Raw genomic sequence first — 92751 nt, 5'->3', positions numbered from 1 at the left:
GTTGCCCGGTGTGCGGATTGCACAGCGCGGTCAGACATACCACCATCAGGACGCCGAGCCCCACCAGTAGGCCGCTCAGGAATGACCGGGCACGTTCGGAGCGGCGCCGGCGTCGGTGGGGTCGGCGGTGGTCAAGGAGGCAACGGCGGGGTCGGTGGCAACGGCGGCGTCGGCGGCGCCGGCGGCACCAGCACGGGTACCGGGATCAACGCAGCGGGCGCCAATGGTGGCAAAGGCGGCACCGGCGGAGCCGCCGGAGCTGGCGGCTCGGGAACCGATGGCGGGGCGGCCGGGGCGATCGGCACCGGCGGCAAGGGCGGCACCGGCGGCACCGGCGGTAACGGGGGCACCGGCCAAGCCGGCGCCTCCGGGACCTCCCCCACCGCAGGCGGCCAGGGTGGCCGTGGCGGCGCCGGCGGCCAGGGCGGTGACGGCGGCGCGGGCATCGGGGGAGTCGGCGGCGGTCAAGGGGGCCAGGGCGGCGTTGGCGGCCAAGGCGGCGCCGGCGGCGCAGGCGGCAACAACACCGGAACGGGGATCAATGCGGGCGGCGCCGACGGCGGCAAGGGCGGCACGGGTGGCGTCGCCGGAGCTGCCGGCTCCGGAATCGACGGCGGCGCCGCCGGCGCGGTCGGCACCGGCGGCAAAGGCGGAATCGGCGGGACGGGCGGCAACGGCGGCATTGGCCAAGCCGGCACGTCCAACCCTTCACCGACTGCCGGCGGCCAGGGCGGCGCCGGCGGCAGAGGTGGTCAGGGCGGTGACGGCGGCGCGGGCATCATCGGCGGCGTCGGCGGGGGCCAAGGCGGCACCGGAGGCGCCGGTGGCCAGGGCGGTGTTGGCGGCGCCGGCGGCAACAACACCAGCAGCACCACCGCTAACGGCGCAGCCGGTGGTCGGGGCGGCAGCGGCGGCGCCGCCGGAACCGGCGGGGTCGGCGGAGACGGCGGCGGCACCGGCGGCATCGGCGGTCAAGGCGGGGCCGGCGGTACCGGCGGCACCGGCGGCTCCGGCAGCGTCAGCGGCACCGGCGGCAGCGGCGGTACCGGCGGCACCGCGGGCGCCGGCGGTCAAGGCGGGGCCGGCGCCTCCAACGGCATCGGCAACGCCGGCAACGGCGGCATCGGCGGGACCGGTGGCAGTGGCGGCACCGGTGGCCACGGCGGGTTCGGAAACGGCACCAAGAACAGCGCGGGCGCCGGCGGCAAAGGCGGCGATGCCGCTATCGGTGGCACGGGCGGAGCGGGCGGCAATGCAGTATTCGGCATCGGCGGTACCGGCGGCACCGGTGGCACCGGCGGCAACGGCGGCACCGGCGGTGACGGCGGTGGCGGATTCGGTAGCGTCGGCACCAGTGGCGGCGGCGGAAGCCCGGGCGCGGCGCCGCTGGGTTCCGCGGGCGGGGCGGGTGGCGGTGGCGGCTCCGCCGGCACCGGCGGAGCCGGTGCTCCCGCCCGATCACCCTTCTAATCACCCCCGGCGGGTGGCCGGGCCACGGCAGTTTGCACCGCTCGCGGCTACCAGGCCTAACCGGGCGGTTTCTCGACCTTCCGAACGGCCGAGCCCACCGCCTCACCCAGCGAGGCGAACCCGCCGTCATGCAGCCGGCGGGCAATCCCGTCGTGAATGTGCTTGGCCCACAAGGCCCCGCCGTAGATGAACCCGGTATAGCCCTGCAGCAGCGACGCGCCCGCGGTGATGCGCTCCCATGCGTCGTCGGCGGTCTCGATACCGCCCACGCTGATCAACACCAGGCGATCGCCGACCCGGTCGTAGAGCCGGCGCAGCACCTCGGTGGCGCGGCGTGCCACCGGCGGTCCGGAAATACCGCCGGCGCCCAGCTCGTCGACTCCGGGGGTCGCCAGGCCGTCCCGCGACACCGTGGTGTTGGTCGCGACGATCCCGGCAACACCCAACTCGACCGCCAGGTCCGCAATGTCGTCGATGTCGGAGTCGGCGAGATCCGGCGCGATCTTGACCAGCACCGGAGTCGAGGTTTCGGCCAGCACGGCGGCCAGGATGGGTCGAAGTGACTCCACCGCCTGCAAATCCCGCAGCCCAGGTGTGTTCGGCGAACTGACGTTGACCACAAGGTAGGAGGCCAGCGGGCCGACCAGTCGGGCACTGGCCCGGTAGTCGTCAACCGCTTCGCCGGCGGGCGTCGTCTTGCTCTTGCCGATGTTGACCCCGATCGGCACCCGGGGTCGATGCCGGGTGAGCCGAATCGCGAGCGCTCCGGCGCCGTGGTTGTTGAATCCCATCCGATTGAGCAGCGCGTGGTCGGCGGGCAGCCGGAACATGCGCGGCGGCGGGTTTCCGGGTTGCGGATGCGCGGTGACGGTTCCCACCTCGGCATAGCCGAATCCCATCGCGGCCCAGGTGTCCAGCCCGGTGCCGTCCTTGTCGAAACCCGCGGCCAGCCCCAGCGGTCCGGGAAAGCGCACCCCGAACACGGTGCTGGCCAGTACTGGATCCGTCGGGCCCAGGCATCGGCTCAGCACCCGGCGTGCCGGCGCGACGGCGGTGACGGCACGTAGCACGGCGAAGACGAATGTGTGGGCACGCTCGGGCTGAAGGAGGAACAGCAGCCGCCGCACCAGGCCGTAGATCCAACCGTGGCGCCGGTCGCCGACCGTCACGGTTCCGGCTGGTCGGACGACGCATTGTCCAGTCGAGACTTCTTGCGGCGCAACAACACCCGTCTGCTGCCGTCGGTATAGAGCCGCACCCGTGTCAGCTCCCAGCCGCGGTACTCGGCCTCGATGGACAACCGGGTGGACGCGCTCAGCCTGGTCACTTCCGGCGGCAGGCGTAACGGCGCCCACTCATATTCGTCCGACATGTCAGTATCCCAGCCCGCGGGCAGCCGGCTCCGTCTCGGCGCGGGCCGGCCTTTCACGCGGCACCCGCCGCATGGTCGATGACCTGGACCCCGGCGCCCGACCCCGACACCACGTACAAGGTGCCCGACGCATCGTCGAAGGCCAGCGAGTTGGGTTGCTGCACAGTTGGGTAACGCACCTTTTCCACGGGTATTCCGGTGGACAGATCGTAACCAATGACGACGTTGGACGCGGTTTGGGATACCCAGGCCAGCTCGCGGGAGCCGACCAGCCCATACGGGGCCTGCGGCACGGGGTAGGCCTGGCGCAGGATCAGCGGGTCGATACCGTATACCAGCAGTTGGCCGCCGCGAGTGTCGGCGACCAGTACCCGGCCCAGCGGATCGGCGGCCAGGGTAGTGGCGCCCTCTCCGGCGCGCAGTGCCTGCTGGACGCGACCGTCGGCGCCGACCGTCGTCACCGACGTCTGGCCGCGATCCAAGACCGCAGCGATATTTCCTTGTGTCACAAGGGAATCCACGCGCGCAAAGATCTTGATCCGGTTGGCTGTCCGGGCAGTGCCGGAGTTCGTGGAATCCAGGATGTAGACCGCGCCGTCGGCGCTGCCCAGCACCAGCTTGCCGTCGGCGCGCCGCGCGATCGCGGTGAACTCGGTGCCCGCGGCGTCTGCGACGCTGACCTGCGTGATGCGGCCGGCGGACAGGTCGACCACGAAGTAACCACCCCGGGTGGCCAGGTAGGCGGTGCCGCGGTTGTCGCAGGTCACCGCGGTCGCGGGCCCGGGCAGGCTGATCACGCGCGGCGGATTCCGCGCATCGTCGAACACGGTGATGCCCGATGGCGCGGACGGATCGGCGCCCGGGGTAAGAACCGCCAGCCGACGCGTGCCGTTGTCATACAGCGCCGCCTGTGGATGGCCGCTCAACGGCCGAATCACCCCCGCCGGCTCCTGGGAAACCGGCGGAGACACGGCAGGCTGCGCAGGCGGGATCGTCGGCGGCGCGGTTTGCAGCGGATTCGACGAACAAGCCGTCACCAATGTCAGCAAAGCGGCAGCGGCCCAAAGGCAGCGTTGAGCTGCTTGCTTAGTAGCTGTCAGCAACTGCCTAGTCCTCCGAACGTCGAGCCTGGGTCCCACATCTCAAGGAATTTCGACTATCCATGTCGCGTCCGATCTCGTCATGTTGCCCACGAAAAGCGGTGCTAGAGAGGTCTGGAGAGGTATTGTCGCGGCATGACCGTCACTGCTGACCGGCATGTTGCAAACAAACAGTTTGCTATCGAAGACATGTCGACGGGCATCTTCGCCAGCGGCTATGGACAGGTCGGCGACGGACGCAGTTTTTCCTTCCACATCGAACACCGGTCGCTCATCGTCGAAATCTACCGGCCGCGCTTGACCGCGCCCGTCCCGCAGGCCGAAGACGTCGTCGCGCGGTCGGTTCGCAGTCTGGTCGATATCGATGTCACCGACGAGCGCAGCCTGGCCGCCGCGGTGCGTGATGCGGTCGCCCAGGCGGCACCCGTTTCGCGCTAGTCGCACCCGGTACCCGTGTGCCGTACCAGGTACGGTCGTCGTCGTGTCTGCGGTTGCGGCGATGTCCTGGTGGCAAGTCATTTCATTGGCGGTGGTGCAGGGCTTGACCGAGTTCCTGCCGGTGTCGTCCTCGGGGCATCTGGCGATCATGTCGCGGATCTTCTTCGACGACGACGCCGGCGCCTCGTTCACCGCGGTCACCCAGTTGGGCACCGAAGCCGCCGTCCTGGTGTATTTCGCGCGCGATATCGTGCGCATTCTGCGGGCCTGGGTAGACGGTCTGGTGGTCAAGTCGCATCGCAACGCCGACTATCGACTGGGCTGGTACGTCATCATCGGGACCATCCCGATCTGCATTCTGGGCTTGTTCTTCAAAGACGAGATCCGCTCCGGGGTCCGCAACCTGTGGGTGGTGGCGACGGCAATGGTGGTGTTCTCGGGGGTGATCGCACTCGCCGAATGCCTGGGTCGCCAGCGTCGTCACGTCGAGCAACTGAACTGGCGCGATGCCGTGGTGGTCGGCGTCGCCCAAACCCTGGCGTTGGTCCCGGGCGTCTCGCGGTCCGGGTCGACCATCAGCGCGGGCCTGTTTTTGGGGCTCGACCGCGAGTTGGCCGCCCGATTCGGCTTTCTACTGGCCATCCCCGCGGTGTTCGCCTCCGGTTTGTTCTCGCTACCGGACGCCTTCCACCCGGTGACCGAAGGGATGAGCGCGACCGGGCCGCAGCTGCTGGTGGCGACCCTGATCGCGTTCGTGGTCGGCCTGTCCGCGGTGGCGTGGTTCCTGCATTTCCTGTTGCGGCACAACATGTATTGGTTCGTGGGTTATCGGATCTTGGCCGGCGGAGCAGTGCTTGTGTTGCTGGCAACCGGGACGGTGGCCGCGACGTGACGGTCATCCTGTTGCGTCATGGCCGTTCCACCTCGAACACGGCGGGCATCCTGGCCGGCAGGTCCGAAGGCGTCGACCTCGACGACAAGGGGCGAGAGCAGGCGGCGGCCCTGATCGATCGGCTCGGTGACTTGCCGGTCCGCGCGGTGGTGTCGTCGCCGATGCTGCGGTGCCGCAGCACCGTCGAACCGTTGGCTGATGCGCTGTGTCTGGAGCCGCTCATCGATGACCGGCTCGCCGAGGTCGACTACGGCGAATGGACCGGCCGCAATATCGGCGACCTGACCAATGAGCCGTTGTGGCGGGTGGTTCAGGCGCATCCCAGTGCGGCGGTGTTTCCGGGTGGGGAGGGGCTGGCGCAGGTGCAGGCCCGCGCGGTTGCCGCGATCCGCGAGCACGACCGGCGGCTGGCCCTGGAATCCGAGGGCGACGTGTTATGGCTGGCCTGCACCCATGGGGACGTCATCAAGGCGGTGATCGCCGACGCCTACGGGATGCATCTGGATAGCTTTCAACGGATCACCGCCGACCCCGCGTCGGCAAGTGTGGTCCGCTACACCGAATTACGACCCTTCGTGCTGCACGTCAACCACACCGGGGCGCGGTTGTCGGCGGGGCTGCGTGCGGCGCCTCCGCCCACAAGGGAGCCTGGCAACGAGCAGGCGACGGAGTCGGACAGGCAGGTGCCATCCGGCGAGGCGGTGATCGGCGGTTCCACCGATTAGCACGATCGGCCTCCGCCGGCCCGGTCGATCCGGCGGCGTCTGCACGGTATTTTGGAGGTGCCATGGCCCGCGCTATTCACGTATTCCGCACACCCGACCGCTTCGTCGCCGGGACCGTTGGCCAGCCCGGAAACCGCACGTTCTACATCCAGGCGGCTCATGACGACCGGGTGGTCTCGGTGGTGCTGGAGAAGCAGCAAGTCGCGGTGCTGGCCGAACGCATCGGCGCGCTGCTGCTGGAGGTGAACCGCCGCTTCGGTACGCCGGTGCCCCCGGAGCCCGCCGAGGTCGAGGACCTGAATCCGTTGATCATGCCGGTGGACGCCGAGTTTCGGGTCGGGACGATGGGGCTGGGATGGGATTCCGAGGCCCAGACGGTGGTCGTGGAGCTGTTGGCCGTCACCGACGCGGAGTTCGATGCCTCGGTGGTGCTCGACGACACCGACGAGGGCCCCGACGCCGTACGGGTGTTCCTGACGCCGGAGTCGGCACGGCAGTTCGCTACCAGGTCCAACCGTGTCATCTCCGCGGGTCGTCCGCCGTGCCCGCTGTGTCAGGAACCGTTGGATCCGCAGGGACACATCTGCGCACGGACCAACGGGTACCGGCGCGACCTGTTGTTCGGGTCTGACGATGAACCCGAGCAATGACGAGGGTGAGGTGTTGCGCGACGGCGAGCTGACGGTCTTGGGCCGCATCCGCTCGGCGAGCAACGCGACATTTCTGTGTGAGTCCACGCTGGGCGACACGACCGTCCATTGCGTCTACAAGCCGGTGGCGGGTGAGCAGCCGCTATGGGACTTTCCCGACGGGACGTTGGCCGGCCGCGAACTCAGCGCCTATCTGGTGTCGGCGTGGCTGGGCTGGAACATCGTGCCCTACACCGTCATTCGTGACGGACCGGCGGGACCGGGCATGTTGCAGCTGTGGGTGCGGCAACCTGGTGACTCGTTGGGCGCCGATGCGCGTTCCGGGCCGGATTTGGTGGACCTGTTTCCCACCCGCAAACCGCAGCCGGGGTATCTGCCCGTGCTGCGCGCCTACGACTATGCCGGCGACGAGGTCGTGCTGATGCACGCCGACGACGACCGGTTGCGGCGGATGGCGGTGTTCGACGTCCTGGTCAACAACGCCGACCGTAAGGGCGGCCATATCTTGTGTGGTGTCGACGGCTGGGTGTACGGCGTCGACCACGGCGTGTGCATGCATGTCCAGGACAAGTTGCGCACCGTGCTGTGGGGGTGGGCGGGCAAGCCGATCGACGACCAGACGCTCGAGGCGGTGGCCGGGCTCGCCGATGCCCTCGCCGGACCGCTTGTCGATGCGCTGCGTGATCACGTCACCAGCGCCGAGATCGCGGCGCTGCGCCGGCGGGTGCGTGCGCTGCTGGACAGTCCGGTGATGCCCGGACCCAACCGTCATCGTCCGATTCCATGGCCGGCGTTCTAGGGCATGCGATTGGCCACCATGCATTCGGCGATACTGATCCGATGAGCCCGGCCGCCGATAACCAGCGTGCCGACCTGACCGACGCCGCACTGGCCGCTGGCCTCGCCGCGGAGGCCGGTGAGCTATTGCTTGCCGTGCGCGAGGAGATCGGTTTCGATTACCCGTGGGCGCTCGGCGAGGCCGGTGACGCCCGCGCGAACTCGCTACTGCTGCGCCGCTTGCGGGAGGAGCGGCCAGGTGACGCAGTGCTCAGCGAGGAAGCCCACGACGACTTGATGCGGCTGCGGTCCGACCGGGTGTGGATCGTCGACCCGCTGGACGGTACTCGCGAATTTTCGACGCGCGGCCGCGACGACTGGGCGGTTCATGTCGCCTTGTGGCAGCGCACCGCCGATGGCAGACCGCAGATCACCGACGCGGCGGTTTCATTGCCGGCCCGAGGGAACGCCGTGTACCGCAGCGACACTGTGACCGCCGACGCCGCGCCTGCCGGCATTCCAGACGTCATCAGAGTCGCCGTCAGCGCTACCCGGCCGCCGGCGATCCTGCATTACATGCGGCAGACGGTGGCTATCGAATTGGTGCGGATCGGCTCGGCGGGTGCAAAGGCAATGGCCGTGATCGACGGCTACGCCGACGCGTACTTGCACGCAGGGGGCCAATGGGAATGGGATTCGGCGGCGCCGGCAGGCGTGGTGCTCGCCGCGGGCATGCACGCATCACGGCTGGACGGCTCGCCGCTGCAGTACAACCAACTCGACCCCTACTTGCCCGACTTATTGATGTGCCGCAAAGAGCTGGCACCCGTCCTGCTTGGTGCCATCCGGCGAGCGTGGTGGTAAGCCGCCGGACAATCGTCGGCGGTAGGGGCGGTGAGCGTGTGTTCTGGGCGCCGAGTGGGCGTTGGTGGCGCCGAGTGTGCGCTCTGGGCGCCGAGCGTGCGCGCAGGGTGGGCCGACACGCAATCCAGTCGCCATAGCTGCACAACCAAAGTCCGGCGTTCACACTCGATGCACCGAGCCCGGCCGCTCGGAACGTGTGAGTCGCCGGGCCGGGCTTGATCGCCCGGCTCCTCCTCGCCCCGCTGCGCGGGCCGCTCGGAACGTTTGAGTCGCCGGGCCTAGAGTCGAGGGCATGCGGTCGTGGTCTTCTGCCCCGGTTCCCAACCTGCCGGGACGCGGGCCGGAGCTGCGGCTATACGACACCGCCGACCGGCAGGTGCGCCCGGTGACACCCGGAACCAGGGCGACCATGTATGTCTGCGGCATCACCCCCTACGACGCCACACATCTCGGACACGCCGCCACCTATCTGGCGTTCGACCTGATACATCGGCTGTGGCTGGATCTGGGCCACGACGTGCATTACGTACAGAACGTCACCGACGTCGACGATCCGTTATTCGAGCGGGCCGACCGCGACGGCATTGACTGGCGCGAGCTCGCCGAGCGCGAGGTCAATGTGTACCGCGCCGACATGGAGGCGTTGAGGGTGCTGCGGCCCCACGAGTATGTCGCGGCCACCGAGGCGGTCGCGGAAATGGTCGAGCTCGTCGAAAAGATGTTGGCGTCCGGCGCCGCCTACACCCTCGACCCGGAAATAGGGGAATATCCCGACATCTACTACCGGGCCGACGCGACCATGCAGTTCGGCTACGAGTCCGGCTGCGATCGTGACACCATGCTGAGACTGTTCGGGCAGCGCGGCGGCGACCCGGCCAGGCCCGGCAAGACCGACCAACTCGACGCCCTATTGTGGCGCGCCGCACGGCCCGGCGAACCCAGTTGGCCGTCGCCGTTCGGGCCCGGCCGACCGGGCTGGCACGTCGAATGCGCCGCTATCGCTCTCAGTCGGATCGGCAGCGGGCTCGACATCCAGGGCGGTGGCAGCGACCTGATTTTCCCGCACCACGAGTTCACCGCCGCCCACGCCGAATGTGTCACCGGTGAGCGGCGATTCGCCAGGCACTATGTGCACGCCGGCATGATCGGCTGGGACGGACACAAGATGTCCAAGAGCCGCGGCAATCTGGTGCTGGTGTCGACTCTGCGCGCCCAGGGCGTCGAACCGTCGGCCATCCGGCTCGGTCTGCTGGCCGGCCATTACCGGGAAGACCGCTTCTGGACCCAGGAGGTCCTCGACGAGGCCGCCGTCCGGCTGCAACGCTGGCGCACCGCGACCGCGCTACCCGCGGGCCCAGACGCCGCCGACGTTATCGCCCGGGTGCGCCGCTACCTGGCCGACGACCTCGATACACCCAAAGCCATTGCGGCGCTGGACGGTTGGACCACCGACGCGCTCGAATACGGCGGCCATGATGAGAGCGCGCCGGCGGCGGTGGCAACCACGATCGATGCGCTGCTGGGGGTAGGCCTGTAGGCGCGCAGTGGTACGTTTTCGGCCATGAGTTCGGTGCAGGACAAGGTCGTCTTCATCACAGGCGGTGCTCGCGGAATCGGAGCCGAGGTCGCTCGTCGGCTGCACAACAAGGGCGCCAAACTGGTGCTCACCGATGTGGGCACAGCGGAGCTCAGCTCCATTGCCGCCGAACTGGGCGGCGACGACCGGGTGCTCACCGTGGCGGCCGACGTGCGCGATCTGCCCGCGATGCAGGCCGCGGCCGACCAGGCGGTCAAAAAGTTCGGCGGCATCGACATCGTGATCGCCAATGCCGGCATCGCCAGCTACGGCTCCGTGCTCCAGGTCGATCCGGAGGCGTTCAAGCGGGTGCTGGACGTCAACGTGCTCGGCGTCTTTCACTCCGTGCGTGCCACCTTGCCGGCGGTGATCGAGCGCCGCGGCTACGTGTTGATCGTGTCGTCGCTGGCGGCCTACGCGGCGTCTCCCGGGCTGGCGCCCTACAACGCGTCCAAGGCCGCCGTAGAGATATTCGCTAACGCGCTTCGCTTGGAGGTGGCCCACCACGGCGTCGAGGTCGGCTCGGCGCACATGTCCTGGATCGACACGCCCTTGGTCCGCGACGCCAAGTCCGACCTGTCGGCGTTCACCGAACTCATTGCCAGACTGCCCTGGCCGCTGAACAAGACGACGTCGGTTCAGAAGTGCGCGGTGGCGTTCGTCGAGGGCATCGAGGCCCGCAAGACACGTGTCTTCTGCCCAGGATGGGTGGGCCTGTTGCGCTGGCTCAAGCCGGTGCTGTCGACGTCGGTGGGGGAACGTCCGATCCGCAAGACCGCGGCCGAGCTGTTGCCCCGCCTGGATGCCGAAGTGGCCGCGCTCGGTCGGTCTACCAGCGCCTACAACCAAGCCGTGAAGCAGAAATAGCCGACTCGGCGCTGCTGACGCTGGTGACGCGGTGAAAGTCGCCATCTGCGGCGCCGGAATCGCCGGGCTCACCCTGGCGGAGCGGTTGTCGGCGCTCGGCGCCGAGGTGGTGTTGCTGGAACGCTCGTCTACTCCCCGGTCGCAGGACTGCATGATCGACTTTTTCGGTCCAGGCTATGAGGCCGCCGAAGCGATCGGCGTCCTGCCAGCGATCCAGGAAGTCTCCTATCACGTCGGCACGGCAAGCCTGTTCGACCAGGACGGTCGCCGGCAAGCCCCGCTGCCCTACCAGCGCATGATCGCGGCACTGGCTGGTCGGCTATGCCGGGTCACGCAGACAGACCTGGAAAAAGTGTTGCGCGACAACCTGCCGCGGGACGTGCAACTGCGCTTCGGCACCCAGGTGTCGCAGGTGTCATCCGGTGACGACCGCGTGCTGGTGACCCTCGACGACGGCGAGCAACTGGAAGCCGATCTCCTGGTCGGCGCTGACGGGATTCACTCGACCGTGCGGTCCCTGGTATTCGGCGCCGAGTCGCAGTTTCTGCGCTACCTCGGATTCCATTTCGCCGCCTTCGTGTGCGACGCCCACGACCTCACCGATGCGAGCGGCCAGCATTACGTGGTGACCGACGCCGTGAGCCGTCAGGTGAGCGTGCACACCCTGCGGGACGGTCGGACGGCGGTGCTTGCGGTGTTTCGCGCGGCCGACCCCGAGATGCCAGGTGATAGCCGCGCCGTCCTGCGGGACGTCTTCGGGGGCATCGGCTGGTCGATTCCGGACGTACTCGACCGATGCCCGCCGGCAGCGGACATCCATGTCGAACCGGTAGCACAGGTCGAGATGACGTGTTGGCATCAGGACCGGGTAGTCCTGCTCGGCGATGCCTGCTCGGCGGTTTCACAGCTCACCGGACAGGGTCCGTCGATGGCCGTCGCGGGCGCCTACGTGCTGGCCGAACAGCTGCGCCGAACATCGTCGGTGGAGCGGGCGTTCGCTTTCTATGAGCGGCTGTGGCGTCCGGTGATCGAGGCGAAACAGGAAGCCGGCCGCGATACGGTCGACTGGCTCCTGCCGGGATCGCCGTCGAAGCTGTGGATCCGCCGCATGGCGCTGCGAATGGCATGGCTTCCCATGGTCAGCCGGCGCATCAACGCCCGGTTGATCGGCGAGCCACCCGCCGTGATCGCGATGCTGCGCAACGGGTCGCCGGCCGATCCGGCCGATCCGCGACCGGCTTAGCGCCCAAATCCTGGGCGGCGGCGCCGCAGATAGCGCTCGAACTCGGCGGCCAGCGCGTCACCGTCGATCGTGCCGAGCACGTCGTTGACGTCGACCGCGGCGTCGCCGTGCTGTTCCAGCGACTGCACGTACTCGGCCAGCTCGTCGTCTTCGGCGGCCATCTCGGTGATCTCGCGCTCCCAGTCTTCGGCCTGTGTCGGCAGGTCGCCCAGCGGCACCTCGACATCGAGCACGTCTTCGACGCGACGCAGCAGCGCCACCGTGGCTTTCGGGTTCGGTGGGTGCGACACGTAGTGCGGCACCGCGGCCCAGAACGTCACCGCCGGGATGCCCGCGGCCACGCATGCATATTGGAACACCCCGGCAATGCCGGTCGGCCCCTCGTAGCGGGTTTCCTGCAACCCGAAGATCCGTGCCGATTCGGCGGAGTACGCCGCACCCGACACCGGCACCGGGCGAGTGTGCGGGGTGTCGGCTAGCAGCGCTCCGAGAATGACGACGGTGTCCACATTGAGCTTGTCGACGATGTCCAGCAGCTCGGCGCAAAATGTGCGCCAGCGCATGTTCGGCTCCACCCCATGCATCAAGACCACGTCACGGTCGCTGCCGGGCGGCCGGCAGTGCGAGATGCGCATGGCCGGCCACTCCAGCTCCCTGGTGACGCCGTCGACCTGACGGATGACCGGGCGGTTCACCTGGTAGTCGTAGTACGCCTCGTCGTCGATCTCCACGATCGGACGCGCATCCCAGATGTCCGCCAAGTGCGCCACCGCATCGCTGGCCGCGTCCCCGGCGTCGTTCCAGCCCTCGAAAGCCGCCACGACGACGGTGTTGTGCAGGTCGGGCAGCAGGTGGCCGCCGTCGGGCTCAGCATCGGGCAGAGTCACACGATCAGCGTACGGCCTGGGCCTGACCTGTCAGAGCGCTGTCAACGACTGAGGCAAATCCATAGGCCGACTATCCTTGCCATGTGACTGCCGCGAACAAACCCCGCTACGACACTGATCTTCTTGACGTTTTGGCGCAGCGTGTGGTGGTGGGAGACGGCGCAATGGGCACCCAGCTGCAGGCCGCCGATCTCACGCTCGACGACTTCAGCAACCTGGAGGGCTGCAACGAGATCCTCAACGAAACCCGCCCTGACGTGCTGGAAACCATCCACCGCAACTATTTCGAAGCGGGTGCGGACGCCGTCGAGACCAATACCTTCGGCTGCAATCTGTCTAACCTGGGCGACTACGATATCGCCGATAAGATCCGCGACCTGTCCGAGAAGGGCACCGCGATCGCCCGCCGGGTGGCAGACGAGATGGGCACCGCCGAGCGCAGACGCTATGTACTCGGGTCGATGGGACCGGGCACCAAGCTGCCGACCCTGGGCCACACCGAGTACGCCGTCATTCGCGATGCCTACACCGAGGCCGCCCTGGGCATGCTTGACGGCGGGGCCGACGCGATCCTGGTGGAGACCTGCCAGGACCTGCTGCAGCTGAAAGCGGCGGTGCTGGGCTCGCGGCGGGCGATGAAGCAGGCCGGCCGCCACATTCCGGTGATCGCCCACGTCACCGTGGAAACCACCGGCACCATGCTGCTGGGCAGTGAGATTGGCGCGGCGCTGACCGCGGTCGAGCCCCTCGGTGTGGACATGATCGGCTTGAACTGCGCGACGGGCCCCGCCGAGATGAGCGAGCACCTGCGCTACCTGTCCCGGCACGCCCGCATCCCGGTGTCGGTGATGCCCAACGCCGGCCTGCCGGTGTTGGGCGCCAAGGGCGCCGAGTACCCGCTGCGGCCCGACGAGCTGGCCGAGGCGCTGTCCGGATTCATCGCCGAGTTCGGGCTGTCGCTGGTCGGCGGTTGCTGCGGCACCACGCCGGACCACATCCGCGAGGTGGCCGCCGTAGTCGCCGACGTCACGCGCCCCGAACGCCAGGTGAGCTACGAGCCGTCGGTGTCGTCGCTGTACAGCGCCGTGCCGTTCGCGCAGGACGCCTCGGTGCTGGTGATCGGCGAACGCACTAATGCCAACGGCTCCAAGGGTTTCCGCGAGGCGATGATCGCCGAGGACTACCAGAAGTGCCTGGACATCGCCAAGGACCAGACCCGCGACGGCGCGCACCTGCTGGACCTGTGCGTCGACTACGTCGGCCGCGACGGTGTGGCCGACATGAAGGCCCTGGCCAGCCGGCTGGCCACGTCGTCGACCCTGCCGATCATGCTGGACTCCACCGAAACCCCGGTGCTGCAAGCCGGTTTGGAACACCTCGGTGGCCGTTGCGCGATCAACTCAGTCAACTACGAGGACGGCGACGGACCGGAGTCGCGCTTTGCCAAGACCATGGAGCTGGTCGCCGAACACGGCGCGGCCGTCGTGGCACTGACCATCGACGAAGAGGGCCAGGCCCGCACCGCCGAGAAGAAGGTCGAGATCGCCGAGCGGCTGATCAATGACATCACCGGCAACTGGGGCGTCGACGAGTCGTCGATTCTCATCGACACCTTGACCTTCACCATCGCCACCGGGCAGGAGGAATCACGCAAAGACGGCGTCGAAACCATCGAGGCCATCCGGGAATTGAAGAGACGCCACCCGAAGGTGCAGACCACGCTCGGGCTGTCCAACATCTCCTTCGGGCTCAATCCCGCTGCGCGCCAAGTGCTCAACTCGGTGTTCCTGCACGAATGCCAGGAAGCCGGGCTGGATTCGGCGATCGTGCACGCCTCGAAGATCCTGCCGATGAACCGGATCCCGGACGAGCAACGCAACGTGGCACTGGACCTGGTCTATGACCGCCGCCGTGACGGCTACGACCCGCTGCAGGAGCTGATGCGCCTCTTCGAGGGCGTGTCGGCGGCGTCGTCGAAGGAATCTCGTGCCGCCGAACTCGCCAAGCTGCCGCTGTTCGAGCGGCTGGCGCAACGCATCGTCGACGGCGAACGCAACGGCCTGGAAGCCGATCTCGACGAGGCGATGACCCAGAAGCCGCCGCTGGAGATCATCAACGAGAACCTGCTGGCCGGCATGAAGACGGTCGGTGAGCTGTTCGGCTCGGGCCAGATGCAGCTGCCGTTCGTGTTGCAGTCCGCCGAGGTGATGAAGACCGCCGTGGCGTATCTGGAGCCGCATATGGAGAAATCCGAGGACGACACGGGTAAGGGCCGGATCGTGCTGGCCACAGTCAAGGGCGACGTCCACGATATCGGCAAGAACCTGGTCGACATCATCTTGAGCAACAACGGCTACGAGGTTGTCAACATCGGCATCAAGCAGCCCATCGCCACCATTCTCGAAGTCGCCGAAGACAAGAGCGCCGACGTCGTGGGAATGTCGGGCCTGCTGGTGAAATCCACTGTGGTGATGAAGGAAAACCTCGAGGAGATGAACACCCGGGGGGTCGCCGAAAAATTCCCGGTGCTGCTCGGGGGCGCGGCATTGACCCGCAGCTATGTCGAAAACGACCTCGCCGACATCTACGAAGGCGAAGTGCACTACGCGCGTGACGCTTTCGAGGGCCTCAAGCTCATGGACACCATCATGAGCGCCAAGCGGGGCGAAGCGCCCGACGACGACAGCCCCGAAGCGGTCAAGGCCCGCGAGAAGGAAGCCGAGCGCAAGGCCCGTCACGAACGGTCCAAACGCATTGCCGCGCAACGCAAAGCTGCCGAAGAGCCGGTCGAAATCCCGGAACGCTCCGATGTCGCGGCTGATATCGAGGTGCCGGCCCCGCCGTTCTGGGGTTCGCGGATCGTCAAGGGCCTGGCTGTCGCCGACTACACGGGTATGCTCGACGAGCGCGCATTGTTCCTGGGCCAGTGGGGATTACGGGGAACACGTGGCGGTCCCAATAGTGAGGGCCCATCGTACGAAGACCTCGTCGAGACCGAAGGACGGCCGCGGCTGCGCTACTGGCTGGATCGGTTGTCCACCGACGGTATCCTGGCGCACGCCGCCGTCGTCTACGGTTACTTCCCGGCGGTGTCCGACGGCGATGAGGTCGTGGTGCTCACCGAGCCCGCACCCGACGCCGAGGAACGGTACCGCTTCCGGTTCCCGCGCCAGCAGCGCGGCCGGTTCTTGTGTATCGCCGATTTCGTCCGGTCCCGCGAGCTGGCTAACGAGCGCGGCGAAGTCGATGTGCTGCCGTTCCAGCTGGTCACCATGGGCAAGCCAATCGCAGACTTCGCTAACGAGTTGTTCGCGGCCAACTCGTACCGCGATTATCTCGAAGTGCACGGTATCGGCGTGCAGCTCACCGAAGCGCTGGCCGAATATTGGCACCGGCGCATCCGAGAGGAGCTCCGGTACTCGGCCGACCGCACGATGGCGGCCGAGGACCCCGACGCCGTCGAGGACTATTTCAAGCTGGGTTACCGGGGTGCCCGGTTCGCTTTCGGGTACGGGGCATGCCCGGACCTCGAGGACCGCGCCAAAATGATGGAGCTGCTGGAGCCCGACCGCATCGGCGTGACGTTATCCGAGGAGTTGCAGCTGCATCCCGAGCAGTCGACCGACGCGTTCGTCCTGCACCATCCCGAGGCCAAATACTTCAACGTCTGACTCGGCCAGCGGTAACGGCGGACCGGCTATCGCGAATTCCTTCGCCGCAGGCTGGTCGCGATCGATCTACGATCAACTCGATCACACGCTGTTTGTCCGCCGATCGGGGGACAGCGGAATCCGCATACCGGTGGATACCGCCCATCCTCGTTTACCGAAACAATCCCTTAAATTCACCAGGATTTTCCGGCGCGAAATCGAAGGCGCCGGTTCGTTAATGGCCATAGCTGCGATGCAGCTGTGTGAGGGGGTCGAAGTGACGTCGAGTTCCGCACGGCGGCCGTGGGACACAGAAAAGAAGTTGTGCCGGTGAGCGCGCCAGTGTGGATGGCGTCCCCGCCGGAAGTGCATTCGGCACTGCTGAGCACCGGACCCGGACCTGCGTCCCTGATTGACGCAGCCCAGGCATGGTCATCGTTAAGTGTCGAGTATGGCGCGGTGGCAGCCGAACTGACCGCGGTGATGACGGCAGTGCGGGCCGAAGCATGGTGGGGTACAGCCGCGGAATGTTGTGTCGCGGCCTATGCGCCGTATCTGACATGGGTGATGCAGGTGAGTGCCGATTGCGCTCAGCTCGCTGCTGTCCACGAGATCACGGCTTCGGCGTACAAGGCAGCGCTGGCTGCAATGCCTACACTGGGCGAGTTGGCTGCCAACCACGCCACCCACGCGGTGTTGTTGGCAACGAACTTCTTTGGTGTCAACGCGATACCGATTGCATTCAATGAGGCCGACTATGCGCGAATGTGGATCCAGGCCGCTACCACCATGACGGTCTATGAAACCATTTCTTCGCCCGCGCGTGCTTCGACACCGCACGCCGCGCCGGCGCCGGCCATCATCAAGCCCGGCGCCAGTGCCGCGGACGCCACTCAAGTAACCGTCACACCATTTCCTATCTGGCAGATTCTCGAAATACTGATGAACGGCATCGCCGGGGTATTGCATTACCTCAAAGAATCGCTGTTGGCTGCTGTTCTCGCATGGATTTTCATACCGCTATGCGTTGTGGCCGCGGCGGTTGCGCTCTTAACCGGACATGCTGTTCTGGCCGAACAATTCCTTGGCTTCATAATGAATCTTGCGATTATTCCCTTCCAATTCCTCGCCGAGGCCGGATTGATTTTCGTCATGGCCACGGTGGATATTTGCAAATTGGTGATCGCATGGTTTTTAGGGAATCTAGGATCTATGGGCGCAACGGGGTTGCTGACTCACTTGGCGACGACGACAGCGCTGTCCAGCGGTGCTGCGCTGGGCGTCGGCGCGTCGAAGGGCACGGCTGTGGCACTGGAGTTGGCGGCGGCGCCATATGGCGCTACGGCTGTTGGTGCCGTCGGGTCGCTTGCAACTGCTGGCGGCGTGGTTTCGCCCGCTCAGTTGGGCGGGGCGGTGGGCTTTGCCGGAACCGTCACCAGCGGGACCGTCCCGCAAGCCGCAGGGCTGACCACGCTGAGCGACGGTACACATGGTGACGGTGCGCGGGTACCCATGTTGCCAAGCGGTTGGGTGCAGAATGTGTGCGGTGACTCCACCAGTTGGGTGCCCGCCTGAAAGGTTGCTCTCGCGCGGGTCGACATGTGCTCTTGATCGCGGCTCACCTGAAGAGCACCAACGACATTCGCGGGGTTACTGCTTGGTGAGCGCGATCTTCATCTGGGCTTGGTAGTCCTCGACGTGCGCGCCGCTGACGTCGACAATCACCCGGTGGATTCGGCCGTCGAACGCAAACGGCGGACCATAGTCGGGGGTTACCGACGACCCGGTATTCGCGCCGACCAGCATCGCTCCGCCTTGGGCCAACCGAAGGGGTGTGGTTACCGGAAAATCGCCGCGGCCGACCGCAGCGCCATCGACGAACAGCGTCACGTCGCCGGGAGTGCCTCTGCCGTTCTTGAGATCCACCGGGCCCGTCGGGGTGAATTCCACGCTGAGGAAGTGCCGCCCCGGCGGGATCGGTTGCGCCGAGCGAATCGTGAAGATCTCCTTGGCGACGTAGTTGTGCGCATAGCAGAGCCGACGGTCCTTGACATACAAGGTGATTCCCCCGTCATTGCCGCCCATGGACAGCAGGACGCCCGACGACTCGTCGGTGAGCTCAACCGCGGCGTTGATCGAGTAGGCCCGGTTGAGGATCTTGGGTGCGGCGGCCGCGGGAATGGCCTGGGTGCCCGGATAGAGCACGTATCGAGTGCGGTTGGCGGCGGCGATCCGCGGACGTTCGACGAAAGCGCGGGCCAGGCCGCGGCTGTCGATCGGCAACACGTTGTATTTTCCGGCTTCGCTGTACCAGAGCGTGATCATCGCGATCAGCCGTGCCCGCTCCTGCCCGGCCAGGTTGGTGGTCTCGGCGGGATCCTGTGCGACGTGGTAGAGCTCCCATCCGGTGGCATCGAGCTGACTGAGCATCTCCGCGGTGATCACGTCGCCGAATTTGTGCTCGGATTCGGCGAATGAGGTTCCCGGCCAAGGGCATACCGCGCGCCACCCGTCGTGGTAGATCGAGCGGTGTCCCAGCATCTCGAAGTACTGGGCGAGGTGGCGGGTGGGGGCGGCGGCGTCGTCGAAGGTGTGCGCGAAGCTCACCCCCTCGATCGGCGACTGGGTGACACCGCCGATCGCCGTCGGCGGGTCGATGTGTAGCGCCTCGAGCACCGTCGGGACCATGTCGATGAGGTGGGGGTACTGGGATCGCACCTCGCCTCGCGCAGTGATACCGCGCGGCCAGGTGACGATCAACGGATCGCTCGAGCCGCCGCGGTAGGTCTCGCGCTTCCACCGCCGAAACGGGGTGTTGCCGGCGTGCGTCCAGCCCCAGGGGAAGTGGTTGAACACCGTGGGGCCGCCGATCTCGTCGATGCGGGCCAGTCCCTCCTCAACGGTGTCGGCGACGTTGTTGAAGAAGCGGACCTCGGTGACCGAGCCGGTGGGGCCTCCCTCGGCACTGGCCCCGTTGTCCGAGACCAGCATGATCACCGTGTTGTCGTACTCCTGCAGGTCTTTGAGGAACTGCACGAGTTCGCCGATGTAGTGGTCGGTGTGTTCGAGGAAACCGGCGAACACCTCCATCATCCGGGCGTAGAGCCGGCGTTCGTCGGCCGGCAGCGTCTCCCAGTCGGCGACATCGGGATCGGCTGCCGACAGCTCGGCCGTTGCCGGCAAAAGCCCGAGTTCCTTTTGTCGTCGGAACACCTGCTGGCGGTAGACCTCCCAGCCGGTGTCGAACTTGCCGGCATAGCGGTCGGCCCACTGTTTGGGCACATGGTGGGGCGAGTGCGTCGCGCCGGGGGCGAAGTAGAGGAAGAAGGGCTTGTCCGGGGCGACCTGCTTGGCGTCGGCAATCATGGTTTTTGCCTTAGTCACCAGGTCGGGGGTCAGGTGATAGCCCTGCTCCGGGGTGGCCTCGGGTTCGGTTTGGGAGTTGTCTCGCACCAGATCCGGGTAGTACTGGTGGGTGTCGCCGCCCAAGAAGCCGTAGTAGCGCTCGAACCCGCGTCCCAGCGGCCAGCGGTCGTAGGGCCCGGCCGCGGTCATCGTTTCCTCCGGCGCCAGATGCCATTTGCCGACGCAGTAGGTGTTGTAGCCCTGGGCCCGCAGAATTTCGGAGAGGAATCCGTTCTCGAAGGGTATGTAGCCGTCGGAGCCGGGGAATCCGGTCGACCCGTTGGTCAGACACGCCAAATGGTTGGAATGGTGGTTACGGCCGTTGAGGATGCAGGACCGCGACGGCGAGCACAGCGCGGTGGTGTGCATGTTGGAATACCGCAGGCCGTCGGCGGCCAGGGCGTCGATGTTCGGTGTCGAGATCGGACTGCCGTAGCAGCCCAGGTGCCCGTATCCGGTGTCGTCGAGCACGATGAAGACCACGTTCGGCGCGCCCTCGGGAGGTCGCTTGAAAGCCGGCCAGGCCGGCGTCGACTCGTCGGCGGTGCGGCCGATCACACCGGGAAACGTTGTGCCGGGCTGATATTCGGTGATTGCCATGACTTGGTCCTCGCTTCGGCTATCGGTGTCGGGCCGGGTTGAGCTGGTTCAGCAGCTCGTCGACATCGTGGCCGAAACTGCGCATCCGCGGCGGGAATTCGTGCAACGTCGCCAGGAACCGCATGACCTGCACCGCGGCGGGGCCGTAGAGCCAAGCGTGGTTTTTCCTGCCATTCGTCGAATCCTCGGGCTTTATGGAACCGTTCGAATGGGTCGAGCTTGAGGTTGGTGATCAGCGGGGTGGTCAGCTTCTGCTGGATGGCGTTGAACCACCGATCCTGGGTCTTCAACAGCACTTTCCAGTCGCCGTAACGCAATCCGTGCAGTGTCGTCTCGGTGAAGTAGTAGAACTCCATGCGTTTGGACTTGCCGCAGCCGGTGAGCAGGTCGGTCTGGTCCACTCCGTCAAGGTGCACGCGGTACTCGCGTCCGCCGATGGTGGCGCCCTTCTTGAGCGAGTCCACGAGATCCGGCTGGCCCAGCATCGACACGATGGTGGGAACCCAGTCCTCCATCGCCATGAACCCGCCGGTGGCGACCCCGGCCGGGATCACCCCGGGCCAGGGCACCACCGTCGGCACCCGGAACGCGCCCGCGTAGCCGCCAACGCCCATCTCCCGGGCGAACGGATGATTGCCGCCGTCGGGCCAGCTGTTGCAGTGTCAGCCGCAGCATCAGTCATCGTCGGACGACGAGTCATCAGCGGTGCTGTTTGGATCGTATGGACGTTCATATGGATATTGGGGCCGGGGGTTCTCTTGGCTATATGGGCGCGACTCTAACGCGCTAGGGGAACGAAGGAGAATCTCGGATCGCGAAAAGGGATTAGAATAATTGGCTATCGAATCATTACTGAATATGAGGTTACCGTCTTCGCTGGTAAAAATATACGTATCAAACGGGCGATTAATAGTATAGTCATGATTTTTGGGATAATCCGCCGAGGGGAACGGATTGCCAAGTTGGGAATCGCCATCAATGATGCTGCCGTCAGGATATGTGAAATCTACGTTAGACGGTTCCGGCTGGTAGTATACCTCAGGAATGCCCAGCTCATCGTTGCGAAAAGTGCTAGAGTTGTCGTTATTCGTTTGATTGTTGACGTCAGCCGTCCAGCTATCATTTGTGGAAATATCATTAGTATTCTGATCGATATAATAGTTGACTAAATTATTATCGATATCACTATTTGGATTATCGTCGATAGTCTGGTTATTAATCGGGTCGTCAACAGTGCGCACGTCGTAGTTGACGACCTGATCGTAATTGTTGTTACCGACATCCCCGTAGACGTTGTCCAGATAGTCATAGGTTATGGTGCTGCCGCTGGTGTCGATAATATCATTATTAACGTTTCCAGGCGAAATACTATTGCTATCGATGGTGTTTGAATTGTTGCTAGAATCACTACTATTGCTGCCGAAGTCACTGCTGTCGTGGTAATTGGAATTATCATTTGTGCAAGTGTCGAGTTTGAATCCGCCGTGACCGGTCAGTGTGATCGCCAGCCTGCCGGCGTTGATATTGGTGGCGGCACTGGTACCGGTCTCGATGGCGCCGGCGACGCCGCTGGTCAATGCTAGTGCGCCCAGCGCTACCATGGCGGCGCGTTTGTGGCGCTGTACTTTGGCGACGGTGGGCGGGAATTGCCTCACGTGGGATTCGGCGGGGCTATCGTCACCTTGCGGTGGCGGCATGAACATGAAGTCTGTCCTTTCATCGCGTTCATCTAATTGCCAAATTTGCTTAGGATTCGGGGTTTGTTGACCCCCGTCGGTTCGACCAGCGCCAATTGGCTATCAGGTGGGTGGAAATGCAGGTCGACCGACCGAACTCGACAATCGAGGATCAGGCATCGCCCCAACTTCGTTAGATCGCAAAGACTTACGAAACTGAACCACGCCGCAGTACGCGTGACAAGTCCCAGTCGATACATTTAATTGTCCGGACCTTAACTAAGGCTTATCAACCCAGTCCTCGCTCCGAGTGTGTGCCGTCGTCGCCGACGGTGCGCGCAATAAGCCGCCGTCGACGATGATGACCGGCATCGTCGCCGCGATGCATGACATCTTCTCTATCTCGCGGACGAGCAGCCCGGGTGGTGGCTGCCAGCAATGCAACGGCCATGATCTGGGCGTGGCGGCCGACACAAGACGCGACGAACAGCGTTACCCCGATGACGAGGACGCCCCCGGGCCGAGCGTGCGAGATCACCGAACAGGACCGACCCTGCTGGGGCGAAATATATTTAGCCGGAGAGGGTTTGGGCGGCTTCGATCGGCGCACTAAACGCAGCGTCGAGGCGGTGCCGGGAGCGCCGGTCGCGTTCATGGTGGGCGTCGGCAGCCACGAACCCGATCAGCTTCCCGAGGTCGTCTGTATTGGCCAACACGACAGCGCCGTCGGGGTAGGCGCAGCTGCCAAACACCAGGCGTTCAGCCCAGACTGACTGCGCTGATCTTGTCTTGAAATCGGCCGATGATCTGGGTGCGACGCTTCCCAAGAGATAATTCAACGAAGTTCGAATATCGAACGCGCCATGGTGTTCGACGGAAATCGCGGAGTGGTCTGGTTCGTCGATGCGCAGGACTCGCATAACTGCCGGGTATGTCGGCAGGGTATGAGGTCGCGGCAATAGCGGCGATCCTCCCGATCCGCTTGTCGATGATCTCAACGAGCCGAGGCCCCGGTCCCGGTTTAACCGTCAGATCGGTGGTGAAGATGGCCCACTATCCGTCGGGCCTCCGGGAAGAAACAGCCAGTTCAGATCCCCTGCACGACTGACTCGCCGGCGCAACCGCACCCGCGCACGATCGGATACCCTGCTCAGCGCTAACCCAGTCGCCGGCTCGCGCCCACGCAGGCGGACGGCCTCGACCACCGCAGAACAAGAGCCAACGAAACCGCCGTGACTCCGCTTGCCGGCGCATGAAACAATCGCTGGCCGTGAAGACCTTCGAGGATCTGTTCGCCGAACTCGGCGATCGTGCCCGCACCCGGCCCGCTGGCAGCGCTACCGTAGCTGCGCTGGACGCCGGGGTGCATTGGCTGGGCAAGAAGATCCTGGAGGAGGCCGGCGAGGTATGGCTGGCCGCCGAGCATGAAGCCAACGACGCCCTGGCCGAGGAGATCAGCCAATTGCTGTACTGGACGCAGGTGCTGATGATCTCCCGCGGACTGTCCCTCGACGACGTCTACCGGAAGCTGTGAGCATGTTGCGCGTGGCCGTTCCCAACAAGGGTGCGTTGAGCGAACCGGCCACCGAAATTCTGGCCGAAGCCGGCTACCGGCGCCGCACCGACCCCAAAGACCTGACCGTCATCGACCCGGTCAACAACGTCGAGTTCTTCTTCCTGCGGCCCAAAGACATAGCCATTTACGTGGGTTCGGGGCAACTCGACTTCGGGATCACCGGGCGCGACCTGGTCTGCGATTCCGACGCCCCGGTACGGGAACGTTTGGCTCTGGGCTTCGGGTCGTCGAGCTTCCGGTACGCCGGTCCCGCCGAGCGGGATTGGACGACGGCCGACCTGGCCGGAAAGCGGATCGCCACCGCCTATCCGAACCTGGTCCGAAAAGACTTGGCCGCCAAGGGCATTGAGGCAACCGTGATCCGGCTCGACGGCGCTGTGGAGATTTCGGTGCAACTCGGCGTGGCCGATGCCATCGCCGACGTGGTGGGCTCCGGTCGCACCCTGAGCCTGCACAATCTGGTGGCATTCGGCGAGCCGCTGTGTGATTCGGAGGCGGTACTGATCGAGGGCGCCGACCGGGACGGCGCGGGGCACAGCGAGGCGCGCGATCAGTTGGTCGCCCGGGTACAAGGTGTGGTATTCGGCCAGCAGTATCTGATGCTGGACTACGACTGCCCGCGTGCAGTGCTGCACCAGGCCACCACGATCACGCCCGGATTGGAGTCGCCGACGATCGCTCCGCTGGCCGACCCGGAATGGGTCGCGGTTCGTGCGCTGGTGCCGCGCCGCGGTGTCAACGGCGTCATGGACCAGCTTGCCGCCATAGGGGCCAAAGCGATTCTGGCGTCGGATATCAGGTTCTGCCGATTCTGACCGCGGTAATGCCCGGGCGGGCCGCCCCTGTGTTAGCGTCCGCGGTGGGCTGATTGCCGGTGGTCATCCATGGGCGGTCTCCGTATCGTCGCCAGGCTGTTCTTCTGTCCCCGGAAGGGATCGCTGTGACGCACGTACTCGTCCTCGTCCTAGCTTTGTTGATCGGCGTGGTCGCCGGGTTGCGATCGGTGACCGCTCCAGCGGCAGTCTCCTGGGCCGGCTACCTCGGCTGGTTCCCAACGTTGCAGCACACCTGGGCATCCTGGGTGGGCAACATCGTGACGGTGGTGACCCTGAGCGTCCTCGCGGTCGCCGAACTGGTCAACGACAAGCTTCCCAAGACGCCGCCGCGCACCGCCGCGCCGGTGTTCGCGGTCCGGATCATCCTGGGCGGGTTTGCCGGCGCGGTGATCGGCACCGCCTGGGGCTACAAGTTCGGCGGACTCGGTGCCGGGGTTGTCGGGGCGGTACTGGGTACCTTGGGCGGCTATCACGCGCGCCGTGGGCTGGTAGCCGCCAGCGGTGGCCGCGATCTGCCGATCGCCTTGCTCGAGGATTCGGTCGCCGTGCTAGGCGGTTTCGCCATCGTCGCATCGGCGGCCGCGCTATGACGCAGCGGTTCGACTCGATCATCGTCGGTGCTGGCCAGGCCGGGCCTTCGCTGGCGGGCCGCCTGACCGGCGCAGGTCAGCGGGTCGCCGTCGTGGAGCGCAAGCTGATCGGCGGCACCTGCGTCAACAACGGTTGCATTCCGACCAAGACGCTGGTGGCCAGCGCCCACGCGGCTCATGTGGCGCGCCGCGCTGCCGAATACGGGGTCGGCACCGGATCGGTCAGCGTGGACATGGCCAAAGTGAAGGCCCGCAAAGACGGCGTCATGCTCAATGACCGCAAGGCCGTCGAGGACTGGCTGGACAGCATGGACGGCTGCACCGTGGTCCGCGGGCACGCCCGATTCGAGGATCCGCACACGCTGCGTGTCGGTGATCAGTTGCTGCAAGCCGACCAATTCTTCCTCAACGTCGGCGGCCGCGCCGTGGCCCCCAACATTCCCGGGCTGGCCGACGTCGAGTTCCTCACCAACGTGTCCATCCTCGAACTCGACACGCTGCCTGAGCATTTGGTGATCGTCGGCGGAAGCTACATCGCGCTGGAGTTCGCCCAGATGTATCGCCGCTTCGGAGCGAAGGTGACGGTCGTGGAGCGCGGCCCACGCCTGGCGTCCCGCGAAGACGAAGACGTCTCGGCCAGCATCAGGGAGATCCTCGAAGCCGAGGGGATCGATGTCGTCGTCAACGCTAACGACGTACGACTTGCCAAGCGGGACAACGGTTGCGGAGGCTTCGAGCTGACTCCCAGTGCCGGTGCCGCGCCCATTGCGGGTAGTCACCTGCTGCTGGCGGTGGGCCGGAAGCCCAACACCGACGACTTGGGCCTGGAGGCGGCCGGCGTGCAGACCGACGCCCGCGGCTACATCGTGGTCGATGACCAGCTCAAGACCACCGTCGACCACATCTGGGCGCTGGGCGACTGTAACGGCAAGGGGGCCTTCACCCATACGTCGTTCAACGACTACGAGATCGTCGCCGCCAACTTGCTCGACGGGGATCCGCGTCGGGTGAGCGACCGCATCCTCACCTACGCCCTCTATATCGACCCGCCGCTGGGGCGCGCCGGCATGACCGTCGCTCAGGTTCGTGCGTCGGGCCGCAAGGCGCTGGTCGGTAAGCGGCCGATGAGCAAAGTCGGCCGGGCCGTGGAAAAGGGTGAGACGCAAGGCTTTATGAAAATCGTGGTCGATGCCGACACCCACGAGATTCTCGGTGCGGCCATCCTCGGCGTCGGGGGAGACGAGGTCATCCACGCCATTTTGGATGTCATGTCGGCAAAAGCGCCCTACACCACGCTGTCGCGCACCATGCACATCCACCCCACGGTCAGCGAGCTCGTTCCCACGATGCTGCAGGAGATGGCGCCACTGGACTAGGAAGGCGCTGATCTAGTAGCCCGAATTCTGGGCCGCAACTGCTCCATTTCCGGCACGCCGATAGCGTATTGCGCTTAAACCAGCTTGTGCTGGAAGGTGTTCGGGGGATTTCTCCGGTGTTCACCGAGTCGGATGTCCTGCCGCCGTATCGAGTGTGCAGTGACGGCTCTGAGAGTGTATGGAGGGCGGTGACCGCCGCGATGGGCCGCCCTGACGGCACACTCGGCGCCATCAGCGCACACTCGGCGCCGATCGCCTTGAGCACCAATTCCGTTGCGCCTCTTGCTTGATGCTGAAAGTACTCCGCCGAAAACAGCGTGGACTGCCACCATCGGACTAGCTGGGCGCCCGGCGCTGGACGAGGAGCGTTTGGGCTGAGGTGCCGATGAAGCCGGTCTTGTCGTAGACCTCCGCGGTGGTGACTCCCACGCCGTCCGGCCCGACCGATGCCCGCGCGCGCAGCGCGAAATCGTCGCCGGTCGGCAGCCGATGCAGGTGGACCACGGTGTCGGTGTTCATGAACACGAACTGGTTGGGGTCCAGGACTGCACCGACACCGTTGGCGCAGTCCACCACGACCGCCAGCCGTTGCAGCGCCGTGGTGGGGTCGTTGTCGACGATGTGGGCGATCGGGGTGAACCAGGACACGGCGCCCGATTGGCCGTCGGACTGTTGTGGGCGCCAGTTGATCGCATCGAAATAGCCACCGGCGTCCGCGAAGACGGCCGGAAGGGGCTCGGCGGGTCCTTCCACCACCGCCGGGTACCGCGCCGATTCGACGTCGGCGGTGTCACTGACCGCCAACAGCCAGGCCGTCACCCGGGCCACCACCCGCGCGGGTCCGCCCTCGCGATCGGCGTGCAGTTCGGCGACCATCAAGCAGACCCGCGAGCCCGGGCGTTCCACCCAGGCTCTGGCCCGCACCGGGGCCACCGGGATCGCCCCGAGGATGTCGAGGTTGAGCCTGCCGATCCGCAGCCCCGAGCCCGCCGACAGCTCTTCGATCAGCCTGGTCAGCAGGGCCAACGGCGGTGAGCCATGCTGGATTTCGGGATTCCAGTTGCTTCGCGTGTAATCGGTGGAGTCAAAGGCCTGGTAGTCACCGTCGTCGCCGAGTCGACGGTAGAAGCAACCGTTCATGCCGCCGGTTCGGTTGGCCGCGAAACCGTATCGGCGCCGGCGTAATTGGGCCACCCGGGGTACGGCGGCGGCGTCCCGCCAAATGCCGGGCAATGCGCTTGGTGCGGGCACCAATCGCACAGCCGCGACGGGTTCGGACGGAAATCTCCTGACCTGCCCGCGGCTTGGATCGCACGCCAGATCGCCATCAACGTCTTTTCGAAACGTAGCAGTTCGTCACGGTCCGGCGAGTAATCCAGCACCTGGCCGTCGGCCAGGTAGATGAGTCGCAACCGGGCGGGCAGCACGCCACGCGACCGAAACAGCGCCACCCCGTAGAACTTCATTTGGAACAAGGCTTTGAACTCGGCCAGGGCCCGCGCCGCCGGCGGCGCCTTACCCGTCTTGTAGTCGACCACCCGCAACTCGCCGGTCGCGGCGACGTCGATCCGGTCGATGTAGCCGCGCAACAGCGTGCCGTCGGCCAGCTCCACCTCCACCCGGTGCTCGCAGCACTGCGGGTCGAACCGCGTCGGGTCTTCCAGCCGGTAATACCCCGACAGCAAGGCGCGCGCCTCGTCGAGCAGTTCTTGTGGTTGCAGTTCATCGGCCGGCCCGGGCTCACCGGCGATCACCTGCTGCCAGGCGGACTCCACGAGCGACCTCGCGGTCTCCGGGCCGCGCTCTAGCGCGGGCAGGGCATAGAGCTGCTCGAGTGCGGCGTGCACCACGGATCCGCGCAACTGCGGCGCCGATGGTGCCTCGGGCAACCGGTCGATCGCCCGGAACCGGTACAGCAGCGGGCACTGCTTGAAATCGGCGGCCCGCGACGGTGACAGCGCCGGCCGGACCCGCGGATCCGCCCCCGGTGTCAGCTGGTCCGTCATGCCCGCAGCCTAAGACGGGGCGCCGACAACCCCGAACATCGGCTGCGGCGAGTCGGCTGGCACCCTGGACGGCGTGTCGGCAACCGGTCCCTTCGCGGCGGGCGAACGCGTGCAGCTGACCGACGCCAAGGGCCGCCACTACACGATGGTGCTCACCCCGGGCAACGAGTTTCACACCCACCGAGGTTCGATCGCCCACGATGCGGTGATCGGGCTGCAGCAGGGCAGCGTGGTCAAATCCAGTAACGGTGCGCCGTTTCTGGTGCTGCGCCCGTTGCTGGTCGACTACGTGATGTCAATGCCGCGTGGGCCACAGGTGATCTACCCGAAAGATGCCGCTCAGATCGTGCATGAGGGCGACATCTTTCCGGGCGCCCGGGTGCTTGAAGCCGGAGCCGGGTCCGGCGCGCTGACCCTGTCGCTGTTGCGGGCGGTCGGGCCCGAGGGCCGGGTGATCTCCTACGAGCAGCGCGCCGACCATGCCGAGCATGCCTGTCGCAACGTGACGAACTTCTATGGTGCGGCTCCGCAGAACTGGCGGCTGATCGTGGGCGACGTCGCCGACTCCGACCTGCCCGACGGCTCGGTCGACCGGGCCGTGCTGGACATGCTGGCTCCCTGGGAAGTTCTGGACTCGGTGTCGCGGCTGGTGTCGGCGGGCGGGGTGTTGGTGATCTACGTCGCCACCGTCACCCAACTTTCCACGGTCGTGGAGGCGCTGCGGGCCCAACAGCTTTGGACCGAGCCGCGGTCGTGGGAGACGTTGCAGCGCGGCTGGAATGTCGTCGGGCTGGCCGTGCGGCCGCAGCATTCGATGCGCGGCCACACCGCATTCCTGGTGGCCGCGCGCCGGCTGGCGCCCGGAGCCGTCGCTCCCGCGCCGCTCGGCCGCAAGCGCCCCGGGCGTGACGGTTAGTTTTGCTAATCGTCACTGCGGTGCAGACCCCGGCGCACCGACAACAACTCGAACTCGGGGTGCGCGGCGACCAGCCGTTCGGCCGCGTCGAGGACGTCGACGGCGTGACTGCGGTCACCTGAAACCGTGGCCACTCCGATGCCGGCGCGGCGGTAGAGATCTCGCGAGCCGGTCTCGGCGGCCGACACGCTGAGCTTGCGCTGCAGTTCGGCGACAACGGGACGCACCACCGACCGCTTTTGTTTCAGTGACCGCACGTCGCCCAGCAGCACGTCGAATTCGAGCCAGCCGATCCACATCTGCGCGCTCAGCCAGACGGCGTCGGAGACGGCGGGTTGGGTTCCCGTGCCGGGGCGGGGCTTGGTTCCGGTGCCGGCGCGGGGCCGGGAGCCGGCGACGAGACTCGAGAATTGCTGAGGGCCAACAGCATCTCCGCGGTTCGCCGCGATAGCTGCCAACCACTCTGGGTGGGTTTGAACTCCATCGGGAAGGTGAATTCGTGATCGTCGGGTTTGGCTGTGGTGACAACGATGGTGGCCGTCACGGCGGCCGGGTCCACGCCCGACCACGTGATGTTGCTCGCCGCGAAACTCAGTGGCAGGTAGCCGCCGTCTCGGGCAGCGGTGGTGAACCGGTCCAGGGCGGCGACCGTCTCCGGGGTGGCGTCCTCGACGAGGCTGGTCTTGTCGGCTCCGGCGACCGCCGGGTCGGCCAGCCGGGACAACACCTCGACCAACGCGTCGGGGGAAGGCAGCGAGGCGGCCGGCCTCGGCGCCACCGGGGTGGACGTGGCGGGGGGTACCGATGGGACAGCAGACGTCGCGGACTCGGGCCGCGAACATCCCGAGAGCGCCGCCGCCACGATGGCGACGACGCTCACGGCGATGCAGGCTTTGCGGAGGTGGCGATGCATCCAGCGGCAGGCCCGGCTAACGGCGGTACACGGCGGGTCGCGACGAGGAGGCCGACACTGCAACCGATGTCACACTGTCGGCTCCGCCACCGATGCGGGCGCCGGCAGCACTGGCTGTGGCGAGGGATTTCACCGTCGCGGCGCTCCTTTCGATCGGGCCGAGTGGAAGCCGAGATTACCAGCGCGAAACAACTTGTTATTTCCGGCGGCATTTGGTTCCGCACATGAACTCGCGATGGCCGGTAGCGTTGAGGTATCCGCCGCACCGCTCCCGGTGCGGGAAAGGAGGGCAACATGGCTGAATCAGAGCGTTCTGAAGCATTCGGGACACCCCGCGATATGCCCCTGCCCAGCACCGATGCTGCCGAATTGGAACAGCTGCGGCGTGAAGCCGCGCTACTGCGCGAGCAACTGGAGAACGCGCTGGCACACCAGAGCCCGTCGCGCCCCGCCCGCGATGTGCATCAGCTCGAAGCCCGTATCGACTCTCTTGCCGCGCGCAATTCGAAATTAATGGAAACTCTTAAAGAAGCCCGTCAGCAATTGCTGGCGCTGCGTGAAGAGGTCGATCGGCTGGGGCAGCCGCCCAGCGGCTATGGCGTGCTGCTGGCCACCCACGACGACGACACCGTCGACGTCTTCACCTCGGGTCGCAAGATGCGCCTGACATGCTCTCCGAACATCGACGCCAAGTCCCTCAAGAAGGGCCAAACGGTCCGGCTCAACGAGGCGTTGACCGTCGTCGAGGCCGGCAGGTTCGAATCGGTGGGCGAGATCTCCACGTTGCGTGAGATTCTCGCCGATGGTCACCGCGCTCTGGTGGTCGGCCACGCCGACGAGGAACGCATCGTGTGGCTGGCCGAACCGTTGGTCGCCGAGGACCTGCCCGACAGCATTCCCCCTAACGATGGGGCCCTCAACGACGACACCCGGCCGCGCAAGCTGCGCCCCGGCGACTCGCTGCTGGTCGACACCAAAGCCGGGTATGCCTTCGAGCGCATCCCCAAGGCCGAGGTCGAGGACCTGGTGCTGGAAGAGGTGCCCGACGTCAGTTACGAGGACATCGGTGGCCTGACTCGCCAGATCGAGCAGATCCGCGATGCGGTGGAGCTGCCGTTCTTGCACAAGGAGTTGTACCGCGAGTACGCGCTGCGCCCGCCCAAGGGTGTGTTGCTCTACGGCCCGCCCGGCTGCGGTAAGACCTTGATCGCCAAGGCGGTGGCCAACTCGCTGGCAAAGAAGATGGCCGAGGTCCGCGGCGACGACGCCCGTGAGGCCAAGTCCTACTTCCTCAACATCAAGGGCCCGGAGCTGCTGAACAAGTTCGTCGGCGAGACCGAACGCCACATCCGGCTGATCTTCCAGCGGGCCCGGGAGAAGGCCTCCGAAGGCACGCCGGTGATCGTGTTCTTCGACGAGATGGACTCGATCTTCCGCACCCGCGGCACCGGGGTTTCCTCCGATGTCGAGACGACGGTGGTCCCGCAGCTGCTCAGCGAGATCGACGGGGTGGAGGGGCTGGAGAACGTCATCGTGATCGGCGCCTCCAACCGGGAGGACATGATCGACCCGGCGATCCTGCGGCCCGGACGCCTGGACGTGAAGATCAAGATCGAACGCCCGGATGCCGAAGCGGCGCAAGACATCTTCTCGAAGTACCTGACCGAGGCGCTGCCGCTGCACGCCGACGACCTCGCCGAGTTCGGCGACGACCGCACCGTCTGCATCAAGGCGATGATCGAGAAAGTCGTCGAGCGGATGTACGCCGAGATCGACGACAACCGGTTCCTGGAGGTCACCTACGCCAACGGTGACAAGGAAGTCATGTACTTCAAGGACTTCAACTCCGGGGCGATGATCCAAAACGTCGTCGACCGGGCCAAGAAGAACGCGATCAAGTCGGTGCTCGAGACGGGCCAACCGGGGCTGCGGATCCAGCATCTGCTCGATTCGATCGTCGACGAGTTCGCCGAGAACGAGGACCTGCCCAACACCACCAACCCCGATGACTGGGCGCGGATTTCGGGCAAGAAGGGCGAGCGGATCGTCTACATCCGCACCCTGGTCACCGGCAAGTCGTCGAGCGCCAGCCGGGCTATCGACACCGAGTCGAACCTGGGCCAGTACCTGTAGGGGCTCAGGCCATCACCAGGGAATAGCTGTTGGCGAGGTCGTCCTGCAGAACGCGGGCGGCGCGGGCGGTGGTGTCGATCCGCAGCTCGTTGCTGAGCCTGCGTGGCTGATAGGCCCACCCGCTGGGCAGGTTCAGCCGGTCCGCCAGCTTGGCCAGGTCGGCTCGGGACAGGTTGGGGTCGACCACCTGGCTCCAGGTCTGCATGACCCAGCGCTGTCCTTCGGGGTCGCGCAGTTCGTAGATCTCTTCGCCGGCGTTGAAGATGAAGACGGTATTGCGTCTGACCTGGTTGACGGTGTATGGCGCGGGATTCATCGACGACAACAGGACCGTGGCTTGCTGGAGCATCTCGATTCCGCCGAAGTTCTTGATCACCGGCGGGCCCTGGGGCGTCTTTTCGATGGCGTTCATCAGCCAATAACGGGGGCCGTTGAGCAAGGCGCCCGCGGCACCATGTTCGGTGGCAATGGCCTTGGGATCCAGTGCCGACCACAGCTCGGCGGGACAGTCGTTGAGCGGGAAGCTGTTGTAGACGGTCGCCTGCGGACCCGCCTCGCCGGGGGTTACCAGAAGTACTTCGCCATAACGCTTCCCGGACAAGTCGCCTGGTGGTTCCAAAACGACTGCTCCGTCTTCGGTGGTGGACATCAGGCGAAATTAATCACTGTGGTCAGCGGCGTCAACACGGGGGGAGTAGCCGGTGATGCTGGCGTGATACCGGTTGCGGGCGATCAGGGTGGCATGCAGATCGTCGATCAGTGGGTCGACGAACGTGGTGCGGTATTCGGCGTCGTCGACCGCGCGAGCGCTGATGTACATGAAGGTCAGCGCGCCCAGGAACAGGCACATGTGGATCAGCGAATCCGGCACCGGAAACGTCAGGCCCAACACGGTCGAGCTGCTGGGCGCGCCGCGGGTCCATTCGTCGAGCAGTGCCGAACTGAGCACGATCAGCCCGAGCATCACGTAGATCACCGCGGTCAGCAGTGCCACCACCATGATCTGCACCAGCTGCGAGACGGCCAGCACGAAGACCATGTTGACGCGTTCAGCCCTGGTCAGCGGGGGGCTGCCGGCAGAATCGGGAAGCTCCGCAAACGGTGTGTGGATCAGCCGTTCACAATCTCTGGGCAGCGCCGCGGCTGACTGCAGCATGGGCCGGACCCGCTCCCTGGTGGCGGAGACGACGAAGGCGGCGGCGATGCTGAGCAGAAACGCAATCGCGAGCCCCAGTCGCTCGGCGCCGATCGTCGCGGCCATCAGCCAGACGTTGCCGTTGAAGAACACCAACGTCGTCAGCAGGACGACCGGCAGCGCCCGTACCGCCAGTGCGCCGATCGTCGCAAATTGCGAGACGGTGATGCGCAGCGCCCATCCGACCACCGACCCGATACCGCTGGCGGTCAGGAGCAGCACCAGCGCCGTGAAGATGGCTGCGCCGGGTAGATGGGACGGGTCGGTTTCGACGACGATCACGACGCCCACCATGCTGACCGCTGCGGTGGCTGCCATCGCACGTTTGCGCCTGTCCGACATTCGCGACACCAGCCAGCCGACCCCCACAATCAGAACTGGGGCCAGCGCGACGATCGTCAGAACGACCCAATCTCGCGGGGTGGGGTCCTCGCCGATGTTGACATCTTCGCCCTTGGTGATCAGGAACAACGGGAAGGTCCAGCAGTGAAACGCGGCATAGGCGGCCAGCGCGGGCGCTGACCTGGACCACAGTCGCCGCCATCGGGACCGCTTGGTCAGCACAGACGGCAAGCCATGCTGCAAGAACCAGCTTTCAGCCGCGACAGTCGCAGGTGCCAGGCGTGACGGCATGCGGCGCGGGGAGAGCTTCATGCCGGCTCACCCTAGTCCCCGAATAAGCGAGCCGGACCCGTCATACCGGGCGTGGTGGCGATGAAGCATCGCCCGGAGGCCTTAATTGAGCTGGCTGCGGATCAGTCTCTCGGTCTCGTTGCCGTCGATGACGCCGTCGCGCCGCTTGTGCATGTAGTCAAAGACCGTCGATTCGGCGATTTGGACGGTCTGGCCCGCATGCAGGCCCAGGCTGCTGGCCGGCTCGTTGACCAGGAACCCGGTGATCGCGTCATCGGTCCAGCTCGCGACCTCCACCCAGATCCACTCCCGGATACCACCCGCACCTTCGAACGGGGCCTTCAGTTGCAGGGATTCACCTGGTTCCAGCCCCTCGTTGAACAGGCCGCGCAGCGCCGGCAGCTTGCTTCTGGCCTGTTTGCTGGCGGCGTTGAGCGCATCGTTATGCATTGTCGGGACGACCGGTGACCCGGAGCCGAACACCGGCGCCAACACCGCGTGTCGCCGAGCGTGAACATCCTCGCCGGCCCCGCGGTCAAAGGTGAGTTCGAGGATCCGGTTGTCGGGATCACCGGCTTCGGGCGTCCCCACTTTCAGGGTGAGTGGCGCCGTCTCGGTGCCCGCGGAACCAATGCGGCGGACGTCGAGATCGAACTCTCCGCGACGTTCGACGACGGATCCGTCGGTGATCGCCTGACAGAACGCACTGACTAGATCCCCGACCTGATGGCTGACCGACCGCGGCAGTTGGTTCACCACGACGTCGGGCAGCCCGAACTTCGCCATGCCAAGCGTGATCAGCCGCATATGGCCGTCGGTCTGGTAGACGTGAATGACCGTGTGGTCGCTGATATCCGGCGTCGGACCCGTCCATTGGTCGATGCGCATTTCGGTCCATGCGGCCGGGGTGAAGACTTCCCGCGTCTCGTCGTCCCAAATCAGGCCGCCGGTGCACGAGGCCAGTTCACTGGTCAACCGCAGCGCCGTACGCATGCGGCTCAGACCCTGGCCCTTCGGGTAGACGAAGTTGAGGACCAGCGCCGCCTCGGTGGCTGGTAGCGCCGCCGTCTGCTGCGGGCTGACTCCGCGACCGAACAACTGGACAAACTCGGGGCTCGGGGGCGGACAGTCGTGGTGCGGATCGACGGTGATCCAGGCGTTCACGGTGGGCTCTGTTTCATCTCCGCTGAGATAGTCGGCGTGGTGGAATTCCCTGAATTCGCTGGCCAGCAGCGCATCCAAGGTGGCGAACGGGTTCGCCGACGGCATGGGTAGGTAGTAGATCGCGAACGCATAGCTGATCTGTTCGGCTTGGAGCGGTCCCGCGGGAACCAGGTCAGCGCCGGACTGTGCGTGCTGAAATGGGTCGGGGTTCACCGCCGGTCCCCGCACGTCTTGCGGCGACGGCGGCTCAGCGCTGCGGAAATGAGCAAAGGCCACAGCCCTTTTGGCGTCAACGCGGAAACTCCGAAGTCTGGGGTGCAAATGGTCGGGGCGAGTCGGGGGCGACCGTACCAATCGGCAGCTGAATGCGCCAGTCGATCCATGCGACCGCTCCCGATCCTGGCCGGCCCGATTGCCCGCCTTCTCAGCGGCCCGCTACGCGGGCCGCATCGTCGCCGGGCCTAGGCTCTAAAGCATGCAACGGATTATCGGCACGGAGGTCGAGTACGGCATCTCATCGCCGTCGGACCCGACCGCCAACCCGATCCTCACCTCGACGCAGGCGGTGCTGGCCTATGCCGCTGCCGCGGGTATTCAGCGCGCCAAACGGACCCGTTGGGACTACGAGGTGGAATCGCCGCTGCGGGACGCCCGGGGCTTCGACCTGAGCCGCTCGGCCGGGCCGCCGCCCGTGGTCGACGCGGACGAGGTGGGGGCGGCCAACATGATCTTGACCAATGGCGCGCGGCTCTACGTCGACCACGCGCACCCCGAATACTCCGCGCCCGAGTGCACCGACCCGCTCGACGCGGTGATCTGGGACAAAGCTGGTGAACGGGTGATGGAGGCGGCGGCGCGGCACGTCGCGAGCGTCCCCGGCGCCGCGAAACTGCAGCTCTACAAGAACAACGTCGACGGCAAAGGCGCGTCCTACGGGGCGCACGAGAACTATCTGATGTCTCGCCAGACACCGTTCTCGGCCATTATCGCCGGGCTCACCCCGTTTCTGGTGTCGCGCCAGGTGGTAACCGGCTCGGGGCGGGTTGGTATCGGGCCCTCCGGCGACGAGCCGGGATTCCAGCTGTCGCAGCGCGCCGACTATATCGAGGTCGAGGTCGGCCTGGAGACCACGCTGAAACGCGGCATCATCAACACCCGCGACGAACCGCATGCCGACGCCGACCGGTACCGCCGGCTGCACGTCATCATCGGCGACGCCAATCTTGCCGAAACGTCGAGCTACCTCAAGCTCGGTACCACGGCGCTGGTGCTCGACCTGATCGAAGAGGGAATCGATCTGGCTGATCTGGCGTTGGCCCGCCCGGTGCACGCGGTCCATGCGATCAGCCGTGATCCCACCCTGCGGGCCACGGTGGCCCTGGCAGATGGCCGCGAAATGACCGGTCTGGCGCTGCAACGGGCGTATCTGGACCGGGTGGCCAAGCTGGTCGACAGCCGCGACCCGGACCCGCGGGCGTCCGACATCGTGGAAACCTGGACCCACGTGCTCGACCTGCTCGAGCGCGACCCGATGGAATGCGCCGAATTGCTGGACTGGCCGGCCAAGCTGCGGCTGCTCGACGGTTTCCGGCACCGGGAGAATCTGAGCTGGTCGGCGCCCCGATTGCATCTGGTCGACCTGCAGTATTCCGATGTCCGGCTGGACAAAGGCCTGTACAACCGCTTGGTGGCCCGGGGTTCGATGAAACGGCTGGTCAGCGAACACCAGGTGCTCGAGGCTGTGGACAACCCGCCCACCGACACGCGGGCGTACTTCCGCGGCGAATGTCTGCGCAGGTTCGGCGCCGATATCGCCGCCGCCAGCTGGGACTCGGTCATTTTCGACCTGGGCGGTGACTCGCTGGTACGAATACCGACGCTCGAGCCGCTGCGGGGCAGCAAAGCCCACGTCGGCGCCCTGCTGGAGTCCGTGGACAGCGCCGCCGAACTAGTGGAACAACTCACCAGCTGAGATCCGTGAGCGCGGCAGGGAGCGTAAGCCCGGAAACGTCGGCGCTGACCGGTACTGTTAGGGAAAGACCAGCGGGCGTGCGGTACGGCGCCCGCGGCCTGTAAGCAGGCCATGACGAGAGCAGGAGGCGGCGATGGCTCAGGAGCAGACCAAACGCGGCGGTGGCGGCGGAGACGACGACGACTTCGCCGGCAGCACTGCCGCAGGCCAGGAGCGTCGCGAAAAGCTGGCCGAGGAGACCGACGATCTGCTCGATGAGATTGACGACGTGCTCGAGGAGAACGCCGAAGACTTCGTCCGCGCATACGTCCAAAAGGGCGGACAGTGACCTGGCCGTTGCCTGATCGCTTGTCCCCTAAATCGGCACTTTCCGGATCCGCTGCAGACCTCTCCTCATTCGCTGACTTCCTGCGCCGCCAGGCGCCGGAATTGTTGCCGGCAAGCGTCAACGGCGGTGCGCATCCTGGCACCGTCGGCGGGCAGCTGCCGCACGGCACCACCATCGTCGCGTTGAAGTACCCCGGCGGCGTCATCATCGCCGGAGACCGGCGCTCGACCCAGGGCAACATGATCGCCGGGCGCGACGTCAAAAAGGTGTACATCACCGACGACTACACCGCCACCGGAATCGCCGGCACCGCGGCCGTGGCCGTGGAGTTCGCTCGCCTGTACGCCGTCGAACTCGAGCATTACGAGAAGCTCGAAGGGGTGCCGCTGACGTTCGCCGGCAAGGTCAACCGGCTCGCGATCATGGTGCGCGGCAACCTCGCGGCGGCGATGCAGGGCCTGGTGGCGCTGCCGTTGCTGGCGGGCTACGACATTCATGCCTCCGACCCGCAGACCGCGGGGCGCATCGTCTCGTTCGACGCCGCTGGAGGCTGGAACATCGAGGAAGAGGGTTACCAGTCGGTGGGCTCGGGATCGATCTTCGCCAAGTCGTCGATGAAGAAGCTGTACTCTCAAGTCACCGATGCCGATTCCGCGTTGCGGGTGGCCGTGGAGGCGCTCTACGACGCCGCCGACGACGACTCGGCCACCGGCGGCCCGGATCTGGTTCGCGGAATTTATCCCACAGCGGTCACCATCGGCGCCGACGGGGCGGTCGACGTCCCGGAGAGCCGGATTGCCGAGCTGGCCCGCGAAGTCATCGGAAGTCGTTCGCGTGCTGACACTTTCGGGCCAGACGGCGGTGAGAAGTGAGCTTTCCGTACTTCATCTCGCCCGAGCAGGCGATGCGCGAGCGCAGCGAGCTCGCCCGCAAAGGCATTGCTCGGGGCCGCAGCGTGGTGGCGCTGGCCTACTCCGGCGGCGTGTTGTTCGTCGCGGAAAACCCGTCGCGCTCACTGCAGAAAATCAGCGAACTCTACGATCGCGTGGGTTTTGCCGCCGCGGGCAAGTTCAACGAATTCGACAATCTGCGCCGCGGCGGGATCCAGTTCGCCGACACCCGTGGCTACGCCTATGACCGTCGCGACGTCACCGGACGCCAGCTAGCCAATGTTTACGCCCAGACGCTCGGCACCATCTTCACCGAGCAGGCCAAGCCGTATGAGGTCGAGCTGTGTGTGGCGGAGGTCGCCCATTACGGCGAGACCAAACCACCTGAGCTGTACCGGATCACTTACGACGGTTCGATCGCCGACGAGCCGCATTTCGTGGTGATGGGCGGCACCACCGAGCCGATCGCCAACGCCCTCAAGGAGTCCTACGCCGAGAACGCCGATCTGCCCGACGCGCTGCGGATTGCGGTGGAGGCGCTGCGGGCGAGCAGCGCTGATACCTCGGGAAACGGTCAGCCCGCCCTGGGGGTGGCCAACTTGGAAGTCGCCATTCTGGACGTCAATCGGCCACGGCGGGCGTTTCGGCGGATCACCGGCGCCCAGCTGGAAACATTGCTGCAGAAGGCGACATCCAAGAAGGCCGAAGAGTCCAGCAAGCCCAAAGACTCCGAGGAATCCGAAGGCTCCGACGAGTCCAAGGACTCGAACGCCGACGGCGAATCGTCAGACTAAGCACGTCTGTTCAGGAGTCTGGCTCGGCTGTCGCGGCGGCATCAATGTCTTCTTGGACCGCCTTGTCGGGGTACACGATCCGCAGCGCCGGTTGACAGAAAACCGTGGTCGCCAGGGCCATGACCACCATGATGGTGAACATGTCGGTGTCGAAAATGCCGACCTCTTTGCCGACCGACAGGACCACTAACTCGGTCAGTCCGCGGGTGTTCATGAGCACGGCGATTGCGGCGCTGTGCTGGGCGGAAATTCGCTGCAGGCGGGCACCGGCGAAGGTGCCGCCAAGTTTTCCGGTGCCGGCAGCTGTCAGAACCAACAGCAATTGCAATGCCAGATCGAGTCGCGAGAGGGTACGCAGATTGACGCTGAAACCCGCGATGACGAAGAATACGGGTAACAGCAACAGCGAATTGATTTCCCCAAGTCGGTCGAGGATCACCCGTCTGAGAGGTTGCGCGCCCTGCCTGGGCATGATCGCGCCAAAAAGGAATGCACCGCAGATCTCGTGGATGCCAATTCTGGCCGTGATGAAGGCCGACAGCAGTGCACCGCCGGCAACGACAGCCAGCATGACGACGGCGGAGCCGCTTACCTTCTGGTGCCACTTGACCATTCGCGCAAGAAGTGGTCGCGCCACGCCCAGCATCAGCGCCGCAAACAGGGCGGACAGCATGAGGATTCGGAGCACCGTCATGACACCGTTGCCCTTGACGATGGCGCACACGTATGCCAGCAGTGTCCATGCGAGAACATCGTCAACCGCGGCCGCCGAAAGTGCCAGAACTCCGACTCTGGTCCGATATACCTTGCGTTCAGCGATAATCCGAGCGAGGACCGGAAATGCGGTGATCGACATTGCGATACCCATCAACAGCATCAAGGTTGACAAGGGCACCTGCTTGCCGTCGACCATGTGGTGCCGCGGATGCAGGACCAACGTCACCAGCAGACCGAGGACAAAGGGCGCTGCGAAAGACAGAAGCGAGATGCTGGCGACAGCACGCCGACGTCCACGGATCAGCGTGAAGTCCAATTCCAGGCCGACCATGAAAACGAACAAGACCAGTCCGAGTTCGGCCAACATCTTGAGGTAGGGCATCACCTCGCCGGGGAAGAGGCGAGTGTCCAGGTGACCCGGTAACAGCCCGAGCAGACTGGGTCCCAGCGCAATCCCCGCAAGCACTTCGCCGATCACGGCCGGCTGGCCGAGCCTCGGTGCGACTTTTCCGAACAGTCGGGCAGTGACGACGATGACGACCACATCGAGAAGCACAAGCGCAAACGTGCGATCCATGGCACCCACCTGCTCGTGTGTGTGGCGGCCGCATCGGGCCTGGATGAATACGGCCGCCCGGCATCTTCGTCGCATTCCCGACGACAATGTCTCACGGCGAGAGCTTCGATTCACCTGCAATGCGTGTCATCGCGTCGGACCGACCGCCGGGCGCCTCGGGCCCCTGGCTAGTGCGCCTAGCCGATGTCGCTTCGTCTACCTGCGGTTCCGGATAAATTTGGCCTCTCGCGGAACAGGATGTTAGCGACTAACGTGACGGGGGGTCGGAACGTTGTCTCCGATCAGCGCTTGGGCAGGCCGACCAGCCGGCCAGTGACCGCGGTTTGAACACCGTCCGTCGTCGATGCTTCGGTGAGGGGTATCGGATGCAGGGACCCGGGTTCGGTTCGCCAAGCGATTCGCTCGGGGAGCCGATCAACGTCCATGAACTGCTGGCGACGGCCCGAGAAACCCTGGCACGACAGCGCGAGACGATCGAAAGACTCAGGGCCGGTCGCCGCGAACCCATAGCCGTGCTCGGCATGGGATTACGATTGCCCGCCGGCATCGAAACGGCCTCACAACTGTGGACTTTTCTGCGGGCCGGCGGCGACGCGATCACAGCGATCGGTGACGACGGCTGGAATGTCACGCTTGATTGCGACGGCGATGGTCGCCGCGACGGCGGCGTAGCACCGCAGAGCGCCGCGCTAATAGCCGATCACGATGCATTCGACCCGGGATACTTTTCCATCTCGCCCAAGGAAGCCGCGGGAATGGACCCGCAGCAACGCATGATCCTCGAAGTCACCGACCGGGCGTTCGCTGACGCCGGGGTGTCGATCCGGTGCGCGGCGAGCGAGCGAACCGGGGCGTTCGTCAGCACCAGCAGTGACGACTATCTGCTGCAAAGCGCCGATCTGTGTCGGCGTGAGCTTTTCGACGCGTACACCGGGACCGGCACGGCTCGCGCCGTCGCGGCCGGCCGGCTGGGCCACGTCTTCGGACTTACCGGGCCGATAATGCACGTCGACACCGCATGTTCGTCGTCGCTGGTGGCCCTGCACTTGGCATGCCGCAGCCTCCATGACCGGGAGTGCACGCTGGCGGTGGTCGCCGCCGCCAACCTCATTGCCACACCGCAAAACCTGTTGTTGCGCAAGGCGTTAGACGCGGTGGCCGCTGGCGGCCGGAGCAGGCCATTTGCCGACGACGCCGAGGGCTTCGGGCAGGGTGAGGGAGCGTTGGCATTCGTGCTGCAGCCGCTGTCGGCCGCTTTGGCGGCCGGGCGACGGCCACGCGCGATTATCCGGGGTTCGGCGGTCAACCACAACGGCCGGGGTGCCGGCCTGACGGTGCCACGCAGCACCGCGCAACGCGACGTCATGCGCGAGGCGTTGAGCTGCGCGGGCATCGATCCCGACGGCGTCGATGTGGTGGAGGCCCACGGCACCGGCACCCGGCTCGGAGATCCCATCGAGCTTGCCGGCCTGGCCGACGTTTACGGGTCGACCGGCACCGTTCAGCTCGGCTCGGTCAAGTCGAACTTCGGGCACCTGGAGGCCGCCGCGGGCCTGCTCTCGCTGGCAAAAGTCGTGCTGTGCATGGATAACGACGAAATTCCGCCCACCCTGCACGCGGCCAGGTTAAACCCGGAAGTGCCCTGGGACAGCCTGCGGTTCGCGGTTACCACCCGGCCCACCGCCTGGCCTCGCCGGAAACGCGGACGGCTGGCTGCGATCAGCTCGTTCGGGATGGCCGGCACCAATGCCCACGTGATTCTCGCGGATTCGCCTGAAATTGCTCCACCGCAACATGTTTCACGTCCGGTGCAGATATTGCTGATTTCGGGCCGCAGCGACGCGGCGCTGCATGACCTGGTTACCGCCTATGCTGAGCTACTCGATCGTGGTGCGGCCGAAGCGTTTCCCGACGTCTGCGCCAGCTCCGCGCTCGGTCGCGACCATCATCGATTCCGGCTCGTCGTCGTCGCACCGGATTCCCAGACCGCGCTGGGCGCACTCAGGTCCTGGCAGTCCGCACAGCCGTCGGAGCTGGTGGCCACCAACGACGCCGACGCGCCGAATCAGATCGTCGTCATTCGAGACGAAGCCGATGCCGCCACGGTCGACGCGGCGCTGGCGGATCTGCTGCCGGGCCAGCATTGGGTGGCGTGCACCGCATCTGCCGCTGCCCGGCAGGACGGGGTCCGTGTCGAAGTCCGGCCGGCGGCGCGCTGGCCAGCCGAACGCGACTCGACCGGCGCCGCACTCGATGACGACCAGCGGTTGGCGATCGCGCTGCACCTCGCCGGTGCCCACGTTAACTGGTCGCGGGTCTATCCACCCGCGACCTTCACGCCGGTGCCGCTTCCGGCGCATCCTTTCCGCCGCAGACCACTCTGGATCACGCGGCCGCCGAAACCGTTTGAACGCAATGGCGCAATCGACGAAGGGACAGCCACGATGGCGGATATCTCGCCTGCCGGTGTACGCCCGCCACAACGCAGCGCACCACAACGCAGCGCAGCGGTAACCGCGGTGGCAGCTGTCATCACAGGCTGGATCGCCGAGCTACTCGGCATGCAGCCAGATGAGGTGGAGCCGCGGCGCCCACTGCTGGAGCAGGGCGCGGACTCGATGGTGCTGGTGGAAGTGGTGAGCCGGGTCGATACCACCTTCGGGGTGATGTTGGTGCTGCGCCAGCTTTTCGAAGAATTGCTCACCGTTGCGGCGATCACCGATTACGTCACGCAACACGGTGGAAAAGCGCCGTCCCCGGCTGACGATCGCGGCGACTACCTCAGCACGCTGACCGACACCTACACCCGCATGACCGCGCGTTCTATCGCCGAATACCGCTCCTACCTACCGGTGATGTGCAATAACCGGCGCAGCGCCTCCGACGTACGGCCCGAGACGGCGGCTTTCGCAGCGCCGCTTCGGGTGGTCTCCTCTTGGGGGGCGCACCTCACCGATGTGGACGGCAACGACTTCGTCGACATCGCAATGGGCTTCGGCGTCAACCTATTCGGTCATCAAGCGCCCTTCATCGTCGATGCGGTGCGCGAACAACTCGCCACCGGGATGCAGCTGGGCCCCGAATCGGCCGTCGCCGGCGAAGTCGCCGCAATGCTGGCCGAACTCACCGGTCAGGACCGAATATTGTTCTGCAACAGCGGAACCGAAGCGGTGATGACCATGATGCGGCTGGCCCGGGCGCACAACGGCCGCAACACGATCGCGGTGTTCCGCAACGCTTATCACGGTCACTTCGATTCGACTCTGGTCAACCCGATCGGAATCAACGACGTCTCGGCCACCCCGATGGCCATCGGCACACCGCCCGGCCTGGTTCACGACGTGATCGTGCTGCCCTACGCCGACAAGCGCGCGCTCGCCGAGATCCGCTGCCGCGGCTCGAATCTGGCCGCGGTCCTGGTCGAACCCGTGCAGAACCGCCGGCCCGACCTGCATCCCGGCGACTTCCTTCGCGAGCTCCGCGACATCACCAAGTCACACGATGTGCTGCTGGCCTTCGACGAGGTGCTCACCGGGTTCCGCATCCACCCCGGCGGCGCCGCAGCCCATTTCGGCGTCGCGCCGGATATCGTCAGCTACGCCAAGGTGATCGGCGGCGGCATGCCGATCGGGGTGGTGGCCGGCCGGGCCGACGTGATGAACCGCGTCGACGGCGGAGCCACCCGCCCGGGACCACCGGTCACCTACACCGCCGGCACCTTCTGCCGCCACCCGCTGGCGATGGCCGCAGCGCGTGCCGTGCTGCGCAAGCTCAGCGACGATGGACCACGGCTCACCAGCCGGCTCAATCAGCGCACCGACGAGATGCGTGCCGAACTGAACGCACGATTCGCCGATCTGGGCGTGCCGTTCGCGATGCACAACTTCGGCTCCTTTTTCCGTTTCTCCATCAACGGCAACCTGAGCTTTGCCTATCAACCGGTGGAGATGGACTACTTCAACGCCGCGATGCTGACCAAAGGCGTCTACATCGCCGAAGGAGGCACCTGCTTCCTGTCCACCGCACACAGCGATGCCGATATCGAACGGGTAGTCGACGCGGCCGGCGGCGCGACCCGGGAGTTGCGCGACGCCGGCCTGCTCAACCGGGCGGCGGCAGACACTTCGGCGGCTCACCGAGCCGAACGGTTGGTCGACGCCAAGGCGACGGTCGCGGCCCGCGGTGTGGCTGAGACCCGGGCGGTCCCAAGAGAATCCGAACCCCAAGCGCCGCAGGTTCGGATCTCCGGCGGGTCGCCGGCGCCGGTGCTCAGCCTCTCCTTCTTCGGCGACTACCCACGCAACACACCCGGCATCTTCGACGTGATCCGCAGCGCGGCCGCGGCCGCCGATGGGCGCCTGGCCACCCTGTGGATTCCGGAACGCCACTTCCACTCCTTCGGCGGCCTGTCACCCAACCCGTCGGTGCTGGGGGCGTTCCTTGCCGGGATCACCACAAAGATCCGGATCCACGCCGGCAGCGTCGTGCTTCCGCTGCACGACCCGATCCGGGTCGCCGAGGAGTGGGCGATGATCGACAACCTGTCCGACGGGCGGATAGGGGTTGCGTTCGCCTCCGGTTGGCAGCGCAACGACTTCATCCTCGCCCGCGAACCGTTCGACCGACGCCGCGAAGTGATGTGGCGGGACATCGACACCGTGCAGCGGCTGTGGCGCGGCGATCCAATCACGTTCCAGCGCAATGGTATTGAGGCCGAGGTCAGTCTGTATCCGCAGCCCCGGCAAGCTGAGCTGCCGACCTGGATCGCGGCACTGGGCTCCCCGGAAACCTTCCGCACGGCAGGAGAACGAGGCCTGTCGATTCTGACCAACCTGGTCGGCCAGAGCACCGAGCAGCTCGCGTCGAACATCGCGCTCTACCGGAACGCCCGCCGCGGCGCCGGCATCACCGGGCCCGGACATGTCACCGCCCTGGTCCACACGCTGGTCACCTCGGACGACTCCGCGGCCCGGCTGGCCCGCACCCCGCTGCACCGCTACCTCGGGTCGTCGGTCGACCTGTTCAGCGCGGTCACCGGGAGCCGCGAACAACACGCATTCGAACGGCTCACCGACAGTGAACGAACCTACCTGCTCGATCGGGCGGTCGATCGTTTCCTGCAGGACAACGCGATCATCGGCGATCTCGACCATGCGCTTGACGTCGCCCGCCGGATCGCCGGTCTGGGGGTTGACGAGATCGCGTGTTTCGTCGACTTCGGCGTCGCCGCAGACGATCTGCTGGGCGGTGTGGACCAACTGGTGCGGCTACGCGAGCGGTTGCAGACCGTCCAGCGACCCCCGGCGCCACGGCCCGCGACGGTGTCGGCTGGCACCGGCCGGGCGCGGGCGACCGCAGACCTGACCGGCACCTTTGATCCCGACGAGGTCACGCTGGCGGTGAAAGCGGCCGTCGCCGCCGAGCCGCGCCTGCAGAAGCTCGTCGAACCGGCCGGGCCGCCCAACGTGCACCTGGTCGACCTGTCCCTGCTGGGTGACACCGAGCAGGACCGGCAACTTGCCGAATTCTGGGAAATAGACGAGGACTTCGCCGCGCACCAGTGCTGCGACGTGCTCATGATTCGCCGCTCCGGCGGACGGATCCGGCTGATGGCAAGGCTGCCCGAGCCCGCGTCGTCCCGGGACGCCGAGGAGCTGCTGGACGCGGTGGTTTCGGCCCTGCACTCGTCCCGGCGCGACGATGTGGGCGGTGTCGAAGCCGAACTCGCGGCCACGCCCAACGAGCAACTGATGTGGTGGGCCTGCGAGGCCGACTCCGATACGGCCCGAGCATGCCATGTCCGAACCTCGCTAGAGGTCTCGGAACGGCTTGACATCGACGCCCTGCAGGACGCCGTGACCGCCGTCGCGGGGCGCCACCAAGCGCTGCGCTCGACGTTCGGCGCCGAGGGCGAGACGCTGCTGGTGCACCGAGAACTGGTGCCCGTGGTACACGTGGTCGATTTCACTGCCCTGTCCACCGCTGATCGAGACGAGGAGCTGGCGCGCTGGTACGCCGAAGACGCCGAGCAGCTGATCGACGTGGCCGCGGGGCCGTTGTGGCGGATCGCGGTGCTGCGCCTCGCCGAGCGGCAATGCCGAATTGTCGTGACCGCCCACCACATCGTCTTCGATGGGGTCTCGGAGCGGATAGTGCTCGACGAGCTGGCCGCGGCGTATCGCGGTGCCGCCGCGGAGTTACCGGCGCCCGTCGACTTCGCCGCCTGGCGGCGCGAACACGCCGGGCGGGCAACGGAAGCCGATCGCCACTTCTGGCGCACCAGCCTCGCTGGCGCCGAGGCCACCCGCACCGCGCAGCTGGCCGCAGGCCCGGGCGGCCGGCTGCGGACCACGCTGCCGGCCGACACCGTGGCCGCGGTGCAGCGCGTCGCCGCCGACATGGGCTGCACCCGCTACGTCGCCCTACTGGCCTGTTACGCCATGCACCAGGCACGGTCCCGGGGCGGCGCGGACGCGGTGGTCGTCGGCGTCTCGGCCGCCCCGCGCGACGCCGCGGCCCGCCACGGACTGATCGGCTACCTGTCGAACCTGTTGCCACTGCGGCTGCCCCTGGATCCCCAGGCCCATGTCGCCACGGCGTTGCCGGTTGTTCGTGCCGCGTTGTTGGATGCCTACGAGCACCAGCGGCTGCCGTTCGCCGAGATCCTCTCGGAATCGCCGGGGACACATGTGTCCACCTGCTTCAACTGGGACCACGTGGGCCAACCGCGGTTCGGATCGGCTGGCGTGCGTGCCATGCCGGACCCGGCGAGCTACGTGCGCTTCGGATTGAGCCTCAACGTGGTGGAAACCGATGACCCCCAACTGATCTTGGAATGGGACTACACCAGCGACTCCTATGACGCTGACGCAATTGCCCGGGTGGCACAGAGTTTCGCCGACATCGTCGCCGAGCTGGTCAGCGGCGACGAGCTCGTCACCGGGTCGACCGTCCACGGGCGGTTCGCGGCGCGGGCCGCCGAGTCTCCCGCGACGGTGGCCGCCTACGACGGAACGTCGAGCGTCACCTTCGCCGAACTGGATGCGTGCTCGGACCGGATCGCCGCCGGCCTGCTATCCGCCGACCTGCCGACCGAGTCTGTCGTCACCATCGTCGGATCGCTCTGCGTGCCAATGGTCGCGGCGATGCTCGGCGTCCTCAAGGCCGGCGCGGCCTTCAGCGTCGCCGCGGCCTCGACGTCTGACGCCGCGCTTGCGACACACCTGCGGGCGTGCGGATCCCAGGTGGTCATCCATACCGCGGCGGCGCGCGGCACGCAGCGGCTGGATCGACACCACGACGTGGCGACCCTTGCCGAATCACCGTCAGCCGCGCGGTTGCCGGTAATCCCGGCCGCGCACGCCGCCTACGTCATCATGACCTCCGGATCCACCGGCGAGCCCAAACCGGTCGTGGTCACCCATGCCAACTTGTTGAGCTATCTCGACGCTTTGGCGCAGCGGGTGGATATGACCGGGCAACGCTGCCTGGTTGTGGGTTCACCGGCATACGACCTCTGTTACAGCACGCTGTGGTCCGCGCTGACGCGTGGCGGCACCCTGCTGCTGGCCGATGAAGACGCCAGCGCCGACGCGGAGGCCCTGGTGGAATTGACGTCACGACATCCGGCCGACGTACTCAAAATCGCCCCGGCCCATCTGGACGCGTTGTTGAGCACGGGTTTCGATGCGTTCCTTCCGCGGGCGCATCTGATCTTCGGTGGCGAGCCGCTGCGTTGGCCGGCGGTGCGGCGGGTGCGTGCGGTCCGCGGCCAGGTGACCATCTGGAACCATTACGGCCCAACGGAAACCACGGTGGGTGCCACCATGTACCGGATCGGCGACCCGGATCCGTTCGAGTCGCGTGCCACCGTGCCGATCGGCGCTGCGCTCCACGGACCGGTGCGGGTCGACGGCGATGAATTGCTGGTCGGTGGCCCCGGGGTGGCCACGGGTTATCTTGGCTTGCCCGCGGAAACCGCCGCGCGCTTCGTGTGGCGTTCCGAGCCGGACGGGGCCCGAACCCGCTGGTATCGCACCGGGGATGTGGTCGCCGAGGTTGCCGACGGATGTTTCGAGTTCGTCGGACGCCTCGACGACCAAGTCAAGGTGCGCGGTCACCGGGTCGAACTGGGCGCGGTGGACACGGCCCTACGGGCGGTGCCCGGGGTGCGGGCGGCCGCGGCCTGTGTGCTCGGTGACGGCGAAAACGCGTGTCTGGCCGCAGGTTTGGTGCTGGACGAAGCCACCTCGCCGCAACGCGTTCGGACCGAGCTGGCAACCACCCTGCCCAGCCACGTGATACCCACCACGCTGGTGGCGATGCAACGGCTGCCGCGTGCGGGATCGGGCAAGCTCGACCGGACCGCGCTGGCCGCCGCGATCAGCGCTGCCTCACCACAGCGGCCGGCGGGTCACCAAACCGGTGCTTATCCGGCCGATCCGCTCGAGGCGATGACCAAGATCTGGCGAGATGTGCTGGAAAGGGACGTGGTCAGCCCCACCGACGACTTGTTCGACCTCGGTGGTCATTCTCTGCACGCGATCAAGATCGCGGCCCGGATACGCAAAGTGTTCGGCCGGCGGGTGCGGATCCGGGACGTGTTCGATTCCCAAACCCCGCAGGCATTGCTTACGCATATCACCGAGCTACCGGAAGCCGCTCAGTTGTCCTAAAGGTCCTAAGGAGAGACGGTTATGAGCACCTCAGCAACCGCAGTCCCGGCCACAGTGCTGCGCGCGTTTCCCGCGCTGGCCCGCCAACTCGACGCCAGCCCGGCGCCGGCGAAGGTGTTGTTCGTCCACGACGACTTTGTTGTGCGAGCCGGACCCACCCGGTACAGCCCAGAGATCTTCAGCGACCCCACCGCGGCTTGGCGCACGTTCTGCGCCAACAATTTCCGCGCCGACGACACGTCGCCACCGGAAGCGACCAGCCTGCCGTTGCACGAATGGAACACCGACTTCGCGTGGCGACCGATCGAAGGACCTTCACGGCTGCTCGATGACGCCCAGCGCCGGCAATACAACGACGACGGTTACTGCGTGCTGCCCGACGTGGTGCCGCCGGACGTCGTTGAGACGCTGATCGCCGAGGTGGACCGGTTGGAACGCATCGGCGAGCAACGGTTGCGGGGAATGCAGGAGGGGCGAGCCTTCATCGCACGCGCCGACGAGATCACCTTTACCACCCACATCGTTCGCAATTCACCGTTCACGCGACGCTTCTATACATCAAAACTGTTCTGCGACATGGTCTTCGACATCATCGGGCCCGACGTGCGGTTGTATTGGGACCAGGCGGTGTACAAGAAGCCGTTCTCGCCCCAACCGTTCCCCTGGCATCAGGACAACGGGTACACCTTCGTCGAGCCGCAGCAGTACCTGACGTGCTGGGTGGCACTCAGCGACAGCGACGAGTCCAATGGTGGCCTGCAGATGGTGCCCGGCGTGCACACCCTCGGCACCATCGCCCACCGGCGTACGCCGCTCGGATATGTCTGTTATGACCGGACACCGGCCACCGCACAGTCATTGACGACGAAAGCCGGAACGATCGTGTGCATGAGCGGCACCACGCCGCATCAGACCGGACCCAACTCCACCGGGGATATCCGCCGCGCGCTGGTGGCGCAGTTCGTTCCCGAAGGTGCCGTCGCGATCACCAGGGAAGCCGACGGCAACATCGTGCGACTGCCGACCAACGACCCGATCCGCCAGTTCCCGATCATCGCCGCAGGTGCCAGTGTTGGCTGACGGGGACACCGCGACGGTGTTGTCCCCGTATCGATTCGGAGAATCGGCAGCCGGCATCGAGGCGGCAACACTGGTCGAACTGGCCGACACCGCGCGACGGGTCATCGCGCTGTCGTTGGCTTTGCCGTCGCGGCTCGCCGACGCGGGAACGCTGGCCGAGGTCCTGCCCGACGTCGACGAAGACTGGCTGAGCTTCGTGCTCGAGCCGCCCGACGGGCTGGACGGATGCCTGTCCAGACCCGATCTCGTCTACTCCGACGGCCGGTTTCGCTGCATCGACGTCAATGCGGCCCACGCGGGCGGCTGGCTGGTCCATGGGTGCTGGACCCAGCAGCGCGGCTGGTCACCGGCGGTTGCCGACCCGCTTGTCGCCGTGTGCGATATGGCGCACGCGTGCGCCCGGGAATCGGGTGTGGCGACAGCGGGGGAATCCGTTGGCCTGGTGGTGATCCGGGCGCCGGGCTCGGCGGAGTTCACCGAATCCGTGCGCCACGCCTGTCTTCCGGCGTGGCGCGCGGCGGCGGCCCGGGCAGGCGTCACACCCGGCGGGTTCCATTTCGCCGACTACGCAGACCTCGAGGTTGGCCCGGATGGCATTTACTGTGCGGGGGAGCGGGTGCATGCCCTGCTGGAGGGTGACGTGCTCGACGGAGCCCCCCGGATGCGATGTGTCGCCGCTGCCAAGCGGGGGCTCGTCTCGTTGCATAGCGGCCCGATCGCCGCGGTGGTCAACGACCGCAGGGTGCTCGCCGAACTGAGTCGGCAAGCCGACGAGGAGCGACCGCTGTTGACGCCCGCGGAGCGCCGGCTGGTCTGCGGCACCGTCGCATGGACCCGAAGCATCCGGCCGGGCACTACCCGCTGGCATGGGCAGTGGGTGGATCTTCCCGGCCTGGCCGTCTCGCGGCAGCCCGAGATGGTGCTCAAGCACGCCACGTCCGACGGCGGCACGCAGGTGTATCTGGGTCACCACACGTCACCCGCGGCCTGGCGCGGCCTCGTCGAAAATGCCTGCGACACCGGGGATTGGGTGGTTCAGGAGTATCTGGCGCCACAGTGGCCGCCGGGTGCGTCCCAGACCGGTCCCGCTCTCGACCCGATCTGGAGCGCCTTTGTTCTGCGCGGACGTTATGCCGGCGGGTTGGTCCGGCTGCTGGGCGTCGACGACTATCCAGACATCAGCACCGCCACCAGCATGGCCGAAAGCCGCAACAGCGACAACAACGTTCGGCTGGCGCCCATCGCCACGAATTTCGAGTTGAAGGAGGCTAAGTGAGCATCGGCAGCGTGGGATCGGACCTGCGGGCCGATATCGCCCGCTTACTCGCTGACTCGCCAGATGCGTTGGACTGCACTGTTATCGAGCGCGGCACCGCGGCGGGTGAACGACGCCTGGTCGCCTACGTGGTGCCGGCCCGACCGGTGACCAGCCGCCGGATTCGGGACACGATCACCGCCGCCGCGGCGCCGATGCCGGTCGACGTGGTGCTGGTTTCGAGCCTGCCCCGCACCGCCGACGGTGAGGCAGACATCGCGAGCCTGGCGATGCTACCGGTGCTGGACGAAACGACGCTCGCCCGAACCGAAGCCGCGATGACCGCCCGCGGCGCAGCTCCCGCGGCCAGCGTGGCGTTCGCGCCCGCGGCCGCGGATGGGTATGCCGGCACAATTGGCACGGCACGGCAGCCGGTGCGACAACCGATCGGCGACCAACGAGCGCCGGCTTCCATCCTGAGTGGTGGGGACGCCCGCCCCGGCGGCCCGGCGACGCTGGGCGAACTGCTCGTTTCGGCGGCCGCCGAGTGCCCGTATCGCGACGCGCTGCGCCTGCACCGCCGTGACGGGCGAGTCACCATGGCCGGTTATGACGAGCTTCTCGGCGATGCCCAACGGGTGTGCGGCGGCCTGCGACAACGCGGGCTGCGCCCCGGCGACCGGGTCGTGCTGGCATGCGGCGAACCCGCCGGCTTCGTGCCCGGATTCTGGGGTGCGGTGCTGGCCGGGCTGATCGTTGTCCCGTCGCCGCTGCCGGACACCGTTGAGCCGCACGCCGCACTGGGTGCGTTGCAGGCCACCATGTCGTCGGCCGCGGCGGCGGTGGTGGTGACCGATCTGACGGCGGCGCAAAACACGCCGGGCTTTGCCGACATCGGTGAGTTGCGCGCGGCCCCGCCCGGCTCGGTGGTCAGCCGATCGCCCGACGACCTGGTGCTCGGATTGCCCACCAGCGGCAGTACCGGTACGCCCAAGATCGTCGGTCAGACGCACCGCGCGGTCCTTTCCAATGCCGCATCGGCCAGCGCCCACAACGGATTTAGCGCCGAGGAAATCTCACTGAACTGGTTCCCGCTCGACCATGTCGGTGGGCTGGTCATGTTCCACATCCGCGACGTCTGGTTGCGTTGCCGGCAAGTGCAGGTGCCCACCGAGCTGGTCCTGCGTGAGCCGCTGACCTGGCTGGAACTGGTTGACCGGTATCGGGTCACGGTCACCTGGGCACCCAACTTCGCCTACCAGCTGGTGACGGCGAGGCTACGGGAGTTGCCGCCCGACGAGCGGCCCCCATGGGATTTGTCGTGTCTGACCTTCATTCTCAACGGCGGCGAGCCCGTCGTCGCCGATCAATGCCTGGACTTCCTGACCGCCCTTGCCCCCTACGGCCTGCCGCCGGAGGCCATGCACCCGGCCTGGGGGATGTCTGAAACGTGTTCGGGGGTGGTGTATTCGGCTGGCTTCGCCCCCGGGCTGGTCGAGCGGTCGAGCCCGCACGTGCCGGTGGGGCAACCGATTCCGGGCTGCACGGTACGAGTGGTTGACGACAGCGGTGCGGTGCAGCCGCACGGCGAACCAGGGCAACTGCAGGTGCGGGGGCCGATGATCACCGCCGGCTACCTCGACGACGACGCGGCCACCGCGTCGGCGGTGGACCCCGACGGGTGGTTGCACACCGGAGATCGCGCCGTGATCGGACCCGCGGGCCTGACCATCATCGGCAGGGACAAAGACGTCATCATCGTCGGCGGCCGCAACATCACCGCGAGCGAGGTCGAGGCCGTCGTCGACAAGGTTTCCGGGGTCGACCCGACATGGAGCGTCGCCTTCGGCGTCCGTGCCACCGATGCCGCCACCGAACAGATCGCTGTCGTTTTCGTGCCGCTGCCCGGACACCCCGCCGCCGAGGTGGCCGAACGGGTACGCCGCGCGATGCTGCGGGAATTCCACGTCTGCCCCGCCCCCATCCGCGCCGTCACCCGAAACGACGTGGCCAAGACGTCGATCGGCAAACCGAAACGGGCACTGATCCGCGAGCGGCTGTTCGGTTGTGCGCCGGACCCGCGCGATCGCCCTCCCGTGGTGGAGGTGCTGTGCACACCCACCCTCGAATCGGCACCCCGCGGCGCGGACTTGTCGGTGTTGTTGCTGGGCGACCGCGGGCAGTTCGCCGACGCGCTGGCCCGGGCGTTGCGGAATCGGGGAGATGCATTGAGCGCCGGCATGTTTGGGCCCGCGGATACGCTCGGCGGCGCGCAGCATGTGGTCTATGTGCTGCCGGCGGGGCCGCCGACACCCGACGACGTTGTCGCTCGATGCGCCGACCTGGCAACCCTGCTGCGCGTCATCGAGCCGGCCGGCGGGTCGCGGCCGTCGCGGCTGACGGTGGTAGCCCCGGCGGGCTGTGACTATGGCCAGGCGCTGGCGGCATTTGCGCACAGCGCGGGTCGGGACCTGCCCTGGCTGTCGGTCCGGGTCATCGGCTCCGCGGCCTCACCCGAAGCGGTCGCCGAGGAGTTGTCCCGATCGGAACCGGCCGAGGTGGACCTTGGCCTGCCGGTCCGGCGGATCTTCACCACCGCGCCGGCGCCGATCCGGGCAACCGGGCAATCCGCACTCCAGGCCGCAGGGCGCTACCTGGTCACCGGCGGACTGGGCGGTGTCGGCCGGCACGTCTGCGAGTACCTGCTCCGGAAATTCGGCGCACGCCTGCTCATCGTGGGGACATCGGAGCTGGACTCCGCCGCGCCCGCGGGGCCGCGCGGGGAGAACCTGCGCGCGCTGCGCGAGATGGGTCGCCAGAGGGGAGAGGTGACCTATCTCGCGGTGGATGCCGTCGACGAGGTGGCCCTGTGCGGTGCGGTCCAGGCGTTCGAGCAGCGCTGCGGCGGGCCCATCGACGGAGTGTTCGCGCTGGCCGGTGAGCTGGTGCGACGGTCCGCGGTGCACCTGTCGGCGGCCGACATCGACGATGCGCTCTACGCCAAGGGTCGGGGCGCGATCGCTATCGAGCGGCTCCTGGCCGCACGCCACCACGCGATCGAGGTGTATTTCAGCTCGGTGCACACCCTGGTCGGCGCGCCGGAACTGGCCGCATATGCGGCCGCCAACCGGTTCCAGGATGCGCTGGCGGCCCGTCACCGGGATCGGGGCAGACGTGCCTGGTCGATCTCATGGAGCCGGTGGGCGGGTCCGGGTATGAGCCAGGACGTCGCCGGCGGTGACCTGGCGGCCGAGATGGGGCTGGCCACCGCCGACCCCGCGGCGGCCATCGATGCGCTGGACGCCGTCCTGCGTTGCCGGCCGGGGTGGTATGCGGTGGGGCTGGATACCAGCAATCGGCGCCTGGCACACCTCGGCGGAGGCTTGCGGCCACTGGAACGGATCGTGGTCCGGATGGCCGGGCCCGCAACGGATCTCACGCCGGCGATCACCGATGCGTTCGGGGTCCCGGTCGCGGTGCACGTGCTGGGGCAGCACCCGCAGGCACCGGCCGCGGCGGCCGATCGGGGCTCGACCATGGCGGTGCTCGCCGGTATCTGGGCCGAGATGCTCAAGCTGACCGACGTCTCGGCGGAGGATGACTTTTTCGAGTTGGGCGGGCATTCGTTACTGGTGCCGCGGTTGCAGGAGCGGGTGCAGCAGTTGTTGGGTGTGCCATTGCCCGCGGTCGCGGTGTTCGAGTACCCGACATTGCGGGAGCTGGCCGAGGTGATCGAGGACCGCGGCGCCTCCGGGGCCGGTCGCGCGGACAAGGGCCAGCCGCCAGTCGAGGATCCGCGGGCAAACCTGCTCCGGCGCGCGTCATTACGTGAGGCGTCCGGGACCAGCTGATGAGCGAGTTCGACGTCGCCGTGATCGGGCTGAGCTGCCGGTTCCCCGGGGCAGCCGACCCGGACTCGTTCTGGCGCAACATGGTTGCCGGCGTCTGCTCGATTCGCCGGCACTCGCGCGCCGAGCTGCTACGGCACGGTGTTTCGCCGAAATTGGTCGACGCACCGGAATACGTGCCCGTCGACGGGTTCCTCGAGGACGCCGACGCCTTCGACGCGACGTTTTTCGGTATCAGCGAGCGGGAGGCGACGCTGACCGATCCGCAACACCGGTTGTTTCTCGAATGCGCTTGGGCGGCACTGGAAGACGCCGGGCATTCACCGCAATCACCGGCGGCCGTTGTCGGCTGCTTCGCCGCCGCCGGGATGAGTCTTTATGCGGGCGCCAGGATGTCGTCCTACCTCACCGAGGCGGTGCTCGCCGACACCGACCTCGTGGAAGGCAGCGCCGTGCCGTTGATTTCGGTGGCGAACCGGGGCGACTACCTGGCCACCCGGGTCGCTTTTCAGCTGGGCCTGCGGGGGCCGGCAATCAACGTGCAGACCGCGTGTTCGAGCGCGCTTGTCGCGACCCACCTGGCGATCCAGAGTTTGTTGTCGGGCGAATGCGATATGGCGCTGGCCGGCGCCGCCGCGGTGCATGTCCCGGTTGCCTGCGGCTACCTGCATCAGAACGGCGGGATTCTTTCGCCGAGCGGCCGCTGCCTGCCCTTTGACGCTGACGCCGACGGCACCGTCGGTGGCAATGGTGTCGGGGTGGTGGTGCTCAAGCGATACGCCGATGCCGTCGCCGCGGGCGACCCCATCCGGGCGGTCATCACCGGATCCGCCATCAACAACGACGGCCGGGACAAGTCGAGCTTTGCCGCGCCCGGCATGCGGGGCCAACGCGAGGTGATCGCCGCGGCGCACACGCTGTCTGGGCGCAGTCCGCAGACCATCGGCCTGGCAGAGACCCACGGAACGGGTACCCGGCTCGGCGATCCCATTGAAATCCGTTCCCTGCGTGCGGTATTGGACGGTGACGATCGCAACCGTTGTGCCATCGGGGCGGTCAAGGCCAACATCGGGCACCTGGATACCGCGGCCGGCGTGGCCGGTCTGATCAAGGTGGTGCTGGCCGTGCAGCGCGGCGTCATCCCTCCGGTTGCGGGCTTTCGCAGGCTCAACCCGGAGATCGATCTCGCCGACAGCCGGCTCTATGTGCCGACCGTGGCCACACCGTGGCCCGGACCCGACGGCAGCCATCGACGGGCGGCCGTCAGCTCATTCGGCGCCGGCGGAACCAATGCGCACCTCGTGGTCGAACAGGCACCCTCGCGTCAGCCACGCCAATCCCGCGGGGGCGGGCGGTACCTGATCGCCGTCTCGGCCCGCGACGGCGAGGCCCTGCGTGACTCCGCCCTGAGGTTGGCCGACCGGCTGCGCGGCACCGAACCGGTCGAGCTCGCCGACGTCTCGTTGACCAGCCTGGCCGGTCGTGCGCCGCTGCGCGCGAACCTGTCGGTGGTAGCGGCCACCACCGCGGAGGCCGCCGACCGCCTGGCCACCGCAGCCGAATCGGTCGACACCACAACACAGTTGACGCCGGTGGCAGCGGGCCCGGTGACATTGCTGTTCCCGGGACAGGGGGGCGAGGGCTGGTCTGTACTACATCGATGGCTAGCCGTCGACGAGGACTTCCAGGGCGCGTTCGGAGCGCTCCATCAGCAGGCGCGGCCGCGCCTTGACGCCGACCTCACCGAGCTCATCGGCTGCGCCGACGACCCTCGCAGAGGACAGGCAGCCAACCTACAGCCGGCGTTGGTGGCCGCCGCGATCGCGCTGGCCCAAACGCTGACCGCGGCCGGCGTGCGTCCGGCCCTGGTGATCGGGCACAGCCTCGGTGAGCTGGCTGCCGCCGCGATCGCCGGGGTGTTCAGTCCGGTCGAGGCGGTGGTGTTGGCCGGTACGCGGGGCCGATTGATGGACCAGCGGTGCGCGGGCGGCGCGATGGCGGTCGCCGTCATCGACGCCGGGGGCGCCGCAGCCGCCATCGACGCGGCCGGCGCCACCGATGTTGCGGTGGCGGTGATCAATTCGGAGCACAGCGTGGTCTTGTCCGGGCCGCACGCGCAGCTGACCGCGGTCTGCGCGGCACTGCGCGCACGCGACGTCAGGACCACACCGTTGGGCACGACGCACGCTTTCCATAGCCCGATGATGGAGTCGATCGTCGACGATGTCGCCGCCGCGGCCGCGGCGGCCAAACCGGGTGCGCCCGCCATCCCGATGCTGTCGACCGTGACCGGGCGCATCGGTAGCGAGGTCGCCGACCCGGCGTACTGGGGCCGCCAAGTGCGCGACCCAGTTTTCTTCGGCGACGCCGTGGGCGCCTCGATCATCCCCACCGGCACCGTGTTCGTGGACCTTTCGCCCTCGGGAGTTCTTGCCGAGATCGTCGCGGTCAACCGCCCGGCACTGGCAGATCGTCTGGTCCGGTTGGACCGTCACGACCAGGCTCCACCCAGCGCGCGCCTACTGCTCGGGCTCCGTGACCGAGGCGTCCCCGTGGACTGGTCGGGCACCGCACTGCATCGGCGCGCGCACCGAATCGCCTTGCCCGCCTACCCCTTCCGGCGAACCACCTACTGGCCGCGCCGCGACGCGGCCGGCTCCGCCGCGGCGCTCCGCCCGGTCCGGCTTGCCAGCGTGGTATGGACGCCACTGGACGCCGACACGTCAGCCGTCGACGGTAGGTGTCCGGTGGTGCTGGCACCCCGTGCTGGCGCCGCGGCGGTCGACGCGGTACGGAACCAGGTGCCCGGCTGCCGCACAGTGCCGGACTGGGATGAGCTGCTGCGGACAGACTTGGCGCGGGCAACCCGGGTGCTGGAGAAGGCGCTGCAGTCGGCCGACGGGATCGTCGACCTCACCGCGCTCGGCGGCGCCGACACGGCGGACGCGACAGACCCGGCCCGGGACTGGATCTCGCTGCGCTCTACGATGGCCGTGGCCGCAGCCAGCCCTCAGGTGCCGGTCGTGACCCTCACCGTCGGGGGTGCCGACGTACCGGGATCGACCTCGGGCCGCCCCGATCAAGCTGCGGTCTGGGGTTTCGTCCGGTCTGCGCGTGCCGAATCACCCGGCCCCGGCTGGCGATTGGTGGACTGCGACAGCACCGTCGACGCGGCGACGCTGAGCGCGGAGATCGTCCGCACCGATCATTCGGAGATCGCGCTGCGCAACACGCTGCGACTCGCCCCGCTCCTGATCGATGCGCCGGACACCTCCGGCGAGGCGTCGCCGACGGGACTGACCGGCCCGCTGGATACCGTCGTGATCGGGGGCGGCACCGGCGGCATCGCAGCCCGGATGATCCAGCGGTGCGCCCGCAACGGCGCGCGACGGGTGGTGCTCGTCGCGCGCAACCCGCCCGGGCAACCCCCGGCCGGCCCGCCCGGCTGCGTCGTCGAATTCGCCCGGGCGGATTTGGCGGTCCCTGCAGACGTGGAACGCCTGGCCCGGTCGCTACCCCGGGGATCGGTATCGCTGGTGATCGCGGCCGCCGGGGTGCTGCGCGACGCGATCGCCTCGCGCGTAACCGAATCCGACCTGCGCGCGGTGCTGGCACCCAAGGTGCTCGGCACCGCAGCGCTGGCGCGGCTGGCCGCTGAGCATGGGTGCCCGATGTTGGTGATGTCGTCGCTGGCGTCGCTGTTGGGTTCGCCGGGACAGGCCGCGTACGCCGCCGCGAACGCGGCGCTCGAGTCGCTGAGCCGGGCGGCCGGACCGGCGGTAACCACCGTGGCCTGGGGGCCGTGGCAGCAGGTGGGGATGAGCCGTGAGCTCGATCCCCGCTCCGGGCCGCGGGCCCTGCCGGCAGACCAGTGGCTCGACGCGCTGGATCGGGTGCCTATGGGCGGGGCCACTTATTACGCCTTGCCCGATCCCGTTGTGGCAGAAGGTGATTCTGGGTTGATGCCGAGGCCGGAAGCGTTAGCCGCGCAGGTCTGGGCCGAGCCAGGGGTTCATGACGCGGCTGCTCGCACCGACCAGTGGCGGGAGGCCGTAGCGGGCGGAGAAATCACCGGGTTCGTCTGCCGCGCGGTCGCGGCACTGCTGCGCCGCGACTCGGTGGCCGTTGACGCTCCTTTGGTAGATCTCGGCTTGGACTCGCTGGCCGGCCTTCGGCTGCGGCGAGACCTGATGGCCGCGACGGGAATCGACCTGCCGCCGACGCTGATCTACGACTATCCCCATTGCGCTGCCCTGGCCGCTCATCTGGCCGCCGTGACGGCGCCCGGCGACGGCCAGGCGCCGCATAACGACTCCAACGGCTCGATCGCCGAGCTGGGCGCCGAATTGAAGCGGGAGCTCGCACGATCGCTGGAAGCTCTTTAGTGAATCGGAAAGGATTCTCAATGAGTGGTGTAGCCAACCTGATCGAGGACCCGGACCTGCGCGGGTTCGAGGAGAACGGCGTCATCGGGCCGTTCACGCTCTACTCGCCCGACGAGGCGAAAGCGATGTTGCGGCGCATCCGTATCGGCAACCAGGACCGCAGCCACATCCTGTTCGACAACGAGGTCAACTACGACCGTCATTTCGACATCCCCGAGCTGGCACAACATATCGGGCATCCGACGATCATCGAGAAGGTCGGCAAGATTCTCGGGCCGGATCTGCTCGCCTGGCGCACCGAGTTCTTTCCGAAGTTCCCCGGCACCCCGGGCACCGAGTGGCATCAGGTCCGCAACTATCAATACGCCACCGGAACCGCGATGCTGCAGCACAGCACCCAATCCGACGACCTGCCGCTCGATATCACCGTGTGGACCACCTTCACCGAAGCCACCAAGGAAAACGGCTGCATGAAATTTTTGCCCGGGTCACACCGCACCCTCTACTACGACGAAAGCAAGTCGGTCACTATTGGCCGCGACGGCGAGTACAGCTCCGTCACTGCCATGGAGGACAGCGGATCGTTCTTCGGCTACGACTTCAAAGAATTTCGCATCGACCCGCAGTGGGTACCACCCGAGGATGAAGCGCTGGCCGTGGAAATGGAAGCCGGGCAGTGCGTGATCTTCACGGCCAGGTGTGTGCACGCCTCCTATCCGAACACCACCCAAAGGTCTACCCGGTTTGCGATCGCATCGCGATACGTGCCGACGGAAGTCAAGGTCTATCCCGGGTGGCCCTCGTTCGAAGCCCACGGCGGGCACTTCGATCTCACGCACTACGGTGCCGTCCTGGTAGCCGGCCAGGACACCTACGGCCACAACAAGATTCGTAGCACCGACAACAGAGGCCGGCCGTTTCCGCACCACGCCGTGGCCGTGGCGGCGAGGTGACCGGTGGCCGGCTACCAGCGACAGGCCGCCGGCTTCGGCCTGCTCTGCTATGGACCTGCGGACACCGCGGATCCGCACCGCTCAGTGCTGGCCTTCCCGCACGGCGGAGGAAGCCCGCACTCGTTTGCCAGGCTCAGTGCGGAGCTCGGTCAACACGGCTACTGCGTCACCGCGGTTGATCCGCCCGGACGACCACGCTCGGGTGGCCCCGTCCTGCACGAGCTTGGCGAGCTGGTCCAGTTCTACCTCGATCAGCTGCCGGAGCAGCTGCTGGGCGGGGTGCTGATCGGCCACAGCGTCGGCGCTTACGTGGCGTCGGCGCTGGCTGCTCGCCTGGAGCGCGAAGGCCGGCCCGCACGGGCCGTGGTCATGTCGGCCGTGGTGCCGCCGGCCTACCTCGACCCATCCCGGCCGCTATCGAAAATGACTGACGCGCAACGACTTGACTGGTGCCGTCACCTGGGCACCTTCCCGGCGGCCGATAAGTACAGCGGTGCCTTGTTCACCCTGTTCGTCGGCGCCATCCGGGCCGATTGCGAGGTGTTCGAGTCGGCGATGGGCGTGTCGCTGGACCATACGACGCCGTTGCTGGTGCTCGCCGGCGATGCGGACCCGGCGTGTCCGGTCCAGCAGGTGGCCCACTGGCCCGACACCCACCCGCAGGCGGTGATCCGGACGCTGCCCGGCGGCGGACACATGCTCCCGCAGGATGCCGCGCCCAGGTACGCGGCGGAAGTGGCCGACTTCCTGCGCCCCGGCCGCAACGGCTCCATCCCGACACCGCGAATTACCGGGCACCGGCGGTCCTGGCGCCGGGAGGATATGTGGTTGCGCGGCCGAGAAGGCCGCCGATGCCTACCGGTCGTGCTTCCCCGAGGTCGTGACACGCCGTCGGCGCTGGCCGAGGTTATCTCCGAAAACGATTGCGTGGCAACATTATTGGCCGAACATGGGGCGCTACTGGCCCGCGGGTGGAACGTGGGCGACGCGGGCGGGCTGCAGGCGATCACGGGGCGGGCCGGCATCGAGCCGACGCGCTATGTCGGCGGGAACTCGCCCCGGACCGCGTTGGGCAACGGGATCTATACGTCCACCGAGTATCCGCCCGAGGCGCCGATCAGCCCGCACAACGAAATGTCGTACTCGGACCGCTGGCCCAAGCGGCTGTACTTCTGCTGTGCACGGCCCGCGGCCCAGGGCGGTGAAACGCTGCTCGCCGACGGCCGCGCCCTGGTTGCGCACCCCCGGCTGCAGGAAGTTGTCGATTGCATGCGGCGCAAGGGGATTCGATACCTGCGCACCATGCGCAGCGGGTCCGGGCCGGGCAAATCATGGCAGCAGACCTTCGAGACCGCCGACCGGGACAAGGTGGCCGGTCTGTTGCGAGATTCGGGCGCGACCGCGACGTGGCTGCCCGGCGGGGCGCTGCGTATCGTCGAATGCCGGCCGGCCTTCATCCATGATTCGGACTCGGGCCGGCAGGTGTGGTTCAACCAGGCCGAACAGTGGCATTCTTCGGCCCTTCCGGTCGAGATCCGCGACGTGTTGCTCGATGAGTTCGGCGAAGAGGGGCTGCCCCACCATGCGTCCTACGGCGACGGCGAGCCCATACCGGAACGCGATCTCGACGCCATTCGCCATGTCCTGGAAGCTGTTTCAGTGGCCCACTCGTGGCGCCGCGGTGATGTTCTGGTGGTGGACAACGTGACGACGCTGCACGGCCGGGCCGCCTACCGTGGCGAGCGGCGCGTTCTGGTCGCGATGACTGACCCGGTGGCGCGCGAGTGAGCGTGCCGGGTTGGCTCATCGGGCTACGTGACGCCAGCAGTCCGCTGGGAGCCGATTTTGCTCCGCTGGTTTTCCAGGCTGTCGATATTGATCCGGACATGCTGGTTGCCCGGCTGCCCGTGCTGGTGTCGCGGCACGAAGCGTTGCGACTGGTGTGGCCGGACCTGTCGGTGGGTTCGCCCGAAGCGGTTCTCGACGCCGTTCTCGGGGTCGATACCCATGGCGGGGACATCGGCAGCTTCGCCGCGGCGCTGGCGCTGGCTGGGTACCGGTGCGCGGGAAAACCGTTGTGGCGGGTGCGATTGGTCGCAACGGTCCAGCCGCCCCAGCAGTATGTGGTTGTGGGCCTGGACCGATTGATCACCGACCCGTGGTCGTTGCATGTGCTCGCCCAGGAGCTGTGTTTGTTGTGCCATGCCGGTCCGCCGCCGGACTTGGGCCCGCCACCGGCGCAATTCGGTGCGGTGCTGGCTGATCGGGCCGCCGGGTCGGACGATTCCGACGCGAGGGCCGAACGGCTGCACTGGCGGCGACAACTTGCGGATGCGAATTTTGGTGCCGATCCGCGGGTGCCGCGCTCCGCGGTGACGGCGGCGCGAATACGGCGGGTGCCGCTGACGGCCGACGACGAACAAGCCATGGTTGCGCTTGCTTCGGCGTACCGGACCACGCTGCTGGCGCCGGTCGTTGCCGCGGTACACCTGGTCTGGCGGCGGCAGGTCGGCGCGGCCGAAACCGTGCTGTTGACCGAGGTCGGCCACCGCGACACCCAGGAGCTGGACGGTGCGGTGGCGCCCCTGATGGAGCCGCGTCCGATGCGAATTACGTCGGATGTACGTGCGGGGCCACTTATTTCGCAGGCCCGCGACGCACTTCTCGACGTCTTGGACAACAGCTGCGTGCCGCTGGCCACCGATCCCACGCCGATGCAGCCGTTTTTCGATCACCCCGACCGGATGACGGTGCTGGCCGAGTTTGATACCCCCAACCAGCCCACGGTGCCCGATTCCACGCTCAATCTGCTTGACCAGCCGAGCATCTGGGCGCTCGGCCCACCGCGCGCCGATGTGCACGTGATGGTCCGCGGCGAGCATCGGGCGCCGTCGGTATATCTGGCCGATAACCCGCTTGCGGTGACCGATCAAGTCGCCGAAGAGTTCGCCCACGGACTGGTTTCGGCGCTGCGCGCGATGACGTCCGACGTCGATGCCTGAGCTTTCGCCGCTATGCCGCGCACGCCGCGGGCAGCGAAACGCAGAACAGCCGATGTGCCCCCACGGCGCGACGGCGCGTCACTCCGGCACGCTCGGCCAGGCAGCGGCCGGCAGCACCTCGCGAGACCACAATGGCGGCGCCGAAGGCGCTCGCCAGCACCGGCCACCCGATCAGTCCCACCGGCATCAACACCGCCATCACGGCAGGGCCGATGACCTGTTGGCCGGTGTAGGCGAGGCTGAAGGCGCCGAGATAGCGGCTCAACTCTGTCTCGGGTGACAGCTCTGCGGACAGCTCGTAGGCGGCCACGTTGTGGAGGTTCTCGGCGACCGAGAGCAGCACGACGGCCGTCAGCACCGCCAAGACCGCAATGGTGGTGGTCGCCGCCTGGCCGAGGGCCAGGAAGCCGCAGCAGGCCATCAGCAGCAGACCCGCCAGTCCCAGTACCCGATTCGCGGCCGCAGCCCCGTCAGCGAACCGCGCGACGTAAACCTGAAGCACCGCCGTCAGCACGGTGTTGACCGCCATGAATACGGGCACCCATCCCGCGGGCACCGCGGTGTGCTTGATGACCCAAATCGGCAGCAGCACGATCAGCACGCTGTCGTGCAGCCACAACACGCCGTTGCCGATCGTGAATACCACGAACCACCGGTCGCGGAACGGGGACCGCTGGCCGGCCGCGGCTCCGGCCGCCGGACTGGGTGTCGGAGTCTCGGCCGCCACCACGGCTTGCGTCCGCGAAACCGTCGGCCACACCATGGCGGCCGCCACCAGGAAAGAGATCCCGTTGGCAACAAAGAGCGCGGTGAACACCGACGTCGCGGCGGCGGCGAACGCCCCCGCGGCGAGCAGGAAGCCCGCGGTCAGGCCCAGGTTCCGCACGCCGCGGATTGAGGCCATCGTCCGAGTGCAGTCCTGGTTGCCGATCACCGCCCGGACGACCGACTGCTGCAGCGGTGTGCTCGCGCGGTCTGCGGCGGTGAGGACCACCGTGAGAACCAGAAAGCCCTTGAAGTCGGAAACGCCTGCAAAGCAGCAGTAGCCGAGACCACGCAGCACCAGCAGTCCGATGTAGAGCCTTCCGGGCCCCAGTCGGTCCGCCAGCCGGCCCAATGGCACCGGGACGAACAGAGCGAGGATTCCGGCCGCGGTGCTGGCAAAGGCGACTTGCGGCGCACCGATTTTGACGATCCCGACGAAGTACAGCGTGAAGGAGGCGAAAAACAGCCCGGTGCCCAGCGAATCGATACCCCCACTGATCGCCAGTGTGCGACCTGCCGGGCTGGCGGGCAGCAGCATCGCACCCAGCCGGCGAATTCCTCCCTGCGTCGCCGGGCGACTCGGGGATTGCCTGCGGTTGGTGCCAGCCATTGGTGTTGCTGCTCTCTTCCAAGGCCGCCATCGCGGCGCGAGTACCTCGACCAGCACAGCTTCGCCGCAGCCGCTACCTGAATCCTTGGCGAATTCTGGAAACGCGACAGGCGTTAGGACCGATGGTGCGGGCGACACACCGTCGGGCTCGGGTGTAGGTTGGATGTCTCGCAAAAGCCGAGTGCAGGGATATATCGCGATGCGTGTCCGCCGGTACGTCAGCGTGGAAATCGCTTGTGGCCCTGGATCGGTCAGGGGTGGTGGGCACCCTCGTCGACGCACCCTCGGTGCCGGGCCTGGTCATTCCCATGGGCTCGGCCGCTGACGGCGTCCAACCGTTGGTGGCCGCGGCGCCGCCGAAGCCGGTGCCGTTGTCCTACGGGCAACGTCGGTTGTGGTTCATTGATCAACTAGAAGGGCCGTCCCCCCTTTACAACATGGCGGTGGGGCTGCGGTTATCTGGACGGCTGGACACCGAGGCGCTGTGCACGGCGGTCACCGATGTGGCGAGCCGCCACCGCTCGTTGCGCACCGTCTTTCCGGTCACCGACGGTATCCCCGAGCAGCGCGTGGTCGATGCCACCGCCGCCGACACGGGCTGGCAGATCACCGACGCCGCCACGTGGTCGGCAGCCCGGCTGCAGCAGGCCATTGCCGCGCTGGTCGGCTACCGGTTCCATCTGGCCAACCAAATCCCGCTGCGGACAGAGCTTTTCAGCGTCGGCGCCGACGAACACGTGCTGGTCATCGTGATGCACCACATCGCCGCCGACCGGTGGTCACTCGGTCCGCTGCTGCGCGACCTGGCCACCGCCTACACCGCCCGCCGAGCAGGGGCGGCCCCCGGCTGGGAAGAGTTGGCACTGCACTACGCCGATTACAGCCGGTGGCAGCGTGCCCAGCTGGGTGACGCGGACGACCCCGCCAGCACCATCTCCGCCGGGCTGGTGTATTGGCAGCAAACCCTGGCCGGACTGCCGGAACGGCTGGAGCTGCCCACCGACCGCCCCTACCCGCAAGTGGCCGGGCACGCCGGCGCCAGCATCGCCGTCGACTGGCCGGTGGCATTGCACCGCAGGATTGCGTGGTTGGCCCGCGAGCATCGCGCCACGAGTTTCATGGTCATTGCGGCGGGCGCGGCTGCGTTGCTTGCCGGTCTGACCGGCAGCACCGATATCGCGGTGGGCATTCCCGTTGCCGGGCGCACCGACCCCGCGTTCGAGGAGATGGTCGGGCTGTTCGTCAATACGGTGGTGTTGCGAGTCAGCCTGGCCGGTGACCCTAACCTCACCGAGCTGATCACCCGGGTCCGGGAAGCCAGCCTGGACGCCTACGAGCACCAGGACGTGCCCTTTGAGGTGATCGTTGAACGGCTCAACCCCACCCGCAGCCTCACCCATCACCCGCTGATCCAAGTCATGTTGGCCTGGCAAAGCGCCGCCCCGGCCGACGAATTGATCCTGCCCGGACTGCGTGTCGGCTCCGTCCCCGCCGATACCCAAGCCGCCCACCTTGACCTGACCCTCACCTTCGGCGACCGCTTCGCACCCAGCGGGGCGCCCGCTGGCATCAACGGTGAAATCACTTACCGCACAGATGTATTCGATGCCTCCAGCATCGAGAGGCTTCGCGACCGCCTGCAACGGCTGCTGACCGCGATGACCGACGATCCGAGTGCGCCGCTGTCGTCGATCGATGCGCTCGACGCCGACGAACACGCCCATCTCGATGAAATCGGGAACCGCGCAGCCCTGGCCAAAACCACGGCGCCGGTGTCCATACCGGCGTTGTTCGACGCCCAGGTCGCTCGCACACCGCGGGCGGTGGCGCTGGTCGGTGTGGACCGAACGCTGGCCTACGCCCAACTGGAGCGGGCCGCGAACCGGCTGGCCCACGCGTTGATCGATGCCGGGGTGGGCCCCGGCGCCGTGGTGGCGCTGCTGCTGGCGCGCTCCATCCCGGCCACCATCGCCATCCTCGCGGTGCTCAAGACCGGGGCGGCCTACCTACCCATCGATACCCAACACCCAAGCGCGCGCATCGCTTTCATGCTCAACGACGCGACCCCCAAGGCCGCGATTACCACCACCGACCTCGCCCCGTTACTCGTTGCCGCCGGAGTCGGCACCGATCTGGCAGTCATCGACGTCGACGATCCCCGAATCGATACTTATCCGGGCACCGCGCCACCGCCCCCCGACGCCGACCACATCGCCTACATCATGTACACCTCCGGTACCACCGGTACTCCCAAAGGTGTTGCGATCAGCCACCGCAACGTCACCCAACTCTTCGAGGTAGTGCCGCCATTCACCGCCACCGCCGGAAAGGCCGGCGCCCAATGCCATTCGTATTCGTTCGACTTCTCGGTATGGGAGATGTGGGGAGCACTCCTGCACGGCGGGCGGCTGGTGGTGGTGCCGGATGCGGTGGCGCGCTCGTCCCCGGATTTGCATGCGCTGCTGGTACGGGAACACGTCGACGTGCTGACGCAAACTCCCTCCGCTATCGCGATGTTGCCCCGGCGTGGGCTGGAGTCCGCGGCTGTGGTGCTGCTCGGCGAGGTGTGTCCTGTCGAATTGGTGGATCGGTGGGCGTCCGGGCCGATGATGATCAATACCTACGGCCCGACAGAGGCGACGGTCTGGGTGTCGACGAGCGCGCCACTGGTTGCCGATGCGGCGCCGCCGCCGATCGGCTCGCCGGTGCCGGGTGCGGCGTTGTTCGTGTTGGACGCCTGGCTGCGCCCGGTGCCCGTGGGGGTGGTGGGGGAGCTGTACGTGGCCGGTGCCGGGGTGGGGTGTGGGTATTGGCGCCGGCCCGCGTTGACCGCGGCCCGGTTTGTGGCATGCCCCTATGGGGTGGGGGGGCGGATGTATCGCACCGGGGATTTGGTGCGCTGGCGCGCCGACGGGCAGTTGGACTATCTGGGTCGCGCCGATGAGCAGGTGAAAATCCGGGGGTACCGCATCGAGTTGGGTGAGGTGAGCACCGCGCTGTCCGAGGCCGTCGGGGGGCGGCAGGCGGTGGTGATCGCGCGCGAGGACCGTCCCGGTGACCGGCGGCTGGTCGGCTACGTCGTCGGGCAGGTGCAGGCGGAGCAGGTCCGCGCGCGGCTGGCCGAGCGGTTGCCCGACTATATGGTGCCCGCGGCGGTGGTGAGCGTGGCGGCGCTGCCGTTGACGGTCAACGGCAAACTCGACAAACGTGCCCTGCCGGCTCCCGACTACGCTCACACGACCCGCTACCGTGCCCCGACCACCGCGGTCGAGGAAACCCTCGCCGGCATCTACGCGCAGGTGCTGGGTCTGTACCGGGTGGGCATCGACGAGTCCTTCTTCGATCTGGGCGGCAATTCGCTGCTGGCCATGCGGGTGGTCGCCGGAGTACGCCGAGCCCTGAACGTCGACCTGACCGTGCGCAGCCTGTTCGATGCGCCATCGGTGGCGAGCCTGAGCCAACAGCTGCGCCGACCCGTGCGGTCACCGGAGGTGACCCCGGTGGAGCTGCTGCGAGACGGTGTCGGGGTTCCGCTGTTCTGCATTCATACAGCCGTGGGGTTGAGCTGGCCCTATCACGCCCTGGGTGCTTACCTGGACTGCCCGATTGTCGGCATTCAGCAGGTCCCCGACGATGGCCCGGGGCCCGAGTCGATCCGTGACATGGCGCAGCGCTATGCCGACACCGTCCAATCGTTGTATCCCGGTGGGCCATATCACCTGCTCGGCTGGTCGTTCGGGGGGCTTGTGGTGCATGAGCTCGCCGTCGAGCTTCGCCGGCGCGGCTGCGTCGTCGGGCGGCTCATCGTTCTCGATGCGACCCCGTGCGCCGACGAAGTGACGGACGACATCACCGCCGCGGTGCGGGAAGCTGAAATCCTGAAATATGTACTGCGCGCGAATGGAATCGATTTGCCGGCAGATGATCTTGAACCCTTTACCTATCAGCGGGCTGCCGAATTGATCCCAGAACGACAGCACGCCAATTTCGGGCTCCCGTCCGCGCAGCTGCTGGAGATTCTGGTCGCGAACAGCATCGCCAATGAACGGCATCGGTCCGGGCATCGGCCGACGGTCTTTGACGGTGACCTGACCATATTCGTGGCCACCCGCGGCGGAAATGATTCGACGCTGCTCGAGGATTGGCGGCCGTATGTCCGCGGCGATATCGTCGAGTACGCCGTCGACTCCACACACAACGAAATGTTGAATGCCGAATCGCTCAAGTTATTCGGTGCACAACTGAAGGCTGCATTGGTCGACGGCCAGGCTCCGGGGGTTAGCGCCGCCGGGCGATCCATTGCCGGCGTTACCGGCACCTGACGCGGCGTCGAGTGTGCATCCAGGGCTTCGAGCGTGCACTGTGGGCTTCGAGCGTGCCTCGGTGGCGAGCTCACGGCCCGTCGGCCGCCCTGGCTACACAGTGGAAACCGTCGGCGCACACTCGACGCCCTGGACGCACACTCGACGCCTGGATGCTCGACGTCCTGAACCCGACAAGTCCCGACATGTGGCGCGGCTTGCTCACCGCCGCGTCACGACAACCAGTACCCTCGATTACGTGCAGCGACGAATCATGGGCATCGAGACCGAGTTCGGTGTCACCTGCACCTTCCACGGCCATCGTCGGCTCAGCCCCGACGAGGTCGCGCGCTACCTGTTTCGCCGGGTGGTGTCCTGGGGACGCAGCTCCAACGTTTTCCTGCGCAACGGCGCACGCCTATACCTCGACGTGGGAAGTCATCCGGAATACGCCACCGCCGAATGCGACAGCCTGGTGCAGCTGGTCACCCACGACCGGGCCGGCGAATGGGTGCTCGAGGACCTGCTCATCGATGCCGAACAACGCCTTGCCGACGAGGGCATCGGCGGCGACATCTACCTGTTCAAGAACAACACCGATTCGGCGGGCAACTCCTACGGCTGCCACGAGAACTACCTGATCGTCCGGGCAGGCGAGTTCTCCCGCATCTCCGATGTGCTGCTGCCGTTCCTGGTCACCCGCCAGCTGATCTGCGGGGCCGGCAAGGTGCTGCAGACCCCCAAGGCGGCCACCTTTTGCTTGAGCCAGCGCGCCGAGCACATCTGGGAGGGCGTCTCCAGCGCCACCACCCGATCACGCCCGATCATCAACACCCGCGACGAGCCGCACGCCGACGCCGAGAAATACCGGCGGCTGCATGTCATTGTCGGCGATTCCAACATGTGTGAGACGACGACCATGCTGAAGGTGGGCACTGCTGCGCTGGTGCTGGAAATGATCGAGGCAGGGGTCGCCTTCCGTGATTTTTCCCTGGACAACCCGATCCGCGCCATCCGCGAGGTCAGCCACGACGTCACCGGCCGCCGGCCGGTGCGGCTGGCCGGGGGGCGCCAGGCCAGCGCGCTGGACATCCAGCGCGAGTATCACGCCCGCGCCGTCGACCATCTGCAGAACCGGGAGCCAAACCCGCAGATCGAGCAGGTCGTCGACCTGTGGGGGCGCCAGCTCGACGCGGTCGAGAGCCAGGACTTCGCCAAGGTGGACACCGAGATCGACTGGGTGATCAAACGGAAGCTGTTCCAGCGCTACCAGGACCGCTACCACATGGAGCTGTCCGACCCGAAGATCGCCCAACTGGACCTGGCCTACCACGACATCAAACGCGGGCGCGGTGTCTTCGACCTGCTGCAGCGCAAGGGTCTGGCGGCACGCGTCACCACCGACGAGGAGATCGCCGATGCGGTCGACCACCCGCCGCAGACGACGCGCGCGCGACTGCGCGGCGAGTTCATCAGCGCCGCGCAGGCCGCGGGACGGGATTTCACCGTCGACTGGGTGCATCTCAAACTCAACGACCAGGCGCAGCGCACGGTGCTGTGCAAGGACCCGTTCCGTTCGGTCGACGAGCGGGTCAAACGGCTGATCGCGAGCATGTAGCTCAAGAACCAATGGCGACCTCGAAAGTCGAACGGCTGGTCAATCTCGTCATCGCGCTGCTGTCTACTCGCGGCTACATCACCGCCGAAAAGATCCGCGCCACTGTTGCGGGATATGCCGATAGCCCGACCGCCGAGGCGTTCTCCCGGATGTTCGAGCGCGACAAGAACGAACTGCGCGACCTCGGCATCCCGCTGGAGGTCGGCAAGGTGTCCAACCTGGACCCCACGGAGGGCTACCGGATCAACCGCGACGCCTACGCGCTGCCACCCGTCGACCTGAACCCGGACGAGGCGACCGCCGTTGCCGTCGCCACCCAACTATGGGAGTCGCCAGAACTGATCACCGCGACCCAGGGCGCGTTGCTCAAGCTGCGGGCCGCTGGGGTGGACGTCGACCCCTTGGACGCCGGGGCGCCGGTGACCATTGCCTCCCCGGCCGGGCTGACCGGGCTGCGCGGATCCGAACACGTGCTGGGAATCCTGTTGTCTGCCATCGATTCTCGGCAGGCGGTGCAGTTCCCGCATCGGTCGTCGCGGGCCGAGCCCTACACCACCCGCACCGTCGAACCGTGGGGCGTGGTCACCGAGAGGGGCCGCTGGTATCTCGTCGGCCACGACCGCGACCGCGACGCCACCCGCGTTTTCCGGTTGTCGCGGATCGGTGGGGAGATCACCCCGATCGGCCCGGCCGGCGCGGTCACCGTGCCCGACGACGTCGACCTGCGCGGCATCGTGGCCGCGAAGGTCACCGAGGCGCCGACCGGTATGCAGGCCACGGTCTGGGTCGCCGACGGGCGGGCCACCGCGCTGCGCCGAGCCGGGCGACCCGTCGGCCCCCGCAGACTGGCCGGTCGCGACGGCGACGTGCTCGAACTCGACATCGGATCTAGTGACCGGTTGGCGCGCGAGATCGCCGGCTACGGAGCCGACGCGATCGTCTTGGAGCCGGCCGCCCTGCGCGACGACGTGTTGGCCCGATTGCGTGCCCACGCGGAGACAGCGCGATGACTGCCGTGTCCACCCGGCTGGTGCGGCTGCTCAACATGGTGCCGTACTTCCAGGCCAATCCGCGGATCACCCGCGCGGAAGCCGCCGCCGACCTCGGGGTGTCGGCCAAGCAGCTCGAGGAGGATCTCAACCAGCTGTGGATGTGCGGACTGCCCGGCTATTACCCGGGAGATCTGATCGACTTCGAGTTCTCCGGAGACACCATCGAGGTGACGTTCTCGGCGGGCATCGACCGGCCGTTGAAGCTGACGTCTCCGGAGGCCACCGGGCTGCTGGTGGCGTTGCGGGCACTGGCGGACATCCCGGGCGTCGTCGATCCGCGGGCGGCCCGCAGCGCGATCGCCAAGATCTCGGCGGCGGCCGGCGCGGCCGGCCATGACAGCACGGTTTCGGCCGCCGACCAACCGGCGCCGGCCGAGCACGCGGCGGCGGCGACGGTGCGCGCCGCGGTGCGCCACAATCGGGCGCTGACCATTGACTACTACTCGGCGTCGCACGACACCCTCACCACCCGGACCGTCGATCCCATCCGGGTGCTGCTGATCGGCGGCCACAGCTATCTGGAGGCCTGGTCGCGCGAGGCCGAAGGGGTTCGGCTGTTCCGGTTCGACCGGATCGTCGACGCCTGCGAGCTGGACGAGCCGGCCACGCCGCCGGAACCGGCGCTGCAGGCGCCGCCGGGCACGGCGCTGTTCGACGCGGATCCGTCGCTGCCGTCGGCAACGCTGCGGGTGGCGGCGTCGGCGTCGTGGATGCTGGAGTATTACCCGATACGGGAGCTGCGTGAGCTGCCCGACGGATCTTGTGAGGTGGCCATGACCTACGCCTCGGAGGAGTGGATGACTCGTCTCATGCTGGGCTTGGGCTCCGATGTGCAGGTGCTGGCGCCGGAATCGCTCGCCCGGCGCGTGCGGACGGCCGCGGAAGCCGCATTGCAGGCCTATCGGGCCGCTGTGCAGCAGTGACGGCGCGGCCGGGCGGCTTGGCAGCTCTGCTGCGGTAACATCGGGTCAACGTCTGGAGGTAATCAAAGTGGGCAGTCTTAGTCCGTGGCATTGGGCGATCCTCGCTGTCGTGGTGATCGTGCTGTTCGGCGCCAAGAAGCTCCCCGATGCGGCGCGGTCGTTGGGCAAGTCGATGCGCATCTTCAAGTCCGAGATCCGGGAAATGCAGACCGAGACCAAACCGCAAGCGCCTGCCATCGAAACCAACACGGCAACCAGCCCAACGCCGGTGCAGTCGCAGCGGGTCGAGCCTCCGGCGAGCACCGAGCCCGGTCACACCGAGGCGCGGCCGGCTTAGCCCGGCACCACCATCTCGGTGCCCAAGCGTCACTGATCGAACGTGGGGAATGGTTTCCGGGCCTCAACGCGTGCCGCCGCTGTTCTCAAGCGGCTGAACCCTCGCAACAGGCGTAGCCGCGTCAATCCCGACGCGACGATGTCACTGGTCGATCACCTGACCGAGCTGCGGACCCGGCTGCTGATCTCACTGGCCGCAATCCTGGTCACCACGATCTTCGGGTTCATCTGGTACTCGCATCCGGTGTTCGGGCTTCAGAGCCTGGGCGAGTGGCTGCGCCATCCCTATTGTTCGTTGCCGCAGTCGGCGCGCGCCGACATCAGCGCCGACGGGCAGTGCCGACTGCTGGCCACCGCGCCGTTCGACCAGTTCATGTTGCGCCTCAAGGTGGGGATGACGGCCGGTGTCGTGCTGGCCTGTCCGGTGTGGTTCTACGAGCTGTGGGCGTTCATCACGCCGGGGCTGTACAAGAAGGAGCGCCGCTTCGCGGTGGCGTTCGTGATCCCGGCCGCGGTGCTGTTCGTGGCCGGTGCCGTGCTGGCCTATCTAGTGCTGTCCAAGGCGCTGGGCTTCCTGTTGACCGTCGGCAGCGACGTTCAGGTGACCGCGCTGTCGGGCGACCGGTACTTCGGCTTCCTGATCAACCTGCTGGTGGTGTTCGGGGTCAGCTTCGAATTTCCGCTGCTGATCGTGATGCTCAACATGACGGGCATGCTGACCTATGAACGGCTCAAGTCCTGGCGGCGCGGCCTGATCTTCACAATGTTCGTGTTCGCGGCGGTGTTCACGCCCGGGTCGGACCCGTTCTCGATGACCGCGCTCGGGGTGGCGTTGACCGTGCTGCTCGAATTCGCCATCCAGATCGCCCGGGTGCACGACAAGCGGAAAGCCAAGCGGGAGCCGTTGATTCCCGACGACGAAGCGTCGGCCATCGATTCGCCCGAGCCGATACCGGCACCATCGGTCATCGGCGGATCACATGACGACGTCACCTAGCGATCGCATCAGGGCGGGTGTGACAGATCTGCCCGAGCTGGCCCGGTTTGCCGCTGAGCTGCCCTTCTCGCTCGACGATTTTCAGCAGCGCGCCTGTGCCGCTTTGGAACGCGGCCACGGGGTCCTGGTGTGCGCGCCCACCGGCGCCGGCAAGACGGTGGTCGGCGAGTTCGCCGTGCACCTGGCCCTGGCGGCCGGCGGCAAATGCTTCTACACCACACCACTGAAGGCCTTGAGCAACCAGAAGCACACCGACCTGACGGTTCGCTACGGCCGCGACCAGATCGGGCTGCTCACCGGGGACCTCGCGGTCAACGCGAATGCGCCCGTGGTGGTGATGACCACCGAGGTGCTGCGCAACATGCTGTACGCCGATTCGCCTGCGCTGCAAGGACTCTCCCACGTCGTGATGGACGAGGTGCATTTCCTGGCCGACCGGATGCGGGGCCCGGTGTGGGAGGAGGTCATCCTGCAACTGCCCGCCGAGGTGCGGGTGGTCAGCCTGTCGGCGACGGTCAGCAACGCCGAGGAATTCGGCGGCTGGATACAGACCGTGCGGGGGGACACGACGGTCGTCGTCGACGAGCACCGGCCGGTGCCGCTGTGGCAACACATCTTGGTGGGCAAGCGCCTTTTCGACCTGTTCGACTACGACGCCGACGCGCAACGGCCGCGGGTCAACCCGGATTTGATGCGCCACATCGCGCATCGCCGCGAGGCCGACCGGATGTCGGACTGGCACAGCCCCCGCCGGCAGGGCGGACGAGGGGGTCCCGGCCGGCCGCGTTTCCATCGGCCGCCCGCGCGGCCGGAGGTGATCGCGAAACTCGACTCCGAGGGGTTGCTACCGGCGATCACGTTCGTGTTCTCCCGGGCCGGTTGCGACGCCGCCGTCCAGCAGTGCCTGCGCTCACCACTGCGGCTCACCAACGAGGAGGAACGCGCCCGGATTGCCGAGGTGATCGATCACCGCTGCGGCGATCTGGCCGACGCCGACCTGGCCGTACTCGGCTACTACGAGTGGCGGGAGGGGCTACTGCGCGGTTTGGCCGCCCACCACGCTGGGATGCTGCCGGCATTCCGGCACACCGTCGAGGAGCTGTTCGCCGCCGGCCTGGTCAAGGCGGTGTTCGCCACCGAAACGTTGGCGCTCGGCATCAACATGCCGGCCCGCACCGTGGTGCTCGAGCGGTTGGTGAAGTTCAACGGCGAACAGCACCTGCCGCTGACGCCGGGGGAATACACGCAGTTGACCGGCCGGGCCGGCCGACGCGGCATCGATGTCGAGGGTCATGCGGTGGTGATCTGGCATCCCGCCGACAGCACCAGCGAGCCGGCCGAGGTGGCCGGCCTGGCGTCCACCCGCACGTTTCCGCTGCGCAGCTCGTTCGTCCCGTCGTACAACATGACGATCAACCTGGTGCACCGGATGGGTCCGGAACAGGCGCACCGGCTGCTGGAGCAGTCGTTTGCCCAGTACCAGGCCGACCGGTCCGTTGTCGGGCTGGTCCGCGGCATCGAGCGCGGCAACCGGATGCTCGACGAGATCGCCGCCGAATTCGGTGGCCCCGACGCGCCGATCCTCGAGTACGCCCGGCTGCGTGCACGGGTTTCGGAGATGGAGCGTTCGCAGGCCCGCGCGTCCAGGTTGCAGCGCCGGCAGGAGGCCAACGACGCGCTGGCGGCGCTGCGCAAGGGAGACATCATCACTATCACCCACGGCCGGCGCGGCGGGCTGGCGGTGGTATTGGAGTCCGCCCGCGACACTGCCGACCCGCGGCCGCTGGTGCTGACCGAAAACCGTTGGGCGGGGCGCATTTCGTCGGCCGACTATTCGGGTGGGGTGCCACCGGTCGGATCGATGACGCTGCCCAAACGGGTCGAATACCGCCAGCCGCGGGTGCGCCGGGATTTGGCGTCGGCGCTGCGATCGGCCGCCGCGGGCCTGACCGCGCCGGCCGATCGGCGCGGCAAGAAACGCGCCCACCATGACCCGGATCTGGAGTCGCTGCGCGAGCAGCTTCGCCGCCACCCCAGCCACCACGCTCCCGACGTCGAGGTTCAAGTCCGTCAGGCGGAACGTTATCTGCGTATCGAACGGGACAACGCGCAGCTGCAGCGCAAGGTGGCCGCCGCCACCAACTCGTTGGCGCGCACCTTCGACCGGATCGTCGGCCTGCTCACCGAGCGTGAGTTCATCCACGGACCGCCGACCGACCCCCAGGTCACCGACGACGGCCGGTTGCTGGCCCGCATCTACAGCGAAAGCGACCTGTTGGTGGCCGAGTGCCTGCGGACCGGCGCCTGGGCCGGTTTGAAGCCGCCCGAGTTGGCCGCGGTCGTCTCGGCGGTGCTGTACGAATCGCGCGGTGGTGACGGGCCGGGCGCGTCGTCGGGGGCAGAGGCACCGACGCCGCGGTTGCGGCAGGCGCTCGGCCAGACCGCGAGGCTGTCGGCGGAGCTGCGCGCCGACGAGCAGACGCACCGGATCGGCCAGAGCAGGGAGCCCGACGACGGCTTCGTCAACGTCATTTATCGATGGGCGCGCACGGGTGATCTCGCGGCGGCATTGGCGGCCGCCGACGCCACCGGCGCCGGTTCCCCGTTGTTGGCAGGGGATTTCGTGCGCTGGTGCCGGCAGGTGCTCGACCTGCTGGACCAAGTGCGCAACGCCGCCCCGGACCCCGAAGTGCGCGCTGTGGCCAAGCGCGCCATCAACGACATCCGGCGCGGCGTCGTCGCGGTTGACGCCGGGTAGGCTGGCCCGGAGCTACGGTTATGTCCGGAATGTGACCGCAGGAATACAGGAGATGCGATGAGCGGACCGCAGGGATCAGACCCGAGGCAGTCGTGGCAGTCGCCCGGGCAGGGCGATCGTTCCTCGGACCCGACCATGGCGGGTTCACCGTGGCAGCAGCAGCCAACTCAGGATGCGACGTGGCAGGCTCCGGCTTACACACCTGCGGAGTACCCGCAGTACCAACAGCCGGTCGACCCGGCGTATCCGCAGCAGTATCCGCAGTCCACTCCCGGCTACGGGCAGCCCGACTTCGGTTCGCAGGCCACCCAATTCGGTCCTACTCCGCAATACGCGCAACCGGGGCAGTACGGGGCCCCGGCCCAGTACGGCCAGCCGGGCCAATACGCACCGCCGGGACAACCGGGCCAGCCCGGCCAGTACGGCCAGGCCGGCCAATATGGCCAGCCGGGCCAGTATCCCGGGCAATACGCTCCCTACGAGCAGTCGGCCAAGGGTTCCAAGCGTTCAATGGCGATCATCGGCGGTGTCGTCGGTGTGTTCGCGGTACTCATCATCGGCGTGGTCCTGGTGCTCGGTTTCTGGGAGCCCGGGTTCTTCGTCACCACCAAGCTGGACGTCAACAAGGCCAACGCCGGCGTCCAGCAGATCCTGACCGACGAGACCAACGGCTACGGCGCCAAGAACGTCAAGGACGTCAAGTGCAACAACGGGTCCAACCCGACCGTCAAGAAGGGCGCCACCTTCGAGTGCACCGTCAGCATCGACGGCGCGTCCAAGCGCGTGACGGTGACGTTCCAGGACAACAAGGGCACCTACGAGGTCGGCCGGCCGCAGTAGCCGTCACCATGCTGTCATGGGGGCAGTTCGTCCAGCGCCTTTTGCAGTCGGGCAATCGAGGATCCGACGCCGTATCGAGTCGCCAGTTCTGCAGTGCGTGCCGGGTCGGCGGCGGCTAGCGGTAGTGAGTCGGTGGGCGTCGAAAGCTTGACCGGTGCGTCGGTGGCCACCCGCACCACCGAACCCGCGGCCTCGATATAGGCCGATGCGCCAAGCAGTTTCGCTCGAAGTCCCTTGGCCATCCCCGACCTGGGGTCGTCGGCGGCGGCCAGGATCTGATCCAGCGAGCCGTACTGTGCCAGCAGGGCGGACGCCGTCTTCTCGCCGACGCCGGGCACTCCGGGCAATCCGTCGGAGGGATCGCCGCGCAGCAGCGCCAGTTCGGCGTAGGCCGAGCCGGCCCGATCCGTCGGCAAGCCATAGCGTTCGGCGACCTCGGCGGGCCCGAACATGGTGGCTTTGGACAGCCCGCGACCGAGGTAAAGCACCCGAATGGGGACCGGATCGTCGGTCACCACCTGCAGCAGGTCGCGGTCACCACTGACGACAACCACCGGATCGTGGCGTTCCTGGGCTGCCAGTGTGCCGATCACGTCGTCGGCCTCGAAACCCGGTGCCCCGGCCGTCGGGATCCCGAACGCGTCGAGCAGCTCCATGATCATGTCGACCTGCGGGGTCAGCTCGTCGGGCACCTCCTCGATGTCGGGCTGGCCTGCTGGCTCTTCCACGGCCACCCGGTGTGCTTTGTAGGAGGGGATGAGGTCGACCCGAAACTGTGGCCGCCAATCCAGGTCCAGGCACACGACCAGTCGGCTGGGTCGCTGCTGGGTGATCACCACCGCCATCGAGTCGATGAACCCGCGTACGGCGTTGACCGGGCGGCCGTCCGGGGCGGTGATCGACGACGGCACGCCGAAGAAGGAGCGAAACCACATGCTGGCGCCGTCCAGCAGCAGTAGGGGAGCGGGCATGCGAGCCATCCTGCCAGGCCCGCCGGGCGCGGTTAGCCTGACTGCCATGGACTCTCGCCGATTCGACACCGCGGTGTACGCGCGACGATTGGCTGCGGCGGCAGCCGTGGCCGCCGACGCCGGCTTGGCCGGTCTGGTGATCACCCCGGGCTATGACTTGCGCTATCTCATCGGCTCGCGCGCGGAGACGTTCGAGCGGCTCACCGCGCTGGTGCTGCCGGCTTCGGGTGAGCCGACGATCGTCGTGCCGCGGCTGGAGGTCGCCACTTTCGCGGAGTCTGCCGATGCTCTGGGGCTAGGCGTGCGGACCTGGGTCGACGGCGACGATCCGTACCAACTGGTGGCGGCCGCGTTGGGCGCCGGCCAGGCGAGTGCGGTCAGCGACTCCATGCCGGCGCTGCATCTGCTGCCGCTGGCCGCCGCGTTGGGCGTGCTGCCGGTTTTGGCCACCGATGTGCTGCGCACGCTGCGGATGGTTAAGGAGGAGGCCGAGATTGACGCGCTGCGGCGGGCGGGTGCGGCCATCGATCGGGTGCACGCCCGGGTGCCGGAGTTGCTGGTTCCGGGCCGGACCGAGGCCGAGGTTGCCGCCGAAATCGCCGAAGCGATTGTCGCCGAAGGACATTCTCAGGTGGCGTTTGTCATCGTCGGCTCCGGGCCGCACGGCGCCGACCCGCATCACCGGTTTTCGGACCGCACACTCCAGGTTGGTGACATCGTGGTCGTCGACATCGGTGGGACCGTCGAGCCCGGATACCACTCCGACTGCACCCGCACCTACAGCATCGGCGAACCTGATCCGACTGTGGCGCACCAGTATTCGATACTGCAACGAGCCCAGCGCGCCGCCGTTGAGGCGGCGCGTCCGGGAGTGACGGCCGCACAGGTCGACGCGGCGGCCCGCGACGTGCTGGCCGAGGCCGGATTGGCCGAGTATTTCGTGCACCGCACCGGGCACGGCATCGGATTGAGCGTGCACGAAGAGCCCTACATCGTGGCCGGCAACGATCTGCCGCTGGTTGCGGGCATGGCGTTTTCCGTCGAGCCGGGCATCTATTTCCCGGGCCGGTGGGGCGCCCGCATCGAGGACATCGTGGTGGTGACCGAGGGGGGTGCCCTGCCGGTCAACCATCGGCCGCACGAGCTGGCGGTGGTACCGGTTTGATGTCACCGGCGCCGGGTAGGTTGGCGTCGTGTCGCTGTTGGATCTGACTCTGCTTCCGTTACGTATCGCCCGCCATGTCGCCGACGCGGTGGTGCACCCGGCGCCGGCGCCGCCGGCTGAACTGGTCGTGGTCGACGGGATGCCGGAGGGCGCGCCGCCGGCGGCTCGGCGGCCCGAGCCGACGCTTCCGGCGCCGGCGGGATAGCCGTTCGGCGAGCAGTTTCCGCGAACTTGCGGGGCGGCTCGGGTGGCCGGCGGGGCGTTGTTCTGGACCGACTTCCTTTACGACGATCACGGCGCGACGGGTCTGCCGGTGGGCGACCTGAAAGTCCAGGCGCCGCCGCGAGGCACCTACGTGTATCCGGCCGGGCCCGCGGCGGGCAACGGCGTCGACATCTTCCCGTCGCGATCGGGCTCACCGAGACCCACACCTGGTGGCGGATCGACTGGAACACCTTGGTGGATGCCACCGTGCCGATCGCGCTGTTCACCTTCGATACCGATCGCGGCCGGGCCGCGTCGGCGGTGTGGCCGGCCGGGGGCCGGGGTGCGGTCGGCGGGCATCGATATGGCCCTGCTGGTTTCGGGTCGCAGTGCCCGGCTGATCGACCTGACCACCCAGGTCGCGACGCCGGTCGAGCACAGCGTCGGCCTGGCGGCACGGTCGTTTCTGGCTCAGGTCTCGCGGTCGGTGCTGGAACCGGCCGGGACGTGGACAGTTCGGCTGGTCGCGGGGTTGGCCGACTCGGCGGGCGACGGCTTCGCCGATGTGCCGGCGGAAAGGGGCGCGCTGCCCGGTCAGCCGAATGTCTACAACGTCGCCTTCCGCGCCCACTCAGGAGCAGCCGCACCTCAACTTCTGGTCCGATGCCGCCCAAGCCGCCGCCCTGACCAGCGGCGATGTCTCCGAGTTCGCGGTGGCCGTCGAGTGGGACCGGCTTGTGGCCCGCGAAACCACGTCCGAGCCGGTGATCACCGGACCCTCGACACGGTGGTACGTGTCCTCGATTGAGCTGGGCCAAGGTGTTGCGGCGGGGACCGTGCTGGACACCGACCCGCAGTTTCTGGGTCGGGTGCAGCCCTGCTCGGTGTGCCTGCCGTCGACGTATGCGCCCGGGCGGGCGTTGCCGCTGACGCTGTTGCTGCACTCGCTGGCGCTGGGGCAAACCCAGTTCGCCGCGATCGACCCCCGCTTGTTGCACGAAGTGTGTGAGACGCGCGGCTCGGTAGTGGTGACGCCGCTGGGTCGAGGTCCGTCGACTTGGTATTTCGATGCCGGCGAACTCGACGTGTGGGAAGTGTGGGGGCGGGTGGCCGAGCAGCTGGGCACCGACCCCAACCGTACCGTCGTCTCCGGCTACTCGATGGGCGGTTACGCGGCCTACAAGCTGGGGCTGACGTACCCGGAGGTGTTCGCGCGGGCCGTGGTGCTGGCCGGGCTGCCGACGTGCGGGGTGCGGCTGCTGCCCAATGTCGACATTCCTGCCGATCTCGACCTGGACTCGCACTGTGCCCGCGAGGGTGACACCTGGGAGCTGCTGGCCAATGCCCGGTGGCTGCCGTTCGTCATCGCCCACGGGTTGCTCGACGAGTTGGTGCCGTTTTCCTCGGCGGCCGAGCAGGTGCTGGAACTGGACAGGTTGGGTTACCGCTACCGGTTCACCGTGTACCCGTTCGAGGATCACGTCGCCTGGGTGCTGCAGGACAAGTTTGACGATCCGATCGCGCATATGGGAACCGTTCTGCGCCAAGCGGATCCGGGGCACATCACGTTCGCGTGGTATCCGCAGTTGGTGCGTGCGGACCTCGGCATCGGGCCGCATCAGGTGTGGTGGCTGTCCGAGCTGACCACCGATCCCACGGTGACGGCCCGGCGCGGCGCCACTGCGGAAGTCGACACCCGCTCCTATGCCCGTCCGGATCCGATGCACCGCATTCGCCGGCGCCGCGGCTTCGTCCCGCACTTCGATCGCACGCCCGGGTTGTACACCGAATTGGATTGGCGGGTAACGGGTCCCGCCGACGCGCTGCCGTATCTGACGCTGCGGCTCGCCGGAGTCGCCAGTCTCACTGTCGACGTCGAGCGGGCCGGGCTGGCGTCGTTGCCGTCGTCGAGCATCGCGGTGGCGTCTGATACAGCCGCGCAGATCACCCTCGGTGGTTTGCCTGACGGCGTGCAGGTGCGGCTGGATGGTCAGCCTGTCGGGTCGATCGTAGCGGTTCCGATTGGGCGGCACCAGATTTCGTTGGTGCGGACGGGTTAGCGAGCGCGGCGGCAGCTAGGCGCAGCTTCACTGGCCACGAAGCTGGTCTTTGATGCTGAACCCGTTGCTGTCAGTGCGGTGGTTGTTCATATTGCGGCATTCGCCGGAAAGCTCGATCGCCCCATCGGCGCCGAGAAATGGACTTACGCCGATAGTTGCCATGACACCATCTTTGTGAATCACCGTTCCGAACAGGTGCTGTCCCGGAGGCGCGCCGGACGACCAACCGTGAGCCACCATCGTCGCCGCAACTTGCTCGAAGTAGGCGCTGTGGTCGATGCCAAGCGGAACGATGAAGGTCATGTCGACCCGACCACGGTAGGGTGGATCGCCCTGATCGTTGCAGGACTCCCAGCTGAATCCTCCTGAAACATCTTGCAGCCCTGCTATTTTTGCGATTTGCTTGGCCGGCTCGATCACCTGGGCCATGGCCTGCTCGTCAGAGAGCGGATGTTCGGGGTGGTCAGCATCGTGCGCAAATGGATACATCAGCGAACAACCTCCCAAGACTAAAACCACCGTCAGCGGCCATGCCAGACGTTCCGGCCATCGCCGGAATCGATCATTCGAACTCATCGTCATTGGTGATGGAGCTCGCCGCTAGACAAGCACTGCCTATGCGGCAAAACCGTTGCAGGCACGGGTTTATCCCGCATTCAGTTGGTCCTTGATGTCGTACCATTTGCCATCGTGGCGGTGAGCACCCATGTTGCGACATTCGCCAGAAAGCTCTACCGAGCCCCACTGTTTGCCACCAGAGTGCACGCCGATGATCGCCATTACGCCGTCTTTGTGAATCACGCGACCAAAAGCATGCAGCCCAGCAGGTGGGCCATCTGACCAACCTTGGGCGATCATCGCCCTAGCGATCCGCTCAAAATAGGTTTGAGGGTCGACACCTACCGGCATGTCGTATCCCATGTCGACACGTCCTCGGTAGGGTGGGTCGCCCTGATCGTTGCAGGATTCCCAGCCAAATACCCCTGAAACATTCTGTAATCCAGCCACTTTCGCAATTTGTTTGGCAGGGTCGACCACCTGCGCCATGGCCTGCTCGTCGGAGAGCGGATGTTCGGGGTGGTCAACATCGTGCGCAAATGGATACATCAGCGAACAACCTCCCAAGGCTAAAACCACCGTCAGCGCTACGACCGCAAGCCGCAGCAGGCCTGACCTGAGGCAATTACTTGAACTCGTGGTCATTGGTGACTGAGTCCCCTGGCCGGTCCCATTCGGGGTCAACGGTGACAGGCGTTTGGATTTCGACGTGCGGTAGTGGAATCGTTCCGAACGGGGTATGCACTTGGGTCGGGGTGGAGATTCGTTCTTCGGCTCGGTGGGGTGCCAGCATTCCTTCTCCTGCGAGGTTGTTTCCGTGGCCGACAGCGATTTCAGTCATATTGTGCAGCGCCTCGCTGCCCATGTTGTAGTAGTGCGAATGATCATTGAACCAGGGGGTAATGTCATGCGTGCCGGCGACTTCGGCGCGGATTCGCACTGAGCCGAAACCGTCGTGAGCGGGGTCGCCGCCCAGTCCCGCTAATGACCCGAGCGGGTAGCCGAGTGCGTTGTTGACCCAATTGGGCACGGCGCCACCAGATTCTCCGATCCAGCTGATCGCGTCGGTGGAGGCGGCACCCACGTAGACGTTTCCGCCGTTGAGGTGGAAGTCGGCGGCGCTGTGCGCCAGATCGGTTCCTGGGCAGCCGATCAACACGGCATCGTTGGCGCGCATACCACTGTTGGCGAACGCATCGGCGACTGTCGTCGAACCGTAGGAGTGCCCGATGACGGTGACGTGAGACGAGATACCGCCATCGTGAGTAACCGCCAAGCCGTTGACGTCGGCGGCCAGCACCGCGCCTCCCTGGCGCGCCATCCAGGGTGTGCCGACCTGTTGCAGTTTCGACGGGTCGGTCACGGCCGCTTCGGGATTCTGGAATTCAAACTCGGGAGCGTCATAGCCCATCCAGGCGATCACCGAGGTTGGATGGGTCGGGTCAGCTTTGGTCGACTGCTCGAAGAGATTGATGGCATCGTTGTGCCCGTCATACAACCAGCCTCCCTTTACGCTGCTGTTGGTACCGGGCACGATGACGGCGATGTTCGGCGTTTTATCCGGGTTGCCGATTGCGATCGCCGCCCTGCCCTTGCCGTTATACGCCAACGGATCGTAGGCCCACAGCATGACAGGCCTCGGCTTCGCGGGGTCCCCGCGATCATGGTTTAGGCCCTGGTTGGTCTTTACCGCGTTCTGATACCGGGTGATATCTGCGGCGGTGAGGCCGTACTTGCCAGGGTTGCTGAACACATCGTTGCTCACGTTGTTAAGGGCATTATCCCGAAGGGCCTTTGGCGACAGTCCATGCTGTCCGGCGGCATCTTCGACCCGTCGGAGGTCGTCGTTCATCACCGCGAGGTTGACCTGGCCGCGCACTTCGGCCGGAATGCCATTGAGGTTGCCCAACTCCTGCGGGTGTTGATCGACCAACAGTCGTCTTTGCTCGTCGCTGAGTGACTCCCACCAGCGCTTGACCTGCTCTGGACCGGTGTCAGGTGGTGGGATCAAGAGTTCGTCGGCTATTGCGACCTCTGCCGGGTCGACGCCGTCGGCGCGCAGATTGCCGAGCCCACTTTGCAAAATCGCCGAATAGTTGTCACGAATGTGGTTGAGCTGGGCCAGGACTGCCCGTGTTTCGGCAACGGCGTCGTCGCACAGCGCATTGGCCTCCGTTTGATCGTCGGCGGCGAGGGCCTCACCGATCTCGCAGTCGATATCTTCAAGGTCCTGCTCGAGCGCTGAGATGTACCACCCGGCGGACCGTTGTGCCTGGGCCAGGGTGGCCGCAATATTCTCCAAATCGACGGCGATCCTGGGCAATTGCGCGGCCTGGAGCTTCAGCGACGTGGTTATGCGCTGCACCTCGGCGGAGTCGTTGATTGGGTGCTCGCCGTTCTCCCGGTTCCAGGCCCATTCGAAACGCGCAGCGCCTGGTTGAAGGCCGCGTCGGCCTCGGCCGTTGAGGCACCGGCGTCATGGAAAGCTTTGGCCAGGTCGGAAATCTGCGCTGGACGACCCGCTTGGAGGCTCCGGTTGATCGCCCACGGATCACCGCCGGCTTCGGCGATCAGCAAGGCGATGCTGACGCAGTGGAGTTGCATTGAATCACTGGATGTTTCGCGGTCCGCCATTTCTCGACCCGCGGCGTATTCTTCCGCGGCAGCCGGCGCATTATTGTCCAGCTGCGCGCCGGGCAGATGGCGCTGCCGGTGTCGACCAACATCACGAACTCATCCTAGCCAGCTGTGCGGTTGCAATGCTTGCAGTGCATCGGCCGCAGCTTGTCACACCACATCGAGCAGGGCCGCGACACGCTTTGCGTCGCCACGGAACTGGGCAACAATCGCTGATGCCATTGCCGGCTGCTCCGCTCGCGCGTGCTCTTGTTTCGATAGCGCTGAATTCCTGGGGGTACTGGTCGATCAACAGGGCGCCGCTGCAAATTGCTGGGCGGATCCCGCCAACGCTTGGATGGTCCTGGCGTCGGGATCAAGAGTTCGTCTGGTCGTTCCCTTGGGCCCAGTTCACCGCGACCGACGACCTCCGGTGAGTTGCCGACCCTCGCCACATCATTAGACTTCCCGAGGATGGAGACCGGTGAGCTGCGCGTCGATGTCTATCAGCTCAAAGCCTCGGCGAGCCAGTGGCGTGAGCTAAGCACTAGATTTGGCGTCCTGGCATCACCGACACCGGGGCGGCCGTGTCAACCCACGACGGCGGCGGTGGGCGGCGCTCATACGGCGGTCGGCCTCGCCGCAGAAGTATTGACCATCCGGACCCAGGCGACGACCGGTGCGGTGGAGGCAGGTGCCGTGGAGTATGGCGGCGGGGGAGATGGCGGCCGTCCGACGGCGGATGGTGTAGATGCTTCCGACCCTGTCGCAGCTTCAGGCCTGGGATACCGAGCATCTCATCGATGCGGCCCACTACTGGTCCAGGACCGCCGACCTGTGGGAGGACGTGTTCCTGCAGATGCGCAACCAGTCTCACGCCATTGTCTGGGAAGGCGCTGGCGGTGAGGCGCTGCGGGCGCGAACCGGCGGTGATTTGGTGATCGTCACCGCCAAGGCCGACCAGCTGCGTCAGGCTGCGGTCATCGCGCGTGAGGGCGCCGGAACCATCGGCGCCGCCCAACGGCGGGTCATCTATGCCGTCCAAGACGCCAACGACGCCGGCTTCAACGTCGGCGAAGATCTCTCGGTCGCCGATACCCGAACCAGTCGCACCGCCGCAGAACAGGCATCTCGTCAGGCACAAGCACAAGCTTTCGCCGCCGACATCCGCCAACGCGCCACCCAGCTCGTCGGGGTCGAACATGAAGTAGGCGCCAAAATCACGACCGCGACGGCCAGAATCGCCACCACTTTCCCGGAAACACCCCACGACCACAAACCTCACGTCCAGGCCGTCGACCACACCTGGAAACAAGAGCCGCCACCGCCGCAACCGTCGATGTCGCGTGAGCAAGCTGCCGCTGGGTTGAAGGATGTCAACAAGAGGATATGGGAGCACAACCATATCTATAAACCTTTTATTGAGTCACTGCCTCCCAGCGATCCACGAAGAGCTGATTTCCATGTCGAAACCCTACGGCTTAACGCCGAAAAGCAACAATACCTAGACGTCTTACCGCAGCAGCACCCGCCCACGAATGTTATCGGCCCGGGCGGAGTTAACCTCCCCGGTATTCCGCCTGGAGTTATCTCAGACACCCCGGCGAACTCTGGACAAGGTTGGATCTATTCGATAACTCCAAATCAACCAGGCATTGATCCACGCGTCGTATCGATCCGAGTGATGGAACCAACAGCACAGTACCCCCACGGGTATTTGAATTACCTCAATATTATGGGTCAAGAAGTGGACCCGTTCACTGGTCGGACGGTGTCATCTTCAGATCCCTATGCGCATATACCCGTGCCAAACTGATGTTAGGATCTTTCATATGAACGCTTATTCGATTCGCGAACTTTATGAGTTCGCGCCCGAGGTCATGCTGACTACAGCTTCTAGGGCGAACCCATTAATCGAGCAGGGCGCTCTAAATGAAGCCGAGTTTATTGATATGCGCCTTTCGCCGCAGCGCTCGCGCGCCGGCGTTATCTTCGATATCCGATGGAGCGGTTTCGAGGATTCAAATACCGCTCTCGTCGTGGTAACGGGCGTCGGGAAGGTCGCTTGGTCGAACGATGCCAGTCGCCAGTATCCGTGGTACTCCACACGAGGCTATTGGACACCGACAACGTCTAATAGCCCTCCGCTGATCGCACCGAATGGTGGTGACATATGGGCAAGGGACGCGGATCGTCCCGGCACAGTCGCTGATCCAAGGGCGATGCCCGCCATTGAAAAATTGACCGAGTACGTCTTGAACTTCGATTGGTTGTCCCTGTCGGGACTAACCGCTCGGATCTACATCGGACACGTCGATGGCCTAGGCGGCGCGCCACCGGACATGACGGAGTTCTCCGATGCGGAAATAATCGCCGGATTCCCCCAGTGGGAATCAGTGATGGAGGTGCGCGAGCAGTACACGTATTCGCCATGAACGACGCTCGTACGGCAAAACCCGATGGCTGCCGCCCTCTGGCGATGGTCTCACGAATCGCCCACGTAGCCAAGGCAATCCGACCGTGCCCGGCGGCGGACAGAAGGGGGTGATCACCATGTATCTCCTGGCAGGGGGTAGTGGAGTGGTAGAAATTGGGCCGAACTGGATCTGGACACCGCCAAGGGTAAACAGCTATCGCCCCATCAACTGATCCGCCGGAATCGAGGCGGCAGTTCGCCGCCGATGTGCTGCAAAAGTTGTTGCGGCACATCGTAATTAAGAACGCTGACAATGCCGGGAGAGAAGTGCCGGGATGCTACGTGTTTTTGGTTTCCCATGCGTGGACCGAAGGTCCCATGATGTACCTGGTGTACCAGGCGGCACCGTCAGAAATTACCTGGGGCCTTGTCCGTGACACCAGGAAGTCCCTCATAGATCCTGGGCCGTGGACCGACTTTGATGACCCGGCGTTGTATTACTACTTCCTCGACTTTGAAGAGGGCTGGTCGGGTCCGGTTTGCGGTGAGCCACAGGATGATCTAGACACCATCCACTGGCGAGGTGATCAAACCGAAGGCCTCCCAGAGCGTGTGTCAGACATTCCCAACGAGTGTCGGTATACGCCGCCGACGATGCCTGCCCCGGAAACATCGCGCAATGCAGCCCTGCCGGTGGCCGATGAACCCCGGCGTTACGTGAATCCGCTCTAGGCGTGTCGACAACAAGGTCGTCTGCTCACCGCTCCACCAGCCCGCCGCACTAGCAGCCGGACGACTTAGCCTAAGAGGTCTTCAACATTGGCATCGTGACGTCGTGGTGCTGGCTCCAGCAGCGTCACATGGGCGGGCAGCCGGACATGGGGTGGAATCCAGCCTCCGGCGAGATCGGTGACCAGTAGTGTGGTCCGTCCGCCGTCGCGTAGGCCGGCCGCCCAGGAGATGTTTGGTTCCTGTCGGGCCATCGCATCGACGAAGCGTCGCAGGCGTTGCTGTTCGGCGGATCGGTTCGCCGCGTCGCCGGTTGTGGCCCCGACCGTAGCGGTGACGGTGGCACCGGCCAATGGTGATGCTGCGCTTGGCGTTTGTCCGTGGGCGGCCTGTGAGGTCGATTTTGCGACCGGCGACATCATCGAGGCACCGGCTGATGGTGACGAGGACGGGGAGGGGGCTACTGCTGCACCAGAGACCGGACCGACGGGAGCGGCGGTAGGTGGTGTGATGACCGGCGGGCGCAGGTCAGAGCCGTAGGCGGGCAACGGCCCCGCCGGGGCGCTGACTGGGGCGATCGGACTTGCGGCCGGTCCACCCGCAACTACCGGGGCTACCGTGGTCATGCCGGTCTCGGCCGTCGGTGATACGACCGGGGCCGGAGCTGCGGCCGCGCTCATGTCGGGAACATGAGGGACGGCGGCGGCGCCGGTCGCGACTGCTGGAGCGGCGGCAATCGGCGCAGTCGCGGGTGGCGTAGCTGGTGCCAAAGGCTCTGTGGCCGCGTGGATTGTGCCCTCGGACAACGACTGTGCACCGGCACCCGCCGGCGCTCCGGTCATCATGCCGGTGGTAAACGACTGGCTTAGGGACTGCGGTGATAAAGGTGCGCTGGCCGCTGCTGGTATGCCGGTCGCCCCGGGTGTCGAAATGCCTGGCATGGAAGGACCGGTAACACCGACGCCGGGAACGCCGGGAGGAGATAGCGGGGTTGTGGTCGGCGGTGGTGATGGTAGTGGTGCGCCGGGTGCCATCGGGAACCGGCCGACGGCCGCTTCGGGCTTTGGCGCCGGTTCGGCGATAATCGGCAGCGATGCATCAGTAGCCATGGGAGAACCACTGACTGCTGCCGCTTTCGGTGGTGCCCCTGGCTCTGGGCTACCTTGTGGCGATGCATTGGGCGTGATCGGAGCACCGCCAACCGCTCGCGCTGCTGAAGGTTCTGTCTGCAGAGAATTCAATTCGTCAGCGGTAAGGGGGCGCGAGGGCGGAGGTCCGTCGAGGTTCACGCCGTGTTCGCTTAGCCATTTCCGGGCGTCACCACCGATAGTTACGTCGAGCACCCGCTGCATCCCGTCAACGATGTTGGATATCGCATTGTCCCCAGCATGAGATGCACTTGCATTCTTCTCGGCAATGACTGCATTTACGGCGGCAACTTTAATCTCCGTGTAACCATTGCTAGATAAAATCTGTTCTATTTCCTCATTGCCGGACTTGGCGATCTCGCTGAGCCGATCACGCAAATTGTTGACCGCATCTGCGACACGGTCACTTTGTTCACTCTTCACCTGGCACTGATGGGCGATAGTAGTCACACGCTGCTCGCCGCGCCAATATCGCTCCAGCAAATCGTCCGCGGTTTGCCCTTTATTTACCGCCAACTGTGATCGTGCGTCTTGCAGATCGCTTGCCTCTCGGCCCTTGGCGTCCCCCGCCTGACGCCAGTACAAGAACCCGGCTGCGGGCGCGTGGGGCGGTTCTGGCCACCACGGACCCACCAAAACCGCCGACCACTTGCCCGGTGGCAGATCAGCCGCCACCGCAAAGTGCCTTCATCTGTGCGTCTTTGGCAATGACGTCATCGGACGCCGTACGCCATGCCGGGTCGTCACGCCCTCTTGCAAAGCTGGCCACGGCAGTACTGTTGCTGTAGGCGTCAGCCAATGCAAGAGCGGCGATGCGGTCCCCACGAGCTAATGCCGGTGCCGCGCTCACTGCTTGTTGCAGCATCACCGCCCCGTTGACTGTGGAAATATTGGCCAGCGCCGGGTCGTCGCGGTTGGTTTGAATTTGGACAGCACGCGCCGCCAGCTTGTACACATCACATACCTTTTGGTGCGCGGCGGCGACTTCTGCGGCGGTGTAGGTCGGCGCGGACGTTGCCGGGCCTGCGGTTGTTCCGCCCGTCGTAGGGCGGGTCAATGCCACGATCAAAGCTGCGGCACCGAGTAAGGCGGCAACGACCGACAGCGCTACTGCTGGCCAGGTGCGGGGGCGTGCTGGGGGGTAGGTGGGAAATGGCGGTGTCCGCTGCTCCGCCGGCGGGTAGTTGGTCGTCACGTCAGTAAGGCTATTCTTGCTGCTGCCTGTGCGCACTCCAGTGCGTGTTGTCGATGGCAGCTGCGGCTGCTGCATCGACGCCGTGATTCGGGATGGACGTCCTGGCAATCAAGTCCATTGCCAGGGAGAATCGTTCATCGGTGCGGCCAGGCTCGCAATCACGTCCGGCTGCCATTTCGCACTTGGCGGGATCGGGATCGTCCGGACTCCGCGGCAGAAGTGGTTGCACACGTAAATTTCGGATACGCCCTATGCTCCCCACATGGAGATGCTGAGGGTTGATCCGGGAAGCGTGCGGGCGATGGCTCTCCGGTTGCACGTGCGTGCTGGTGAGCTGGGCGCCAGCACGCCGCCGATTGAGTCGTCGTGTCACCCGTCCGTAGCGGCGGTAATCGCCGGGCATGCTGCTGTGGCGACTGCTGCGGAGTCGCTCACGGGTCGGGTGCAGGCCAGTGCAGCTAAGGTCGCCGCTGGCGACGCTAGCTATATCAACAATGAGGCCACCTCGGCGGCCGAGCTAGCTGCGGTAGCAGATCCGCTAAGGGGCTGGTAGCAATGGCGGCCGCAAGTGGGTCTTTTCCGAGTTTGTCGCAGCTTTTGTCCTGGCCCATAGAGCATCTCACCCGGGCGGCTGACTATTGGGTGACTACCGGCAATCGTTGGTATGAGGTCTTCAGCCAGAACTGGCGGGACAGTCTTTCGGTCGACTGGAAGGGCAATGGAGCGGAGGCGCTGCGCACTCGGACCTACGCCGACCATAAAGCGGTCGGCGAGTTAGCCGACCAATTGTATGAGGCGGCCAAGGTCGCGCGCGGCGCGGCGTCCGATTTGTATGCGGCCAGGTCGCGGGTGCGGTACGCGGTTGAAGACGCCCGCGACGCTGGATTCCATATCGGTGAAAATCTCTGCGTCACTGATCGCTCGGCGGGCGGCTCATCTGCGGTGCGAGCTGCCGGGCAAGCCCAGGCTCAAGCATTTGCTGCCGACATCCGCCAGCGCGCCATGCAACTGGTTGGGCTGGATCAGCAAATCGCTGCCAGAGTTACGACCGCAATGGCCGGCGTCGGCAACATCTTCCCAGCGGATAATCCGACAACAACTACTACAACAACGCCTCCATCCCCTCCGAAATGTGATCCTGAAGACATTGCAAAACTTATGAGGAAAATCGACGAATGGAACAAGAGGGACGCGGAACTTACTGATGAAATCAATGCCTACAATCGTGAAAAACATGATTTCAATATTAACGACCCAGAGGAGCGCAGAAAGGCGGAAGACTATATCCGGCGTGGACAAGAGTTGCAGGCTAAGAAAGACAAGCTATTGTATGATCAGAGAATCTTTATTCGGCAAGTGACGGAGTGCGGCGCGAAGATTGTCGACGGCCATATACAGTGGCCCGACGGGTCAACGAGTCCGACTCCCACGCCGACCCCAGGCCCAACCCGCTGAGCCCACATGCAGATACCGCAGATCACTC

64 protein-coding genes and 4 pseudogenes are annotated in these 92751 nt (G+C 66.4%); 44 read left to right on the top strand and 24 right to left on the bottom strand.

Annotated features, from left to right (window positions below):
• A pseudogene (locus B4U45_RS30250) lies at window positions 1-103 on the bottom strand (hypothetical protein); the annotation flags it as partial.
• Here B4U45_RS30250 and B4U45_RS02430 point away from each other — a divergent pair.
• Window positions 82-1470 (top strand): hypothetical protein, encoded by a 1389-nt coding sequence (locus B4U45_RS02430; protein WP_219859304.1) that lies wholly within the window; start codon window positions 82-84, stop codon window positions 1468-1470. The pseudogene B4U45_RS30250 and the gene B4U45_RS02430 overlap by 22 nt on opposite strands.
• Window positions 1471-1526: 56 nt before the next feature.
• Here the strand turns inward: B4U45_RS02430 and B4U45_RS02425 are convergent, their stop codons facing one another.
• Genes B4U45_RS02425 through B4U45_RS02415 form a run of 3 tightly spaced genes read right to left on the bottom strand, consistent with a single transcriptional unit; the run spans window position 1527 to window position 3945 of the window.
• The gene (locus B4U45_RS02425; protein ID WP_075547434.1) at window positions 1527-2609 is read right to left on the bottom strand and encodes a quinone-dependent dihydroorotate dehydrogenase; all 1083 of its coding nucleotides are present in this window, start codon (window positions 2607-2609) and stop codon (window positions 1527-1529) included.
• 26 nt (window positions 2610-2635) lie between these two features.
• A complete protein-coding gene (locus tag B4U45_RS02420) occupies window positions 2636-2842 on the bottom strand; it encodes a DUF5703 family protein (protein ID WP_042311690.1) in 207 nt (68 codons plus the stop codon).
• 53 nt (window positions 2843-2895) lie between these two features.
• The gene (locus tag B4U45_RS02415; protein WP_183155011.1) at window positions 2896-3945 is read right to left on the bottom strand and encodes a YncE family protein; all 1050 of its coding nucleotides are present in this window, start codon (window positions 3943-3945) and stop codon (window positions 2896-2898) included.
• A gap of 132 nt (window positions 3946-4077) precedes the next feature.
• On the opposite strand from B4U45_RS02415, the gene B4U45_RS02410 reads away from it, so the two are divergent.
• The 9 genes from B4U45_RS02410 (at window position 4078) to B4U45_RS02370 (ending at window position 11974) form a co-directional block, all read left to right on the top strand.
• Window positions 4078-4380 carry a hypothetical protein gene (locus B4U45_RS02410; protein WP_075547400.1) on the top strand — a complete coding sequence of 101 codons (303 nt, stop codon included), beginning with the start codon at window positions 4078-4080 and terminating at the stop codon, window positions 4378-4380.
• A gap of 61 nt (window positions 4381-4441) precedes the next feature.
• Window positions 4442-5272 carry an undecaprenyl-diphosphate phosphatase gene (locus B4U45_RS02405; protein ID WP_122511443.1) on the top strand — a complete coding sequence of 277 codons (831 nt, stop codon included), beginning with the start codon at window positions 4442-4444 and terminating at the stop codon, window positions 5270-5272.
• On the top strand, window positions 5269-5997 hold the full coding sequence (locus tag B4U45_RS02400) for a histidine phosphatase family protein (protein WP_075547402.1): 729 nt from the start codon (window positions 5269-5271) through the stop codon (window positions 5995-5997). Before B4U45_RS02405 ends, B4U45_RS02400 begins: the two co-directional genes overlap by 4 nt.
• A 62-nt stretch (window positions 5998-6059) precedes the next feature.
• Window positions 6060-6647 (top strand): DUF3090 domain-containing protein, encoded by a 588-nt coding sequence (locus tag B4U45_RS02395; RefSeq protein WP_023364713.1) that lies wholly within the window; start codon window positions 6060-6062, stop codon window positions 6645-6647.
• Window positions 6631-7446, top strand: coding sequence for an SCO1664 family protein (locus B4U45_RS02390; RefSeq protein ID WP_075547403.1), 816 nt, complete (start codon window positions 6631-6633; stop codon window positions 7444-7446). The genes B4U45_RS02395 and B4U45_RS02390 overlap by 17 nt, the downstream gene beginning before the upstream one ends.
• A 41-nt stretch (window positions 7447-7487) precedes the next feature.
• The gene (locus tag B4U45_RS02385) at window positions 7488-8288 is read left to right on the top strand and encodes a 3'(2'),5'-bisphosphate nucleotidase CysQ (protein WP_075547436.1); all 801 of its coding nucleotides are present in this window, start codon (window positions 7488-7490) and stop codon (window positions 8286-8288) included.
• A gap of 292 nt (window positions 8289-8580) precedes the next feature.
• On the top strand, window positions 8581-9825 hold the full coding sequence (gene mshC / locus B4U45_RS02380) for a cysteine--1-D-myo-inosityl 2-amino-2-deoxy-alpha-D-glucopyranoside ligase (RefSeq protein WP_075547404.1): 1245 nt from the start codon (window positions 8581-8583) through the stop codon (window positions 9823-9825).
• Between the two features lie 24 nt (window positions 9826-9849).
• Complete coding sequence (locus tag B4U45_RS02375) at window positions 9850-10731, top strand: SDR family oxidoreductase (RefSeq protein ID WP_219859303.1); 882 nt, start codon at window positions 9850-9852, stop codon at window positions 10729-10731.
• A gap of 31 nt (window positions 10732-10762) precedes the next feature.
• Window positions 10763-11974, top strand: a complete 1212-nt coding sequence (locus tag B4U45_RS02370) for an FAD-dependent monooxygenase (protein WP_075547406.1) — start codon at window positions 10763-10765, stop codon at window positions 11972-11974.
• On the opposite strand, the gene B4U45_RS02365 is transcribed toward B4U45_RS02370, so the two are convergent.
• Window positions 11971-12855, bottom strand: a complete 885-nt coding sequence (locus B4U45_RS02365; protein WP_371687234.1) for a PAC2 family protein — start codon at window positions 12853-12855, stop codon at window positions 11971-11973. The two genes, B4U45_RS02370 and B4U45_RS02365, sit on opposite strands and share 4 nt — an antisense overlap.
• Window positions 12856-12944: 89 nt before the next feature.
• Here B4U45_RS02365 and metH point away from each other — a divergent pair, with 89 nt between their 5' ends.
• On the top strand, window positions 12945-16532 hold the full coding sequence (metH, locus tag B4U45_RS02360) for a methionine synthase (RefSeq protein ID WP_075547408.1): 3588 nt from the start codon (window positions 12945-12947) through the stop codon (window positions 16530-16532).
• Between the two features lie 327 nt (window positions 16533-16859).
• Entirely contained in the window at window positions 16860-18086 is a 1227-nt protein-coding gene (locus B4U45_RS02355; protein ID WP_306770966.1) for a PPE family protein, read from the top strand.
• 75 nt (window positions 18087-18161) lie between these two features.
• On the opposite strand, the gene B4U45_RS02350 is transcribed toward B4U45_RS02355, so the two are convergent.
• The 4 genes from B4U45_RS02350 to B4U45_RS02335 form a co-directional block, all read right to left on the bottom strand.
• The gene (locus tag B4U45_RS02350; protein WP_219859302.1) at window positions 18162-20516 is read right to left on the bottom strand and encodes an arylsulfatase; all 2355 of its coding nucleotides are present in this window, start codon (window positions 20514-20516) and stop codon (window positions 18162-18164) included.
• A complete protein-coding gene (locus B4U45_RS02345; protein ID WP_075547410.1) occupies window positions 20471-21130 on the bottom strand; it encodes an alkaline phosphatase family protein in 660 nt (219 codons plus the stop codon). Before B4U45_RS02345 ends, B4U45_RS02350 begins: the two co-directional genes overlap by 46 nt.
• Window positions 21131-21190: 60 nt before the next feature.
• Entirely contained in the window at window positions 21191-22219 is a 1029-nt protein-coding gene (locus tag B4U45_RS02340) for a hypothetical protein (RefSeq protein ID WP_083154179.1), read from the bottom strand.
• Window positions 22220-22764: 545 nt separating this feature from the next.
• On the bottom strand, window positions 22765-23112 hold the full coding sequence (locus B4U45_RS02335; protein ID WP_075547412.1) for a hypothetical protein: 348 nt from the start codon (window positions 23110-23112) through the stop codon (window positions 22765-22767).
• 332 nt (window positions 23113-23444) lie between these two features.
• Here B4U45_RS02335 and B4U45_RS02330 point away from each other — a divergent pair, with 332 nt between their 5' ends.
• The 4 genes from B4U45_RS02330 to B4U45_RS02315 all read left to right on the top strand — a co-directional run bounded on the left by B4U45_RS02330 (window position 23445) and on the right by B4U45_RS02315 (window position 26570).
• Window positions 23445-23726 (top strand): phosphoribosyl-ATP diphosphatase, encoded by a 282-nt coding sequence (locus tag B4U45_RS02330; RefSeq protein WP_023364701.1) that lies wholly within the window; start codon window positions 23445-23447, stop codon window positions 23724-23726.
• A gap of 2 nt (window positions 23727-23728) precedes the next feature.
• Window positions 23729-24583, top strand: coding sequence for an ATP phosphoribosyltransferase (gene hisG, locus B4U45_RS02325; RefSeq protein ID WP_075547413.1), 855 nt, complete (start codon window positions 23729-23731; stop codon window positions 24581-24583).
• Between the two features lie 125 nt (window positions 24584-24708).
• A complete protein-coding gene (locus B4U45_RS02320; protein ID WP_075547414.1) occupies window positions 24709-25194 on the top strand; it encodes a DUF4126 domain-containing protein in 486 nt (161 codons plus the stop codon).
• Entirely contained in the window at window positions 25191-26570 is a 1380-nt protein-coding gene (locus tag B4U45_RS02315) for an FAD-containing oxidoreductase (RefSeq protein WP_075547415.1), read from the top strand. The genes B4U45_RS02320 and B4U45_RS02315 overlap by 4 nt, the downstream gene beginning before the upstream one ends.
• Before the next feature lie 336 nt (window positions 26571-26906).
• On the opposite strand, the gene B4U45_RS02310 is transcribed toward B4U45_RS02315, so the two are convergent.
• Window positions 26907-27710 carry a thioesterase family protein gene (locus B4U45_RS02310; protein ID WP_075547416.1) on the bottom strand — a complete coding sequence of 268 codons (804 nt, stop codon included), beginning with the start codon at window positions 27708-27710 and terminating at the stop codon, window positions 26907-26909.
• Window positions 27707-28576: a RecB family exonuclease gene (locus B4U45_RS02305; protein WP_075547417.1), complete on the bottom strand. Its 870-nt coding sequence runs from the start codon at window positions 28574-28576 to the stop codon at window positions 27707-27709. The genes B4U45_RS02310 and B4U45_RS02305 overlap by 4 nt, the downstream gene beginning before the upstream one ends.
• A gap of 73 nt (window positions 28577-28649) precedes the next feature.
• Here B4U45_RS02305 and trmI point away from each other — a divergent pair, with 73 nt between their 5' ends.
• Window positions 28650-29492, top strand: a complete 843-nt coding sequence (trmI, locus tag B4U45_RS02300) for a tRNA (adenine(58)-N(1))-methyltransferase TrmI (protein WP_075547418.1) — start codon at window positions 28650-28652, stop codon at window positions 29490-29492.
• Window positions 29493-29497: 5 nt separating this feature from the next.
• On the opposite strand, the gene B4U45_RS02295 is transcribed toward trmI, so the two are convergent.
• Window positions 29498-29791, bottom strand: a complete 294-nt coding sequence (locus B4U45_RS02295; RefSeq protein WP_075547419.1) for a DUF503 domain-containing protein — start codon at window positions 29789-29791, stop codon at window positions 29498-29500.
• Between the two features lie 8 nt (window positions 29792-29799).
• Window positions 29800-30405: a lipoprotein LppK gene (gene lppK / locus B4U45_RS02290; protein ID WP_075547420.1), complete on the bottom strand. Its 606-nt coding sequence runs from the start codon at window positions 30403-30405 to the stop codon at window positions 29800-29802.
• A 294-nt stretch (window positions 30406-30699) separates the two neighbouring features.
• Between lppK and arc the strand changes: the two genes are divergently transcribed.
• Window positions 30700-32538, top strand: coding sequence for a proteasome ATPase (gene arc / locus B4U45_RS02285; protein WP_075547421.1), 1839 nt, complete (start codon window positions 30700-30702; stop codon window positions 32536-32538).
• Window positions 32539-32542: 4 nt separating this feature from the next.
• On the opposite strand, the gene B4U45_RS02280 is transcribed toward arc, so the two are convergent.
• The 3 genes from B4U45_RS02280 to B4U45_RS02270 form a co-directional block, all read right to left on the bottom strand.
• Window positions 32543-33187 carry a hypothetical protein gene (locus B4U45_RS02280; protein WP_075547422.1) on the bottom strand — a complete coding sequence of 215 codons (645 nt, stop codon included), beginning with the start codon at window positions 33185-33187 and terminating at the stop codon, window positions 32543-32545.
• A gap of 9 nt (window positions 33188-33196) precedes the next feature.
• Window positions 33197-34387, bottom strand: a complete 1191-nt coding sequence (locus B4U45_RS02275) for a hypothetical protein (protein ID WP_176358102.1) — start codon at window positions 34385-34387, stop codon at window positions 33197-33199.
• Between the two features lie 81 nt (window positions 34388-34468).
• Window positions 34469-35743 carry a DUF2314 domain-containing protein gene (locus B4U45_RS02270; RefSeq protein WP_075547439.1) on the bottom strand — a complete coding sequence of 425 codons (1275 nt, stop codon included), beginning with the start codon at window positions 35741-35743 and terminating at the stop codon, window positions 34469-34471.
• Between the two features lie 262 nt (window positions 35744-36005).
• Here B4U45_RS02270 and dop point away from each other — a divergent pair, with 262 nt between their 5' ends.
• The 4 genes from dop (at window position 36006) to prcA (ending at window position 39514) form a co-directional block, all read left to right on the top strand.
• Window positions 36006-37502, top strand: coding sequence for a pup deamidase/depupylase (dop, locus tag B4U45_RS02265; protein WP_083154632.1), 1497 nt, complete (start codon window positions 36006-36008; stop codon window positions 37500-37502).
• A gap of 133 nt (window positions 37503-37635) precedes the next feature.
• Window positions 37636-37830 carry a ubiquitin-like protein Pup gene (locus B4U45_RS02260; RefSeq protein ID WP_023364687.1) on the top strand — a complete coding sequence of 65 codons (195 nt, stop codon included), beginning with the start codon at window positions 37636-37638 and terminating at the stop codon, window positions 37828-37830.
• Complete coding sequence (prcB, locus tag B4U45_RS02255) at window positions 37827-38702, top strand: proteasome subunit beta (protein ID WP_075547424.1); 876 nt, start codon at window positions 37827-37829, stop codon at window positions 38700-38702. The genes B4U45_RS02260 and prcB overlap by 4 nt, the downstream gene beginning before the upstream one ends.
• Window positions 38699-39514: a proteasome subunit alpha gene (gene prcA / locus B4U45_RS02250; RefSeq protein ID WP_075547425.1), complete on the top strand. Its 816-nt coding sequence runs from the start codon at window positions 38699-38701 to the stop codon at window positions 39512-39514. The genes prcB and prcA overlap by 4 nt, the downstream gene beginning before the upstream one ends.
• A 10-nt stretch (window positions 39515-39524) precedes the next feature.
• Here prcA and B4U45_RS02245 read toward each other — a convergent pair whose 3' ends face one another.
• A complete protein-coding gene (locus B4U45_RS02245) occupies window positions 39525-40808 on the bottom strand; it encodes a cation:proton antiporter domain-containing protein (protein WP_075547426.1) in 1284 nt (427 codons plus the stop codon).
• Window positions 40809-41173: 365 nt separating this feature from the next.
• On the opposite strand from B4U45_RS02245, the gene B4U45_RS02240 reads away from it, so the two are divergent.
• The 8 genes from B4U45_RS02240 to B4U45_RS02205 are packed head-to-tail and all read left to right on the top strand — an operon-like array spanning window position 41174 to window position 64006.
• Window positions 41174-49483 carry a MupA/Atu3671 family FMN-dependent luciferase-like monooxygenase gene (locus B4U45_RS02240; protein WP_219859301.1) on the top strand — a complete coding sequence of 2770 codons (8310 nt, stop codon included), beginning with the start codon at window positions 41174-41176 and terminating at the stop codon, window positions 49481-49483.
• A gap of 21 nt (window positions 49484-49504) precedes the next feature.
• Window positions 49505-50563, top strand: coding sequence for a phytanoyl-CoA dioxygenase family protein (locus B4U45_RS02235; protein WP_075547428.1), 1059 nt, complete (start codon window positions 49505-49507; stop codon window positions 50561-50563).
• Window positions 50547-51839 (top strand): hypothetical protein, encoded by a 1293-nt coding sequence (locus tag B4U45_RS02230; RefSeq protein ID WP_219859300.1) that lies wholly within the window; start codon window positions 50547-50549, stop codon window positions 51837-51839. The genes B4U45_RS02235 and B4U45_RS02230 overlap by 17 nt, the downstream gene beginning before the upstream one ends.
• Window positions 51836-55669 (top strand): SDR family NAD(P)-dependent oxidoreductase, encoded by a 3834-nt coding sequence (locus B4U45_RS02225; RefSeq protein WP_075547430.1) that lies wholly within the window; start codon window positions 51836-51838, stop codon window positions 55667-55669. The genes B4U45_RS02230 and B4U45_RS02225 overlap by 4 nt, the downstream gene beginning before the upstream one ends.
• Window positions 55669-60051 carry a type I polyketide synthase gene (locus B4U45_RS02220; protein ID WP_122526469.1) on the top strand — a complete coding sequence of 1461 codons (4383 nt, stop codon included), beginning with the start codon at window positions 55669-55671 and terminating at the stop codon, window positions 60049-60051. Before B4U45_RS02225 ends, B4U45_RS02220 begins: the two co-directional genes overlap by 1 nt.
• A 20-nt stretch (window positions 60052-60071) precedes the next feature.
• Window positions 60072-61004 carry a chlorinating enzyme gene (locus tag B4U45_RS02215; RefSeq protein ID WP_082275437.1) on the top strand — a complete coding sequence of 311 codons (933 nt, stop codon included), beginning with the start codon at window positions 60072-60074 and terminating at the stop codon, window positions 61002-61004.
• A 3-nt stretch (window positions 61005-61007) separates the two neighbouring features.
• Window positions 61008-62792 carry an alpha/beta fold hydrolase gene (locus tag B4U45_RS02210; protein WP_122526468.1) on the top strand — a complete coding sequence of 595 codons (1785 nt, stop codon included), beginning with the start codon at window positions 61008-61010 and terminating at the stop codon, window positions 62790-62792.
• The gene (locus tag B4U45_RS02205) at window positions 62789-64006 is read left to right on the top strand and encodes a condensation domain-containing protein (RefSeq protein WP_131808302.1); all 1218 of its coding nucleotides are present in this window, start codon (window positions 62789-62791) and stop codon (window positions 64004-64006) included. The genes B4U45_RS02210 and B4U45_RS02205 overlap by 4 nt, the downstream gene beginning before the upstream one ends.
• A 10-nt stretch (window positions 64007-64016) precedes the next feature.
• Here B4U45_RS02205 and B4U45_RS02200 read toward each other — a convergent pair whose 3' ends face one another.
• A complete protein-coding gene (locus B4U45_RS02200) occupies window positions 64017-65381 on the bottom strand; it encodes an MFS transporter (RefSeq protein WP_082275435.1) in 1365 nt (454 codons plus the stop codon).
• 260 nt (window positions 65382-65641) lie between these two features.
• Between B4U45_RS02200 and B4U45_RS02195 the strand changes: the two are divergent.
• The 8 genes and pseudogenes from B4U45_RS02195 to B4U45_RS02160 all read left to right on the top strand — a co-directional run.
• A pseudogene (locus tag B4U45_RS02195) lies at window positions 65642-69703 on the top strand (non-ribosomal peptide synthetase); the annotation flags it as partial.
• Window positions 69704-69941: 238 nt separating this feature from the next.
• Window positions 69942-71300, top strand: a complete 1359-nt coding sequence (pafA, locus tag B4U45_RS02190; protein WP_089025287.1) for a Pup--protein ligase — start codon at window positions 69942-69944, stop codon at window positions 71298-71300.
• Window positions 71301-71311: 11 nt separating this feature from the next.
• The gene (locus B4U45_RS02185) at window positions 71312-72310 is read left to right on the top strand and encodes a helix-turn-helix transcriptional regulator (RefSeq protein ID WP_075549712.1); all 999 of its coding nucleotides are present in this window, start codon (window positions 71312-71314) and stop codon (window positions 72308-72310) included.
• Window positions 72307-73275 (top strand): helix-turn-helix transcriptional regulator, encoded by a 969-nt coding sequence (locus B4U45_RS02180; protein WP_075549711.1) that lies wholly within the window; start codon window positions 72307-72309, stop codon window positions 73273-73275. The genes B4U45_RS02185 and B4U45_RS02180 overlap by 4 nt, the downstream gene beginning before the upstream one ends.
• Before the next feature lie 67 nt (window positions 73276-73342).
• A complete protein-coding gene (gene tatA, locus B4U45_RS02175) occupies window positions 73343-73612 on the top strand; it encodes a Sec-independent protein translocase subunit TatA (protein WP_075549710.1) in 270 nt (89 codons plus the stop codon).
• A gap of 138 nt (window positions 73613-73750) precedes the next feature.
• Window positions 73751-74608, top strand: coding sequence for a twin-arginine translocase subunit TatC (gene tatC, locus B4U45_RS02170; protein ID WP_075549709.1), 858 nt, complete (start codon window positions 73751-73753; stop codon window positions 74606-74608).
• 19 nt (window positions 74609-74627) lie between these two features.
• The gene (locus B4U45_RS02165; protein ID WP_122526466.1) at window positions 74628-77366 is read left to right on the top strand and encodes a DEAD/DEAH box helicase; all 2739 of its coding nucleotides are present in this window, start codon (window positions 74628-74630) and stop codon (window positions 77364-77366) included.
• Between the two features lie 57 nt (window positions 77367-77423).
• A complete protein-coding gene (locus tag B4U45_RS02160) occupies window positions 77424-78206 on the top strand; it encodes a DUF4333 domain-containing protein (RefSeq protein WP_075549707.1) in 783 nt (260 codons plus the stop codon).
• 14 nt (window positions 78207-78220) lie between these two features.
• Here the strand turns inward: B4U45_RS02160 and B4U45_RS02155 are convergent, their stop codons facing one another.
• Window positions 78221-79177 carry a 5'-3' exonuclease gene (locus tag B4U45_RS02155; protein ID WP_075549706.1) on the bottom strand — a complete coding sequence of 319 codons (957 nt, stop codon included), beginning with the start codon at window positions 79175-79177 and terminating at the stop codon, window positions 78221-78223.
• Between the two features lie 46 nt (window positions 79178-79223).
• Here B4U45_RS02155 and B4U45_RS02150 point away from each other — a divergent pair, with 46 nt between their 5' ends.
• Entirely contained in the window at window positions 79224-80342 is a 1119-nt protein-coding gene (locus B4U45_RS02150; protein WP_075549705.1) for a M24 family metallopeptidase, read from the top strand.
• Between the two features lie 28 nt (window positions 80343-80370).
• Window positions 80371-82606 (top strand): annotated as a pseudogene (locus B4U45_RS02145) (prolyl oligopeptidase family serine peptidase).
• A 27-nt stretch (window positions 82607-82633) separates the two neighbouring features.
• Here B4U45_RS02145 and B4U45_RS02140 read toward each other — a convergent pair.
• The 3 genes and pseudogenes from B4U45_RS02140 to B4U45_RS02130 all read right to left on the bottom strand — a co-directional run bounded on the left by B4U45_RS02140 (window position 82634) and on the right by B4U45_RS02130 (window position 85768).
• Window positions 82634-83182 carry a hypothetical protein gene (locus tag B4U45_RS02140; RefSeq protein ID WP_075549715.1) on the bottom strand — a complete coding sequence of 183 codons (549 nt, stop codon included), beginning with the start codon at window positions 83180-83182 and terminating at the stop codon, window positions 82634-82636.
• 69 nt (window positions 83183-83251) lie between these two features.
• On the bottom strand, window positions 83252-83713 hold the full coding sequence (locus B4U45_RS02135; protein WP_082275683.1) for a hypothetical protein: 462 nt from the start codon (window positions 83711-83713) through the stop codon (window positions 83252-83254).
• Window positions 83714-83789: 76 nt separating this feature from the next.
• Window positions 83790-85768: pseudogene (locus B4U45_RS02130) on the bottom strand (putative alpha/beta hydrolase).
• Window positions 85769-86531: 763 nt separating this feature from the next.
• Here B4U45_RS02130 and B4U45_RS28825 point away from each other — a divergent pair.
• From B4U45_RS28825 to B4U45_RS02115, 3 genes are all read left to right on the top strand, one after another.
• Window positions 86532-87596, top strand: a complete 1065-nt coding sequence (locus B4U45_RS28825) for a hypothetical protein (RefSeq protein ID WP_241780115.1) — start codon at window positions 86532-86534, stop codon at window positions 87594-87596.
• A 16-nt stretch (window positions 87597-87612) separates the two neighbouring features.
• Window positions 87613-88215, top strand: a complete 603-nt coding sequence (locus B4U45_RS02120; protein ID WP_131808235.1) for a hypothetical protein — start codon at window positions 87613-87615, stop codon at window positions 88213-88215.
• Window positions 88216-88577: 362 nt separating this feature from the next.
• Window positions 88578-88928 (top strand): hypothetical protein, encoded by a 351-nt coding sequence (locus B4U45_RS02115; RefSeq protein ID WP_241780116.1) that lies wholly within the window; start codon window positions 88578-88580, stop codon window positions 88926-88928.
• Window positions 88929-88993: 65 nt separating this feature from the next.
• On the opposite strand, the gene B4U45_RS02110 is transcribed toward B4U45_RS02115, so the two are convergent.
• Both B4U45_RS02110 and B4U45_RS02105 read right to left on the bottom strand, forming a co-directional pair.
• The gene (locus tag B4U45_RS02110) at window positions 88994-90748 is read right to left on the bottom strand and encodes a DUF5632 domain-containing protein (RefSeq protein ID WP_183155009.1); all 1755 of its coding nucleotides are present in this window, start codon (window positions 90746-90748) and stop codon (window positions 88994-88996) included.
• Window positions 90738-91343 (bottom strand): hypothetical protein, encoded by a 606-nt coding sequence (locus B4U45_RS02105; protein WP_371687232.1) that lies wholly within the window; start codon window positions 91341-91343, stop codon window positions 90738-90740. The genes B4U45_RS02110 and B4U45_RS02105 overlap by 11 nt, the downstream gene beginning before the upstream one ends.
• 480 nt (window positions 91344-91823) lie before the next feature.
• Here B4U45_RS02105 and B4U45_RS02100 point away from each other — a divergent pair, with 480 nt between their 5' ends.
• The gene (locus B4U45_RS02100) at window positions 91824-92723 is read left to right on the top strand and encodes a hypothetical protein (protein ID WP_075545084.1); all 900 of its coding nucleotides are present in this window, start codon (window positions 91824-91826) and stop codon (window positions 92721-92723) included.
• Window positions 92724-92751 lie beyond the last annotated feature (28 nt).

Origin of the sequence: Mycobacterium persicum (assembly GCF_002086915.1) — a bacterium.
GTDB classification, from domain to species: Bacteria; Actinomycetota; Actinomycetes; order Mycobacteriales; family Mycobacteriaceae; genus Mycobacterium; species Mycobacterium persicum.
This window is presented reverse-complemented; position numbering and strand designations above follow the sequence as displayed.

Coding starts and splice junctions, on each gene's coding strand:
- B4U45_RS02430 (WP_219859304.1), top strand. CDS start 82: ATGACCGGGCACGTTCGGAGCGGCGCCGGCGTCGGTGGGGTCGGCGGT.
- B4U45_RS02420 (WP_042311690.1), bottom strand. CDS start 2,842: ATGTCGGACGAATATGAGTGGGCGCCGTTACGCCTGCCGCCGGAAGTG.
- B4U45_RS02410 (WP_075547400.1), top strand. CDS start 4,078: ATGACCGTCACTGCTGACCGGCATGTTGCAAACAAACAGTTTGCTATC.
- B4U45_RS02405 (WP_122511443.1), top strand. CDS start 4,442: ATGTCCTGGTGGCAAGTCATTTCATTGGCGGTGGTGCAGGGCTTGACC.
- B4U45_RS02395 (WP_023364713.1), top strand. CDS start 6,060: ATGGCCCGCGCTATTCACGTATTCCGCACACCCGACCGCTTCGTCGCC.
- B4U45_RS02390 (WP_075547403.1), top strand. CDS start 6,631: ATGAACCCGAGCAATGACGAGGGTGAGGTGTTGCGCGACGGCGAGCTG.
- B4U45_RS02385 (WP_075547436.1), top strand. CDS start 7,488: ATGAGCCCGGCCGCCGATAACCAGCGTGCCGACCTGACCGACGCCGCA.
- mshC (WP_075547404.1), top strand. CDS start 8,581: ATGCGGTCGTGGTCTTCTGCCCCGGTTCCCAACCTGCCGGGACGCGGG.
- B4U45_RS02375 (WP_219859303.1), top strand. CDS start 9,850: ATGAGTTCGGTGCAGGACAAGGTCGTCTTCATCACAGGCGGTGCTCGC.
- B4U45_RS02355 (WP_306770966.1), top strand. CDS start 16,860: ATGGCGTCCCCGCCGGAAGTGCATTCGGCACTGCTGAGCACCGGACCC.
- B4U45_RS02350 (WP_219859302.1), bottom strand. CDS start 20,516: ATGGCAATCACCGAATATCAGCCCGGCACAACGTTTCCCGGTGTGATC.
- B4U45_RS02345 (WP_075547410.1), bottom strand. CDS start 21,130: ATGGGCGTTGGCGGCTACGCGGGCGCGTTCCGGGTGCCGACGGTGGTG.
- B4U45_RS02340 (WP_083154179.1), bottom strand. CDS start 22,219: ATGTTCATGCCGCCACCGCAAGGTGACGATAGCCCCGCCGAATCCCAC.
- B4U45_RS02335 (WP_075547412.1), bottom strand. CDS start 23,112: ATGCGAGTCCTGCGCATCGACGAACCAGACCACTCCGCGATTTCCGTC.
- B4U45_RS02330 (WP_023364701.1), top strand. CDS start 23,445: ATGAAACAATCGCTGGCCGTGAAGACCTTCGAGGATCTGTTCGCCGAA.
- hisG (WP_075547413.1), top strand. CDS start 23,729: ATGTTGCGCGTGGCCGTTCCCAACAAGGGTGCGTTGAGCGAACCGGCC.
- B4U45_RS02315 (WP_075547415.1), top strand. CDS start 25,191: ATGACGCAGCGGTTCGACTCGATCATCGTCGGTGCTGGCCAGGCCGGG.
- B4U45_RS02310 (WP_075547416.1), bottom strand. CDS start 27,710: ATGAACGGTTGCTTCTACCGTCGACTCGGCGACGACGGTGACTACCAG.
- B4U45_RS02305 (WP_075547417.1), bottom strand. CDS start 28,576: ATGACGGACCAGCTGACACCGGGGGCGGATCCGCGGGTCCGGCCGGCG.
- B4U45_RS02295 (WP_075547419.1), bottom strand. CDS start 29,791: ATGTGGATCGGCTGGCTCGAATTCGACGTGCTGCTGGGCGACGTGCGG.
- lppK (WP_075547420.1), bottom strand. CDS start 30,405: ATGCATCGCCACCTCCGCAAAGCCTGCATCGCCGTGAGCGTCGTCGCC.
- arc (WP_075547421.1), top strand. CDS start 30,700: ATGGCTGAATCAGAGCGTTCTGAAGCATTCGGGACACCCCGCGATATG.
- B4U45_RS02280 (WP_075547422.1), bottom strand. CDS start 33,187: ATGTCCACCACCGAAGACGGAGCAGTCGTTTTGGAACCACCAGGCGAC.
- B4U45_RS02275 (WP_176358102.1), bottom strand. CDS start 34,387: ATGAAGCTCTCCCCGCGCCGCATGCCGTCACGCCTGGCACCTGCGACT.
- dop (WP_083154632.1), top strand. CDS start 36,006: ATGCAACGGATTATCGGCACGGAGGTCGAGTACGGCATCTCATCGCCG.
- B4U45_RS02260 (WP_023364687.1), top strand. CDS start 37,636: ATGGCTCAGGAGCAGACCAAACGCGGCGGTGGCGGCGGAGACGACGAC.
- B4U45_RS02245 (WP_075547426.1), bottom strand. CDS start 40,808: ATGGATCGCACGTTTGCGCTTGTGCTTCTCGATGTGGTCGTCATCGTC.
- B4U45_RS02240 (WP_219859301.1), top strand. CDS start 41,174: ATGCAGGGACCCGGGTTCGGTTCGCCAAGCGATTCGCTCGGGGAGCCG.
- B4U45_RS02235 (WP_075547428.1), top strand. CDS start 49,505: ATGAGCACCTCAGCAACCGCAGTCCCGGCCACAGTGCTGCGCGCGTTT.
- B4U45_RS02220 (WP_122526469.1), top strand. CDS start 55,669: ATGAGCGAGTTCGACGTCGCCGTGATCGGGCTGAGCTGCCGGTTCCCC.
- B4U45_RS02215 (WP_082275437.1), top strand. CDS start 60,072: ATGAGTGGTGTAGCCAACCTGATCGAGGACCCGGACCTGCGCGGGTTC.
- B4U45_RS02200 (WP_082275435.1), bottom strand. CDS start 65,381: ATGGCTGGCACCAACCGCAGGCAATCCCCGAGTCGCCCGGCGACGCAG.
- B4U45_RS02185 (WP_075549712.1), top strand. CDS start 71,312: ATGGCGACCTCGAAAGTCGAACGGCTGGTCAATCTCGTCATCGCGCTG.
- B4U45_RS02180 (WP_075549711.1), top strand. CDS start 72,307: ATGACTGCCGTGTCCACCCGGCTGGTGCGGCTGCTCAACATGGTGCCG.
- tatC (WP_075549709.1), top strand. CDS start 73,751: ATGTCACTGGTCGATCACCTGACCGAGCTGCGGACCCGGCTGCTGATC.
- B4U45_RS02160 (WP_075549707.1), top strand. CDS start 77,424: ATGAGCGGACCGCAGGGATCAGACCCGAGGCAGTCGTGGCAGTCGCCC.
- B4U45_RS02155 (WP_075549706.1), bottom strand. CDS start 79,177: ATGCCCGCTCCCCTACTGCTGCTGGACGGCGCCAGCATGTGGTTTCGC.
- B4U45_RS02150 (WP_075549705.1), top strand. CDS start 79,224: ATGGACTCTCGCCGATTCGACACCGCGGTGTACGCGCGACGATTGGCT.
- B4U45_RS02140 (WP_075549715.1), bottom strand. CDS start 83,182: ATGAGTTCGAATGATCGATTCCGGCGATGGCCGGAACGTCTGGCATGG.
- B4U45_RS02135 (WP_082275683.1), bottom strand. CDS start 83,713: ATGTATCCATTTGCGCACGATGTTGACCACCCCGAACATCCGCTCTCC.
- B4U45_RS28825 (WP_241780115.1), top strand. CDS start 86,532: ATGCTTCCGACCCTGTCGCAGCTTCAGGCCTGGGATACCGAGCATCTC.
- B4U45_RS02120 (WP_131808235.1), top strand. CDS start 87,613: ATGAACGCTTATTCGATTCGCGAACTTTATGAGTTCGCGCCCGAGGTC.
- B4U45_RS02115 (WP_241780116.1), top strand. CDS start 88,578: ATGTACCTGGTGTACCAGGCGGCACCGTCAGAAATTACCTGGGGCCTT.
- B4U45_RS02105 (WP_371687232.1), bottom strand. CDS start 91,343: ATGCAGCAGCCGCAGCTGCCATCGACAACACGCACTGGAGTGCGCACA.
- B4U45_RS02100 (WP_075545084.1), top strand. CDS start 91,824: ATGGCGGCCGCAAGTGGGTCTTTTCCGAGTTTGTCGCAGCTTTTGTCC.